We start from the raw sequence: 111,097 nt of genomic DNA, 5'->3' as shown, positions 1-111,097 counted from the left end.
TGCAGGTCGGTCTGATAGCCCGCTTCCTGGAACTGCTTGACCATGTTCTCACCGTCCGCGACCCAGCGCGCGGTGACCTTTTCAGGCATCGAGATGCCCACCTTTTCGTCGGCCGCAGTCGCGGCCAGCGGGACCGCAAGCGCCATGGCGGCAACGGTCAGCATCTGTCTCAGCTTCGTCATTCGCATCCCCTCCCAAGGTGCCGGTCGATCGGGGGGCGGACCTTCCGGCCCGCCCCGCAGGGATCACTTCAACTGGTCTTCGGTGTAGTAGCCGGAATCGACCAGGACCTCTTTCCAGTTCTCCTTGGTCACCGGCACCGGCTCCAGCAGATAGGAGGGCACGACCTTGACGCCGTTGTCATAGGTTTCGGTGTCGTTGATCTCGGGCTCGGTCCCCTTCAGAACGGCATCGACCATACCCACGGTAACACGGGCCAGTTCGCGGGTGTCCTTGAAGATGGTCGAATACTGCTCGCCAGCCTCGATGGACTTGACGGACTGGATCTCGGCGTCTTGGCCTGTGACGATCGGCATCTGCATGTCGCCCGACCCATAGCCCACGCCCTTCAGCGACGACAGGATCCCGATCGACAGCCCGTCATAAGGCGAAAGCACCCCATGAACCTGCTTGTCGGCATAGTTCGACGACAGAAGGTTATCCATCCGCGCCTGCGCCACGGCCGGGTCCCAGCGCAGCGTGCCCACGGTTTCCATGCCGGTCTGGCCGGACCCGATCACGATCGAGCCGTCGTCGACCAGCGGCTGGAGGACTGACATCGCGCCGTCATAGAAGAAGAAGGCGTTGTTGTCGTCGGGGCTGCCGCCGAACAGTTCGACGTTCCAGGGCTTCACGTCAGGAAAGCGTTCCTTCAACCCGTCCACCAGGGTCGTGGCCTGCTGGACGCCGACCTTGAAGTTGTCGAAGGTCGCGTAATAGTCCACATGTTCCGACCCGCGGATCAGCCGGTCATAGGCGATCACCTTGATGTCGGCGGCGGCGGCGTTTTCCAGCGCGTTCGACAGGGTGGTGCCGTCGATGGCGGCGATCACCAGGACGTCCACGCCCTTGGTGATCATGTTCTCGACCTGTGCCAGCTGGTTCGGGATATCATCCTCGGCATATTGCAGGTCGGTCTCGTAGCCGGCTTCCTGCAACTGCTTGACCATGTTGTTGCCGTCGTCGATCCAGCGGGCCGACGATTTCGTCGGCATGGCGATGCCGATGGTTTCGGCCATGGCACCGGTCGCCAGCCACGAAACCCCGATCGCCAGCGCGACCGCAGCGGTTCTGAACTTCATCTGTATCCTCCCTGGCGCGGCGTCGCTGGCCGCGCATCCCCCATAGGTCAGAAAGATGTAGCGCAATGCTTTCATGCCGGTAAAATGAGAAAATCGGCAATCTTCATACCGGATTTGATATGTCCTTTCATGTGCTGAAGCCTGCCCAGCTTCGGCTGATCCACGAAGTCGCCCTGCACGGCCAGTTGCAGCTTGCCGCCGAATCCCTGGCGATGACCCAGCCCGCCGCGTCCCGGATGCTGGCCGAGGCCGAACGCCAGATCGGCGCGCCCTTGTTCATCCGCCAGCCCAAGGGCATGGAGCCGACCGAGATCGGCACCACCGTCCTGCGCCGCGCCCGCGTCATCCTGCGAGAGATGGCCAGCATCGAGGCCGACGTGCGCGCCCTGCGCGGCGGCTATGCCGGGTCGGTCCGGGTGGGCGCGGTGACGGGACCAGCGGTCAGCTATCTTGTCAGCGCGATCCGCCGGATCAAGGAGGAAAGCCCCGCCGCCGACATCACCGTGGACGTGATGCCGTCACGCGACCTTCTGCTGCAACTGGCGGCCGGAGAGATGGATTTCGTCCTGGGCCGCATCCTGCCGGAATTCGACAGCGACAGCTTCAACATCCTGCCCATGGCGGACGAAAGGGTGGCGCTGATGGCCCGCGCCGATCATCCACTGGCCCGTGCCCGCCTGGTCACGCTGACCGAACTGGTGGGCCAGGAATGGATCATGCAGCAGCGCGGCGCGCCGATCCGCGAAGCGACGCTTGCCGCCTTTGCCAACGTCGGGCTGTCAGAGCCGGACAATATCGTCAACAGCCCGTCGCTTTTGCTGACCATCGCCTATCTGGCGCAGTCGAACGCGATCACGCCGGTTTCGCGCGAGGTCGCCGAACTGCTGATCCGCCCGCCCGTCAAGGCGGGCTTCACGATCCTGCCGACGCCGCAGCCGATCCGAGTGTCTCCCTATTTCCTGCTGGATCTGAAGCGCCGCCCCCTGTCGCCGTTGGGAAAACGCCTGCGGGACGCGGTGGCGCAGATGTCGCGCAGCCCGATCAGGAACGCGGCCGCGCTGTGACCTGCCGGCGCCGGGCGATTTCCCAGGCAATGGCGCCGATGATGGTGGCCGCGATGATGACCAGGGCCAGGGCGTTGACGGCAGGCGTCAACCCGGTGCGGACCTTGGTGGCAATGAACACGGTCAGCGGCGTCTCGAATCCGCGCACGAACAGGGTGGTGTTGTAGTTTTCGACCGATTGCAGGATCGCAAGTCCCCCGGATGCCAGCAGCGCGGGCCGCAGGAAGGGCAGCAGCACCCGGCGGAACACCATCACCCGCGACGCGCCCAGGCCAAGGGCCGCTTCCTCCTGCGTGCGATCGAAGCGTTGCAGCCGCGCCATCACCATCAGCATGACATAGCAGATGATGAAGGTCGTCTGCGCCACCACGATCAGCGCGATGCCCCCGCCCACGCCCACCTGCCGCCACAGGATCAGCGTGGAAATCCCGATCACCACCCCCGGCGTCAGCAGGGGCGAAACCATCACCGCATAGGCCACGCTGCGCGCCCGCGAATGCAGCGTCGTCAGCACCAGTGCGGCCGCCGTGCCCACCGGCAGCGCCACGACCACCACCAGCACCGCCACGATGGCCGAGGTCCAAAGCGCCCTCCACATCGCGGCATCGGCCCACATGGCGGAAAACCATTCCATCGTCGTGCCCTGCCAGGGGATCACGGTGGGGAAGCGGCTGGTGTTGAAGGCCGCGACCGACATGATCATCAGCGGCGCGAACAGATAGATCACGAAGGCCAGCAGATAGAGAACGAACAGGCCCCGGAAAATGCGATCCGCCGTCATTTCGCCACGTCCGTCAGGTTGACGCGGAACAGCCGCAGCGTGACCAGCACCACGGCCAGGCACAGGACCAGCAGCGTCAGCGCATAGGCGGCGCCCCGGTTCCAGTCGCCGCCCTCGAAGAACCAGTTGTAGATGATCTCGGTGAACCAGCGGCTGCCGGGCGACCCCAGCAACGCAGGCGCGACATAGGATCCGGCGGCCAGCATGAAGGTGAAGACGCAGCCCGTGGCGATGCCCGCCTTGGCATGGGGAATGACGACCCGCCAATGCGTCCGCCAGGTGGGCGATCCCAGGTCGCGCGCAGCTTCCAGCTGCGAGCGGTCCAGGCTTTCTATCGCGTTGTAGATCGGCAGCAGCATGAACAGGATATAAGCATAGACCATCCCCGCCAGCACGCCGCCGTCGCCCTGCCAGCGGATCGGCGCGTCGATCAGCCCGATCCCCTGCAGCACCGCGTTCAGCGGCCCGCGATAGGCCAGGATGATGAACCAGGCCAGCGTCCGCAGCACTTCGTTGATGAAGAAGGGGATGATGACCAGCATCAGCGCGATGGAAAGCTGGCCGGGCGTCGCGCGCTGCGCCATCCAGAAGGCGATGGGATAGCAGACGACCAGCGTCAGCGCCGCGACCAGGGCGCTGGCCCAGATCGTCTTGAAGAAGATCGCGCGATGCACGGCCTCGTTCGCCAGATAGGTGAAGTTGTCCAGCGACCAGGTGTCGGCCTCGGACCCGATCTGCGCGGGCGGCAGGTTCGGGCGCAGGGCATAGTCGATCATCATCAGGTTCGGCGCCAGCACCATGGCCGCCAGCCAGATCAGCACCAGCGACAAAAAGATCGTCGCCAGGCCGCCGCCAAAGCGCGCGTAAAGATCACGCATCGGCCAGCACCACCGCATGTTCGGGCGCGAAGAAGAAGCTGGCATCCGTCCCCGGTGCGGGCGCATCAGCCAGCCGGGTCGAAGGCACCGCCGCCGTCAGGGCCGCACCATCGGAAAACTGGCCGTGGACCAAGGCAAAGGCACCCTCGAAATCCATGCGGCTGACGCGGGCGCGCAGGGTATTGGCACCGACGCCGGGCACCAGCGCCTCGGGTCGGACATAAAGCGTCGCGGTCTGGCCGATGGCGACAGCGCCCTGGGCGCGTCCATGAAGTGGACCCAGCGCGGTATCGACGCGCGCCATGCCGTCGCCCACCGCGCTGACCCGCCCCTTGATCGCATTCGTCTCGCCCACGAAGCCGGCCACGAAGGGCGTGGCAGGGTTGTCGTAAAGCTGGCGCGGCGTTGCCACCTGCTGCAACAGGCCTGCCGACATCACGGCTACGCGGTCGGACATGGCTAGCGCCTCGGACTGGTCATGGGTGATGTAGATGAAGGTAACGCCCGTGCGCTTCTGAAGGCTGCGCAGCTCCGCCCGCATGTGCTGGCGCAGCTTCAGATCCAGCGCCGACAGCGGTTCGTCCAGCAGCAGGACATCGGGTTCGACCGCAAGCGCGCGGGCGATGGCGACACGCTGGCGCTGCCCGCCCGACAGTTCGCCCGGCATCCGGTCGCCATATCCTTCCAGCGCGATCAGCCGCAGCAGGTCGTCGGCGCGCCTGCGACGCTCGGCCTTGCCCATGCCGCGCGCTTCCAGCCCGAAGGCGATGTTTTCCCAGACCGGCATCAGCGGGAACAAGGCCAGCGACTGGAAGATCATCGCGGTCGGCCGCTGGTTCGGACCCAGCCCGCGCATGTCGCGCCCGCCGATCAGCACGCGCCCCTCGGTCGGTTCCAGGAAGCCGGCAATCATGCGCAGGATGGTGGTCTTGCCGCAGCCCGAAGGCCCCAAGATCGAAAAGAACTCGCCCGCCTGGACCGTAAAGGACACGTCGCTGACCGCGCGCGTCGAACCGAAACTCATCCCGATCCCGTCAAGCTCGACCGAATGCGACATCCATCCCCCGTATGTTCTTGGTGGGGACAGGGGCTTCCCCCTGTCCCCATGCGTCATCAGGCCGACAGGAAGCGGTCCTGGTATTCGTTGCGCTTGGTCACATACCAGTTTTCCTGGATCGGCCACCACCACAGCTTTTCCAGCGCGTCGCCCGGATAGGCGGCGGCGAAGAAGGCCTTGGCCTGGTCCGACAGCAGGTCGGCCGACCCGACCGCGGTCGAGTTGATCGAGGTCGCGTTGGTATACATCGCCCCCGCTTCCGGCGTCAGGAACCAGTTGATGAAGGCATAGGCATTGTCCAGGTTCTCGGCCCCGGCCGGGATCGACAGCCCCTCCATCCAGGCCAGCGCGCCTTCCTTGGGCGCGATAAAGCCAATCGGCAGCCCCTCCTTGGACAAGGCGGCGGCGGTCGAATCCCAGGTCTGGCCGATGGCCGCGCCGTTGACGCGGAAGGCGCCCTGGGCCTCGTTCTCGTTGTTCCAGAACTGGATGATGTTGCCCTTGCGGGCGACAGCTTCGGCCAGGATCACGTCGAAGATCTCGGTCTGCGCCTCGGGTGACTTGAAGGCGTCCAGCAGCGGGCGCGGCAGCTTGCCCTCGGCCTCAAGCCACAGGCCCAGGCCCACCAGCGCGGAATGGGCGCGCACGGTGGCCTTGCCTGCCGCAGCCTCGCCCCAGATGTCGCCATAGGACGCCGTGCCGTATTCCAGCGGCATCTGGTCGCGGTCGAAGGCCACGGCCTCGGTGCCCCAATCGGTCGGCACCTGGTAACGCTTGCCGTCCACGACCGCGCCAAGGTTGGTCGAATTTTCCCAGGCGCTCGGCAGGACCTTCGCCACCTCGATCTTCGATTCGTCCAGGGGCTGGACCAGGCCGAATTCGACATAGTTCGGCACCCGGTCCACGGTCGGCCAGATCAGGTCGAAGCCGCCGCCATTGTTGGCGCGCAACTGGTTCAGCAACTCGTCATTGGTGCCATAGCCCGTATAGTTCGGCTTGATGCCCGTGGCCTTTTCAAAGGCGCCCAGGATTTCGTCGTTCAGATAGCCTGACCAGGCAAAGATATTCACCGTGCCCGACCCTTGGGCAAAGCCCGGACGCGCCACCAGCGGCGCGGCCAGGGCCAGGCCCGCGGCGGCACCCGCGCCCTTCAGAAGCCCGCGGCGATCAAGTCTGCTCATGTTTACCAACCCCCAATAGCGCCGCCCTGCGGGGCCTCTCCCCCTGGGACGGCAGGAACCATGACCGGCCGTCCCCATGGGCGCCGGTCAACCGCCTTGAAGCATATCCCCGCTGCGTGACAGGTCAAAGACTCTTTGATCTTTCACCGAAAATTCCGGCTGTTCTATTGCCGCGACAGCAGGGCGGCGGGCCGTGATCGAGCCAAAGCTTGGGTGATCAGTCCGGTCAGCACCGCCTTGATGATGTCGCCCGGAATGAAGGCCGTGACCAGGACCGCGCATTCGGCCAAGGTCTTCTTCAGCGCGATCGACATGCCGACGATGCCGAAGGCATACATCACCACGATGCCGCCGATGATCGAGGCCAGCGCGACCGTGACCGCCAGCGGCCCGCTGCGCAGCCGCTCCACGATCAGCCCGATGACGAAGGCCGCGACCGGCCAGCCCAGGAAGAAGCCCGAGGTCGGGGCGACAAAGGCGCCAAGCCCCCCGCGCCCGCCCGCCAGCAGCGGCAGGCCCAGCGCCACCAGCGCCATGAACAGCAGCACGGCCAGCGCGCCGCGTTTCGCGCCCAGGATCGCGCCCGCCAGCATCACGCCCATGCTTTGGGCGGTGATCGGCACGCCGAAGGCCAGCGTCAGGCTGGGGATCAGCCCCAGGGCCGCGATCAGCGCCGCGAACAGCGCGATCCGGGTCATGTCACGTTCCATCAATCCCTCCCTTGGCAGGGGGCAGAATTCCGCCCCGCGCGCGCAAAGCTTCGGCCACATGATCGGCGTCGTCCAGTGCCAAGGCGGCCATCGGCATCACGATCCGCCAGTTCGGCCGGCGACGGGACCGCGCGCGCCAGGACATCGCCAGCCTTTGCCCGTTCTCGACCAGCATCGGTGTAAAGCGCAACACCATGGCGATGGCCAGTTCGACTGCGCAGGTGGACAGCCCCAGGCGGCGCAGCGGCGCCAGCAGCCAGGTCAGCACCACGATCATGTCGGTCAGCCGCGTGGTCATGGTAACGAAATTCGCCAGCGCCAGCATCGTCAGCAGGCGCAGGGCAATGGCTGCGCCTGCCTGGAACTGGCCCGTCACGCCGTGCCACAGGGCGACCAGCAGCAGGAACGGCCACAAAAGCCGCAGATGCCGCGCCCCCTGCCCGGCGAAGGCAAGGCCCCCGGTCAGATACAGGCAAGCGACCGCAAGGAAGGCAAGGGCAAGCCCCGCCGGGTCCAGTCGGAACAGCAGCACCGTCAGGACCGACAGCGCCAGCAGCTTGGCCCCCGCCGGAACCCGATGCGCCCAGATCTCAAGGGGCGAGGTGAGCGAGATCATCCATCCCTCCCCAGTCAAGCATCTGCGCCTCGAAGGCGGGCAGCACCTGCGCAGGCGTGCCGTCGGCGGTCAGACGCCCCCCATCCAGCCACAGGATCCGGTCGAAACCCCGCACCTGGCCCGGATCATGGGTGACAAGCACCACCTGCGCCGCAATCCCGTCCAGATAGCGCATCAGTTGCAGCCGCGTCGGAATGTCGAGACCCGAGAAGGGTTCGTCCATGACGATCACCCGCGGCCGCATTGCCAGCACCGACATCAGGCACAGAAGCTGCTTCTGCCCCTGGGACAGGCTGTGCGTCGCGGCATTCGCCCAATGCGCCTTTCCAAAGCGGGCCAGCATCTCCTGCGCCCCGGCCTCGGCTTGGGGCTGGCGCAAGCCCTGTTGGGTCAGGCCAAAGGCGATTTCCTCGATCACGGTCGGGAAGATGATCTGGTGATCAGGGTTCTGGAAAATGATTCCAACAGCCGCCAGAGCCGCGCGGCGGTCCTGCGCCATGTCGATGCCATAGGTCCGTGCATCGCCCGCGTCCGGCACGACCAGCCCGGCGATCACCCGCGCCAGCGTGGTCTTGCCCGAACCGTTGCGCCCGACGATACCAACCCGCCCTTCGGTCAGTCGAGCGGTCACGTCCTGCAGGACCGCGCGCCCGGCCAGGGTCACGCCGACGCCGCGCAGATCCACGCTCATCCTCGGCCGTATCCCGGCCGTTCTTCAGATCCTGCCGCCATTCGCCGGCCTCCTGTCGTCCTGGCCGGGATTTGCCCGGAACGCCGCCGCCGCGCAACCCCGGACCGCCTATTGATAGCTGCGCACCAGAGCGCCCGCGATCATGGACCAGCCGTCCACCGCCACGAAGAAGGCCAGCTTGAAGGGCAGCGACACCACGACCGGCGGCACCATCATCATCCCCATCGACATCAGCACGGCCGAAACCACCAGATCGATGATCAGGAACGGCAGCGCGATCAGAAAGCCGATCTCGAAGGCGCGCTGGATTTCGGACAGCATGAAGGACGGGATCAGCACCGAGAGTTGCGTGCTGCGGTCGCCGGTGCCGGGCGCGATCTCGGCCAGGCCGGCCAGCGTGTCGGGATCGGTGCGCGCGGCCATGAAGTCCTGGAAGGGCACGATCCCGCGCCGGATCGCCTCGCCCAGGGTGATGCTGCCCTCCTGCAAGGGGGCGCCCGCGACCGCCCAGGCTTCGCGCAGGACCGGGTCCATGATGAACCAGGTCAGGAACATCGCCAAGCTGACGATCAGCATGTTGGGCGGCGATGATTGCAGGCCGATCGACTGGCGCAGGATCGACAGCACGGTGACGATGAAGGGAAAGCACGTCACCATGATGGCGATGGCCGGCGCCAGCGACAGCGCCGTCAGCGCCCCCACCAGCAGCACGGCGTTCTGGCCCAGGCCCTGTCCGACCTGTTCGGCGATCTGCCCGAACTGGTCCTGCGCCAAGGCGGCGGCGGGCAGAAGCGCAAGCAATGCCGCCAAGGCGGTGCTGCGGATCATGCCGCGCCGGGGGCGGGCAGGATGCGCACGCAAAGCCGGTCTTCGGCAGTGGCGTCGGCGGTCAGTTCGCCTCGTGCGATCACCTTGTCTCCCACGCAGATCTCGACCCCTTCGTCGATGGATTGATCCAAGAGAAGGATGTCGTCGGCCCGCAGCGACGAAAGTTGCGCAACGGTCTGGCGGGTGCGGCCCAGCCGGACCGTCACCTCGACCTGGATGGCGTCGGTGTCGATCAGATGATTCAATGCGTCCATGATGTCTCGTCCCCGTTGATTTCGGCAATCAGCTTGCGGATCTCCTGCGTCACGCAAGCCAGATCCAGTTCGATCCGGCCCCCCTGCAGCGACAGCGAAATCCGTTCCGCCTCGTCAGCCGCGACCTCGATCCCCTCAAGCCCGCATTCGGCAAGGCAACGATCAACCATCGCGCGCAGCGACGGTCCGCATGTGATGGAGGCACGCAGTGGCGGGGCAGACCGGGACAGGCGCAGCAACTCCTCGGTCAAGGCGGCTTCCAGGCGGCGTGATTCGCCCGCAGGGGCCAGGCAGTCCAGGATCTGCGCCAGGATCGGCGCCAGCGCCTCGACTGCCTCGCGGCGCAGGTCGGCCCGGCGCGCGGCGTCATCGGCCAGGGCGCGGGCCAGCCGCTCCAGCCCGGCGTTCAAGGTGCGGACCTGTTCGTCCTGCTGGCGGGCCATGCCTTCGGCCAGCCCATCGGCAAAGGCCTGATCCACGGCGTCGCGGCCGAAGGTCAGGGCCCCTTGGGCCGCCGCACCGAAGGATTCGAGTTTGAAGACAGCGAGGCTCAATGGGCGTTCTCCTTGTTGTCGATCCAGCCGGTCAGGATCTTGACGCTTTCGTCATGGCGTTCCTTCATCATATTGCGCAGCCGGGCCACCGGATCGCCGGGGGGCAGCGCAAGCTGTTCAGGCGCGCGGGGGGACACGATCGGGGCGACAGGTTCTGCGATGACTTCTGCGGCAGGCAGGATCGTCCCCGTCAGGGCCGGGGCTTCCGCGGGCGGGCGGCTGTCATCCAGCGCGGGCCGGGCGGCCCGCCCCTTCAGGACCGGGCGCAGCACCAGGAACACCAGAGCCAGCGCAAAGAGACCGATCAGCCCGATCCGTGCCAGGCCATTCAGCTCCAGCCGGTCCATCCAGCCCGGCGCAGCGGCCGTTCCGCCTTCGCCCAAACCGGTGAAGGGCAGCGACTTGACGGTGATCTGGTCGCCCCGCGCCTCGTCGTAACCCACGGCCGAGGCTACAAGCTCGCGCAGCACATCCAGTTCGGCCTGCGGACGAGGCACCATCTGGGATTCCCCCTGGGCGTTTTCCTCGGCCACGCCGTTGACCAGCACCGCCACCGTCAGGCGCCGAGTCGATCCGGGCTGGCGGGACACCTCGCGGGTGGTTCGCGTCACCTCGTAATTGGCCTGCTGGCGGGTTTCCTGGCGGTTGGCCTCGGACCTGTCGCCTTGGGCCTGGTCGCCGTCCGGCAGGTTCGAGGCGGCGGTCACGGCGCCCGTGCCGGTCGAGTTGCTCTGGTCGGTGGTTTCCTCGGTCACCTGGGAAATCAGGGCGCGGCTGTCGGGGTCGAAACGCTGTTCGGTCAGCATCTCGGTCTCGGTGACGACGTCCAGGTTCAGTTCCACGATGGCATTGCCGATGCCGACATGGGGTTCCAGGATACGTTCCACATTGCGCTTCATCTCGGCCGCGCGGTCGGCGCCCGCCTCGTCCTCGCCGGCGGCGACGATGCCGTTGCGGGTGTCGATGACCGTCACCGATTCAGGGTCCATTCCCGGCACGCCCGAGGAGATCAGGTATTTCAGCGCGGCCGCCTGCTCTCGGCTGATGGCCTGGCCATTGGTGGCGATGGTCACCGAGGCGCTGCCCTGGCTGTCGCGGCGATAACCCCGTCCGGTTTCGATCGCCAGGTGGACACGCGCGGTCTTGACGTTGGGCAGGGCCAGGATGGTGCGGGCAAGCTCTCCTTCCTTCGCGCGCCAGTAGGCGGCGTCGAACATCTGCGAGGTTGTGCCGAAGCCCGACATTCCGTCCAGCAGCTCGTAACCCGCGCCGCCGGCGGCGGGCAGGCCTTGCGCCGCCAGATCCATCCGCAGCTTGTCGCGGCTGGCGGCATCGACCCAGATCGAATCGCCGCGCACCTCGTAGGCCACGCCGGCCCGTTCGATCCCGGCCACCACCTCGCCCGCCTGGGCCGAATCGAGACCGCCGTAAAGCAGGCTCATCGAGGGGCGGTTGGCCACCCAGGCAAAGCCCGCGATGGCCATGAATGTCGCCAGAAACGCCGCCACCAGGATGGCTTTCTGTTGAGAGCTTCGCTCTGTCCAATAGTCCTGCAATTTTTGCAAAACCGGCCCTTTCGAATCAGCGTCAGGTTCCCTTGTCCTGATGGTGATCGCATGGGCGTCGTTAAGATTTGGTTAGTCGCGGGGTGCTAATTCCGTCTTGTCACGACGGAGAATCACCATGACCGATGCGACCATCGACCCCGCTGCCAAGCCGTCCGGCAAGAAGAAGCTGATCCCGATCCTGGCGGCTGCGGTTCTGGCGGGTGGCGGCTTCGCCTCGACCTATCTGGGGTTGTGGTCGCCCGCAGCGATCCTTGCCCCGAAAGAGGAAGCGCCTGCCCTGCCTGCGGTGGTCTTCGTGCCTGTCCCCACCATCGACCTGAAAATTCCCGGCGGGTCGGGTCAGAGCCTGGTCCTCTCGGCCAGCATCGAGACCGACAGCGCCCATCAGGCCCAGGTGGCGCATCTGATGCCGCGCGTGTTGGACGCCTTCACGAGCTTTCTCTCGGGGATCGACCCCGCCGCCTATGACAAGCGCGGCGTGCTGGAGATCATCCGCGCCGAGCTGCTGACCCGATCCCGCTATGTCCTCGGAACCGAGGCGATCAAGGACCTGCTGATTACGGAGTTTCGCTTCAAATGATACTGGAACATGCCTTTCAAGCCGCGCTTCTGGCGGCATCGCTGGGGCTTGGCGCCTTCTGCATGATCCTGTCGCGCAGGCTGCGGCGGCTCAACGACCTGGAAACCGGCCTGGGCGGCGCGATCGCCGTCATGGCGGCCGAGGTCGACCGGCTGGACAGTGCCGTCCGCGACGCCAAGACCGAGGCGGCGGCCGCCGCCGAGGCCCTGTCGCGAGAGATCGCCTCGGCCCGCAAGGAACGCGCCCTGTGGGATTTGCGCCAGAAGATCACGCAGGCCCAGGCGCAGTCGCCCGTGGCAGCAGCGGCCCCGGTCATCCCGATGCGCCGGCTGCGCAAGCGCGTGGTGGCCGCCGATGCGTAGATCGGCCCTGATGATGCTGACACTGGCCTTTGCGGTGCCTGCGGGCGCGGCCATCTGGCAGGCGGGGGATCTGTCGCGGTTCTTCGCGGCCTCGGCCAGTTCGGGGGATTTGCTGCAAGGCTGCACCGACGTCCCGGAAGCCGTGGCCTTGGCCACCGAACTGCGCGACCGCGCCCTGCGGATCGAGCGCTACATGGAGGCGCTGGACACCCGCAAGGCCGAGATCGCCACTGCCGAGGCCGCGCTGAAGGCCCGCGCCACCGAGCTTCGCCAGCAGAAGTCAGGCATCCAGTCGCGCCGCGACACGGCGTCTCAGGCCGTGCGCGAAGATATTGACCGCCTTGTCGCCGTCTATGACCAGATGAAGCCCGCCGAAGCCGCGGCGGTCCTGACCAACCTGCCCCCCGATTTCGCCGCCGAGATCCTGATGCGCGTCCAGCCCGAGACCGGCGCCCGCATCATCGCCTCGGTCGAGCCGCGCCAGGCCGCGCTGCTGACCGCCCAGATGGGCGCGCGCAGCGTCCAGAACGACTAGGAGAGAAAGCCCATGTTCGGCATCGTCGGCATCGTCGTCACCTTCGCCATGGTCTTTGGCGGCTATATCCTGGCCGGCGGAAAGATGGGCGTGATCACGCATTCCCTGCCCTTCGAGATGATGATGATCGGGGGGGCGGCCATCGGATCCTATCTGCTGACCAATGACAGCCACACGCTGAAACATACTCCGAAGGGGATCATCCAGGCCTTCAAGGGGCCGAAATGGAAGGAATCCGACCACCAGGACGTGCTGTGCCTGATGTTCCAGCTTCTGAAGATCGCGCGCGAAAACCCCGTTGCCCTGGAACAGCATATCGAAAACCCGACGGAATCGTCCATCTTTACCGCCTATCCCCGGCTTCTGGCCGATCACGAGGTCGTCTCGCTGATCGCGGACACGCTGCGGTCGGCCAGCCTGAACTATGACGATCCCTACCAGGTCGAGGACATGCTGTCGCGCCGCCTGGCCGGCCTGCGCGAGGATGCGATGCATGTCCCCCACGCGCTGCAAAGCATGGCGGATGCCCTGCCCGCGCTTGGCATCGTGGCGGCCGTCCTGGGCGTCATCAAGACCATGAGCGCGATCGACCAGCCCCCCGCCGTTCTGGGGGGCATGATCGGCGGCGCCCTGGTCGGCACCTTCCTGGGCGTGTTCCTGGCCTATGGCTTCGTGGCCCCCCTGGCGGGCCGGCTGGGCGGCGTCATCAAGCAGGACCTGGCGTTTTTCGATGTCATCAAGTCGGTGCTGATCGCGGGCCTGCACCAGCACGCCACCAACCTGTGCGTCGAGGTCGGCCGCCAGACCGTGCCCGATCATGTCCGGCCCAGCTTCAACACGCTTGAGGCCGCGCTGCGCGATCTCAAGAAGGCTGCGTGATGATCGGGGCGATGGTAATGGCAATCGCCCTGTCGGGCAGTGCCCCAACGGAAGCGGCCCTGCTGCCCGATGCTGCGGCCCTGGCAGACGACGCGACGGGCTGGCTTCTGGAAGGCGAGGCCCTGCCCCCCGATTATCGCGCGCGGCTGATGCGGATGCCGCCCGAGGCGCGGCTGCAGGCCCTGGTGTTCCTGCGGCGGTCCGGCCTGCTGACCAGTGATGCCTGGGCGCTGTCCGACATCCTGGATCCCGCCCCTGGCCAGGAAGCCGCCCCATGAGCAGCGCAAGCAGCCGTCTGAAGTCCATCGACACGTCGGTCCTTGTCACGGGCGGGCTGGTGGTGATCGTCCTGTCGATGGTCATTCCGCTGCCGTCCTCGGTCCTGGACTTCGGCATCGCGCTGTCCATCGCGGCGGCGACGCTGATCCTTGTCATGGCCTCGCTGGTGGACCGGCCCACCGACTTCCAGGCCTTCCCGATGCTGCTGCTTGTGACGCTGGTGATCCGGCTGTCGCTGAACGTGTCGTCCACCCGGCTGATCCTGACCCAAGGCCATACCGGGACGGATGCGGCGGGCCATATCATCAACGGCTTTGCCAGCTTCGTCGCGGGTGGATCGCTGATGGTCGGCGTGACGGTCTTTGCCGTCATATCGATCGTGAACTTCATCGTCATCACCAAGGGTTCTGGCCGCATGGCCGAAGTCGCGGCCCGCTTCGCGCTGGATTCGCTGCCCGGCAAGCAGCTTGCCATCGACGCGGATCTCAACGCCGGCGCCATCGACCACCAAGAGGCCAAGACCCGCCGGGCGCGCGACCAGCAGGAGATCAACTTCTTCGGCTCGCTGGATGGGGCGTCCAAGTTCGTCAAGGGCGACGCGGTGGCGGGCATCGTCATCACCCTGGTCAACCTGCTGGTAGGGCTGGGCATCGGCATCGTGGCGCATGGAATGCCCGTGGGCGAGGCGATGGCCACCTATTCCCACCTGACCATCGGCGACGGGCTGGTCAGCCAGATCCCCGCCGTCATTACCTCGATGGCGGCGGCCCTGCTGTTGTCGCGCGGCGGAGCCACCGACACGACCGCGAGGATGCTGTCGCACCAGTTGATCCGCGGCTGGCAGCCCGCCGCCGTGGTCGCGGCCGCGATGCTGCTGATGTCCTTCGTTCCGGGAATGCCGCGCCTGCTGTTCCTGGCCATTGCGGGCGCCCTGGCCTTCGGCGCCTGGAAGCTTTACCGACAGGGCTTGATCCCCCCTCCCCTGCCGGAACCCAAGGCCGATGCCGCGGCGCCCCGCCCCGCCGCCCGGATCGGCGACGTTCTGGACACCGACGAGATCAGCGTCGAGATCGGCAGCGACCTGGTGCTGATCTCGCTGGACCAGGCGCGCGGCCTTGGCAGCCGGATCACCAACCTGCGGATCCATATCGCCCGCGCCTATGGGCTGATCCTTCCCGATGTGCGCATCACCGACACCGACGACCTTCATCCGGGCGACTATCAGATCCGTATCCACGGCGTCGTGCGCGGGCGCGGCAGCCTGCGTCCGGGCGCGGTCCTTGCGCTTGGACCCGATCATGTGCTGCAAGGCCTCTCGGGCGACCCGGTGCGCGAGCCCGTCTATCTCAGCCCCGCGCGCTGGATCGACCGGAACTTCCAGGACGAGGCGGCGACGCAGGGTGCCACCGTCGTCACCCCCATGGAGGTTCTGTCCACGCATCTGATGGAGGTCGTGAAGGCCAACCTGTCGGCGCTGCTAACCCTGGGCGCCATGCAGCGCCAGATCGAGGAGTTGAAGACGCTGTCCGACAGCGCGCGGGCCGAGCGCAACCGCCGCTATTTCGACGGCATGATCCCCGACAAGGTCTCGCCCGAGACGCTTCTGGCGGTGTTGCGCGCGCTTCTGGACGAAAAGGTCTCGATCAGGAACCTGCCGCTGATCGTGGATGCTATGGCCGAATTCCGGGCCATCGATTCGATCGAGACGGTCTATGAACTGGTCCGCAAGCGGCTGCGCGGCCAGATCACCCAGCAATACAGCGATCCGGCGGGCGCCGTCTCGGCCCTGCAACTGCACCCGGCATGGGAGGCCGAGTTCGTGCGTGCCGATGCCGAGACCGGCCGTGCGGGCGGCGGGGCGATCACGCCCGCCTTGTCGCGCAAGCTGCTGGAGGCCGCGCGCCGTGCCATGGCGGCTGTCGAACCGGCCTTGCAGACGGTGCTGGTCGCCCCCGATCATCGCCGCCGGATGCTGCGCGCGGTTCTGGGATCGAACGGCATCGCCATGCCGGTCCTGGGGCTGGAGGAAATCGACCCCGGCGCCGAACTGCGCCTTGTCGGCACCATCGAGGTCGGGTGATGTGGGATCAGCTTTCCCAGATGCTGCCGGGATTCAGTTGGACCTGGGTGCTGGTCTATCTGCGCGTGCAGGCGCTGGTCCTGGTCCTGCCCGGCCTGGGAGAACGGGCGATCCCGGTCCGCGTCCGCGCCGCAGCCGCCATGGCCGTCACACCCATGCTGGCTGGGCTGATACCACCCGTCTCCGCCCCAGGCGGCACGCTGGCGACCCTGGGGCAGGCGGCGGGCGAAACGCTGATCGGGCTGGCCGCCGGCATGGGCCTTCGGCTGCTGGCGCTGTCGCTGGACATCGCGACCTCGGCCATCACGGCCACGGCATCACTGTCGCAACTGGTCGGCGGCCAGAACGAGGCCGCGCCCCATCCGATCGGCAACCTGGTCCATCTGGCCGGGCTTGCGGTGCTGATGGTGATGGGCCTTCCGGTGATGCTGGTGCAGCTGATGGCCGACAGTCTGGTGATCTGGCCCCCTGGCGGTTGGCCCGACGCGGACGGCCTTGCCGCCGAGGCGATCCGCCTGGTGGCCCGCAGCTTCTGGATCGCCATGCTTCTGGCCGCGCCCTTCACGCTGGGCGGCTTCATGTTCCAGGCGCTGTCCGGTGTCATCAACCGCGTCATGCCCGCCCTGCCGGTGATCTTCATCGGCTCGCCCGCCGCGATCATGCTGGCCTTGGCGGCCTTGGCCCTTCTGGCGCCCGTTCTGATCGGGCTGTGGGCCGATGCCGTCCTGGGTTACATGCTGCCAGGTGCGCCATGAGCGAGGAGAACGACGACAAGCCCTTCGAGGCATCCGAGCAGAAGCTTCGCCGTGCCCGGGAAAAAGGGGACATTCCGCGTTCCGCCGAATTGAACGTGGCGGCGATGTACCTGGGGGCTTGGCTGGCATTCGCCGTGGGTGCGGGCTTTGCCGTCAAGGCCTGGATGACGATGGCTATGCGCGCTCTGGGGTCCGAAGGCTGGACGCCCGGCACGACGGGGGCGGTGGCGATGGCCTTGGGCCAATACGCCGGATGGGCCGTGCTGGGGCTGGCCGCCGTGCCGTCGCTGGTGATCGTGGTGGCGCTGATTGGCGGGCGCGGCCTGGTCTTCGCGCCGGCAAAGCTGGCTTTCGATTTGAACCGCATCAACCCGATGAAGACGGCGGCACAGAAATTCGGCAAGTCGGGTCTTGTGAACTTCGGCATCTCGCTGGGCAAGGTGACGCTTGTGGGCCTGGGGGGCTGGTTCCTGTTCCAGAACCTTCTCGGCCATCTTGTGGCAAGTCCGCTGGCGGGGGACCGCTGGATCGCCGACCTGGGCGTGCTGCTGGGGCGGGTGCTGGCCCTGGCGCTGGCGATCTCGGTCCTGTTCGCGGGCCTGGACATGGGCTGGCAGGTGTTCGACCACCGCCGCAAGAACCGCATGAGCCGCAAGGAAATGGAGGACGAATACAAGGATTCCGAGGGCGATCCGCATTTCAAGGCTGCCCGCCGCCAGCGTGCAGTGGATATCGCCACCAAGCAGATGCTGGCCGATGTCGCCAAAGCCGATGTGGTGATCGTGAACCCCACCCATTACGCCGTGGCCCTGGAATGGAAACGCGGCAGCGGGCGGGCGCCGGTCTGCCTTGCCAAGGGCACGGACGAGGTTGCGGCCCGAATCCGCGAACGCGCGCGCGACAACAAGGTGCCGATCTTTTCGGACCCGCCTTGCGCGCGGGCGATCCACGCCACTGTCGAGATCGGGCAGGAAATCCGCCGCGAACAGTTCGCCGCCGTCGCCGCCGCAATCCGGTTCGCCGAAAAGATGCGTGAAAAGGCAAGGGCGGGGTGGTGAGGGCCGGATGACTCGGGAAAGCGACAAGCTTGCGCAACTGGAACGGATCGCCCGCATCAAGGCGGAACGCGAATTGAAGCGGTTCGCGGCCTTCAGCCTGCATATGAAACAGACGCAAAGCCACGCCGACGCGATGCGCACCGCCCTTGACCAAAGCTATCGCAGCGGCGCCCCCCTGTCCGTGGCCGAGGCTCGCATCGCCAACGCCCAGGCAGGCCGCAGCGCGCGCGAACTGCGCCAGGCCGAGGCCGAGGTTGCCCGGATGCAGCCCCGGTTCGAAGCCGCCCGCCGCGATGCCGCCCGCGAATTCGGCCGGGCCGAGGTGCTGTTGAACCTGTCGGAACAGCGACGCGCGGATGAAAAGGCGCCGAAATACTGATCGCCTGATGTCAGGGCGGTTCTTGAACCTGCGATGGCAGGGGAAACTTACCCAGCGGATCAGAGAGGTGCGGCCTGGGACTGCGCGACGGCAAGACCCCTATGGCAGAAGGATCCTGAGGTTCAATCCGCACAGCCCGGGCCTTCATGGCGATCGCCGGCGTTCCAGGCAATGCCTGAAGCGGGCGGCATGGCCGCAGCCGGGACTTGCGCCTCCCGCCCATTCCTAACGGGATGTTGCCGACCCGATCCCACGCCCTTTTGGCGAGTCCATGGCGCGGCACAGGTCACCGACCGGCCTGGGCCGCCACCGAGTCCAAGTCGATGTCCACCCAGACCAGCCGGTGATTGGACGCGGCCTCGACTGCCGGGGCCAGGGGTTCGCCGGGCGCGGGCCAGATCACGCCGCTGTCGATGATCCGCAGTACCTTGGCGGGCCAGACGTAATCCACCCGCAGGTTGCCCGGTCCGGCCGCGTCATAGACCGCCGTGTCCAGGGCCGGATCGCCGCCCTGCCCTGCATTCGCCCCTTCCTGTTCGGGCTGGAATGCTCCCTTGGGTTGCGGATCCTGGGCATGGTCCAGCAGCGCGGTCATCGCCTGCGGCCGCCCTTCGCCATCGACGATATCCAGGTTCGGATTGCCCAGAAGCACGAAGGGCGCGCGCGGCAGATGGTGCAGCCAGAAGGCCGCCTCGTCGTGGTTGCGGCGGCCGTTCAGATCCTCGGGCCCGTCAAAGACCGGCGGGGTCGCCGACCAGGCCAGCAGGTGCAGTGGACCCGCATCGGTCAGAACAGGCACGTCCCAATGCGCGGTGGACGACAGTCGCTGATCCTTAGGCGCTGTGGGTGGCATCAGGTTGCCCGGCAGGTCGCGCCACAGGATCGCCGTATGATCCGCGACCGGCCCCAGCGGCAGGCGCGACAGGACGGCCATCGCATTTTGCCCCGTGAACTGGCCGAAACCCTGCGCATCGCCTGCCCCCCCGGTCCGTCCATCGCCGTCCAGATCGAGGCCGGTCGGCATCCCGCTGCTGGGTCGGGCGGCGAAACGGTGGGGCATCGGATGTCCCGCCTGCTCCAGAACTTCAGCAAAGGCCGCAAGGACCAGTCCGTCGTGGTCCCAGTCGATGCCGGTCAGCAGGATCACGTCGGGCGCCGCCGCCACGATCACCTGGGCCGCTGCCAAGACCTGCGGATCGTCGCGGCGAATGTCGCGCAACAGAAGGCCCGGCCCCTTGCGGGTCAGACCGGGGTCATAGGTCGCCACGCGCAGCCCCTCGGCCGCCGCGGGCGACGCCAGAAGAAGACAAATCATCCAGACAAAACGTCCCATGCGGCAGATGTCGCATGGGACATGCGGACTGCCAAGCCCCTCAGCAGGGCGGCGGCGGGGCGATCAGTCCGGCACCAAAGATCGCGTCGCGCCCATCCGGCCCAAGGTCACGGGCCGCATCGCGCAGCATGTCGCGCAACTGCGCCGCAGACAGCGACGGGTCGCGCTGCCAGATCAGCGCCGCAGCCGCCGTCACGAAGGGCGCGGCATAGGATGTGCCGGTCTTGGTCCGCGCCCCGCTGATGGAGGCCGCCGTCCAGACATTCACCCCCGGCGCCGCAAGGTCGATGTGATTCCCCCGGTTTGCCCGGCGATAAACCTGGCCGCGCCGGTCCACCGCCGTCACCGCCAGCACCTGATCATAGGCTGCCGGATAGGCGGGCGCGGCGCGCGGACCGCCATTGCCCGCTGCCGCGATCAGCAGCATGTCGGCCGCCGCCATGTCGGCGATCTGCCGGGCCAGGGCGGTGTTCGGCGGACCGGCCAGCGACAGGTTGACGATGCGGACGTCCTGGGCGGACAGATAATCCAGGGCCTCGATCAGCGCGAATGCGTCGGCACGCTGATCCCGGGCGGTTTTCTGGAAGGCATCGACGGCGATCAGTTCCGCACCGGGAATCAGACCGGGGCTGCGGCTGTCGGTATCGCCCACCAGCAGCGAGGCGACGGCGGTGCCATGCAGCAGATCCGACGGCGCGGCCCCGGTGTCGATGCGGTGAACGCGGATGCGCGCGTCCGAGAGCGCGGCGTGATCGGCGTTCAGTCCGGTATCCACCATGCCGATGCGCGGCAGGGCGGCACAGCCTGCCAGACCGGCAGGCCAGCCGATCATGTCGCGGGCCAGGCAGTCCGCATTGTCGCAGCGCCCGCCCTGGGCCGCCTGTTCGCTGCGATAGAAATGGTTGAAATCCGCCTGCGATCCTTGGGCAAGGCGGCGCACGCGGTCGCGGGCCTGAACCATGGTCAAGGTGGCGGGCTTCAGCAGCCGGGCCAGGCTGTCACCGCTCGACAACGCGCGGCTTTGCAGGACATCGAACCCCTCGGCCTGAAGGGTGGCCAAGTCGGCGTCGGTCAACCCACGGGCCAGAACCTCGTTTTCGGCGCGGGTCGGCAGCGGGGCCGGCGGGGGCGCGGCACGCGCGCGGCGGACCACGCGGTCGTCGTCATCGTCGTCATCATCATCGTCGTCGTCATCTTCGGCCAGGGCCATCGCGGCCCAGGACCAGCCGTCCGGCTGGAGGCGCGGCTGGCCGGCCAGCACCAGGAGAACGGCGGCAAGAAACAGCAACAGCTTCGGCATGGCCGGTTTCCTTCGGACAGTTGGTTTCTGGACATTGACGCGGCAGACCCGCAAATATTCCCCCGACGCAGGAAAAATCCAAGAGGGTGGGCATGGACCCAGATTTCGGCGAAGCCCTGATCCGGCTGCTGCCCAATCTTCGCCGCTATGCGCTGTCGCTGGCCCGGCGCGGGGATCTGGCCGACGACCTGGTGCAGACCACGGTGGAACGCGCGATCCGGGCGGCGGCCAGCTATGACCCGTCGGTGCGGCTGGAGCCATGGCTGTTCCGCATCACCCGCAATGCCTTCATCGACCTGACCCGCCGCCAGCGCACCGAGGGGGTGCAGGTCGATGTCTTCGACATCCCCGAGGCCCTGCCCGACGACAGCGACCGCGCCATCGAGGCGCGGCTGATGCTGCGCGCCACGCAGGAGGCGATGAAGACCCTGCCGCCCGAGCAGGCCGAGATCCTGCACCTGATCTGCATCGAGGAGCTGAGCTATGCGGAAGCCGCCGAGGTTCTGGACATCCCCAAGGGCACGGTGATGAGCCGCCTGTCCCGCGCCCGGCTGGCGCTTGGGGAAAGGCTGGGAATAAAATGACGCGCCATGCGTATTCCTGCGATACCCGTTCGAAAGGATCCGGCCATGCGGATTGACGACGAAACCCTGATGGCCCTGGCGGACGGCGAACTGGACCGGGCCGAGGCCGCGCGCGTCTCGGCCGCGATCGCCGACGATCCCGAGGCCCAGTCCCGCCTGCGCCGCTTCACGGAAACACGGGCGCGGCTGAAGGCACTGTCCGCCGCCGCGTCGCATCCGGCGTCCGCGGACGACCCCCTGATCGCCCGCATCCGCGCGGCCAGCGTCCCGGCGCAGGCCCTCGCTGATGCCCCTGTCCAGGCCACCGCGCCCGCCAACAGGAACCGCGCGCCCCTGGCTGCCCTGGCGGCCGCATTGACGGTCGTGGTGGTGGGCCTTGGCTGGTGGCAGATGGGTGGCCCTGCCTCTGGCCTGCCCGAGGCCGAGGTCGCGGCCCTGGACAGCCTTCCCTCGGGTCAGGCAGTGCTGCTGGAGGACGGGCGCGACCTGACCATGATTGCGTCCTATCGCACGGCAGAGGGTGTTTTCTGCCGGGAATACGAAACGGCGCGGGATACGGCCCTGACGGTCAGCGTCGCCTGCCGCGACGGGGATCGCTGGCAACAGCAATTCGCCAGCGACCTGACCACAGCCGATGGCTATGTCCCCGCATCGGGCGATATCGCGGCCCTGGACGCCTGGCTGGCAGATACCGGCGCGGGCGACCCGCTGACGCCCGAGGATGAAGCGGCCGCCTTGGCCCAGTAGCGCGTCACAAGCAGTCGATCGGATGAAAGGCCCCCAGAACCGGGGGCCTTTCTTCTGGGGCGAGAAAAATTTGCGCCGCCCTGGAATAGTCACGCCCCTGTTTCCGTAAACGCTGCATCAGGCGGTCACGGGCATGGCCAGCGTCCATCAGCCGTGCCGCCCGATCGGATCACCTGTCCTGGCGTGACGCCCGGAGAAGGGAAACGGGACGCGGCTGCCAAAGGGCGGAGCGGCGCGGCCTTCATCAATCCGCCCGATGCAGGAGAGACTGACATGGCGACCTATTTCGGAAACGACGATTCCAACATCTACAACGGGACGAATCTGGCCGACCGGATTTTCGGCCGGTCGGGCGACGACCGGCTGTCGGGCCTTGGCGGCAACGACACCATCGACGGCGGCGAAGGAAACGACCGGCTGTGGGGGGGCGAGGGGAACAACGTCATCTGGGGCGGATCGGGCAACGATGCCATCTGGACCGGCGCGGGCAGCGACCGCATCGTCGCGGGGGAAGGAAATGACGCGGTCCGCGCCGGTGCGGGAAACAATGCGGTCAGCCTGGCCGAGGGGAACGACACCGCCGTGACCCTGGGCGGCCGCGACACCATCGACGGGGGCGAAGGCAACGACCGCATCGTTTCCGGGGCGGGCAACGACATCCTGCGCGGGGGCGAGGGCGACGACGTGATGATCGCCGAGGCGGGGAACGACACGCTGGTCGGAGGCGAGGGCAATGACGTGCTGAACGGCGGCCTTGGCAACGACCTGCTGACGGGCGGCGAAGGGGCCGACCGCTTCGTCTTCAACGGCGGCATCGACCGAATCACCGACTTCGAAAACGGCGACGACAAGATCGACCTGTCGGCCTTTGGGCAGTTCAACAGCTTCGCCAGCATCCGCGCCGCCGCCACCCAGGTGGGCACGGACATCGTCATCAAGGCAGGCATCCACCGGCTGGTGGTCGAAGACACGCGCCTGAACCAGCTGGATGGCGACGACTTCATCTGGTGACGCAAAAAGGCCGGGCGGCGATGCGCGGCCCGGCCCGCCTGATGGCAGGGTTGCGACAGGGCTTGGGCAATTCGGCGGCAACAGACCGCCGAACAGCCGGCCCGCACTTGCATTTGCGCCGGAAGCAAACATTTGATGCCGCGCAACCGCCTTGTCATCCGGGATTCCATGCCGACCGATCACCTGAGCCGCCGCCATATCCTGCAAGCCGCCCTGGGCAGCGGGGCCTTTTTCCTGCTTCCGCATCTGGTGCGGGCGCAGGGCGCGGCGGGCGACAGCCAGCCCTTTTCCCTTGACTGGCTGCGCGACATGGCCCGCGACATGGCCGGCAAACCCCATACCCCCCCGGAGATCGCCGATCCCGAGATCCTGGACCAGGTGGATTACGACCGCCACAACCAGGTCCGTTTCCGCGCTGAGCGCAGCCTGTGGCGGGGCCAGGGCGATACCTCGCCCGTGCAGGCGTTCTTTCCCGGAATGTATTTCCGCAATCCCGTGCGGATCTTCACGGTCGAAAACGGCATGGCGACCGAGGTGCCCTTCTCGCTGGACCTGTTCGACATTCCCGAAGGCAACCCGGCCCGCCAGTTGACCCGCACCAAGGGCTTCGCAGGGTTCCGGGTCCAGGATGCCAGGACGGAAATCGACTGGATGGCATTCCTGGGCGCATCCTACTGGCGGACTTCGGGATACAGCGGGCAGTTCGGGCTGTCGGCGCGCGGCCTTGCCATCGACACGGCGATCCCCGATGGACCCGAGGAGTTTCCCCTGTTCACCCGCTTCTGGCTGGAACCTGCGGAAAACGGCGACCTGACCACCTATGCGCTCTTGGACAGCCCGCGCGCGACCGGCGCCTATCGCATCGAATCGCGGCGCGGCAATGGCGTGGCGCAGGACATCACCGCGACGGTCTTCCTGCGCGATGCGGTGGAACGGATGGGGATCGCGCCGCTGACCTCGATGTTCTGGTTCGGCAAGAACACGCCCCATGTCTCGCCCGACTGGCGGCCCGAGGTGCATGACTCCGACGGGCTGGAGATCCTGGCGGGCAATGGCGAACGCATCTGGCGGCCCCTGAACAATCCGCCCGGCACGATGGTGAACAGCTTTGCCTCGCCATCGGTCAAGGGTTTCGGGCTGATGCAACGCGAACGCGATTTCGCGCAATACCAGGACGACGGCGTCTTCTACGAACGCCGCGCAAGCGCATGGATCACCCCCAAGGGCGACTGGGGCAACGGATCGGTGGTGCTGACCGAACTGCGCACGGACGACGAGATCCACGACAACATCGTGGCCTTCTGGCAACCTGCCGAACCAACCGCCAAGGGCCAGCAACACGACTTTGCCTATCGGCTGGACTGGGTGCGCGACAACCCCGCGGTCAGCGAGATTGCGCATTTCACCGCCACCCGCCTTGGCGCGGGCGGCATTCCCGGCCAGCCGCGCCCCAGGGGGGTGGTCAAGGTCGTCTGCGACTTTGCCGGGCCGAACCTGAAGGGCCTTGGCCGAGAGGACGGGCTGGCGCTTTCGGTGTCCACAGGGCAGGCGCAGGTGTCGAACACCGCCGTCTATCCGGTCGTGGGTACCGATTATTGGCGGGCGCTGTTCGACCTGTCCTTCGCGGAAACCGACACGGCACCCATCGACCTGCGCGCCTATGTCGATCATGGCGGCACCGCGATGACGGAAACGCTGATCCTGCAACTGTTCCCGTCGCAACTGCGCGCGCTGCTGGCCCGCACGCCGTAGGGTGCGTGCTTGCACGCACCGTCAAGGGCGAAACAGCGGTGCGTGCAAGCCCGCACCCTACACCATCAATGCGCCAGCATCTCGGCCACGATAGCGCCCGCGTCCAGCGAGGCCGGGTAATAGGTGGGCCAGTTCGTCACCTCGGCCAGCAGGGCGGCGCGGTCCTCTCCCCAATACAGGTGGAAATGGTCCGACACCTCGGGCGCGATGCGGTGGTCGCTGAACTGGATGAAGCGCGGCGCCGCCCGATCGCCGCCGACCTTCTGGAAGACGAAGCGCACGCCGCGGTTGCCCTTGGCATAGGTCAGGATTTCCTGGCCGTCCGCCTGATAGCGGCCCTGCACTGCTTGGTCGCCGCGGTGGAAGGTCACGCTGTCGCCCTGGATGGTGATGCGGTCCACGTCGGTCCTGTAGCCGGTGTCGTAATAGGCGCGGTATTCGCCGGCGGTCTTGTCACCGTGTTCCGCCTTGTGCGCCATGACCGGATCCAGCGTGCCATCGGCCAGCAGCGGATAGACCGACTGCCAGTCGCCCTGCCAGTCGGACAGAGGCCGGGGCTGGACCTGAGCGTCGTCGAAATAGCCGTCATGCACCGCCTGTTCCGCATGGGAATGGGCGTGCGCATGGGCGTGGTCGTGATCCTTGCCGTGGTCATGCGCCATGGCTGCGGACCCCATGACCAGCATTACGGCCATGACCGCCATTCCTTTAGACCCTGCCATCCGTCACCTCCATTAGCGATATGTTATTACATTTCAGTAACGCGCGATGGCGAGGTGTTCAAGATGAGAAAGGGCGGGCCATGGCCCGCCCCCGTGGTGCAAGGAAACCTTGTCAGCGATACAGCTCACCGAACTGGTCGCGCAGCAGGTTCTTCTGCACCTTGCCCATGGTGTTGCGCGGCAATTCGTCCACGAACAGCACCCGCTTGGGCTGCTTGAACTTCGCCAGCCGCCCGTCGAGCGCCGCCAGCACATCCTGTTCGGAAATGGCGTCCTTGCCGGTCGGCACGATCACCGCCGTCACGCCTTCGCCGAAATCGCGGTGCGGCAGGCCGATCACGGCGGATTCGACCACGCCGGGAAGGGCGTCGATCTCGGTCTCGATTTCCTTGGGATAGACGTTGTAGCCGCCGGTGATGATCAGGTCCTTGCCACGCCCGACGATGTGCAGATAGCCACGGTCGTCGAACTTCCCCAGGTCGCCGGTGATGAAGAAGCCGTTCGCGCGCAGTTCGGCGGCGGTCTTTTCCGGCATCTGCCAATAGCCCTTGAAGACGTTCGGGCCGCGCACCTCGATCATGCCGATCTCTCCCCGGGGCAGTTCGGCGCCTGTCTCGGGGTCGGTCACGATGATCTCGACCCCCGGCAGGGGCATCCCCACGGTCCCGGCGATCCGGTCGCCGTCATAGGGGTTGGAGGCGTTCATGTTGGTTTCCGTCATCCCGTATCGTTCCAGGATCGCATGGCCGGTGCGGGCCTGCCATTCGCGATGCGTTTCCGCCAAAAGCGGCGCGCTGCCGGAAATGAACAGCCGCATATGCGCGGTGATGTCGCGGTCCAGCCGGTCGTCCTGCAGCAGCCGGACATAGAAGGTCGGCACGCCCATCAGCACCGTCGCCCGGTCCATCAGCGCGATGATCCGGTCGGGGTCGAACTTCGGCAGGAAGATCATGCTGGCGCCGGAAAGCAGCGTCACGTTGGTGGCGACGAACAGGCCATGCGTGTGAAAGATCGGCAGCGCATGGATCAGCACGTCCCGCGCGGTGTAACGCCAGGCATCCCGCAGGGCCATGCTGTTGGACACCAGGTTGCCATGCGTCAGCATCGCGCCCTTGCTGCGGCCCGTCGTCCCCGATGTGTAAAGCAGCGCGGCAAGGTCATCCGCATTGCGCGCGATGGTGGCGAAATCCGGCGAGGCACCGGCGGCGGCATCCGTCAGGCTGCCCTGCCCGTTCGCATCCAGTGTCATGATCCGGGCACCTGCCCGCGCCGCGGCGTCCGACAGCGCATCGGCCCTCGCCGGGTCGCAGACAAGAATCCCGGGCGTGGCGTCGCCGATGAAATAGTCGATCTCAGCGGGCGTATAGCCCGTGTTCAGCGGCAGAAACACCGCGCCGGCGCGCACTGTCGCCAGATAAAGGATGATCGCCTGGACCGACTTTTCCACCTGGGCTGCCACGCGGTCGCCGGGCTGCACGCCCAAGGACACAAGCGCATTGGCCATCCGTCCGGTGCGCGCGACCAGATCGCCATAGCTGATGCGTTCGCCCACGGCAGTCTCGATGGCTGTGGCATCGGGATCGGTGATGCCCGTTTCCAGAATGTCGAACAGGTTGGCGTTCATGGCTTTTCTTTCCTGATAGTGGCTTGCCCGGCGGGCAGGTGGCGGCGAACCGCGTCTGACGCGGCGATTTCGGTGCGCTCGGCAAAGGCTTCGTGGTTGGACTCGATCCGGCCGGGATCATACAGGTAATTGACCATCAACCCATGCGATTGCCGCAAGCCGTTGGCCGACACGTCGCCCAGGAAGTTCAGCCGCTCCAGGCAGGCACCGTTGCCCAGATGGAAGCGCGCGACGGGATCGACCGCCCGGCCCCTGGCGTCGCGGGCCTGCAGGAAATAGATCGCGGCCGCGGCCAGCAACGGCTCGCGCAGGGCCTGCGCGGTGTCCCGGTCCACATGCCAGCCCGGCTGGTCCAGGGGTTTCAGGGCCGCGCGCAGATCGTCGTCCAGCATCTTTCCTTCCTCGCGCTCGCGGGCCAGCCAGGCGGCGAAGCCCGGCACCGGGGACAGGGTGACGAAGGTCTGGATGTCCGGCAGTTCGGCCTTCAGTTCCTCGACCACCTGCTTGATCAGGAAGTTGCCGAAGGACACCCCCGCCAGCCCCTTCTGGGTGTTCGATATGGAATAGAACACCGCCGTGGTGGCACGGTCGGCGTCAATGGGCGTGCGGGCCAGATCCAGCAGCGGCGCCACGGTGTCTGGAACCGCCCTGGTCAGCGCGACCTCGACGAAGATCAGCGGTTCATCGACCAGCTGCGGGTGGAAAAAGCCATAGCAGCGCCGGTCGGTCGGTTGCAGGCGGTTGCGCAGGTCGTCCCAGTTCTGGATGGCGTGCACCGCCTCATAGCGGATGATCTTTTCCAGGATCGCGGCGGGGGTATTCCAGTCGATATGGCGCAGCACCAGAAAGCCCCGGTTGAACCAGGACGCGAACAGATGCGCAAAATCGCTGTCCACCCGGCGCAGGTCCGGACTGTCCTTCAGATGGCGCAGCAGTTCCTCGCGCATCCTGACCAGGGCCGCGGTGCCGCCAGGGGCAAGGTTCAGGCGGCGGAGCAGTTCCTGCCGGCGAGGTTCAGAGGCGATGTGCAGCGCCTCGACCGCCTCGGCCGATCCCGGGTCGCGCCGCACGGCATCCAGCGCCTTGGCGATGGCCTTGGGATCGGGACCGAAGCGGTCGGCCAGGGTCGCCAGGAAGTCCAGGCGATTGGCCTCGTCCGCGTCCTCGAAAGCGGTGACCAGGGCTTGGGCCAGGGCAACGCCCGATGCCTCGCCCCGGCGCGACAGCAGCAGTTCGCCCATCTCGGGCAGGCTGGGCGGGGCGGTTACCCGTCCCGCCGGGTCGCGCCAGCGCAGCAGGGCGCGGCCGCGGTCGGTCAGCATGTCGAACAGATCGCCAAAGCGGTTCGTCCGGGGGGTCTGCACGGTCCTGGTCACGCATTCTCTCCTTTCAAGGGTGCCGCCGGATCAGCCCGGCAGCACGACGAAGATCAGCCACAGCACGACCGGCGCCACCAGGGTGACGATGGCGCCATAGTTCAGCAGCTTGCGGAAGAAGGCCTGCTTGTCCACGCCATGCGCATTCGCCAGCACCAAGGCGCCATTGGTGGAAAACGGGCTGACATCGACGATCGTGGACGCAACCGCCATCCCGGCGATGAAGCCGATCGCGCCCACGCCGCTTTCCCCTTGCAGGAACGGCACCGCCAGCGGGATCAGCGACCCCAGGACTGCGGTCGATGAGGCAAAGGCCGACACCACGGCGCCGATGAAGAACAGCATCAAGGCCGCCAGCAGGGGCGAAGCCATGCCGGCCACGCTGTCGCCCACGAAGTCGATGGTGCCCATCTCCTGCAGCACCGCGACATAGGTTGAAACCCCCGTGATCAGCATGATTTCCGGCCAGGCGACCTGCGCCATGGCGCGTTTCTGCATGGTCGGGTTCCACAGCGCCAGCGCCAGGCCGATGGTCAGCGCGACGAAGCCGATGTCCAGGTTGAAGGCCAGCACCAGGACCGCCAGCAGGACCAGGCCCGCCAGCGTGAAGATCTGATAGGGCGTGCCGTCGGGCTGGTTGCCCTCCTCGACCTCGGCCACAAGGCGGTTGGAATCGCCGCCGCCTTCGCGGCTGACACGCTTGGTCAGGGCCTGCGCTTCGCTGTCTCCGAAGATTTGCGGGCCGGTAGCGGCGCGGGCGATCTCTACATGCGGGACGGGCATGGCTTCGATGGTGTCGCGCGCAGCCATCAGCTGGCGCCCGCCCAGGATCATGAACAGGATCGCCGCCACCGCCGCGTTGACGAGGAAGCTTGCCGCGAAGGTGGTCAGCGGCGACAGGGGCAGGCCCGCTTCCTGAACCACGCCGTTGGTGATGCCGCCATAGATGCTGATGGGCGAAAAGCCCCCGGCCTGCGCGCCATGCACGACCATCAGGCCCATCAGCAGCGGGTTGATGTGATAGCGAAAGGCAAAGCCCAGCGCGATGGGCGCCACGATCGCCACCGCACCGGGGCTGACCGCGCCCACGGCGGTCAGCAGCGCGGAAATGCCGAACATGATCCAGGGGATTGCCCCGATGCGGCCCTTGACCGCGCGCACGGCCATGCGCACCAGCCAGTCGATCGTGCCGTTGTTCTGTGCCAGGGCGAACAGCCAGGTGATGCCCACCAGAGTCAGGAACAGCCCGCTGGGAAACCCCCCGAGGATGTCCTTGGTGGTCTGCGCAGCCAGCAGCGTGCCGACCAGAAAGGCCCCGACGAAGGCCAGCACGCCCATGTTGATCGGCCAGATGGTCGCCACGACGAACATCAGAACCAGGGCATAGATGGAAATCAGATGAGGTGTCATGCGGTTCTCCCCTTCCTGCATGAACTTGGGGATTCGCCTCCACACGAATCCTCAGATTGCTTGCGTTATACGCCTGATCACACTTGATGTATATAACAGAATGAATGATGAATGTTTCTTGCTGATTTGTTAGGCTGAAATGGCAAGGAGATCAGTCTTGACCAGCGTTCCGAATACCCTGCGCATCAGGCGCGCCCTGGAAGATGCCATCGTCGCGGGTCGCTATCTGCCCGGCACCCGCCTTGACCCCGAGGCGCTGGAGCAGGAATTTGACTGTTCCCGCACCCCCATCCGCGAAGCGTTCCAGCAGCTTGAAGCATCGGGACTGGTGCGCGTCATGCCCAAGCGCGGCACCTTCGTCAGCCAGTGGTCGCCCGAGGAACTGGCCGAACGTTTCGAGGTGATGGCCGAGATCGAGGCAAGCTGCGGCCGCCTGGCCGCGCGCCGCATCACCCAGGCGGAACTGGACGCCTTCCAGAAGGTCCATGACGATTGCCGCCGCCAGGCCGAGGCTGGCGAGGTCGAGGCCTATTACGCGCGCAATTCGGAATTCCACCACTGCATCTATCGCGCCACGCACAATGCCTTCCTGGTGCAAGAAGCCGCGCGGCTGCACGCCATGCTGCAACCCTATCGGCGGATGCAGTTGCAGGTTCGAAACCGGATGGGCCGGTCTTTTGCGGAACACGACGCCATCGTGGCGGCGATCCGGGATGGCGATGGGGACGGCGCGGCGCGGGCCTTGCACGATCACGTCATCGTGCAGGGGGACCGGTTCCACGACCTGATCGCGGCAATGCGCCGGACGCTGGCCTGAGGCAGCCTAGGGGCGCCGCTGCCGGATCACCGCGAACAGGATCGGCGCGCCTGTCAGGACCAGGATCACCCGCGTGATGTGGTGGACCACCACGAAGCTGAGATCGGCCCCCGCGATCAGCGCCAGCATCGACATTTCCGCCTGCCCCCCCGGCATGAAGGCCAAGAACCCCTCGACCGGCGGGGCAAGGCCGGTCAGGGTCACGAATTCCGTCACCGCCGCCGCGATCACCGCCAGGATCAGGACGAAGACCGCGCCACCCGCCACCGTTTCCCGCAACTCGCGCAGCGTGACGCCGACATAGCTGGTGCCGATGCCGATGCCGATCAGGAACTGCGCGGCCAGCAGGGCCTCGCGCGGGGGGCGCATGTGCAGCACGCCCGCCAGCGACAGGGCCATGGCCAGGATCAGAGGGCCAAGGATCGCCGCGCCGAACAGGCCGATGCGTTCGGCGGCCTTCCACCCGATCAGGGCGGCAGCCGCTATGATCGCCAGTTCGGACGGGGGCATGTCGGCTGCGGGCTGACCCACGGGATGGGTCAGTTCCACGCCGTAAACCGATACCAGCACCAGCGGGCCGACGATCATGATGACCAGCAGCCGCGTGACATGGACCAGCGAGACCTGGCGGATGTTGGCGCCGGCTTCCGCCGCGAAGACGGTCATGTCGGCGGCCCCGCCCGGCATCGCGGCATAGAAGGCCGTCACCAGATCGAAGCCCACGACACGGCGGAAGAACGGCACGCCCACCAGCCCGATCGCCGCGATATAAAACGGAATGATCGCGACCGAGGCCAGCATCGACGGCAGTTGCGCCACAAGCGCGGGCGTGACCGCCGCGCCGATGGCCACGCCCAGCACCGACCGCGCCGCAACCGATACCTGGCCCAGCCCAGCCAGCCGCGCGCCCATCAGGGCGGCGACAAGAGATGCGATCATCGGTCCGAACAGGAAAGGCAGCGGCAGGTGCAACAGCCAGAACAGCGCCACGCCCGCGGCGCCGATCAGCACCGTGGTGGCTTGCCGCCTGCGCATCCCCTCGGCCATTCAGACCTCGTCCCGGCCCGATGCCAGGATGCAGGCCAGCGTGATCACCGCTGCCGCCAGCATGTAATAGCCGACATGGGCCAGGCCATAGGTCTGCTGCAACCAGGTCGCGGCATAGGGCGCCAGCGAAGCCCCGAAGATCCCCGCGAAGTTGAAGGTGATCGAGGCCCCCGTGTAACGCACCCGCGTCGGAAAAGGCGCGGCCAGGGCGGCGCCGATGACGCCATAGGTCAGGCCCATCAGGAACATGCCGATGGTGACAAAGCCGTAGAGGGCCGCGTCGCTTCCGCTCATCAGCGGTGCCAGGAAGAACGAGAACGCCCCGATCAGCACCGTGACAACGACCAGGAACGGGCGCCGCCCGACGGCATCCGCGATCTTGCCCGCGAAGGGGATCGCAATGCCGAAGATCACCGAGCCATAGATCTGCATCAGAAGCGCATCCATGAAGGCGATCTGGCGCACCTTGACGTTATAGGACAGAAGCCAGGCCGAGCAGATATAGAACAGCACGAAGGTCACAAGCGCCACGAAGGTGCCCAGGAAAAGGCTGCGCTTGTGGTTGCGGAACAGTTCCACGACCGGGACGGACACCCGCTGGTCGCGCTTGACCGCTTCGGCGAATTCCGGGGTCTCGGTGATGGACAGGCGCACCCACAGTCCAAGGACGATCAGGATGATCGAGGCCAGGAAGGGCAGCCGCCAGCCCCAGGCCAGCAGGTCGTCCTGCGACATGAAATGCAGCAGCACCCAGAAGAAGCCCGAGGACAGGAACAGCCCGACCGGCGCGCCAAGCTGGGGAAACATGCCGTACCAGCTTCGCTTGCCCTCGGGCGCGTTTTCGGTCGCAAGCAGGACCGCCCCGCCCCATTCGCCGCCCAGGCCGAAGCCCTGCCCGAACCGGCACAGTGCCAACAGCGCGGGCGCCGCGACGCCGATCTGGGCATAGGTCGGCAGCAGGCCAATGATCACCGTCGAGATCCCCATGGTCAGCAGCGCCGCAACCAGCGTGGCCTTGCGTCCGATACGGTCGCCGAAATGGCCGAAGACAATGGCGCCGAAGGGCCGCGCGAAGAAGGCAATAGAAAAGGTGGCGAAAGACGCCAGCAGCGCCGTGGTCGCGTCCTCGGCCGGGAAGAACAGGGTTGGAAAGACCAGCACGGCAGCCGTCGCATAGACGTAGAAGTCGAAGAATTCGATCGTCGTGCCGATCAGGCTGGCCAGCAGCACCCGTGCAGGGGAATTGATGGGCGTGCCGCGCGCCTTGGCGGGCGCAGTGATGGTCTGATCAGTCATGGTTCATCGTCCGCTTGTCAGGGAAAGGCCCGGCATCGCGGAAGATGCCGGGCAGGCCCCGCGCTAACCCAGATGCTGCGGAAAGAGAATGCCGCGCATCCCGAAAGTTGCGCGGACATGGCAGGGTTGCAGCCAGGGATTACCGCCGTTCGGCCTCGGCCAGCTTTTGCAGGATGTCGCCCACCTGATAGGGCTTGCCCACGACGGGGATGCCACCGAACCCCTGGGGCAGGCCGATATCCCCGCCATAGCCGGTGGCGAAGACGAAAGGGATGTCGCGGGCGCGCAGGACTTCGGCCACGGGCAGCGAGTCCTCGTCCGCCAGGTTGACGTCAAGGACGGCCAGATCCGGCGGGTCGCTGTCGATCATCGCCAGGGCCGCCTGGACCGTGGCGGCACGTCCGGTGACCTGCAGGCCATGGTCCTGCAATTCGGCTTCCAGCGCCATGGCGATCAGGGTCTGATCCTCGACCAGCAGAACGCGCCGCCCGTTCAGGGGGGCGGGGGCAGCCTGTGCGGCGGCGGGACGCAAGGTGGCCGCGGGACCGGGATCGGCCAGGCGCACGAAATCCGAAGGCAGCATGAAGGCGGCGGCGATCCCCTGGGGGCGATAGGCGATCCGCGCCTCGCCGCCCAGATCAAAGGGCAGGGATTGCTCGATCAGCGCGGAGCCGAAGCCGGTCCGCTGCGGGGGCGTCAACCCGTTCAGCCCGTTCTCGGTCCAGCGGATGCGGCAATGACCGTCGGGATCGATGCGCCAGTCCACCGACAGATGCCCGCCGGGCCGCGACAGGGCGCCGTATTTGGCGGCATTGGTCGCCATCTCGTGGAAGATCAGCGCCATGACCGAAAAGGCCCGTCCGTCCAGGACCACCGCCGGACCGTCCATCTGGATCGGCTTGCCGTCGTCCGCATAGGGGCCAAGTTCCGCCGCCAGCAGGTCGTGCAGCAGCCCGCCCTGGTCGTCGCGGACCACCTGGTCATGGGCGAAGGCAAGGGCCTGGATGCGCCCGCGCAGGGCATTGGCGTAATCGGCCAGGGCCTCGCCTTCCTTGGGCTTGCGGCTGACAAGCGACTGGATCACCGCCAGGATGTTCTTGACACGGTGGTTCAGTTCCTGGTTCAGCACTCGCTGGCGGACGGCGGCGCGGGCGCGTTCGTCGGCCAGAAGCTCGTTGTTGAACAGCAGCACCTCGACCACGGCGATGCGCAGCGCCTCGGCAAAGCGGCGGTCGTTTTCGGACCAGGGGTGGCTTCGGTCGCGGACGGTTTCCTTCCAGATGGCAAAGCTCTTGCGCGGCGTCAGGCGGTCGCCGAACTTGCCGGTGGCATAAGTCTTGTTCGGATCGCCCGCCCAGTCCAGCGTCTGCACGGCTTCCCTGCGGAAATAGAACAGGAAATCGCGCGGGCGCCGCGACAGCGGCACGATCATCAGCCCCGCGATCCCCGTCGCAGACGAATCCATCGACGTCAGAGCGGCCAGGTTGTCGGTCGAGAAGACCTGGCCCTGGGGCAGGCTTTCGGCCAGGGCCAGGATCGGCGCGATGTCATGTTCGGCGGGCGCATGGCCATGCGCCGTCCAGCACCCGTCCAGCCACATCCCGATGCCGTCGGCGGGGATCAGCCTTGCCAGTGCCGGCAGGCGGACCTGCAGGGCGGCGGCCGCATCCTCGTTCTTGCGGGCATCGAGCATCAGGTCGTCAAGCGCGCCGCGGGCGGCCAGCTCGGCCTCTCGGGTCTGGCGGCGGGTCAGCGCGTCCAGGTGCATCGAGAAGAACTCGCCCACCATTTCGGCGGCAGCACGGTCGGCCATGGACAGGATCTTGGGCGAATAGTGATGGCAGGCGATCAGCCCCCACAAGGCGCCGTCGATGATGATCGAAATCGACATGGATGCCGACACACCCATGTTGCGCAGGTATTCGCAATGGATCGGAGAAACGCTGCGCAAATGGGCATAGGACAGATCCAGCGGCTCGGCCCGGGGATCGCCAGCCCAGATCGGCACGGGCACGAAGGACGCGTCGCCGATCACCCGGATGGGGTTGCGCAGATACAGCGCCCGTGCCTGCTGGGGGATGTCGCCGGCGGGGAAATACTGGCCGCGGAAGCTTTCCTGTTCGTCCAGCTTGGCCTCGGCCACCACCTTGCCCGCGCCGTCATCGCCCAGTTGATAGACCATCACCCGGTCGTATCCCAGCTGCGCCTGCATCAGCATCGCCGCCTGCTGGATCAGCCGTTCGGCGTCGCCCATGACGCGCAGCCGTTCGATGACCGTCCGCGACAGGCTGATGATCGTGCCCAGCCGGTCCGAGGCCGGTTCGAATTCGATGATCGTGCGGCCCTTGAAGCGGTGGATGGTGGCATCCAGCGCCTGCCCGTTCACCACCATCCCGAAGATCAAGCTGGGGCGCAGGCTTCGGCCCGACACGGCCAGGGCGTTCAGCAGCCGATGCACGTTTTCCGACCCCAGCACCTCGGCCAGCGGCTGGTCCAGCGGCGCCTGGGTCAGGTTCAGAAGGGCAGCCGCGTTGTCCGAATGATACAGGACCACCCGGCCCGCATTGTCGCAGGCCAGCAGGCAGCCATGGGGCTGGATGCTGCCGGGAATATGGATCGGTTCCCGGTCGCAATTGGTCAGGTCGATCGGCTTGCCGACAAGGGACGCGTCGGATGCGGCGTTTTCGTTCATGTCGCAGACTTGACGCCATAGGCGCAGAGCGCAACCCCAAATACGGCGCGCGCTGCCGCAAGGGTGGGCGCTGCGGGAAGATCGGCGCCTTCCATCCAGTCCAGGAACTGCCGCCATCGATGGGGCGAGGCGGTCTGCGCCGCCAGGTGGCGCGCGCCGTGGCCGGGCGTGAATCCAAGATCCGCCGCGCGCCGCGCCAGCAGCCGCGCACCCAGGGCAGAACCTTCCAGCACATAGCGGGCTGCGGCCTGCGCGGCAGGGCCTGCCAGCACCGGCGTATCGGGAAGCGCAGGGCGGGGCTGGTCCAGATCGGCCAGATCCTGGGCGATCACGGGCGCCAGCCGCTGCAACGGCCAGTCACCGCCGGTCAGCGCGGGTTCGACAGCCGCGCGGAACGCATAGCTGCCTGACAGGAATGCGCGATAGGCGCCGCCATCGGCAAATGTGCCGACCGCCTGATCCAGGCGATCATGCAGGTCGCGCGTCCCGGTCATCAGAACGCGACGCAGGGAATCGTCCTTGGTCATGAAGCATCGGCTTTCCAGTTGTCCCCCTGCCATACCTGCCCTTGCCGGAGTGTCGCAATAGGTTGCCTTACCCGCGCGTTAACACATGCCGACCGGCTTTGGTTCAATAGCCCCTGTCGCGATCCACCAGATACAGGACCGGTCGGCCCGACATCGCGCGGCGCAGGTTTTCCACGGCGACGGGTGCGGCGGTTTCCACCCGCGTCTCGGCGGCGATATGGGGGGTGACGGTCACGCGGGGGTGGGACCAGAAGGGATGGGCGGCGGGCAGCGGCTCGGCCCGGAACACGTCCAGCACGGCATGACCCAGATGGCCGCTGTCCAGGGCGGCCAGAACCGCGCCGTCATCCAGGACCGTGCCGCGCCCTGGATTGATCAACCATGCCCCCTGCGGCAGCCGTGCGAGTCGTTCGGCATTCAGAAGCCCGCGCGTTTGCGCCGTGTCGGGCAACAGGGTGATCAGGATCTCGGCCGCCGTAAGGGCTTGGACCAGTTCGCCGGGACCAAAGACCCGCACCCCCGGCACCGGACGGCCCGACGCGCTGAAGCCCGACACGGGAAAGCCGATGCCGCCCAGCATGGCGGCGACGCTGCGACCCAGTTCGCCCATCCCCAGGATCGTCACCTGCCGGTCGCAGGCCAGGGGCGGGGTCAGGCCGTTGCGCCACACGCCGTCCTGCGCGTAACGATCCATCCCCAGATGCGCGCGCAAGGCCCAGCCGGTGCAATATTCCGCCATGCCGCGCGCCAGCCCCGGATCGACCATCCGCGCCAGGGGCTGCGTCAGGGTCGGATTGGTCACGATGCGTTCGACCCCGGCCCACAGGCTTTGCACCAGCCGCGCGTTGACGAAGGGCGACAGGTCGTCGATGGGTCCGCCGGGCGCGAAGATGATGGCGTCGATGCCAGCCGGATCGGCGGCCTCATTGGCGCGGACCAGTTCCATTTCGGGCGCAAGCCCTGTCAGGGCGGGCGCCCAGGCGGGCCACAGCGCGTCGGGGGCGGCGAACAGGACGCGCATCATCGCGGCCTGTGCACATGGGCGGCCTGCACCAGCCCGAAGCCCAGCATCAGGATCATCAGCGACGTCCCGCCATAGCTGACCAGCGGCAGGGGCGAGCCCTTGGCGGGCAGCATGCCCATCACGGTGGCCATGTTGATCGCGAAATACAGGAAGAACGTGCCGCTGATACCGATGGTGATCAGCGCAGCGAAGCGGTCGCGGTTCGACAGCGCGGAATAAAGGCAGAAGCCGATGATCAGCGTGTAGAGCCCCAGCAGCGACATGGCGCCGACAAAGCCGAATTCCTCGGCCAGGACGGTGAAGATGAAGTCGGTGTGCTTTTCTGGCAGGAAATTCAGCCGCGACTGCGTGCCCTGCATGAAGCCCCGCCCCGACCAGCCGCCCGATCCCAGGGCGATCTGGCTCTGGATGATGTTGTAGCCCGCGCCCAGGGGATCGGCGGTCGGGTCCAGGAAGGTGTCGATGCGGCGGAACTGGTAATCCTTCAGAAGCTGCCAGTCCGTGCCCCGGCTTTCCAGCACCGCCGCGACCAGCCCCACGGCGGCCGCGATCACCACGCCGAAATACCACAAGGACACGCCCGCCGCGAACATCACGATGCCGCCCCCCGCCACCAGCATGATCGACGTGCCAAGATCGGGCTGGATCAGCACCAGCCCCGTGGGCGCCAGGATCAGCACCACCGGGATCAGCACCCACAAGGGCCGCGACACCCGGCGCGCGGGCAGCCAGTCGTAATAGGCCGCCAGCAGCAGCACGAGCGAGATCTTCATCAGCTCGGACGGTTGCAGGCGGATCGGACCGATGTCGATCCAGCGTTGCGCGCCCATGCCGATCTCGCCCACCAGTTCGACCGCGATCAGCAGCAGGAAGCAGCAGACATAGGCGGGAACCGAGATGCCCCGCCAGAACCACATCGGCACGAAGGCCAGCGCGATCATGATGACCATGCCGGCGGCAAAGCGGTACATCTGCGGCTCGGCCCATGTGTCCACGCGGCCCCCCGCGACCGATACCAGCATCAGGAACCCGATGCTGGCCACGGCGGCGATCAGGAAAACCAGGGGCCAGTTCAGATACAGGATCTTGCGGATGCCGGTCGGGGTCTGGGCGACCTTGTAGTCAAGATAGGACATGGCGATCAGGCCCGCGTCAGGCGGGGCGCGTCAGGCGGGAACAGGTGCATGGCGTTGTGACGTTCCTCCATCGCGGCGCGCTGATCGTCGGGCACGGCATCCAGGGGCGGCAACCCGCCGTTCAGCGCAAACAGCATGATGTCGCGGGCGATGGGCGCGGCAACAGCCGATCCGCCGCCGCCATGCTCGACGACCACCGAGATCGCATAGCGCGGCGCGTCATAGGGGGCATAGCAGACGAACAGCGCGTGGTCGCGGCGGTTCCAGGGCAACTGGTCGTTCGACACCACCCCCCGCGCGCGTTCGGCGGCGGTGATGTTGCGGACCTGGCTGGTGCCGGTCTTGCCCGCCATGCGCCAGTCCTCGCGGATGATGCGCGACCGCCGGGCGGTGCCGCTGTCGGAATTCATCACCTCGTCCATGCCCAGGCGGGCCACGCGCAGGAAGGCGGGGTCGATGTCCAGGACAGGAAATTCCGGGACAGGCTGCTGCACGCCGTCGATGGCACGCACCAGGCGGGGACTGACCTCTCGACCCGATGCGATGCGCGCGGTCATCACCGCCAGTTGCAGGGGCGAGGCCAGCACATAGCCCTGCCCGATCGAGGCGTTCAGACTGTCGCCCACCTGCCAGGCCTGTCCGTGCCGCGCCTGCTTCCACGCCCGGTCGGGCGCGATCCCTTCGGCCACGGCGGACATGGGCAGCTCGTGGCGCTGTCCCAGGCCAAGCTTGCGGGCCATGGCGGCGATGCGGTCGATGCCGACTTTCTGCGCCAGTTCATAGTAATAGACGTCGCAGCTGTGCGACAGGCTGGTCACCGCATCGACAGTGCCATGCCCTCCCTTGCGCCAGCAATGGAACCGGCGCCCGCCCGCAGTGGTGTAGCCGGGGCAATAGAAGCGCGATCCCGCATTGATGACGCCCGCTTCCAGCCCCGCCAGCAGCGTGACCATCTTGAAGGTCGATCCGGGCGGATAGACCCCCTGCACCGTCTTGTCGGCCAGCGGACGGTGGTCGTGGTTCATCAGCGCCTTGTAATCGGCCGACGAAATCCCCCGCACGAACTTGTTGGGATCGAAGGAGGGGGACGAACAGATCGTGACGATATCGCCCGTCTGCACATCGATGGCGACGGCCGCCGCGCTTTCGGTTCCCATGCGCTGCGCGGCATAGTTCTGCAACTGCGCGTCGATGGTCATCTGCACGGTCGCGCCCTGTTCGCCTTCCTGGCGGGACAGCTGGCGCATCTCGCGTCCGGCGCTGTTCACCTCGACCCGGCGCTGACCGGCCTTGCCGCGCAGAACGTCCTCCATCCGGGCCTCGAAGCCGACCTTGCCCAACTGGAACTCGGGCAGCATCAGGACGGGATCGGGATCCTCGATCTTGGACAGGTCATAGTCGCTGACAGGACCGACATAGCCCAGCACATGCGCCAGATCGCCCGCGCGGGGATAGACGCGCGACAGGCCCGATTCCGGCGTGACGCCCGCCAGCGACGGCGCGTTGACGGCAATGGAACTGAACTGTTCCCAGGTCAGGCGGTCGGCCAGGACGATGGGCGTGACCGCACTGCGCTTGGCGAATTCGTCCAGAAGCTCGGCCATGCGGGCATCGCTGATGGGGATCAGCCGCGCCAGCCTGCGCAGAACGGGTTCGACATCGCCACCCGCCTCCTCGCGCGTCAGCGTCACGCGATAGTTCTGTTCGTTACCGGCGATGACAATCCCGTTGCGGTCGTGGATCAGGCCGCGCGCGGGCACCAGCAGGCGGATCTTGATGGAATTGCCGTCGGCCAGCATCCGGTATTCCTCGGCCTGCTCGACCTGCATCGACCGCAGCTTGAGCGCCAGCGTGGTGATCACGCCAAGCTGGAGTCCCGCCAGCATCAGGCCCCGACGCGTGATGCTGCGGCCATTCGTGTCGCCGGGGCGGGGGGGTTTGGTCATCGGACGGCCCTCATCTGCTCGACCTCGACAGGGGTGATACGGCGCAGGCCCAGCAGAACACGCGCGCCCAGCACCACCAGCGGATAGGCAGCGATAGTCGCAATGTAGTGCAGGATCACCAGACCCAAGGCCGGAACCGGCATCATGAACAGCCCCTGCACGATACGATAGCCCAGCATCATGGCGCCGATCAGCACCGCGATGCGCAGCCATTCAACCATGAATGGCGCATCGCGCCAACGGGCCTCACGCAAGCGTGCGGCCTCGGTCCCCATCAGGACGATGGCGGGCCACAGCCCAAGCGGATTGAGCAGGATGATGTCCTGGACGACAAAGGCCAGCACGATCACCAGGGCCGCCAACTGGTCGGGGCGGCGCAGCACCCAGGCCAGCACCAGGCAAAGACCCAGGTCAGGGCCGGGCAGGCGCGCGGCCCCCGCCGACAGGGGCAGCAGGCGCAGAAACAGCAGCACTGCCATCGCTGCGCAGAACAGCATTGTGCCGATCAGCACCTGCCGGTTCATCAATCCGTCCCTGCGGCCAGGGGATCGGACATGGCAGCGGCCTCGACCGGGGATGCGGGGACCTGCGGGCCGATGAAGCCCTGATCGCCGGGCGTGATGACCGCACCCGAATCCACCACGGTTTCCGCCGGATGGGATCGCAGCACGCGCAGGAATTCCAGCCGCCCGTAATCAGCGGCCATGCGCAGACGCATCCGCCCGTCGCTGCCCTGGACGACCTGCCCCGCCAGCAGCCCCGGCGGAAAGACCCCGCCATCGCCCGAGGTGACGACACGGTCGCCGGGCCGCACATTGTCGGGCGTTTCGATGAAGTCCAGGAAAGGCAGTTGCGTGTTGTCGCCCGTCAGCAGGGCGCGTTCGCCGGACGGCTGGATGGTCACCGGAATGCGAGAGGAAGGATCGGTCAGCAGCACCACCCGGCTGGTCCGCTTGCCCACCCCGGAAATGCGCCCGACAAGGCCCAGCCCGTCCATCGTGGCCCAGCCCTCGACGATGCCGTCATCGGCACCGACGTTCAGCAGGACCGACTGGCGAAACGCGGAACCGCTGTCCACCATGACCATGCCCGTCACGCTGGTCAGGGCCGGGTCGATGCGGACGTTGTTCAGCGCCATCAGCTTGGAATTTTCCTGCTCAAGCTGGACGGCGGCTTCCTTCCAGGCCTGCATCTTCTGCAGTTCGCGGCGCAGTTCCTGGTTCTGTTCGTAGATCCGGGCATAGGATTGAAAGCCGCCGATCATCTGGCTGACCTGGGTGACGGGCGCCATGGCCCAATCGAACGAGGGGATCACGCGGTCGATGATGGCGACGCGCATCGCCTCGGCCCGCGGGCTGTCGATGCGCCAGAACAGGAACAGCGCAACCAGCACAAGCGCCATCAGCGCGATCAGCACGCGCCGGACGGGTGTGGCGAAATCTGGTCCCTTGCGTGCCATTCACGCAGCCCCCTTCCGGGCCGCCTCAGCTGTCGTAGTCGATCACGTGGCGCAGCTGCTTTTCGTATTCCAGCGCCTTGCCGGTGCCAAGCGCCACGCAGTTCATCGGCTGGTCGGCCAGCGTGATCGACAGGCCCGTCTGCTCGCGCAGCGCCAGATCCAGGTCGCCCAGCATCGCCCCGCCGCCGGTCAGGATCACGCCGCGGTCCACGATATCGGCGGCCAGATCCGGGGGCGTGGCTTCCAGCGCGACCATCACGGCCTCGCAGATGGCCTGCATGGGTTCGGCCAGGGCCTCGGCCACCATGGCCTGGCTGATCTCGATTTCCTTGGGGATGCCGTTCAGCAGGTCGCGGCCGCGCACCATGATCGTGGCGCCGCGCCCGTCGTCGGGCATCCGGGCGGTGCCGATGCTGGTCTTGACGCGTTCGGCGGTGGATTCGCCGATCAGCATGTTCTGGTTGCGGCGCAGGTAATTGATGATCGCCTCGTCCATGCGGTCGCCGCCGATGCGGACGGACCGGGCATAGACCACGTCCCCCAGGGACAGGACCGCAACCTCGGTCGTGCCGCCGCCGATGTCCACGACCATGGAGCCCGTGGGTTCGGTGATGGGCATGCCCGCGCCGATGGCCGCCGCGATGGGTTCGGCGATCAGCCCCGCCTTGCGGGCGCCGGCGGACAGGACCGACTGGCGGATGGCGCGCTTTTCAACAGGGGTCGCGCCATGGGGCACACAGACGATGACCTTGGGCTTGGAAAAGCCGCTGCGCTTGAACACCTTCTTGATGAAGTGCTTGATCATCTGCTCGGCGCTGTCGAAATCGGCGATGACGCCTTCGCGCATGGGCCGGATCGCCTCGATGCTGCCCGGCGTGCGGCCCAGCATCAGTTTCGCGTCCTCGCCCACGGCCAGGACCTGCCGCTTGCCGTCCTTGACGTGATAGGCCACGACCGACGGCTCGTTCAGGATGATGCCCTTGCCCTTCACATAGATCAGCGTGTTCGCCGTTCCGAGGTCGATTGCGATGTCGGTCGAAAACAAACCGCCGAATGCCATGCCCGTTATCCTTTCGCGCCGGTTTCACCGGCTGTCCCCATTCTTGTCCGCTTCAAGCGCAGCCACGGCGCGGAATCGATGCACGCGGCGGTGCCCCCATATAGAAGCCTGGGTTGCAGCGCGAAAGCCCTGTTCCCGCGATGGGCCGAACTGGGGATGCATTACGGCATCGCATGAGCGCATGAAAAAGGCGCCCATGACCGGCATGGGCGCCGTCAGGAATTCTTCAGGTCGTCTCAGGCTGCCTTGCGGCGGCGACGCAGGAAGGCAAGAGCGGCCAGTCCGGCCGGCAGCAGCGCCGCACCGGCAGGCAGCGGAACCGGGGCGGGCTGAGGCTCGCCTGCGAAATAGACCGAAGCGTGCGACAAGCCGCCGCTGCCCTCACCGGGGCCGAACGTATTCCAGATCCCTGTCAGCGGTGCCGTGGAATCCAACAGGAAGGCAGCGAAGGTTTTCCCCTGCTTCAGGGTAACCATGATGCTTTCATAGCCCAGCGGGTTCAGGACCGACCAGGTGCCTTGGCCAAACTGGCTGAAACCGCCGTCAAGATAAGAGTCGCCATCGTCAGTCTTGTCGGCCAATTCCCAGCCGCTGATGCCATTGATCGAGAAAGCGGCGTCAATGGTATTCGTGTCATTGTTGGAATGGCAGGCCGCAGTGACATTGCCACTGCCCTGTTCCAGCAAGTAGGAAACAGTCTTGGTGCTTCCGTTGCCGTTCTTATTCCCGTTCCCGTTCTTATTGACGTTCCCGTTCCCATTCGCTTCAACGAATGTTGCAGTGCATGTCGCCGCCTGCGCGATGCCGCCGCATGTCAGCGCCAGAACCGACGCCATGATAACCGCCTTCATCATTAAACTACTCCTTGGCACGCGCCCAACTGCTCATGACCGAACAACGCCTTACTCTAACCAGTGCGTGCAAAAAAAGAAAATTTGAACTTTCTGGCAGGCGAATGCGTTTGCAGGGCCCCGAAGATCACTGGCTGTGTGCAAAGACCTCACACAGAACACTCTGTGGTTGTTTTCCCACGCGCCCACAAAAAGCGGCAAGGCTGCTGGAATGTCATGCAGCAGGCGTCTTTCCCGGTCCTGACGAATCAGGACCGGGCATTTTCTCAATGCGAATACATGCTGATTTCCTTGCCGTCCCGGCCCGCCCGTTCGCGGCGCACGATCAGGTGGTTCAACGCGCCGACATAGGCCTTGACCGAGGCCAGGATCGTGTCGGTGTCGGCGGCCTGGCCGTTGACGATGCGACCGTCCTCCTCCATCCGCACGGAAACGGTGGCCTGGGCATCGGTCCCTTCGGTCACGGCGTGGACCTGATAGAGCTTCAGCGTGGCATTGTGCGGGAAGATCTGCTTGACCGCATTGAAGCAGGCATCGACCGGGCCGTCGCCGGTGGCGTGGACGGTCTTTTCCTGCCCGTCCACGATCATGGTCAGGTCCGCCGACTGCCCGTCGCTGCCGCAGACCACGCGCAGGTGCTTCACTTGCAGATGATCGTCGCCGGTATTGGCCGAGGCGTCCTGGACCAGCGCCACGATATCCTCGTCATAGACCTCTTTCTTGCGGTCGGCGAGCGCCTTGAAACGGACGAAGATATCCTTCAACTGGTTGTCGCCCACATCGTATCCCAGGTCGGCCAGCTTGGCGCGCAGGGCGGCGCGGCCCGAATGCTTGCCCATGGCGATGTTGGTTTCGTTCAGGCCGATATCGGCGGGGCGCATGATCTCGAAAGTTTCGACATTCTTCAGCACGCCGTCCTGATGGATGCCGGATTCGTGCAGAAAGGCGTTCTTGCCGACGATGGCCTTGTTGAACTGCACCGGGAAGCCCGAAACCTGCGCCACACGGCGCGAGATGCCCATGATCTTCGTCGTGTCGATGCCGGTATCGAAGGGCATGATGTCGTGGCGCACCTTCAGCGCCATTACCACCTCCTCCAGCGCGGTGTTGCCGGCACGTTCGCCAAGGCCGTTGATGGTGCATTCGATCTGGCGCGCACCAGCCTCGACGGCGGCCAGGGCGTTGGCGGTCGCCATGCCTAAGTCGTTGTGGCAATGGGTGGCGAAGACCACGCTTTCCGATCCCGGCACGCGCTCCAGCAGCATGCGGATCAGGTCGGCGGATTCGCGGGGCGCGGTATAGCCCACGGTGTCGGGGATGTTGATCGTCGTCGCGCCGGCCTTGATGGCGATTTCCACCACCCGGCACAGATAGTCGTGTTCGGTGCGCGTGGCGTCCATGGGCGACCACTGCACGTTGTCGCACAGGTTGCGGGCGTGCGTCACGGTCTGCTCGATCCGTTCGGCCATCTGGTCCATGTCCAGGTTCGGGATCGCCCGATGCAGCGGCGAGGTGCCGATGAAGGTATGGATGCGCGGGCGGCGGGCGTGGCGCACGGCTTCCCAGCAGCGGTCGATGTCGGGCAGTTGCGCGCGGGCCAGGCCGCAGATGACGGCGTTCTTCGCCTGCTTCGCAATCGCGCTGACGGCGGCGAAATCGCCTTCGGATGCGATAGGGAAGCCCGCCTCGATGATGTCCACGCCCATCTCGTCCAGCATCTGGGCGATCTCCAGCTTTTCCTCGTGGGACATGGTGGCGCCGGGCGACTGCTCGCCGTCGCGCAGGGTGGTGTCGAAGATGACGACGCGGTTCTTGTCGGACATGGGATATGCTTTCTTACGGAAGTTCTGTCGCTGGGTTTGCCCGGGCACGTCCTGGCTGAGCGGCGGCCCGGAGACCCGCTCAGCGCAGCGTAAGAAGCAGCAGACCGCGGAGGTTCACGGCCACGCGCGCGCCGTGTGGCGCGGTCGGGGCGGCGGGAATGTCCAGCATCCGGGTCATGGCGCGGACTATGCCGCGTGAGGGGGCAAATGAAAAGCGGAAATCACGCCGCGCCCCAGCTGCGATCCAGGCCCTCCAGCACCTGCCGCAGCCGGTCGCGATCATGCTCGCCCGGCAGGTCTGCCAGGCCCCGGTCAGCTGCCAGGCGCAACTGGCGCTCCGCCGCCTGACGCGCCGAGGCGGGGCCAATCCGGCGCAGGGCGTCCAGGGCCTTGACCAGGCGGGTCAGCACGTCGATCTGCCCCGCCCCGTCGCGTGCGATCAGGTGAAAGGCGTCGTCGCAGATGTCGTCATACAGCAGGGGCGGCACGCGCAGGCGGGGATATTCAGCCTTGTGCAGTTCGGCCTTGTGCCAGCCCTCGGACCACAGGGTCAGCAGGCGCACCTGCCGCCCGATCACGTCGATGGCGGTGCCAGGGTCGTTGACGGCGGGCGACAGGGCGCGCAGCGCGACCTCGGACAGGGTGATGAGGCCGAAGCGGGGATCCTGATCAAAGGACCGGGCCGCCGCAATGGTGAAGGCACGGCGCACCTCGCGCGCCAAGTCCTCGCCCAGTGGTGCGCCCTGCACGACCGCCAGGGGGGTGCCGTGATACAGGAAGGCACCGGGCAGCACGCGGATGTCCAGGTGAATGTCGCGATCCTCGCACAAGGCGGACAGCGCGGCGGTGTCGATGAATTCGACATAGCCCACCTGGTCCGACAGGATGGCGGGCGCGGTCGGCGCATCATCGGGCAGCGGGCGCCCGCCCAGGAAGGGCAGGTCCAGCCGTGCTTCCATGGACCGGCGGGTCGCGTCCTCGAGCCGGTCGATGGTGTCGCCCACGCGCCCCAGCTTGGTCAGCTGATGGATCCAGCGCAGCAGCGCCAGCACGATCAGGATGATGACCAGAACCGTGGTCACGAACAGCAGCGCCCGGCCTTGCGGGCCATAGATATTCACCCGCAGCGCCACCAGACCCACGACGCTGAACAGGAACGATCCGATGAAGGTCGCCAGAACCGACTGGATGAAATCGTCCTCGGTCAGCAGCCGGGTCGCGCGCGGCGTGGCGTTCGACGTGGCCGATCCATAGGCCGAGGTCAGCGCGGTGACCGAAAACGTCGTGACCGCCAGCATGGACGAGGCGATCACGTTCAGCAGGCTGTCGATCGCCTCGGCGCTGATGTCGATGGGCAGGGGCCAAGGCAGCCATGACGCCAGCGTCGCGGCCACCGCCGCCGCAAAGCCCATGAGCGCATAAAGCGAGACGCGGATCCACAACGTCCGGCGCAGCCGCGACAGGATCCAGCGCAGCCGCGACATGCTATGGCACCCACCGCACCTGGGTCAGGTCATTGGCCTGAGTGGGCGCGTTTTCCCACAAGCCTTCGATGCGGGCATCCGCCACGCCGGTCTTGGCAAGCTGGAACAGGAAGGCGTTGACGTAGTCGCCCGCGATCATTTCCTGCGCCTGCTTCAGCAGGTCGCTGCGCTGCTGCGGCGTCACCGCCGCCTGGAGCTGGTTCATCAGCGTCACGAATTCGGGCCGGGCGTAATGGAAGTAGTAATCCGGCCGGGCATAGATATCGATGTCCAGCGGCTCGGTATGGCTGATGACGGTCAGGTCGAAGTCGCCGCCCTTGAAGACGGTTTCCAGCCATTGCGCCCATTCCATGGTGGTGATCTGCGTCCCGATGCCCACGGCGGCAAGCTGGGCCTGGATGATCTCTCCGCCGCGCCGGGCATAAGGGGTGGGGGGCAGCGCAAGGCGCAGGGTGATGGGACCGGCCCCTGCCTCGGCCAGCAGGGCCTTGGCCTTTTCGGGATCGTATTCCGACATGTCGGTCAGATCAACGTAATCGGGATGGTGGGGCGCGAAATGGCTGCCGATGGGGGTGCCGTATCCGAACATCGCGCCGTCGATGATGTCCTGGCGGTTGATCGCGTGCGCGATGGCCTGGCGGACCCTGATGTCGTCCAGGGGCGCGCGGGTGTTGTTCATGGCCAGGATCGTCTCGCCCTCGGTCGTGCCGACCATGACCTTGAAGCGGGGATCGGCCTGCAACTGGGGCAGCGTCTCGGGCGCGGGGAAGTTCGGGAATGCGTCCACGTCGCCCGCCATCATTGCCGCAAAGGCGGCCGAGGGGTCGGGAATGAAGCGGAAGGTCGCGGTCCGCAGCGCGGGCTTGTCTCCCCAGTAATCGTCAAAGGCCGACAGAACGATCCGGTCGCCCTGCACCCATTGGTCCAGCCGGAACGGGCCGGTGCCGACGGGCTTGGTGGCAAGGCCCTCCGCGCTGGCCGGGTCCAGCATCACCGCATCGCCCCAGGCCATCTTGAAGGGGAAGTTGCCGTCCGGCGCCGCCAGCGTCACGCGGACGGTTAGGGGATCCAGGGCCTCGACCGACTGGATGCCCTGGAACAGCACCTTCTGGGCATTGGTCGAATCCGCCGCCCGCGCGCGATCCAGCGTGAAGACCACGTCGCTGGCATCGAAGGCGGCGCCGTCGTGGAAGATCACGCCGTCCTGCAGATGGAAGACATAGACGAGGCCGTCCTGTTCCACGTCCCAACGTTCGGCCAGGGCGGGCTCGATGGCCCCGTTCGGACCGAAACGGGTCAGCCCTTCGAAGACATTGGCATAGACCACCTCGTCGGTGGCCGCCGCCGCCCCGCCAGTGGGATCCAGGTTTGGGGGTTCAAGCACCATGCCCAGGGTGATGGCGTCCTGGGCGCTCGCGGGCAGCGCCAGAAGGAACAGGGCGGCCAGCGGTTTCAGGGCATGGATCATGGGTGTCCCTTCAGGCGCGTTCGGGCATCAGTTGCTGCGCGGCCCCCGCCAGCATCAGCCAGAGGGAGGTGAGGACCAGCCCCCAGTTGGCCCAGCTGTCGGGGTGGAAATCAACCCAGGCCGCGCGGGCGGCGAAGACGCACCACAGGATCGCGATGGGCAGCGAAATCGCGCGCCAGCGTTCGGTCCGCACCGGATGGATAAACTTGATCGGCAGGAACATTCCCACCGTCAGCGCCACGACGATCAGCAGGATCACCGTCCAGTGCGGATCGGTCGCGAACAGGACCAGCACCACCATGTTCCAGCAGCCCGGAAAGCCGGAAAAGGAATTGTCCTTTGTCTTCATCCGGGTATCGGCCCAATAGATCACGCTGCCATAGACGATGGCGATGATCGCGAACCAGCCGGTCCAGCCCGACAAGAGTCCCGACTTGAACAGCGCATAGGCCGGAATGAAGGCATAGGTCAGATAGTCGATGATCAGATCCATCAGCACGCCGTCATAGTTCGGCGAGTGGATCTTGACGTCGTATTTCCGCGCCAGGGGACCGTCGATGCCGTCAACGACCAAGGCCACGACCAGCCACAGGAACATCAGCGACCATTTTCCTTCGACCGCGGCCAGCATGGCCAGCATCGAAAGCACGGCGCCGGTGGCGGTCAGCAGGTGAACGGACAGGGCTTTGTGTTGCGTCTTCATGGCCCGGTTCTGGCAGTTTGGCGGCGATCACGCAACCGTGCTTGGCCGATCAGCGCAGGATTGGCGGACCTTTCGGGCGCGGAGGAACCTCGGGGACCGACAGATCGAAGCGCAGCACGCCCGCGGGCATGGCGGCGTCCGTGAAGCTGACATCGACGCCGCCGGGCTGTTCCGGCAGGAAGGCCAGGGCCTCGGCCAGGGCCTTGGCGATCGCGGGCTGATGGGCGGGATCGGCGCCCGCGATCAGGACCACGTGCCCTTCTTCGGTGCCCGCCAGCGCCGCCCCCGCGATCAGACCACGCATGTCGCCCAGGCGTTCGGCCAGGGGCTGCGCCAGGGCCTCGACGGTTCCGGGGGCGGGCGGGGTCAGGCGCAGGTGGGCATCCGTCGCTTCGGGCGCGGCGGACAGCGCGCCGGTCAGCCAGTCCAGCATGGCCGCGTCCATCAGCATTTCCGATGGCAGGCCCGGATTGACCAGCAGGCCCGCCCCTTCGGACTTCAGAAGACCCGCCAGAACCCGCCCCGGCATTGCGGCATAGGCAACGGGGCCGCCGAAAAAGCCCGCCAGCCGGTCCTCGGTATCGCAGGCCAGGGCCACGGGACCGGTTTCCAGCGGGAAGATGCGCAACTCGACCTGGTCGCCCATTGGTTCGGCCACCAGGGCCACGGCCAGTTCCGTATCGGCCAGCCGCGACAGCATCCGCGCCCGCTGGGGCGCGGCGGCATCGTGGAAGGGAACCGGGGCAAGGTCGTCAAGGGCGGTCATGGCGGGCCTTCCTGCTGCGGAAACGGTCGCTGCCTGCCCTAATGGCGCCCTGCCCCCGGAACAAGCCCAAGCTGACGCAACCGTGATTCCCGACCGGGCGGATACTGCCACATATAGTCTGCATGAAACGCCGCACCCTTTTGCTGACCGCCAGCCTGTCGCCGCTGCTTGCCGCGCCTGCCCTGGGCCAAGCCAGCCTTGGCCCGATCCTGGACGATGCCGCAGGACTGGAAAACCTGCGAGCCATTGCTGTCTGGCAGGGCGGGGAAATCGCTGCCCGAGGTTATCACGGCTTCACGCCGGACGATCCCACGAACATCAAGTCGGCGTCCAAGTCGATCATCTCGGCCCTGGCGGGCATTGCCATCGATCGGGGTGAACTGGACGGAACCGACCAGCCGATCGCACCGATCCTGCGCGACCAGCTGCCGGCCGATCCCGATCCGCGCCTGGCCACCGTGACGCTGGGCAACCTTCTGTCCATGCAGGCGGGGCTGGAACGGCAGTCGGGCGCCAATTACGGCGCCTGGGTCAGCAGCCGCAACTGGGTCCGCGCCGCCCTGGCCGCGCCCTTCACGCAGGATCCGGGCGGGCGGATGCAGTATTCCACGGCCTCCACGCATCTGGTCTCGGCGATCCTGACGCGGGTGACCGGCCGGTCCACGCTGGATCTGGCGCGCGACTGGCTGGGCGATGTGCCGGGCTTTGCCATCGCCGGCTGGGAACGCGACCCTCAGGGCATCTACCTGGGCGGCAACCAGATGGCGATGAGCACGCGGTCCCTGCTGGCCTTTGGCGCGATCTATGCCGATGGCGGGCGCGCGGGCGGGCGGCAGGTCGTGCCCGCCGACTGGATCGAGGAAAGCTGGCAAACGCGCACCGCCTCGATCTTCAGCGGCCAGGGTTACGGCTATGGCTGGTTCATCGGCCAGGCCAGTGGCCGCCCGGTGCGTTACGGCTGGGGCTATGGCGGGCAGATGATCTATGTCTTTCCCGCGACGGGACGCCAGCCTGCGGTTGCCATCGCCATGACCTCGGATCCCGACCAGCCGTCTGCGCGGACGGGATACCGCAACGACCTGCACATGCTGGCCGACCGGATCATCCAGGCGCTGTAGGGTGCGTGCTGGCACGCACCGCAGCCACAGCCATCAGTCGATGAAATCGCCCGCCTGGAAGTTGCCCAGGTTGCCCAGAAGCTGCCCGATCAGCGAGATTTCGGTCACGCTGCCCTCGGTCACACGGCGCGACAGGGTGACGACACGGCCGCGTTCCAGCCCGAAGCGTTCGACATTGGTGACGACGCCGCTGGGCGCGAAGGACACGGCCACCACCTCGCGGTTGATCTCACGCGGCTCCAGCGCGCCGAAATGGCGCCACCGGGATCCCACATAATACCAACCCGACCCTGTCAGCAGCCCCTGGGCGGACGGGCGGCCGATCAGGCCTTGCAATTCATCCACGGTGGTCTGGCCGACCACGACCTGGGACAGATCCTCGGGCGCGGGGATGAAGCCGTGGTTGCGATAGACAGGCGCGCAAGCCGCAAGGCCAAGAACGGCCGCGAAAGCCAGAACCATTAGATGCCGGATGGCTGTCATTCCGTCTTTCCCTTGCAAGGCGCTGTTGACGCGGCCCGCCCGGCTTAGCAAACTCGGGCACCGCGCTCAAGAATGACAATCCCGTCGGGGATTTGGCGCCGCCTGCCGGTGCGGACCCCTGACCGACAGCAGACAAAGGCCCGCCATGACCGCCCCCGCCAACCAGCCCGCCCACCAGCCGGAACGCCTGCGCGTGGCGCATCTGAACCCACGCGCACCGACGCCCTTTTCGCTGGTGCCCGATGCGGAACGCTGTGCCGCCATCGCCGCTGAGCTGGGCATTCCCGCCCTGTCCCGGCTGTCCTTTGCCGGGGAAATCCGGGCCGAAGCGGGCGAGGCCTGGGCGCTGACGGGCCGGCTGCGCGCCCGCGTCACCCAGCCCTGCGTCGTCACGCTGAAAGCGGTCAAGACCACCCTGGACGAAGAAGTCGAGCGTCACTATTCCCCCCACATCTCCACCCCCGAGGGCGACGAGGTGGAAATGCTGGACGAGACGCTGGAACCCTTGGGCCAGTTCATCGACCTGGGCGCCGTGATGATTGAGGAACTGGCCCTGGCCCTGCCCGAATATCCGCGCGCTGAGGGTGTCGCGTTCGAAGCAGCGCCAGAGGAGGATGCACCTGACACCCGCCGCCCCTTTGCCGATCTGGACAAGCTGCTGCGCCGTCGCGACACGGACTGAACGATTCTGCCCCGGACCGTTGCGCAAGGGTCACATCGGGCGGGGGTGATTGCCCGCAGGCACGCCTGGCACTGGCGCAAACGCTGCCATCTGGTGCAATTAGCCCTGCCTGCCCCGCTGCAAGGGGTTGCGGGCGGGGCCGTCATGGCGTATCTGCGCGGTTCATTTTCGAATTCAAATCCTGGGATGTGCCAGACGCCCGCGCGTTGCATCCCGTCTAGCCCGAGGTTGTGACATGGCTGTCCCTCAGAATCGCGTTACCCGGTCCCGCCGGAACATGCGCCGCGCCCACGATGCCCTGGTCGCCGGCAATCCCAACGAATGCTCGAACTGTGGCGAACTGAAGCGTCCGCATCACGTCTGCCCGTCCTGCGGCCATTACGCCGACCGCGAAGTCGTGGCGCAGGCGAACACGATCGACCTGGACGACGACGCGGCCTGAGCGGGCTTGGCATTCGCGCCAGATGATCGACCGTGACGTGACCCTCTCCTCGGCGCCGCCCCCTGACCGGGGGGACGTCGTGGTGATATCGGTCGATGCCATGGGCGGCGATCGCGGCCCGGCGGCGGTTGTCGCGGGCATGGCCGAAAGCGCCGCCAAGAATCCCGACATCCGCTTCATCGTGCACGGCGACGAGGCCGAGCTTCGCCGGCTGGTCGGCCGCCGCAAGGTGCTTGCCGGGCGCTGCGACATCCGCCACGCCGGAGGTGTCGTCACCATGGAAGACAAGCCCAGCCAGATCGTCCGCAAGGGCGACGGCACCTCGATGTGGTCGGCCATCGAATCGGTCAAGACGGGGGAGGCCGGGGCCGCGGTCAGTTGCGGCAATACCGGGGCGCTGATGGCGCTGTCGATGCTGCGCCTGCGCAAGCTGCCGGGCGTGAACCGCCCCGCCATCGCCTGCCTGTGGCCGTCGCTGAACCCCCATGGCTTCAATATCATGCTGGATGTGGGCGCGGATATCCGCGCCGACGCACCCGACCTGCTGCAATATGCCCTTATGGGGGCATCCTATGCCCGCAACGGCCTGGGCCTTGACCGTCCGCGCGTGGGGTTGCTGAATGTCGGGACCGAGGAGCACAAGGGCCGCGCGGAACTGAAGCAGGCCCAGGATCTGATCATGGCGGCGGCGGATTCGGGCAAGTTCGAGTATGTCGGCTTTGTCGAGGGTGGGGACCTTCCCTCGGCGCGCGTGGATGTGATCGTCACCGACGGCTTCACCGGCAACATCGCCTTGAAGACGGGCGAGGGCACCGCCAAGCTGGTCGGCACCCTTCTGAAGGACGCGTTCGCGAATTCCATCATGTCCAAGTTTGCCGCCCTTCTGGCGATGACCTCTCTCAAGCGGCTGCAAAAGCGGATCGATCCCCGCCGCGTGAATGGCGGGATTTTCCTGGGCCTGAACGGGACCGTCATCAAGTCGCACGGATCGGCTGACGCCACGGGCGTGTCGGCGGCGATCAAGCTGGCCTTCACGCTGGCACGGTCCGGCTTCCAGGACCGCCTGGCCGCGCGCGTGGCGCAAGCCGCAGCAAGCGCCCCGGGTGCCGAGGCCGCATCGTGACCATCCGTTCCGTGGTGCGCGGCACCGGCCATTACCTTCCCGAACGTGTGGTCCCGAACAGCTGGTTCGAGGAACGGCTGGACACCACCGACGAATGGATCCGCAGCCGCACCGGGATCGAGCGGCGCCATTTCGCCGCCGAAGGCCAGGCCACCAGCGACATGGGCCTGCGCGCGGCCCGCGCGGCCCTGGACAAGGCGGGGCTGCGGCCCGACGATATCGACGGGATCATCCTCGCGACCTCGACCCCCGATTACACCTTTCCCGCCTCGGCCACGATGATCCAGCACGGGCTGGGGATGACGCATGGCTTCGCCTATGACGTCCAGGCCGTCTGCGCAGGCTTCGTCTTTGCGCTGGCCAATGCGGACGCGATGATTCGCGGCGGCCTGGCAAAGCGCGTCCTGGTCATCGGGGCCGAGACGTTTTCCCGCATCATGGACTGGACCGACCGCGGCACCTGCGTCCTGTTCGGCGACGGCGCCGGCGCCCTGGTGCTCGAAGGGCAGGACAGCGCAGGGACCAGCGACGACCGGGGCATCCTGGCAAGCGACCTGAACAGCGACGGGCAGTATCGCGACCTGCTCTATGTCGATGGCGGCGTATCCACCACCGGCACGGCGGGGCAGTTGCGGATGCAGGGCAACCTGGTCTTCCGCCATGCCGTCGAAAAGCTGGCCAAGACCGCGCATGTCGCGCTGGACAAGGCCGGACTGACCCCTGCCCAGGTGGACTGGCTTGTGCCCCACCAGGCCAATGCCCGCATCATCACGGCGACCGCGCAGAAGATGGGCCTGCCGATGGACAAGGTGATCCTGACGGTCGCTGACCACGGCAATACCTCGGCCGCCTCGATCCCGCTGGCCTTGTCGGTGGCCGACGGTCAGGGCCGTTTCGCCCCCGGTGACGTGATCGTGACCGAGGCGATCGGCGGCGGTCTCAGCTGGGGATCGGTCGTCCTTCGCTGGTAGGGCCTTACTTCAACTGCGAATCCTTGCTGCCGCGCCGGTTGATGCCGCCCGCAGGGCGCCAGGCCCGGTCGCGGTCGCGCTGGCAATCGAGGCACAGTTGCACACCCGGCAGCGCCTGACGCCGCGCCGGGGGGATCGGCTCGTCGCAATCGATGCAGACTTCGGCGCTTTCCCGGACGGCCTTGCCCTGCCCGGCGCGCAAACGGGCGCGGGCCACGGCCTCGGCCGTGCTGATCTCGATCTGGTCGTTCACCGCGTCGTCGCGCGCCCATCCACCGGCCATGACCGCCTCCTTGCCTTGCCCGAAAGATAGGATCGGCGGGTTTTTCTGCAACGCCCTGCGCCCCCTCTTGACGTGACGCGGGGGAACGAAAAAGCCCCCTTCTCGTTGACAGCGGGAAGAATTCCAACCATCCTAGTGAAATCAAAGGGGAAAAGTCATGAGTGACAAGACGCTGACTCGGATGGATCTCGCAGAGGCCGTTTTTCGGGACGTGGGTCTGTCCCGACACGAGTCCGCCCAGCTGGTCGAATCGGTTCTTGAACATATTTCGAATGCCCTGGTCCGGGGCGAACAGGTGAAGATTTCGTCCTTCGGCACCTTCAGCCTGCGCGACAAGAACGAACGCATCGGCCGCAACCCCAAGACGGGCGAGGAAGTGCCGATCACCCCGCGCCGCGTGCTGTCCTTCCGCCCTTCGCATCTGATGAAGGATCGCGTCGCCGCCGGAAACAAGGGATAAGGACGTTCTGACTGAATGACGAAAGGCGCAGACGCATTCCGGTCTATTGGCGAAGTCGCAAGGCTTCTGGGCGTGGCACCGCATGTCCTGCGCTACTGGGAAACGCAGTTTCCCTTGCTGAAGCCGATGAAGCGCCCCGACGGGCGGCGTTACTATCGCCCTGACGACGTGCGTCTGGCGGCGGGACTTTGCACCGTGCTGCGGGACGAGGGGCTGACGATCCGGGGCGCCAAGAAGCTTCTGGCCCGCGACCGGGGCGCATCTGTCCGCGAACGCGGCATGGCGCGCCTGAACGATGCTGTCGAGACATTGATCGACAGCGACTTTCCCGAACCCGAAAGCGTCGAGGACGATGTCGATCCCCTTCCCCGGCACGAACCGCGATCCAGGGTGCGCAGGCGGCCCATGTCTGTCCCGCAATCCGCATCCGACCGGAACCACGCTGATTTCCATGATGGCCCGCCCGCAGGATGGCTTTCCGAGATGGTGGCATTGAACGCCCGGTTACGCGATTTGCACCCCAGCGACGCGACCACGCCCCATCATCGCGCGTCCCTGTCGCGGCTGCGCGATGCCTTGGCGCGGTTTTGCTGACCAGCTGGGGCGTTACCGCGCAGATTTCCGCATTGCAGCCCTTGTGCAGCGGCGCAGGATCGCTCTATACGGTGCGCGTCGGGCCGTGGCGCAGTCTGGTTAGCGCGTCCGTCTGGGGGGCGGAAGGCCGCGAGTTCGAATCTCGCCGGCCCGACCATTTCGAAAACGCCCATCCCCTGCCGGGGGTGGGCGTTTTCGCATGAAAGGACCAGCATGAACGGCGTTCTTCCCGACAGCGGTATCCGCGACCTGATCCGATCGGGCGCGATTTCGGCGGATCCCGCGATCACGCCGGAACAGATCCAGCCCGCCAGCCTTGATCTGCGGCTGGGATCGGTCGCCTATCGGCTGCGCGCCAGCTTTCTGGCAGGACGCGGCAACCGGGTGATGGACCGCCTGCCCGACGTGCAGATGCATCAGATGGACTTGTCGGGGGGCGCGGTCCTCGAACGCGGCTGCGTTTATCTGGTGCCGCTGATGGAACGCGTGGCGCTGCCCGCCGGATTGACGGCGGTGGCGAACGCCAAGTCCTCGACGGGCAGGCTTGATCTGCTGACCCGGCTGGTCGCCGATGACGGCACCGAATTCGATCGCCTGCCCGAAGGCTATGACGGACCGCTTTACGCCGAGATCTGCCCACGCAGCTTTTCCGTCCTGGTCCGTCCCGGCATGAGGCTGAACCAGTTGCGGCTCCGGCGGGGCCAGGCGGTTCTGTCGGACACCGAACTGCGCGAGTTGAACGCCCGCGAGCCGCTGGTGGGCGGTCCGGCCCTGATCGACAATGGCTTGGGCTTCTCGGTCGATCTGAAACCTGCAGGCGGCGATCTGGTGGGGTATCGCGCCCGGCCCCACAGCGGGGTGATCGACCTGGACCGGATCGGCGCCTATGACGCCCGCGATTTCTGGGACGAACTGCATACGACCGATGGCCGCCTGATCCTGGATCCCGGGGCCTTCTATATCCTCGTCAGCCGCGAATCGGTGGCGATACCCGCCGATTACGCCGCCGAGATGGCGCCCTATCTGGCGATGGTCGGCGAATTCCGCGTCCACTACGCAGGCTTCTTCGATCCCGGCTTCGGCATTGGCGAAACCGGCACCGGCGCGCGCGGTGTGCTGGAGGTCCGCTGCCACGAGGCGCCCTTCGTGCTGGAACATGGTCAGGTCGTCGGCCGTCTGGTCTATGAACGCATGGCGGCCCGCCCGGATTGTCTCTATGGCGCGGGCATCAAGTCCAACTATCAGGGCCAGGGGCTGAAGCTGGCCAAGCAGTTCCGCTAGGCCCCTTCACTTTGGCCGAAATATCCCGGGGGTCCGGGGGCTGGCCCCCGGCTTACAGCGCCCCCGTCTGCCACAGCCGCACCTTCAACCCGCCATGCGCGACCACCGGCCCCGATTCCAGCGGCAGGCCCGTGGCCTTGGCCAATGGACCTTCGCTGGTGACGATCCCCACCCGCCAGCCGGAAAGGCGTTCGCGGAACACCTGCCCCATGGCGGCGTGCAGCCCGAACAGCGGCCCCTTGTTGCCGATGCGCGCGCCATAGGGCGGGTTCACCATGACGATACCCGGAGCGCCCCCGGGACGTTGCAAGTCGCCGATGGCGCGGCAGTCAAAGCGCGTCACGCCCGCCACCCCTGCCCGCTCGGCATTCGCCTGGCTCATGCGGATGGCGCCCGCGTCGCGGTCGCTGCCGAAGAACTGCGCAGGCGCGGGACGCGGCGCATCGGCCGCGCGCATCGCCTGCCAAGCGGCGGGATCGAAGCTGGCAAGCTGCTGGAAGCCGAAGCTGCGGCTGCGGCCCGGCGCAAGGCCCAGGGCGATCTCGGCCGCCTCGATCACGAAGGTGCCCGACCCGCACATCGGATCCAGCACCGGCTGGCTGCCGTCAAAGCCCATCTCGCGCAGGAACATCGCGGCCATCGTCTCGCGCAGGGGGGCCTTGGCGACGGCTTCCTTGTGCCCGCGCTTGTGCAGCGATTCGCCCGTCGTATCCAGGCTGAGGGTGACAAGGTCATCCTCGATCCGCACCTTGACGACCAGGGCGGCGTCCGGGGCGATGGGCGCGCCCAGTTCTTCGGCGATGGCGCGTTCGATGCGCTGCGTGGCCGCGCCCGCGTGATAGATGCGGCTGGCCTTGCAGGTGGTTTCGACGCGGACCGGCACAGCGGGCCGCAGGACGGTGGCCCAGGGGAATTTCCGCGCCCGCTTGTCCAGTTGCGCCAGATGCAAGGCGCGAAAGCTGCCCACGCGGGCCAGAACGCGCGTGGCGCCCCGCAGCCACAGGTTCGCGCGCCACACATCGGGCCAGCCGCCCGTGATCGTCACGCCGCCCGGCTGCACGACCGGCTGCCAACCCAAACCTGCGGCTTCCGCGGCCAGAGGTGCTTCCAGCCCCGGCGTCGCCACCAGGAAAATCTCGAATCTGTCATCCATCGCGCAGCCCTATCGCGGACGCGCGGCAAAGGCGAGTGTCAGCGCCCGATGCGGCGGGTCAGCCGGGCGGCCTGACGGGCGCGCTTGACGGCCGTGCGCATGTCCTTGGCCTGCTTGGCCGAAACCTTGGCAGGCTTGCCGCCGGATTTCGCGATCCGGTCGATGCTCTTGTTGACGCCCCAGTTCACGGCGCGTCGGGAAACCATGCGGGTCAGAGTGTTGATGATGGACTTTAAGCTCATCGGGTCATTCGTCCTCGAACAGGTCGTCAGCGGGTGCCGTGGCAGACATATCGTCATCCCCGTCCAGCAAGGCAAGGGGAACGTGCAGTCCCGGCGCGGGCGGGCGCGATTCCAGCAGCCCCGCCGCGCGCAGCTCCGCAAGCCCCGGCAGGTCGCGGGCGGATTCCAGGCCGAAGTGGTCCAGAAAGGTTTCCGTGACCACAAAGGTCGCGGGTCGGCCGGGGGTCATCCGCCTGCGGCCGATGCGGACCCATTCCATCTCGATCAACTGGTCCAGCGTGCCGCGCGACACGGCCACGCCGCGAATCTCCTCGATCTCGGCGCGGGTGACGGGCTGGTGATAGGCGATGATCGCCAGCGTCTCGATGGCCGCGCGCGACAGGCGGCGCTGTTCCACCGTTTCGGTCCGCATCAGGAAGGACAGGTCCGGGGCGGTGCGGAAGGCGTAGCCGTCGCCGATCCGTTCCAGCACCACACCGCGATCCGCATAGGTCCGTCGCAGCCCGGCCAAGGCTTCGGCCGGGTCGCAACCCGTCGGCAGGCGCTGCGCCAGGTCGCGCACCGTGACGGGCGCAGAGGATGCGAACAGGATCGCCTCGACCATGCGTTCCTGCTGGGCCAGCGATGGGGGCGGGAAATCGGTCACGGCTGGTCGCTGTCGGGCTTTCGGCGGAAATGGATCGGGGCAAAGGAAGCTGCCTGCCTTATCTCGATCCGGCCCTGCCGCGCAAGTTCAAGCGATGCCGCAAAGGTTGCCGCCGTGGCCGACCGTCGGCGCTCGCCCCCTGCGTTCCAGCCATCGGGCAGGAAGTCGGCCAGTTCCGTCCAGTCCCCCGCATAGCCGATCAGGCTGCGCAGGCGGTCCAGGGCCTGTTCCATCGTGAAGACGTCCTGCCGGTCGAAGGCATAGGGGCGGAATTCGTCGCGGGTCTTCAGCCGGGCATAGGCGCGCATCAGGTCGATCAGGCCCGCCTGCCATTCGGTGCGCCGCCGTTTCGCCACGGTTTCCGGTGCCCCGCGCGCGAAGCGGCTGATCCCCAGCCGGTCGCGCGCCATCAGTTGCGCCGCGACCTCGCGCATGGCCTGCAGACGCTCAAGCTGGAAGGCCAGGTGCGCAGCCATGTCCTCGGCGGACGGCCCCTCGGCCTCGGGGTCGGGGGGCAGAAGCAGGCGCGACTTCAGGAAAGCCAGCCAGGCCGCCATGACCAGGTAATCTGCGGCCAGTTCGATCCGCAGGGCGCGGGCCTGGTCAACGAAGGCCAGGTATTGTTCCGCCAGATGCAGGACCGAAATCCGCATCAGGTCCACCTTCTGGGTCCGTGCCAGCGTCAGCAGCAGGTCCAGCGGGCCTTCGAAGCCGTCCACATCGACGATCAGCGATTCCTCGGCGCGGCGTTGCGCGACGCTGTCGCCGTCGGGGACGGGGCGCAGATAGGGGATGTCGGGTGCGGTCACGGCTTCGGCTGTCTTTCCGGGCGTTCCAGAATCCGCGCCTGCGGCTTCCCTGTCAAGCAATGGCCGCCGTCAGGCCGCGCCATTCCGCCATCAGGGCATCAAGATCCGCATCCTGCGGCGCACAACGCATCGCCAGGGCGGCGTCGGCGCGGCGCTGCGCGTCCAGGCTCAGGGGGCCTGCGGCGGCGACCACCGGCTCCATGCTGGCGATCGTGCCATTGCAATGCAGCACCAGGTCGCAGCCTGCGGCGATGCTGGCGGCTGCCCTTTCCGCCTCGGTCCCGGACAGGGCGTTCATGGTGATATCGTCGGTCATCAAGAGACCGTCGAAGCCGATGCGGTCGCGGATCAGGGCGATCATGCGGGGCGATGCCGTGGCAGGCGCGTCATCCAGCGCGGTAAAGCGGATATGCGCCGTCATGCCCATGGGCAGGTGGCGCAGGGCGCGGAACGGGGCGAAGTCCATAGCGTCCAGTTCATCATCGGACGCGGTGACGGTGGGCAGGCCGTGATGGCTGTCGGCGATGGCGCGGCCATGGCCCGGCATGTGCTTCATCACCGGCAACACGCCCGCCGCCAGCATCCCGTCGGCAGCGGCGCGCCCCAGGGCGGCAACGGTGGCGGGATCGGTGCCGAAACAACGGTTGCGCAGGAAGGGATGCGTGTCGGCCTGCGCCACGTCCAGCGTGGGGGCGCAGTTGCTGTCGATGCCGACCGCGCGCAGTTCCCGCCCGATCAGGTGATAGCGCAGCCACATGGCGCGCGGCCCGGCGCCAACCTGATCCAGCGGCGCGGGCCAGTCGGTCCAGTGGGGCGCGCGCAGGCGCTGCACCCGGCCGCCTTCCTGATCGACGGTGATGACGGCATCGCGGCCAACCGCGTGGCGCAGGTCGCCCGTCAGGCGGCGCAGCTGGTCGGGGCTTTCGACATTGCGGCCGAACAGGATGAAGCCCCACGGATCGGCCGCGCGGAAGAAGTCCCGCTCGGCCGTGGTCAGTTCTGTTCCGGCGATGCCGCCGAGGATCGTGGCGTTGGCGGGCATCAGTTCAGGGCAAGGCAGTCCGTGCCCGCCGATTTCAGCGCGGCGCAGAACTGGCGTGCCTCGGACAGGGAATCGAAGCCTGCGACGCGCAACCGCCAGAAGGTGCGGCCGTTCGACTGGTGCTGCTGGATCACCTGCTGCTTGCCGCCAAAGACGACATGCTTGTTCATCAGCCGGTTCCATTCGCTGGAAGCGATGGCGCTGCTGTCGAAGGCGCCAAGCTGCACCTGCGGGCCGCTGGCCTGTGCCACGGCGGGTGCGGCTTCGGGCGCAGCCTGGGGTGCTTCGGCTGGACGATCCTCGGCCACGGGGCGCGCGTCGGTGGCAGTCGTCCCTGCCGAGGCGACGCGGGTGCTGCGCGGGCGCGGCGCGGGCCGGGTCGAGGTGGTCAACACGCCCGGATTGGCCTCGGCCTGGGCCTGGACCAGGGCTTCGGCAATGGCGGCCGCCTGGGCGGGGGCGCCGTTTTCATCCGTCAGCGCCTCGTTCACCGGGCCTTCGCTGGCGGGGGCGTCGATGATGGTCGCTTCCTGGACGGCGCTGTCGGCCATAGCCAGCCGCTGGGCCTCGGCCTCGGCCAGGGCGCGGGCTTCGCTGTCCGAAAGCGGCACGATGGGATCGCCCGCAAAGCTCAGCGGCACTTCCGAGGTGGTGACGGGTTCGCGGGCGGTGGCGCCCAGCTGGCCCATGGCCACATCCTCATCCGACAGGCCCACGGGCGCAGGGGCGATGGCCACCTGCTGGGTCGGCTGATGATCAACCCCCTCGGCCACCGTATTGACGGCATAGCCGGTATAGTTGGTCAGTTCCCCGCCAGGATCGGCCGGGGTTGTGCGCGCGTCACCGGCGATGGCGCGGATCACCGGCACGCCCGACACGTCGCGCGAGACCAGTTGCCAGCCCCAGACCATCAGCCCCACCATCAGCGCGACGGATGCGACCGCGCCCAGGTAATGCGTGAGCCGCGCGAATCGGGTGGTCAGGCTTTCGTCGCCCTGGGGTTCGGACGCGATTCGCGCACCCCCAGACCGGTCGTCCCAGCCGCCCTGATCATACGAGAATTCGCGCTTCACCTTGTGACGCGAGAACACATAGCCGCCTTCGCGGAAATCCATCACTGCCATGCCTGCCTGCCTGCCGGTTGATCCGACCTGAACTTGACTGCCCGTTCCAACCGGCTGGGGCGCTTTGTGAAATCAGCGCATTTCCTTGACCGGCGTGACACCAAGGATAGCAAGACCACTTGAAATAACAACGCCAACTGCGCGAACCAGCGCAATTTTTGCTTGCGACGTGGCAGGATCGCCATCCTGCACGAAGCGCAGGGACAGGTCTTCATTGCCGCGGTTCCACAGCGAATGCAGGTCAGAGGCGATTTCATACAGGAAAAACGCAACCCGGTGGGGTTCATGGGCGCGGGCGGCATGTTCGACAAGCCGGGGCCATTCGGCGACTTTCCGCGCCAGATCCAGTTCCGCCGGATGGGAAAGCTGCGTCAAATCCGCCGACGCCAGAACCGAATCACTGACGTCGATGCCTGATTCGGCCGCGCGGCGCAGGACCGAATGAACCCGCGCGCTGGCATACTGGACATACCAGACCGGGTTGTCCTTGGACTGCTCCAGCACCTTGGCGAAATCGAAGTCCAGGGCCGCGTCGTTCTTGCGCGTCAGCATGATGAAGCGGGTGACATCCGCGCCCGCTTCCTCGACCACGTCGCGCAGGGTGACGAAGGTGCCCGCGCGCTTGGACATCTTGAAAGGCTCGCCGTTCTTGAAAAGCTTCACCAGTTGGATCAGCTTGATGTCCAGCGGCACGCGCCCGTTCGACAGGGCCTTCACGGCCGCGTTCATCCGCTTAACATAGCCGCCGTGATCCGCCCCGAAGACGTCGATCAACTGGTCGAAACCACGGTCGATCTTGTCCCAGTGATAGGCGATGTCGGGCGCGAAATAGGTCCAGGCCCCGTCCGACTTCTGGATAGGCCGGTCCACGTCGTCGCCATGCGCGGTGGACCTGAACAGAAGCTGCTCGCGTTCCTCCCAATCCTCGGGCAGCTTGCCTTTTGGCGGCTCAAGGACGCCGCGATAGATCAGGTCCAGGGACCGCAGCCGCTCGATAGCGGCCTCGATCTGGCCGGTGCCGTAAAGCGCCTTTTCGCTGGAATAGACATCCATGCGCACGCCAAGGGCCGCCAGATCCTCGCGGATCATCGCCATCATCGCCAGGGTCGCGAAATCGCGCACCTCGGCCAGCCAGTCGGCTTCGGGCTTGTCCAGCAGGCTGGTGCCGTATTTCGCCTTCAGCGCCTCGCCCACCGGGATCAGATAGTCGCCGGGATAAAGCCCCTCGCGGATCTCGGGCTCAAGCCCGTTGGCCTCGCGGTACCGCTCATAGGCTGACCGCGCCAGCACATCGACCTGCGCGCCGCCGTCGTTGATGTAATATTCCCGCGTCACCTCGTGGCCCGAAAAGGCCAGCAGGTTGGCCAGCGCATCGCCGAAGACCGCGCCACGCACATGGCCCACATGCATCGGGCCGGTCGGATTGGCGCTGACGAATTCCACGTTGACCTTTTGCCCCGCCCCGATGTGGGAACGCCCGAAATCAGCGCCTTCGCGGATGGCAGTCGCCACCACGCCCTGCCAGACGGCGGGCGACAGGCGCAGGTTCAGGAAGCCCGGCCCCGCGACCTCGGCCGCACTGATGCGGGGGTCGGTCAGGCGGGCGGCCAGCTTGTCGGCGATCTCTCGCGGCTTCATGCCCGCGGGCTTGGCCAGCACCATCGCGGCATTGGTGGCCATGTCGCCATGGGCGGGATCGCGCGGGGGTTCCACGGCCACATTGGCGAAATCCAGGCCCTGCGGCAGTTCGCCCGCCTGCGTCATTTGCCCCAGCGCGGCCAGAACGACCCCGCGCAGATCGGTGAATAGGTTCATCATCGCTTTCCTGACTGTCCCGCGCGGGTTACCGCCTGGGGTGGCCCTTGGTCAACACAAAGCCCGAAAACCGGCATTTTTCGCAACGTTTCCGGGCCGAAACATTGACGTGGCGGTCCACTTGGTCTAAGCCCCTGCATGGCTCCGCATCCGGCGGACCGACTGAAGGGGCGTGCGAGTCTTGCGTCCCATTGCAGGCCGCACCAGCCATCCGGGCAACGCGGCAATGGAACGCATCGCGCCGGACATGTGCGCGCAAGTCTTGGAAAGCCCCTGAATGACGAAATTTTCCGATCTGAAGCTTGACCCCAATGTGCTGAAGGCCATCGCCGAGGCAGGGTATGAAACGCCGACTCCGATCCAGGCCGGCGCCATCCCGCCTGCGCTGGAAGGTCGCGACGTGCTGGGCATCGCGCAGACCGGCACCGGCAAGACCGCAAGCTTCACCCTGCCGATGATCACGCTGCTGGGCCGTGGCCGCGCGCGCGCCCGGATGCCGCGGTCGCTGGTCCTGTGCCCGACCCGCGAACTGGCCGCCCAGGTGGCGGAAAACTTCGACACCTATGCGAAACACACCCGCCTGACCAAGGCACTGCTGATCGGCGGCGTGTCCTTTGGCGAGCAGGACAAGCTGATCGACCGCGGCGTGGACGTGCTGATCGCGACGCCCGGCCGGCTGCTGGATCATTTCGAACGCGGCAAGCTGCTGCTGACCGGCGTGCAGATCATGGTGGTGGACGAGGCTGACCGGATGCTCGACATGGGCTTCATCCCCGACATCGAGCGGATCTTCCAGCTGACCCCCTTCACCCGCCAGACGCTGTTCTTCAGCGCCACCATGGCCCCCGAGATCGAGCGGATCACCGACACCTTCCTCCACGCCCCCGAACGGATCGAGGTCGCGCGCCAGGCCACCACCAGCGAGACGATCACCCAGAAGCTGGTCGAACTGGCGCCCTCGCGTCGGGATCTTGCCGCCAAGCAGAAGCGCGACCTCTTGCGCGCCCTGATCGACGGCGAAGGCGAGAAGCTGACGAACGCGATCATCTTCTGCAACCGCAAGACCGACGTGGACATCGTCGCCAAGTCGCTGGCCAAGCACGGCTATGACGCGGCGCCCATCCATGGCGACCTGGACCAAAGCCACCGCACCCGCACGCTGGACAATTTCCGCGACGGCAAGCTGCGCCTGCTGGTGGCCTCCGACGTGGCGGCACGCGGCCTGGACATTCCGGCCGTCAGCCATGTCTTCAACTATGACCTGCCCTCGCATGCCGAGGATTACGTCCACCGCATCGGCCGCACCGGCCGCGCCGGACGGCTGGGCAGCGCCTTCAGCATCTCCACCCCGGCAGACGACAAATATCTGTCCGCCATCGAAAATCTTGTGAAACAGACCCTGCCCCGCGCGCCGTTGCCAGAAGGATTCATCTTGTCCGAGACCGATCGCCATGCAGGACGCGAGGATCGTCGCAATGGCCGCGACAAGAACCGCGGCCGCGACAAACACCGGAACCGCGACGAAGAACGCCGCGAACCGCGCGAGGAACGCGCCGAGGCCGTGCGCGAGGAACCGCGCCGCGAGGATCGTCGGGACGACAAGCGTGAAGACCGCCGGGACGACCGCAGGGATCCTTCGCGCGATCGTCGGGGCCGCCGCGAGGATCATCGCGGCCCTGCCGTGATGGGCATGGGCGATCACGTTCCCGAATTCATGCTGGTCGAACTGCGCCCGGCCCTCGCCTCGGTCGCCGCCGAGCCGGAAGACCGCGCCGAGAAGCCGGTCGAGACAGCCGAGGCTGCACCTGCCCAGCCCCAGGCCGACAAGCCGCGCCGCGGCCGCAACCGCCGCAAGAAGTCCGAAGCGCGGCCCGATGCCCCCTTGGCCGATATGCCCGCGGTCGAGGCCGTCGCTGAAGCCCCTGCACCGGCCGAGACATCGCCCGAGGCAACCCCGCTGGAAGCCATGCCAGTCGAGGCGGTGACACAGGAACCTGTGCCCGTGGCCGATGCGCCTGTCGTTCTCCCTCAGGGCGCCGATCCAGTGGCCGAGGAAACGCCCAAGCCCAAGCGCACCCGTCGCAAGAAGGCAGAGGCCGAGGCCACCGACATCCCGGCCGAACCCGCCGAGAAACCCAAGCGCACTCGCCGCAAGAAGGCTGAGGAGCCCGTGGAACCTGTGGCCGATGAAACCCCAAAGCCCAAGCGCACCCGTCGCAAGAAATCTGACGAGGCGCCCGCCGCGGAACCCCAGGCCAACGTCGAAGCGGACGCCTGACCGCCACCGATGCGCGTCCCTGTGCCACAAGGGCGGCTGCGGCGGCTTTGGGTTGACCTGGCGCTTGGCCTGATCGCGGCGCTTGGTCTGCAACCCTTTGGCATCTGGATCGCGACCCCGGTGGCCTTGGCGCTGCTGGTTCGCCGCGCCGCAGGTCCGGGCAACGCCTTCTGGCCCCTGCTGGCCGGCGGCGTTGGGTGGTTTGGCCTGTCAATGGTCTGGATTGTCGAACCGTTTCTGGTCGAGGCCCGAATTTATGGCTGGATGGCCCCTTTCGCGCTTGTCCTGACGGCCTTGGGCGGTGCGCTGTTCTGGGCCGTCCCGGCTGCCTTGGCCGCACGCCTTGCAACAGGTGTCCCCCGCCGCGCGCTGGCCATTGCCTCGACCCTGGTACTGTCGGACTGGTTGCGCGGCTGGATTTTCACCGGCCTACCCTGGTCGCTGACGGGACATGTCTGGATCGACACGCCTGTCGCCCAAACCGCCGCCTGGACGGGCGCGATCGGCCTCAGCCTGATCACGCTGGCTCTGGCCGTCCTTCCTTCGCTTCTGCGCCCGCTGCCGGCCGCTGCCCTGGGGCTGGCCCTGATTGGCGGACTGTGGGCGGCGGGACTGGCACGATTGGCGCAACCCCTGCCCCCCGACGGGCCAACCATCGTCCGCATCGTCCAGCCGAATGCTGAACAGCACCTGAAATGGGACCCGGAATGGGCAGCGGTGTTCTTCCAGCGCCTGCTGGCTCTGTCGGCGCAACCCGGCGCGCCCGATCTGGTCATCTGGCCCGAAACGGCCGTGAACTTCCTGCTGGAGGATGCAGGCCCGGTCCTGCCCGCCATGGCCCAGGCGGCAGGCGCGCCGCTGGTGATGGGCATCCAGCGGCGTGAAGGCAGCCGTTTCTACAACAGTCTGGTCACGCTGAACCCGGATGCGACGGTGGGCCAGATCTATGACAAGTTCCACCTTGTCCCGTTCGGCGAATATATCCCGTGGGGCGATGCGTTGGCGCAGGTGGGCATCACCGCCTTCGCGGCACAGCAGGGCAACGGCTATTCCGCAGGTCCCGGCCCGGCAATCATGTCCGCTCCGGGCGCGCCCGCTTTCCAGCCCCTGATCTGCTACGAGGCGATCTTTCCGCAACATCTGCGGGGGCTTGACCAACGCCCCGAATGGCTGTTGCAGGCCACAAACGACGCCTGGTTCGGCCAGTTCTCCGGCCCCTACCAGCACCTGGCGCAGGCCCGGCTGCGCGCCATCGAATCCGGCCTGCCGCTGATCCGCGCGGCCAACACCGGCATCAGCGCGATGATCGACCCCTACGGCCACGTCCGCCAGTCGCTCGGCCTTGGCGTCGAAGGCAAGATCGACGCCGCCCTGCCTGCACCCTTGCCGGAAACACCCTGGATGTGGTGGGGCAGTGCCCCCGCCATGCTGCTTTCGCTGCTTGCCCTGACCGCAGCCCTCATCCGCCGCAAGTCTGCCTGACAGGCTTCTTCTTCATCCAAATATCCGCGGGGGAGTCCGAAGGACGGGGGCGGCAGCCCCCCGGCGCCCTCAATCCTTGAAGAACCGGCTGTCCTTGACCTGATCCCAGGCCCAGACCACCTCGGCCAGCCGATCCTCATCGGATCGGTCACCGCCGTTCATGTCGGGGTGCAGGTCCTTGACCAGGGACTTGTACTGCTTGCGGATCTCGGCGCGGGTCCAGGTGTCCTTGGCCTCCAGGATGTCCAGGGCCTTGCGTTCGGTGGGCGGCAGCTTGCGGCTGGCCTTGGCACGGACTTCCGGGGCGGTGCCGTTGGCGCCCAGGATCTCCAAGGGGTCGCTGACCCCGTGGCGGGCCCATTTATCTTCCTGCGCGGCCCTGCCAAAGGGCTTGGTGGGGCGTTCCCAGACGGTCGCGTTGTCGATGAACTGCTGGAATTCTTCCTCGGATTGGCCCTGGAAGTAATTCCAGTTCGCGTTGTATTCGCGCACGTGATCCTTGCAGAACCAGAAATAGTCATCCAGGTGACGCGGGTTCTTGGGCGCGCGATACTGGCCCGGCTCGTCGCAGCCATGCTTGTCGCAGATGCGGGTGGAGGTTTCGAAGGCGCCAGACATGCCGCGACGGCCCTTGTTCTTGCGCTTCTTGTCCTTCGCGGCCGAAATGTCGAATCCGAACGGATCGTTCCTGCTCATCCTGGGGCACCTTTGCGACTCGGAGGCGGCAGTTTAGGGTTTTTGACGCGACATGAAAGGTCTTGACGAATGATTGCGGATGAAATGCGCGAAAGGCTTGCAGAGCTTGGCCCCACCTGGCTGGAGGTCATCGATGAAAGCGAAAGCCATCGCGGCCATGCGGGATACCGCGACGGCGGCCAGACCCATTTCCGCATCCGCATGGCCAGTCCTGCCTTCGCAGGCCTTGGCCGGGTGCAGCGGCACCGCCTTGTCCACCGGACGCTGGGCGATATCGTGCCCCGCATCCATGCCCTGGCGCTTGATCTGACCGATGCCTAGGCGTTAGCGCCGACAGGCTTGCCGCTGCGGCGGGTGGGGCGTAAGACCCGTCCAAGCTGTCGCAACGAGGGATGGACATGACCGCGCCCAAGGATTTCAACGACCGGATGCTTTCGCTGGGCCTTGCCCGCGTCAGCGAGGCTGCGGCCCATGCCTCGGCCCGGCTAATCGGGCGCGGCGACGAGAAGGCCGCCGACCAGGCTGCGGTCAACGCCATGCGCGACCAGTTGAACATGCTGGACATCAAGGGCGTCGTGGTGATCGGCGAGGGTGAGCGCGATGAAGCCCCGATGCTCTATATCGGTGAGGAGGTCGGCACCGGCGAAGGCCCCGAGGTCGATATCGCGCTGGACCCGCTGGAAGGGACCACGCTGACCGCCAAGGACATGCCGAACGCGCTGACCGTGATCGCCATGGCCCAGCGCGGCACGCTGCTGCACGCGCCGGACGTGTACATGGAAAAGCTTGCCATCGGGCCAGGCTATCCGACCGACGTGGTCAGCCTGGATATGTCGCCTTCGGAACGCGTGCGCGCCTTGGCCCGCGCCCGTGGTGTCGAGGACAGCGACATTACGGTCTGCATCCTGGAACGCCCGCGCCACGAGGATCTGGTGGCCGAGGTCCGCTCCACCGGCGCGGCGATCCGGCTGATCACCGATGGCGACGTGGCGGGCGTGATCCATTGCGCCGAGGCCGAGCTGACCGGCATCGACATGTACATGGGTTCGGGCGGCGCCCCCGAGGGCGTGCTGGCGGCATCCGCGCTTAAATGCATGGGTGGTCAGATGTGGGGCAAGCTTCTGTTCCGCAACGACGACGAAAAGGGCCGCGCCCGCAAGGCCGGGATTACCGACCTGGACCGTATCTATTCCCGCGACGAACTGGTGACGGGCGACGTGATCTTCGCCGCCACAGGCGTGACGAACGGGTCCATCGTGGCGGGCGTCAAGCGCGAGCCGAACTATCTTCAGACCGAGACGATCCTGATGCGGTCGAAGACCGGCTCGGTTCGGCGGATGATCTATCGCAACCCGATCAAGTAAGGGGGCTTCGCCCCCCGTCCCTGCGGGACTTCCCCCCAGGATATTTAGGTGAAGAAGAAGGTGCAGGCGTGACGTTTCTGGGAATCGAGCAGTCGCTGACGAATCGGCGGTGGATCGGCCCGGACAGTGCCGCCGACCGCCTGGCCGAAGGGCTGGCGCAGCGGACGGGCCTGCCCCTGGCCGTGGCCCGCATCCTGACCGAACGGGGGGTCGAGGCGGATGGCGCCGAAGGCTTCCTGACGCCCCGGTTGCGCGACCTGCTGCCCGATCCGCTGTCCCTGCGCGACATGGGCGTTGCGGCGGACCGGTTGGTGGCGGCGGCGATCCAGGGCGAACGGATCGCCATCTTCGCCGACTACGACGTGGACGGCGGCAGTTCGGCGGCCCTGCTGCTGGACTGGCTGCGCGCCCAGGGGCGGGATGCGACGCTGTATATTCCCGACCGCATTGACGAGGGCTATGGCCCGAACGCGCCTGCGATGGCGGCGCTGGCGGCCAATCACGACCTGATCGTGTGCGTCGATTGCGGTACGCTGAGCCATGACGCCCTGGCGGCAGCGGCTGGCACGGATATCATCGTGCTGGATCACCACCTGGGCGGGGAAACCCTGCCGCCTGCGCTGGCCGTCGTGAACCCGAACCGGGCGGACGAGGATGGCACGCTGGGGCATCTTTGCGCCGCTGGCGTGGTCTTCCTGACGCTGGTCCAGGCAGCCCGCGTGCTGCGCGCGCAGGGGCGGCCGGAACCCGACCTGATGGCGATGCTGGATCTGGTGGCGCTGGCGACCGTCGCCGATGTCGCGCCCCTGATCGGCGTCAACCGCGCCTTCGTGCGACAGGGCTTGGCTGTCATGGCCCGCAGGCGCCGCCCCGGCCTGGTCGCGCTGTCCGACGTGGCGCGCCTTGACGGCCCGCCGGGCGCCTTTCACCTGGGCTTCCTGCTTGGCCCCCGCATCAATGCTGGTGGCCGCGTGGGGCGTGCCGATCTGGGCGCGCTTTGCCTGTCCTGCCGCGATCCGCGAGAAGCCGGGCGCCTGGCCGCCGAACTCGACATGCTGAACCGTGACCGCCGCGCCATCGAGGCCGCCGTGCGTGACGAGGCCCTGGCCCAGGTCGAGGCGCGGGGCGATGCCCGCCTGTCCTGGGCCGCCGGTCAGGGCTGGCATCCCGGCGTCGTGGGCATCGTCGCCGCGCGCGTGAAGGAAGCCACCGACCTCCCCTCGGTCGTGATGGGCGTGGAAAACGGCATCGGCAAGGGGTCCGCCCGGTCGGTTCCCGGCGTCGATCTGGGCCGCGCGATCCACCGGCTTGCATCCGAAGGCCTGCTGATCAAGGGTGGCGGGCACATGATGGCCGCAGGCCTGACCGTGGCCGAAAACATGATCCCCGCCGCCATGGCACGCCTGTCCGACCTGATCGCCGCCGATCTGGCGCAAAGGACGGGCGCGCGCGACCTGCGGATCTCGGGCCTGATGGAATGCACGGGGGCAACGCCGCAGATGTATCGCCGCCTGGAAGACGCGGGCCCCTTCGGGCAGGCGGCCCCCGCGCCGCGCTTCGCCTTTGCCGACCAGCTGATCGACAGCGCCGCAACCATGGGCGACAGCCACCTGCGCCTGTCCTTCCGCAGCGCCGGCGGCCCCGCGCTTGAGGCCGTGGCGTGGGGCGCCATGACCGGCCCGCTTGGCCCCGCGCTGATTGGCGCAAGGGGGCGGCGCTTCCATCTGGCGGGCAAGCTGGATCTCTCGACCTGGAACGGACGCGAACGGCTGCGCCTGCGGCTGGAGGATGCGGCCCCCGTCTGATCGTATTGGGTCTGACCGGTCTGGTCACGGCCCAGGGTCCCCGCTAACCTGCGCCGAGGATTGGCAAAGGGGAACGCGATGCAACTGACCTGGCTTGGACATTCCGGCTTTCGCCTGGAAATCGAGAATGCCGTGATCCTGATCGACCCCTGGATTTCCGGCAACCCGGTCTTCCCGGAAGACCGGCGGGCCGAGGCGATCCAGGGTGCGACCCATATCCTTCTGACCCATGGCCATGGCGATCATTCCGGTGACACGTTGGCCATCGCCAAGGAGCTGAAGATCCCCGTGGCGGGGATCTATGACCTGGTCAGCAGCTGGTCCACGCATCACGACATCGAGGGGATCGGGTTCAACAAGGGCGGCACGGTCGATCTGGGTGGAGCGAAAGTGACGATGGTGAACGCCAGCCATTCCAGTTCGTTGAACGGCGCCGACGGGCCGATCTATGCCGGCCATGAATCGGGCTACATGGTCGCGGGCGAGGGGCACGTGATCTATGTCTCGGGCGATACGGACATCATGGCCGACATGGCCTGGATGGGCGAATACCACCAGCCGGACATCGGCATCCTGTGCGCGGGCGGGCACTTCACCATGGACATGAAGCGCGCGGCCTGGGCGGCCAGGAAGTACTTCGACTTCAAGACGGTAATCCCCTGCCACTACAAGACGTTCCCCTTGTTGGAACAATCCGCCCAGGGGCTGATCGAAGGCTTGCCTGGCGTGCGGGTGATCGAACCCGAGATCATGAAGGCGATCGACCTGTGAGCTTTCAGAAATTCGACGATCCTGCGGGCGATGCGGATCACCCGGTTCGATTGGCGCAGTTGCGCGCGCGGCTTGCGGCGGATGGGGTGGACGGCTTCATCGTGCCCCGTGCGGACGTCCATCAGGGCGAATATGTGGCCGATGCCGATGCGCGGCTGGCCTGGCTTACCGGCTTCACCGGCAGCGCGGGCTTTGCCATCGTCACCGCCGACCGGGCGGGGGTCTTCATCGACGGGCGTTACCGCGTGCAGGTCAAGGCGCAGGTGGATCTGGCGCATTTCACGCCGGTCCCCTGGCCGGAAACCAGGCCATCGGACTGGCTGCGCGACGCCCTGCCCGCAGGCGGGCGCCTGGGCTTCGACCCCTGGCTGCACACCCGCCAGGAAATCGAGACGCTGGAAAAGGCGCTTGCCGACAGCGGCATCGGGTTGATCGCAATGGACCACAATCCGCTGGACGTGATCTGGACCGACCGCCCCGCGCCCCCTGCCGGCCGTGCGCGCGCCCATGACGAGGTCGTGGCAGGCGAGACGGCGGCCGACAAGCGCGCCCGCCTGGCCGCGCAACTGCGCCAGGATGGGCAGGCGGCGGCCCTGCTGACCCTGCCGGATTCGATCTCCTGGCTGCTGAACATCCGGGGCAGCGACCTGCCCAAGAACCCGATCGTGCAGTCCTTCGCGGTCTTGTCAGATGACGGCCATCTGGCGCTGTTCGCTGATCCCGCCAAGTTCGACGATACCTTGCGGGCGCATCTGGGCAATCAGGTCGCGATCCTGCATCCCGAGGGACTGGCCCCGGCGCTGCTGGATCTGGAAGGCCCGGTCCGCATCGACCCGGCAACCGCACCCGAGGCCGCCTTCCGCCTGCTGGAAAGCGCAGGCACCCAGATCGCCCGCGCGTCCGACCCCGCAATCCTGCCCAAGGCGCGCAAGAATGCGGCCGAACTGGACGGGATGCGCGCCGCCCACCTGCGCGACGGGGTGGCGATGGTGCGGCTGCTGGCCTGGCTGGATGCCCAGGATCCGGCCGACCTGACCGAAATCGCCGTGGTCGAGAAATTGGAATCGCTGCGCCGGGATGCAGGCATCACCGATATCAGCTTCGACACGATCTGCGGCGCGGGACCGAACGCCGCCCTTCCCCATTACCGCGTCACCCGCGCCACCGACCGACGACTGGCGGCAGGCGAGGTCCTGCTGATCGATTCCGGCGGCCAGTATCCCGACGGCACCACTGACATCACCCGAACATTGCCGCTGGGCGGCGAACCGCTTCCCGATGCCGTGGCCCCCTATACGGCCGTCCTGCGCGGCATGATCGCGATCAGCCGGGCGCGCTTTCCCCAGGGTGTGTCGGGCGGCCATATTGACGCCCTCGCGCGCCAGTTCCTGTGGTCACATGGCCTCGACTATGACCACGGGACTGGTCACGGGGTCGGCGCGGCGCTGTGCGTCCACGAGGGGCCGGTGCGGATCAGCCGTGTCAGCACCCTGCCTTTGGAAGAAGGCATGATCCTCTCCAACGAGCCGGGCTATTACCGCGAGGGTGCCTTCGGCATCCGTATCGAAAACCTGATCGCCGTCGCCCCTGCCCCGTCCGAAGCCGGCCGCACCCTGTTGGGGTTCGAGACGCTGACCCTTTGCCCCATCGACACCCGCCTGATCGACCTTGCGGCGCTGTCACGGGACGAGGTGGAATGGCTCGACGCCTATCACGCACAGGTCCGCCAAGCGCTGTCACCCCACTTGGACGACGACACGCGCGGCTGGCTCGACGAGGCGACCCGGCCGCTGGGACCTTCTTCTTCATGAAAATATCCCACAGGGGGTCCGTGGGACGTGAAGTCCCCCGGCCGCCGCGGGACGCAATCACAACGCGTTCAGAATCCGCGCTGCCTCATCCCGGCAAGGCGTCAGCGCCCCCCGGTCCTCGCCCGGAAAGAACCGCGCGCGCACGGCGGTCGGCATCGGCGCGGGCTCGGCAATGACCACGCGCGGGCCAACGGATGCGGCCTCGGCCTGCCAGCTTCGCGCCAAGGCAATCTGCCCCGCCTTGGTCGCGCCATAGGCCCCGAAGAACTTCTGCCCCGCGCGGGGATCGTCGAAGAACAGCGCCGTGCCAGCCCGCGCGCGCAGCAGCGGCTCCAGCAGCGCGATCAGCCCGCGCGTCACGTCCATGTTAACCAGCACCGATTTCGCCCAGTCCTTGCCGTCGACATGCGGCGCGGGCGCCAGGGGGGCGGCGTGGATCGCGCAATGCGCCCACAGGTCCAGCCCGCCCCAGCGGCCCAGCACGGCTTGGGCCAGTTGCTGCATCGCAGGCGCCTCGGCCACGTCCATGGGTGCAAGCGTCGCGCTGCCGCCCGCGCGGCGGATGCGATCATCCAGTTCCTCGAGCGCGCCGACGGTCCGGGCCACCGCCAGGACGTGATGGCCGCGCAAGGCCAGTTCCTCGGCCAGGGCTGCGCCAAGTCCGCGCGAAGCGCCTGTCACCAATGCGATTTTCTGTGTCTCTGTCATGGCTGCCCCCTTGCCACCGGCCCGTCGCCTTCGCAAGGCCCGCCATGCAAAGAGGCCCCCGAAGGGGCCTCTGATAGCCTGCGACCGATCAGCGCGCGCCGACCTCGACGTAATCGCGCTTGCCCTCGCCCACATACAACTGGCGCGGACGGCCGATCTTGGCCTGCGGATCACCGATCATTTCCTTCCACTGCGCGATCCAGCCCACCGTGCGCGACAGCGCGAAGATCGGCGTGAACATCGAGGTGGGGAAGCCCATCGCCTCCAGGATGATGCCCGAGTAGAAATCGACGTTGGGATACAGCTTCTTGGAAACGAAATACTCGTCCTCCAGCGCGATCTTCTCCAGCTCCTTGGCGACCTGAAGCGTCGGGTTGTCGTGGATGCCCAGCAGATCCAGAACCTCATCCGCCGATTCCTTCATGACCTTCGCGCGCGGGTCGAAGTTCTTGTAGACCCGATGGCCAAAGCCCATCAGGCGGAACGGATCGTCCTTGTCCTTGGCGCGGGCGATGTATTCCGGGATGCGGTCCACGGTGCCGATCTCGCGCAGCATCTCCAGGCAGGCCTGGTTGGCGCCGCCATGGGCCGGACCCCACAGGCAGGCGATGCCCGCCGCGATGCAGGCAAAGGGATTGGCCCCCGACGACCCTGCCAGACGCACGGTCGAGGTCGAGGCGTTCTGTTCATGATCCGCGTGCAGGGTGAAGATGCGGTCCATGGCCCGGGCAAGCGCCGGGTCCACCACATATTTCTCGGCCGGGACCGAGAAGCACATGTGCAGGAAGTTGCTGGCGTAATCCAGTTCGTTCTGCGGATAGACGAAAGGCTGACCGATCGAATACTTGTAGGCCATGGCCGCGATCGTCGGCATCTTGGCGATCAGGCGGATCGCCGCGACCTCGCGCTGCCACGGATCGTTGATGTCGGTCGAATCGTGATAAAAGGCCGACATCGCGCCGATCACGCCCACCATGGTCGCCATGGGATGCGCGTCGCGGCGGAAGCCCCGGAAGAAGTTGTGCATCTGTTCATGCACCATGGTGTGACGGGTCACGCGACGCTCGAAATCCTCCATCTGCGTGGCCGTGGGCAGGTTGCCGTAAAGCAGCAGGTAGCAGACCTCCAGATAATGCGACTGCGCCGCCAGTTGCTCGATCGGATAGCCGCGATACCACAGCTCGCCCTTGTCGCCGTCGATGAAGGTGATGGTCGAATCGCAGCTTGCGGTCGAGGTGAAGCCGGGATCGTAGGTGAAGACATCCGCCTGCCCGTACAGCTTGCGGATGTCCAGAACATCCGGTCCCTGCGTGGGGCGAAGGATCGGAAGCTCGTATTCGGAGTCGTTGATCTTGAGTGTGGCGTTCGTGGCGTCGGCCATCCAAGGCGTCCTTTCCGGCTGGGCCGGGCCGACCTTCGATTGAACGGGGGACGACCCTGGCATGTAAGGGCAGGCCTTCAGCCTGCCAAATCCGTCTGGTCCTGCAACCGGGCCAGCGATTCCTCGCGGCCTAGCGCCGTCATCATGTCAAACACACTGGGGGTCGTCGTGCAGCCAGCCAAGGCGGCCCGCAAGGGCGCCGCAAGCTTGCCCAGGCCCACGCCGTTCTCCTCGGCAACCTGCTTGGCCGCCTGCTCCAGTTCGTCTCGGGTCCAGCTAGCATGCTGCACTGCGGCAGTCAACGCGGACAGCATACCACGGGATACCGAATCCAGAGACTTTGATGCTTTTTCGTCCGGTTCCACGGGACGCTCGACCAGCGCGAAGCGGGCCTGGTCCAGCAACTGCGGCAGAGTCCTGGCCTTTTCCTTCAAGGCCGGCAGCGCCGCCGTGATCCGGTCCCGCTGTTGCCGCGTCAAGGGCACGGCATCCGTGTCGGCCAGGAACTGGTCCAGGACCGCCAGCAGGTCGGCATCCTCCATGGTGCCGATATGATGGCCGCTGACATGTTCCAGCTTCTTGAAGTCCAGCCGCGCGGGCGCCCGGCCGATGCCGGACAGGTCGAACCATTCCCGCGCTTGGGCGTCGTCGAACAGCTCGTCGTCGCCATGGCTCCAGCCAAGCCGCGCCAGATAGTTGCGCATGGCCGCCGGGGGATAGCCCATTGCCGCAAATTCGTGCAGCCCCACGGCGCCGTGGCGTTTGGACAGCTTCTTGCCATCCTCGCCATGGATCAGCGGGATATGGGCAAAGACCGGGCGCGGCCAGCCCATGGCATCGAAGATCTGCACCTGACGGAAGGTGTTGGTCAGGTGGTCGTCGCCCCGGATCACATGGGTCACGCCCATGTCGTGGTCGTCCACCACCACCGCCAGCATATAGGTGGGCGTGCCGTCCGACCGCAGGATGATCATGTCGTCCAACTGGTCGTTCGCCACGCGCACCTGCCCCTGCACGGCATCGTCGATCACCGTCTCGCCGTCGCGCGGGGCGCGCAGGCGGATCGCATAGGGGGCATCAGGCAGGTCGGTCGCGTCGCGCCAGGGGCTTTGGAACGGCTGGCGGGGATTCGCCTCGCGCCAAGCTGCAATTTCTTCGGGGGTGGAAAAGCACTTGTAGGCCGTGCCCGCTGCCAGCATCTCGCGCGCGACTTCGGCATGGCGATCCTTGCGCGCGATCTGGCTGATCGGGTCACCGTCCCAGTCGAGGCCCAGCCACGTCAGTCCTTTCAGGATCGCCTCGGTCGCCTCGGGCGTGGACCGGGCGCGGTCGGTATCCTCGATCCGCAGCAGGAACTTGCCGCCTCGGCCCCGCGCGTAAAGCCAGTTGAACAGCGCCGTGCGCGCCCCGCCGATATGCAGATAGCCGGTCGGCGAGGGGGCAAAGCGGGTGACGACAGGGCGATCTGCAGGTGTGTCGGACATGGCGGCCTCCTCGGGGTCGATGCGGGCATTAACGCTTTGGTAAGCTGTCCATGCCATCGTTGGCGCAGGAATAGAGAAGCCGGTGCGAAAGGACAAGAATGGCCGCCCAGGGCGACATGACGGCGCTGCCGGGCTTTTCGGGGGCGCGGGCTGCCCCCCGCCATGTCACGGCGCCGCCCGCCCGGATGTCGGCCACGCTGCGGGCCGGGTTGTTCGCCTGGGTTCCGGTCTGCCTGGCCGGCGGGATCGCGCTGTGGTTCGCCCTGCCGGTCGCACCCGGCCGCAGGACATGGATCACGCTGGCACTTCTGGCTGCCTTGGCATTTGCCGTGGGACGGCTGGCCCTGCCCTGGGCCGAGCGGGGGCGCATCGGCTGGGCCTTGGCCGATGGGCTGCGGATCGGGACTGCGGCGGCGCTGCTGGTGATCGCGGGCTTCGGTCTGATCGGGCTGCGGTCGGCCATGGTCGCCGCCCCCATCATGGAATGGCGCTATTACGGCCCGGTCGAGGGGCGGCTGGTCGAGATCGACCGTTCCGCCCGCGACCGGATTCGCATCACCCTGGACCAGGTGGTGCTGCGCGATACCGGACGCGACCGCACTCCCGACAAGGTTCGGCTGTCGCTGATGGACCAGACGGACCCCCTGCCGCCCCTGGGGCAGCGGGTGATGCTGACAGGCCATCTTGGCCCGCCGCCCGCCCCGGCATCTCCCGGCAGCTTCGATTTCCGCTGGCTGGCCTGGTTCGAAGGCCTGGGCGCCGTCGGTTACACCCGCACCCCCATCCTGACAGTGGAGCCGGCCGAGGGGGGCCTCTGGGCCATGCACCGCGCGCGCATGGCGATCAGCCGGGCGCTTCAGGACGGAATCGGCGGGCAGGAAGGCGCAGTGGCCTCGGCTCTGATGACCGGCGACCGTTCGGGGATCGAGGAAGCCACGAACGAGGTCATGCGGGCCTCGAACCTTTACCACATCATCTCGATTTCCGGCCTGCACATGTCGATGCTGGCAGGCTTCGTCTATACCGCCCTGCGCATGGCCCTGGTGCTGGCGCAGGGCTTGGGCGCCCCCTTGCCGCAGGCCGTCCACAAGATCGCGGCGCTTGGCGCGCTGCTGGCGTCAGCCGCCTATCTGTGGCTGTCGGGCGGAGGCGTCGCCACGGAACGCGCCTTTGTCATGGTGGCGGTGATGCTGCTGGCGATCATGGCCGACCGGCGCGCGATTTCGCTGCGCACCATTGCCTTGGCCGCGACCATTATCCTGATCTACTCGCCCGAGGCCGTGACCCATCCCGGCTTCCAGATGAGCTTTGCGGCAACCGTCGCGCTGATCCTGTCCGCCGGGCCATGGTCGCGCATCGCCCCGCACCTGCCCTTCTGGCTTCGGCCCGTGGCGATGCTGCTGGTGTCCTCGCTGGTGGCGTCCATCGCGACCTCGCCCCTGGCGGCAGCGCATTTCAACCGGATGGCGCAGTATGGCCTGCTCGCGAACCTGCTGGCCGTGCCGGTCATGGGCGCCCTGGTGATGCCCGCTGGCGTAATCGGCGCGCTGCTGGCGCCGGTCGGGCTGGCAGGTCCGGCGCTGTGGGTCATGGGTCTGGGCACCCGCTGGATGCTGCGGGTTGCGGAATATGTGGCGGGTCTGGGCGGCGCGGTGGTGGCGCTGCCCCTGCCGCCCGCGCCGGTGATCCCGCTGATGTGCTTTGGCGCGACGCTGGCTGTGCTGTGCTGGCGCGGGGGCATCAGTACGCGGCGCGCCAGCCTGCCGGGCGCGGGTCTTCTGGCGGGGCTGGCGATGCTGGCGGCATCCGGGGCGATCTGGCTGACCGCCAGCCGCCCCCTGCTGCTGGTCGCACCGGAAGGCGAGGCGGTCGGGTTGATGACGGCGCAGGGCCGAGCCGTGTCGAAGCCTTCCGGCGGGGCCTTCATCGTCAGCACCTGGCTGCAAGAGGACGGCGACACCGCCATGCAAGAGGCGTCGGCCTCCCGCCCCGCCTGGCGGGGCGACAAGCGCGACCGGATGGCCGCGCTGCCGCAAGGCTGGCAGGTCTGGCATTTCACCGGCAAGGGGGCCGAAACACGCGCCCCCGCCGCCTGCCAGCCGAACCGCATCGTCGTGGTGTCGGCAAAGATGCCGCAAGGCGAATGGCCCTGCGTGATGCTGGACCAGAGGCGGCTGCGGCGGACCGGGGCCATGGCCATCGATTTCGACGACAACGGCCCCGTGCTGCGCGGCGTCAACGACCTGCGCCGCGATCCGGGCTGACGCGGGTCAGACGCCTGCGTCGATGATCGCGCGGGCCAGGACCGGCACCGTGTGCTGGTTCAGCCCGGCGATGTTCAGCCGCGAATCGCCCACCATGTAGATCGCCGCGTCGGACTTCAGCTTGGCCACCTGCTCGGGCGTGGCTCCCAGCCGGGAGAACATGCCGCGATGCTGGCCAATGAAGTCGAAGCGATCGCTGCCCGAGAGATCCCGCAGTTCGGACGCCAGCTGCGACCGCAGGCCCAGCATGGTGTTGCGAACCTCCTCAAGCTCGGCGGCCCAGTCGGCGCGCAGCGCGTCATCGGTCAGGACGGTGCTGACGATCCGTGCGCCGTGATCGGGCGGGAAGGAGTAGGTCTGGCGGTTCAGGAAGGCCATGCCCCCCTGCGACAGATCGCGCGCGGCGGTGTTTTCCGCCAGGGCGAACAGGATGCCGGTGCGTTCGCGATAGATGCCGAAGTTCTTGGAGCAGGAGGCCGCGATCAGCACCTCGGGCAGGCGAGCGGCGATCATGCGGGTGGCGGCGGCGTCCTCCTCCAGCCCGTCGCCGAAACCCTGGTAGGCCAGGTCGATCAGCGGGATCGCGCCGGATTTTTCCAGGATCCCTGCCACCTCCTCCCACTGGTCCATGGTCAGGTTCGCGCCGGTCGGGTTGTGACAGCAGCCGTGCAGCAGCACCAGGTCGCCCTTGCCCGCCTTGGCGATGTCTTCCTTCAGCCCGTCGAAATCGACGCCACGGGTCTCTGCGTCGAAATAGCGGTATTCGACGAAGGGCAGGCCCATGAACTTCATGATCGACAGGTGGTTCGGCCATGTCGGGTTCGAGACATAGACCGTCAGCCCCGGATTTGCCAAACGCGCCAATTCCAGCGCCTGCCGGATCGCGCCCGTGCCGCCGACCGTCGCCAAGGACGCCAGCCGGTCAGACGGCACGTCCTTCAGCACCATCCGCGCCATGGCGTCGCGATAGTCGGCCTCTCCGGCCAGGCCGGTATAGGCCTTGGTCGTCTGGGTCTCCCAGATCCGCCGTTCCGCCGCCTTGACCGCGCGCATGACCGGCGTCACCCCCTGCGGATCCTTGTAGACGCCGACGCCCAGGTCGATCTTGCCCTGCCGGGTATCGGCCTTGAACTCCTCGATCAGCTTCAGGATCGAATCGGGGGCTTGAGGTTGGAGGTTGGACAGCATTCAGGCGTCTCCGGTTGCGATGGGCAGGTCCGGGAAGCTGCCCCATTCGGTCCAGCTTCCGTCGTAAAGCGAGTGGTTGCGGTGCCCGATCCGTTCCAGCGCAAGCGCCAGGACGGCGGCGGTGATGCCGCTGCCGCAACTGGTGATGACAGGCTGCTTCAGATCCACGCCGGCGTTTTCGAACTCGGCCCGCAGGGCGTCGGGCGCCTTCATGGTGCCGTCCTCGTTCAGCAGCCGTCCGAAGGGGACGTTGCGCGCGCCGGGGATGTGGCCGGACCGCAGGCCTGGACGCGGCTCGGGCGCCTCGCCCCGGAAACGTTCGGGCGCGCGGGCATCGACGATCTGATGGTCGGCAAGCTTGCTGGCCAGGGCCACCTGGGTCACGTCGCGGACCAGTCCGGCCTGGCGCTGCACGGTGATGTGACGGTCGCGCAGGACCGGGGCCATGTCCTCGACCGGGCGGCCCTCGGCCTGCCATTTGGCGAAGCCGCCGTCCAGCACCGCCACGTCTGTCTTGCCCATCAGGCGGAAGGTCCACCAGACCCGCGCCGCGCTGCGCAGGTCGGAATTGTCGTAGACCACGACCTGGTGCCCGTCGCCCACGCCCATCGCCCGCATCCGGGATATGAACATCTCGACCGGCGGGGCCATGTGCGGCAGGGCGCTGCGCTTGTCGCTGATCGCGTCGATGTCGAAGAAGCGCGCGCCAGGGATATGGGCGGCCTCGTATTCCGCACGGGCATCGCGGCCCGTGGCGGGCATGTGCCAGCTTGCATCCAGGATGCGCAGGTCGGGATCGTTCAGGTGGGCCGCCAGCCAGTCGGTCGAGACCAGCGTTTTCGGATCGTCCTGCATGGCCCCCTCCCGTCCCGGTGCGGGCCTGATCTACAGGGGGCAGGTTCCCCTTGCAATGGCCTAACCCTGCTTCAGCAGCCGCTGCTTCTGGCGGTTCCAGTCGCGCTTGGCGCTTGTCTCGCGCTTGTCGGCGACCTTCTTGCCCTTGGCCACGCCGATCTTCAGCTTCACGATGCCGCGGTGATTGAAATACATCACCAGCGGGACCAGCGTCATCCCCTCGCGCCCCACGGCCTGCCACAGCCGCGCCAGTTCCTTGCGGCTGACCAGCAGCTTGCGGCGGCGCCGTTCCTCGTGGCCGAAGACCCCCGCCTGCTTGTAGGCGGCGATATAGCCGTTGATCAGCCAAAGCTCTCCATCCTCGACCGAGGCATAGCTTTCGGCGATGTTGGACTGGCCGGTGCGCAGAGACTTCACCTCGGACCCGGTCAGGACGATGCCGACCTCGAGGTCGCTTTCGATGAAGTAATCGAAGCGCGCCCGCCGGTTTTCGGCGATGATCTTGTAGTTCTTGTCGGGATCGGTGGCCATGAGGCTGTCAGATAGGCGTGCTGCGGCAGTCTGTAAAGATGCGCGTTGCGCGCGGGCCCCGGCGGGATTAGCCCTTGCAGCAAGGGAGGCCGCCATGCTGGGACAGATCGCGTTCGGATCCGCCTTGATGCTGGTCAGCATTGGCATCGCGGGCTTGTGGATCTGGCTGCTGGAGACGGCTTTCGCCCGCTGGGAAGGATGGCTGGTGCAGGCCCCGCACCGGCCCAAGCTGATCCTGATCGTGCTGGCCTCCAGCCTGGCGGTGCTGGCGATGGTGACGATGTCGGTCTGGCTTTGGGCCGGAGCATTCCACCTGCTGCGCATCTTCGCCGATTTCGAGGAGGCGATGTATTTCACCCTCGTGACCTTCACGACGCTGGGTTACGGCGACGTGCTGATGCCCGAGGAATGGCGCATCCTGGGGGGCCTGGCCGCCGCCAACGGGCTGCTGAGCTTTGGCCTGATGACCGCGCTGATGGTGGAATCCTTGCGCCATGTCCGCGTGCGCCAGATCGCCTTCACGAAGGGATAGCGCATGAAACCGGGGACCCGGAACCGGATCACCGACATCCCTGGCCTGCGGGTCGGGAACGCCGCCGACCCGCATCTGAAATCGGGTGTCACGGTGCTGACGGCGGACGCGCCCTTCGCGGCGGCGGTTCATGTCATGGGCGGCGCGCCCGGCACGCGGGAAACCGATCTGCTGGCCCCTGACAAGCTGGTGGCCTGCGTCGATGGGCTGGTGCTGTCGGGCGGGTCGGCCTTTGGCCTTGCGGCCTGCGACGGGGTGATGGCGGGCCTGCGCGCGATGGGGCGGGGCTTTCCCGTAGGCCCCGTGCGGGTGCCGATCGTGCCGGGGGCGATCGTCTTCGACCTGCTGAACGGCGGGGACAAGGGGTGGTCCGACAACCCCTATCCGGCGCTTGGGCGCGCGGCCTTCGATGCCGCCGCCGCCGATTTTGCCCTGGGCACGGCGGGCGCGGGGACCGGGGCCATGACGGGGACTCTGAAAGGCGGGCTCGGCTCGGCGTCAGCGGTGCTGGAGAACGGGCTGACGGTCGGTGCCTTGGTCGCGGTCAATGCGCTTGGGCAGGCGACGGTGGGCAAGACGCAGCAGTTCTGGGCCGCCCCCTGGGAACTGGGGGCCGAGTTCGGTGGCCTTGGCCTGCCCGCCAGCTTCCCCGCCACCCATGAACCCGCGCCCGCCAAGCGGTTGGGCGAGGCCACGACCATCGCCATCGTCGCCACCAACGCAGCCCTGGACAAACCGGCGCTGCAACGCATGGCCGTCGCCGCCCATGACGGCATGTCCCGCGCCCTGGTGCCCAGCCACACACCATTCGACGGGGACCTGGTCTTTGCCGTCTCGACCGGCGCCAAGCCACTGGCCGATCCCGTTGCCGATCCCTTCCTGCTGGGGCACGCCGCGGCATCCTGCCTGGCCCGTGCCATAGCCCGCGGCGTCCATGCCGCCAGCCCTGCGCCCGGCGACCTGCAACCCTGCTGGAGCAGTCTTCAGGCATGAAAAAGGGGCGGCGCGCGACCGGCGCACCGCCCCAGATCAGAGAGAGGGTCGCCAAGAGGGAAGGCTTAGCGATACCGGTCCAACGCCGCTGCGCGCATTTGGTTCACGGGTTTCACGCAGGGCGCGACTTTTTTCCGATGCCGCGCATGGCATCGTCGCCGCTTTGACATCCCTCGGCCCGCGTGCTGATCTTGGCCTGACCGATACGGAGCCAGCCATGACCAAGCATTCAACCGATCTGAAAACCCTGCTGCGCGATCCCTCGCTGCTGGAAACCCGCGCCTTTGTCGCCGGCGAATGGGTCGAGGCGCGGGACGGCGCCACCTTCGACGTGACGAACCCGGCCCGCGGCGACGTGATCGCAAGGGTCGCCGACATGGACCGCCAGGACGCCGCCCGCGCCATCGAGGCCGCGGCCGAAGCGATGAAGGGCTGGGCCGCCCGCACCGCCAAGGACCGCGCAGGGGTGATGCGCAAGTGGTTCGACCTGATGATGCAGAACCAGGACGACCTGGCCCGCATCCTGACCGCCGAGATGGGAAAGCCCTTCCCCGAGGCCAAGGGCGAGATCGCCTATGGCGCCAGCTTCGTCGAATGGTTCGGCGAGGAAGCCAAGCGCGTCTATGGCGAAACCATCCCCGGCCACATGCCCGACAAGCGCCTGACCGTGCTGCGCCAACCCATCGGCGTGGTGGGGTCCATTACGCCGTGGAACTTCCCCAACGCCATGATCGCGCGCAAGGTCGCCCCTGCCCTGGCCGTGGGCTGCGGCTTCGTGGCCCGCCCGGCGGCGGAAACCCCGCTGTCCGCCCTGGCCATGGCGGTGCTGGGCGAACGCGCGGGCCTGCCCAAGGGCATCCTGTCGGTCGTCACCTCGTCACGGTCCAGCGACATCGGCAAGGAGTTCTGCGAAAACCCGCTGGTGCGCAAGCTGACCTTCACCGGCTCGACCGAGGTAGGGCGGATCCTTTTGCGCCAGGCCGCCGACCAAGTGATGAAGTGCAGCATGGAACTGGGCGGCAACGCGCCCTTCATCGTCTTCGACGACGCCGACCTGGACGCCGCGGTCGAGGGCGCGATGGCGTCGAAGTTCCGCAACAACGGCCAGACCTGCGTCTGCGCGAACCGGATCTATGTCCAGGCCGGTGTTTATGACGCTTTCGCGCAAAAGCTGGCGGCGGCTGTGGACAAGCTGCGCGTGGGCGACGGGCTGGAAGACGGCGTGACCACCGGCCCCCTGATCAACGAGGATGCGGTCGAGAAGGTCGAGGAACATATCCGCGACGTGCTGGACGGCGGTGGGCAAATCGTCACGGGCGGCGAGCGGATGGAGGGGCTGTTCTTCAAGCCCACCGTCGTCACCGGCGTCACCGACCGCATGAAGGTCGCGACCGAGGAAACCTTCGGCCCCCTGGCGCCCCTGTTCAAGTTCGAGACCGAGGAGGAGGTCGTCCAAAAGGCCAACGACACGATCTTCGGCCTGGCGTCCTATTTCTACGCCCGCGACATCGGTCGCATCACCCGCGTGCAGGAGGCGCTGGAATACGGCATCGTCGGCGTGAACACCGGGATCATCTCGACCGAGGTGGCGCCCTTCGGCGGCGTCAAGCAGTCGGGCCTGGGCCGCGAGGGCAGTCGCCACGGCATCGAGGATTATCTGGAGTTGAAATACATCTGCCTGTCGATCTGACAGACCGCAACGATTTCCGTCGCTTGCGGGAACGCAAGAGGGGCACCGCGCATTGACAGGCGAGGACCCCTTCTTCCGGTTACGCGGGGTCATTGGCAAAAGGGGAAGTGCATGGAAGGTTTTGGCTGGATTATGTCGATCATCCTGGGCGCAATCGCAGGGTGGATCGCCGAAAAGATCATGAAAACCGATACCGGGCTGCTGATGAACATCGTCGTCGGCATCGTCGGCGCGCTGATCGGTAACTTCATCTTCGACGCGCTGATTGGCAGCAGCGCAGGGGGCAGCATCATCGGCCAGCTGATCGTGGCCGTGATCGGCGCCTGCATCCTGATCTGGCTGGTCCGCCTGGTGCGCGGCCGGGCCTGATCCCCGCCTGAACGGAAAAGGGCCGGTGCGCATCGACGCACCGGCCCTTTTTCATGGTCTTCATGGGCAAGGATCAGCGACCCTCGTCGTCCTCATCCTCATCCGCGTCGGGCAGGTTGAAGAAGCTGTCGGCGTCCAGATCGCGTTCGGGCGCCTTGTCCTCGTCCCGCGTCAGCGAGAAATTCTCAAGCCCCGCGATCGAGGACGGCAGGCGCGGCTCGTCGCTCATCGACAGCGAGGTCTCGGTGCTGACCAGCTTGCGGCGTTCGTCGTCGCTCATCACCTCGCCGGTGGCAGCGGCCTTCTTGGCCGCCTTCTGAACGGCGGCGTCCAGTTCGGTCTGGCGGCACAGGCCCAGGGCGACCGGGTCGATCGGCTGCATGTTCTGGATGTTCCAGTGGGTCCGTTCCCGGATCGACGCGATCGTGGGCTTCGTCGTCCCCACCAGCTTGGCGATGGCCGCGTCCGGCAGTTCGGGATGGAACTTGACCAGCCACAGGATCGCGTTCGGACGGTCCTGGCGCTTGGACAGCGGCGTATAACGCGGCCCGCGGCGCTTTTCCTCGCCCTCGGCGGCGGGGTTGTGCTTCAGGCGCAGCTTGTAGGTGGGGCTGGCCTCGCCCTTGCGGATTTCCTCGGGGTCAAGCTGGTGCGACGCGACCGGGTCATAGCCCTTGACGCCTGCCGCCACGTCGCCGTCGGCGATGCCCTGCACTTCCAGTTCGTGCAATCCGCAGAAATCGCCGATCTGCTTGAAGCTCAGCGTGGTATTGTCCACCAGCCAGACGGCGGTCGCCTTGGCCATCAAAGGCTTGCTCATGTCCATCTCCTTCGCGTGTCTGCCCCGAACAGCAGGTTTCAGGCCGGAAAAACGGCTTTTGGCGGGTGCCATTCCTCGTTTTCGGGGGGAATTGTCGGGTCATATAGCGATTTCGGCGCGCGGGGAAAAGAGGATTCGCGCCGCCCGATGGACGCCCGGCCTTGCGCAGGTCATGGTGGCGCCATGAAAGCCGCGTTCCTGATCCCGCTTGCTCTGGCCCTGTGGCCGGTCCCCGCCACCGCCGATGGGGCGGGCGATTTCGATTATTATGTCCTCGCGCTCAGTTGGCAGCCAAGCTGGTGCCGGGACACGGGCGACGGACGCGATGCCACGGAATGCGGCCGGGGCAGCGGCCTGGACTTCACGGTTCACGGGCTTTGGCCGCAACATGAACAAGGATGGCCGGAATACTGCGACACCCCGGAACGCGACCCGTCGCGGCGCGAGGTGCAGGCCATGGGCGACCTGATGGCGCCAGGGCTGGCCCTTTACCAGTGGCGGAAACATGGCCGCTGTTCGGGACTGTCGGCGGCGGAATATCTTGCCACCCTGCGAGAGGCCGCCGAAAGGGTCGAAATCCCCCGCCCCTTCGACGGCCTGCCCCGTGACATCACCCTGCCCCCGGCGGTGGTCGAGGAAGCCTTTCTGGAAGCCAATCCTCGCCTGACGCCCGATGGTGTCACCGTCACCTGCAAGGCCGAAATCCTGGCCGAGGTCCGCATCTGCCTGACCCGGAACCTGCAACCGCGCGACTGCGCCCCCGACGTGCAAAGAGATTGCACACGGCCAAGCGTGCTGATGGAAAAGGTGCGCTGAATCCTGGGGGCACTGCCCCCGGCCCTGCGGGCCTCCCCCGGGATATTTCAGCACAGAAGATGCGGCGTTTACGCTGTTTTAACACCCTCGTGGCAAAGTAATGAGGCGGTACAGGCGGGGACGCCGATGACCGCCACAGGAGATGCCACAGACCTTGGGGACGAACGCCCGCAAGGTCTGTGTGCCTCCCTGTCATCTTCTGTGCTTCAAATATCCCCGCCGGAGGCTCCTGCCCGCGCCTCAAGCACCCTCGCCCGCCACCTTCAGGACGATCTTGCCGATATGCTGGCTGCTTTCCATCCGCCGATGCGCCTGGGCCGCATCCTTCAAGCCAAACTCGCTGTCGATCCTGACCTTGACCGTCCCGGCCGATATCAGCGGCCACAACCGCTTGCGCAGGGCTTCGGCGATCTCGGCCTTGGCGGCGTCCGATTGCGGGCGCAGCGTCGATCCGGTGACGGTCAGGCGCTTGGCCATGATCTGCGCGAAGTTCAGTTCCACCTTCGGCCCTTCCAGGAAGGCGATCATCACCAGCCGCCCGTCGGGAGCCAGGGCCCTGATGTTCTTCGGGATATAGCTTCCCCCCACCATGTCGAGGATCAGATCCGCCCCATCCTCGGCCGCCATGACCTTGGTGAAATCCTCGGTCCGGTAATTGATCGGCCTGGCGCCCAGGGCGGCGATGGCTGCGCATTTCTCGTTGGTGCCGGCGGTGGCGAAGACGCGGGCGCCCAAGGCGCGGGCGATCTGGATCGCCATCATGCCGATGCCGGAACTGCCGCCATGGACCAGGAAGCGTTCGCCCCCGGTCAGCCCGCCGCGCGTGACGACGTTCGACCAGACGGTGAATGCGGTTTCGGGCAGGCAGGCCCCTTCGCGCAAGCCCAGGCCATAGGGGATGCGCAGCGCGTGATCGGCGTGGCAGGCCACATATTCCGCGTAACCGCCGCCGGGCACCAACGCGCAGACCTGTTCCCCCTTTCTCCAGCGGGTGACGCCCGCGCCCATTCCCACGATTTCGCCCGACACCTCCAACCCCGGCAGGTCGGACGCGTCCGCCGGTGGCGCATAGAGACCCTGGCGTTGCAGCACGTCGGGCCGGTTCACGCCCGCCCAGGCCACGCGGATCAGGATCTGGTCGTGGCGCGGCACCGGAACCGGGCGGCTGGTCGGCCGCAGCGCGCTGGCGTCACCGGGCGCGGCGATCTCGACCGCGTTCATGGCATCGGGAAACATTCCTACTCCTTGCGTCAGGGACGGGTGCGGCCGGGCAGGTTGCGCGGTTCGGGCGCGCGGATCCAGCCAAAGGCCATCTGCGCCAACGTTTCCGCGCCCGGCAGCTTGCGCAAGGTCGATTTTACCGATTCGAACCGCATCACTCCGTCGATGCGGCGGTCGATGAAGCCGCGGGTTTCGGCATGGTCGGGCGAATCGTCGCCCAGCCAGAACAGAACCGTGGCGCTGATGACCGCAGACAGGGTGGCGCGTTTCGAATACCAGTTGACGTCGCGCGACGTGTCGCCAAGCCCGGTCCAGATCACATCCGCCGTTTCCCAAACCAGCCGGGCCGCAAGCGCCGCATTCTGCGGCAGCGACAAGGTCGCGGCCCCCGCGCGCACCAGTTCGGCATCGACCAGCATCAGGCGGCGCCAGATCGCCTCGGCCACGCGATCGCGAAAACGGCCGCCCGGCGGGGTCTGGGACAGGCTGTCGCGCAGCATCGCATCCGCGCGGCGATGATAGGCGGCGGCAAGGCCCGCCCCGCCTTGGGGGAAATGCACCCGCGCGAGGTCGGGCGACATGTTCAGGTCGCGGGCGCCCGCCATCAGGGCGCGGTCGTTCATCCCTTCGAAGGGGACATGGGCCAGGGCGGCGTCAAGAAGGGCGTCGCGGTCGGTTCGGGTCATGGCAGCCTCTCTGGACAAGGGCGCCCGGCTTTGATAGGGGGGCGCATCCTGCAATCTTTGCAACTCTAACCTAGGAAGGTGGTGACAACCACATGCAGGTCAACGTTCGCGACAACAACGTCGAACAGGCGCTTCGTGCCCTGAAGAAGAAACTTCAGCGCGAGGGCGTGTTCCGCGAAATGAAGCTTCGGCAGCATTTCGAGAAACCGTCCGTCAAGAAAGCCCGTGAGCAGGCCGAGGCCGTGCGCCGCGCCCGCAAGCTGGCCCGGAAAAAGGCCCAGCGCGAAGGCGCCCTTTAAGGGGCCGCCAAGGCGCACCGCAAGACGGCGCGACAGCGTTTCATGACAAACCCCCGCAGCCCAAGGCTGCGGGGGTTTGCGTTTGGCCCATCCACAGCCACAAGGCGGTTGCCTCAACGGTTAACTTATGTGACGTTTTTGTGTTCGTCTGTGGTGTATGAGTATCATGATTTCAGGAAACGGTTTTCCCTATCGGGGTAAATCCCGGTTGGCTGCCATCTCTCACTACGGAGAGACAGGGTTTAACGTTCCCATCCTGATAGGGTTCTTGATCGCCGATGCCGTCCTGATCCTGCTTCATTCAGTTCTCGGCTTGCTGTTCCTGAACGGATTGATTCCCACCTTCCCCGAGGCCTTGCGCATCGACCGCGACTGGGCCATGGGCGAGGTCTTGACTTACATCAAATGGTTGGTCCTTGCAGCGCTGTCGGCGCTGCTGCTGCGCAGGCAAAGACAGGTCATCTATCTGGGATTCTTCATCTTTTCCCTTGTCGCCTTGCTGGACGACAGCCTGCAACTGCACGAACGCTTTGCTTCGCCCTTGGTCGCGGCGATTGCTCCGGGCCTGGCTCTGCCGCCAGGGGCCGGAGAACTGATCTTCATAGCGTTCGAAGGGATCGCAGTTGCCGGAACCCTGGTCTATGGCTGGATCAAGGCCCCTTTCATCATCAGGCGTCAAACCGTTGCGCTGTTCCTTTTGCTGGGGGCCGCCGCGTTCTGCGCTTCTGCGATCGATTTCCTGCACGTCTATACGCCGGCCTATTCGATACTCGGCGGCATCGTCGGCATCATCGAGGACGGCGGTGAAATGGTGTTCCTCTCCCTCGCGGTCGGCTATGCGGCCGGCCTGGCCTCGCAGGCGCGGGCGATACCTGCCTGAATCTCTATCCCCGCAAATGCAGGTCCAAGGCATCCAGCGTCGAGGGTGCCATCAGCGAACCGTGATTTTCCTGGGGATAGGGCCGATACAGGGTCTCGATCCCAGGGATCCCTGACAGGATCCGAACCAGGGCGGTGGGATCGTGGGGATGCCCCTGGCGTGCCCGTCCTGCCTGCGCGATCATCACCTGGATCACGGGATCGACGATCCCGCCCGCCGCCGCAACCCCGCCCGCGAAAGCCTGCGCCTCGCGCTGGGATTCGCCCGCGTTCCACCAGACCGAGGGGTCGGCGGCCACATGGCGCGCGAACAGGTGCGGACGGGTGAACAGCGCGTGCAGGACGAACAACCCGCCCAGCGAATGGCCATAGATCGTCATGTCGCCCCGGTTCAGGGGATAACGGCGGGCCAGTTCGGGCAACAGTTGATCGGCGATCATGGACAGGAAGGCGTCCCGCCCGCCCGTCACGCGGTCGGCAGGCGCCCCGCGATAGAAAAGGATCGGCTGAACCGGCTGCATCGCCCGCGAGGTCAGGTCGCGCCAGCGGCGGATGGCGCCTTCGTAGCCGATGCCGAACAAGATCACCGGCGCCTTTGCGGCCCTGGCCTCGCGGTGCCGCCAGAACTGCGGAAAGGTCTTCCGGGCGTCCAGCGACAGGATCGCCGAATATCCCTGCGGCGGGGGCGGCGCATCGGGAAGGCCCACATGGATCCGCCATTGGTCGCCCGAGGGGCCGAAGGCGAAATGGCTGGCGCGGGGATGGGCGATCTCGTCGGGCGGGTCTTGCGGGGGCTGGGCCAGGGACGGCGAGGCCGCGGCGGCGGCCAGCAGGGACAGCAGGCGGCGGCGGCTTACGGCCATGTCACACCGGGATCGCCGTGGTGCGGAACACCGTGCGCAGCGCAAAGGACGAATGCATCTGAGCCACCCCTGGCAGCCGGGCAAGATGCTGGCGATGGATGCGGGCGAAGTCGTCGGTATCCTCGACCACGATCTTCAGCAGGTAATCGGCGGTCCCCGCCATCAAGTGGCATTCCAGCACGTCGGGGATGGCGCGCACGCCCTTCTCGAACGCCTCCAGCACCTCGTCGGCCTGGCCGGACAGGGTGATCTCCACGAAAACCGTGGTCTGGCGGCGCAGTTTCCGCGCATCCAGAAGCGCGACATAGCCGTGGATCACACCCGTCTCCTCAAGCCGCTGGACGCGGCGGTGGCAGGCCGAGGGCGACAGATGCACCCGCAGCGCCAGTTCGGCATTGCTGATTCGCCCTTCTTTCTGAAGCAGGGCCAGGATCCGGCGGTCTATTGCATCAAGATCAGACATAGCGGGATAATCTTCGACGGATGAACCGATTTCCATCGTTTTCTGTGGCGGGTCCAAGCCAGAGGGCAAAACCTTCGCAGCACCTTGCAACGGGCCGGTGCCACACTGGACCAAAACAAGGGAGGATAAGATGAAGATTGGCTGTCCAAGGGAAATCAAGCCGCAGGAATTCCGCGTGGGCCTGACCCCTGCCGCCGCGACCGAGGCCGTGTCCCGTGGCCACGGCGTCATCGTGGAAAGCGGCGCGGGTCTTGGCGCGGGCTTCACGGACGACGACTATGCGGCTGCGGGGGCCAGTATCGCACCGGACGCGAAATCCGTCTTCGATGCGGCGGACATGATCGTGAAGGTCAAGGAACCCCAGGCGGCAGAGCGCAGGATGCTGCGCGACGGGCAGGTGCTGTTCACCTATCTGCATCTGGCGCCCGACCCCGACCAGACCCGCGACCTGCTGGCGTCGGGCGTGACCGCCATCGCCTATGAAACCGTGACGGATGCGCGCGGCGGGCTGCCCCTGCTGGCGCCGATGTCCGAGGTGGCGGGTCGGCTGGCCCCGCAGATGGGCGCCTGGGCGCTGCAAAAGGCCAATGGCGGACGCGGCGTTCTGTTGGGCGGCGTGCCGGGCGTCAGGCCCGCGAATGTCGTGATCATCGGTGGCGGCGTGGTGGGCACGGCGGCAGCGCGGGTGGCCGTGGGCATGGGCGCCAATGTGACGGTCACGGACCGCTCGGTGGCGCGGCTGTCATACCTCGACGACATCTTCATGGGCAGGCTGACCACCCAGTATTCCAGCGCGGCCGCCACGGCCGACCTGATCCGCAGGGCCGACATGGTAATCGGCGCGGTGCTGATCCCCGGCGCCGCCGCGCCCAAGCTGGTTTCGCGCGACCAGCTTGGCACGATGCAGCCGGGCGCGGTTCTGGTGGACGTGGCCATCGACCAGGGCGGCTGCTTCGAGACGTCGCGCCCGACGACCCACCAGGACCCGATCTATGAGGTGGACGGGATCGTGCATTACTGCGTGGCGAACATGCCCGGCGCCGTGGCGCGGACATCGACCCAGGCCCTGGGGAACGCCACCCTGCCCTTCATGCTGGCGCTTGCGGACAAGGGCTGGCGGCAGGCGGTGCTGGAGGATCCCCACCTGCGCGCGGGCCTGTCAACGCATCAGGGGCGGCTGACCTCGCCCCCGGTGGGCGATGCATTGGGACTGGAGGCGATCACGCCCGATCAGTTGCTGGCAAGCTGAAGCGGGCGCGGCCCAGGCTCAGATCCGCGGTGCGGGACCGTCGGCCCAGACGGTCCGGTCCGCCAGCAGGTCGCGGATCTGGGCCAGCAACTCCTCTTGCGTGGGGCCGGCCGCGACTTCTTCCTTGGGCTTCATAGCCATGCGCTGCAAGCGGTTCACCGCCTTGACCAGCAGGAACACCGCCCAGGCGATGATCAGAAAGTTCAGCACCGCCATGGCAAAGGCGCCATAGGCAAAGACTGCCGCGCCCGAATCGCGGGCGGCGGCAAGGCTTGCGCCTTCGGGAACATTGCCGGACAGGACGAAATACTTGTTGGTGAAATCCACCCCGCCGGTCAGCAGACCAAGGATCGGGTTTATAAGATCGGCCACAAGGGAATTCACGATCGCCGTGAAGGCCGCGCCGATGATGATCCCGACGGCAAGGTCGATGACATTGCCGCGGGCGATGAATTCCCTGAACTCTCTGATCATGACAGCTTTCCTGTAAGCCACGCGCCATCCCGGCGCCTGCAAATCATGCTGTCCCGACAATCAAAAGGCAATTCCGCCGATGAACCGGCCCGCCCGGTCGCGGACGGGCCGCATCGCGGCTCAGTTCGCCTCGGCCAGCTTGGCGTCGATGATGCCCTTGATGTCGTCCCAGGGCTGGTTCTGGACCTTTTCGCCGCCGATGATGAAGGTCGGCGTCGCCTCGATCTCGTCGGCGCTGGCGTTCTGCTGGAAGGTCGCGATCAACTGTTCGGCCTTGGCGGTATCTTCCCAGCAGGCGGTCATCTGTTCATCGGTCATGCCGGCCTTCAGGCCGATCTTGCGCAGGTTGGCGGCGATCTCCTCGCCGGTGCCGCCGGCCAGCCATTCCTGTTGTTCGTCGAACAGCATGTCGGACACGGCATAATACTTGTCGTCCCCGCCGCAGCGGGCCAGGACGCCCGCCCACAGGCCCGGCTGGTCGAAATAGACGTCGCGCTGGATGAATTTCACCTTGCCGGTATCGACATATTCGGCCTTGAGCTTCGGCCAGCTTTCCTCGTGGAAATTGGCGCAATGGCCGCAGGTGAAGCTGGCGTATTCCACGATCGTCAGCGGCGCGTCTTCGGCGCCCAGGGCGATGTCGGGCAGGGTTTCCGCCTGTGCGGCAGGGGCGTCCTGGGCCATGACGGCGGGGGCAGCAAAGGCAAGCGCCAGAGCGGCTGCGGCAGAGCGGATCAGCATGGAAAATCCTTTCGGTGGTTCCGGTGTCGTTTGGTTGCGATGTTCACGGCCAGCAGGGCCATCGCCTCGGCCAGCGTGGGATCCTGGAACTGGCGCGCGATCAGGTCGGCCTGTTCGCGGACCTGCGGATCGGGCGGCGCGGCCTTGGCGGGCGCGGTGGCAAAGACCGCCTGCCCCTCGGCAAATCCGCTTGCCGCGGTCTGGGTCAGCACGATGCGCTGCACGGCGTTGTAGCCATAGCAGGCGTTGACCCGTTCGCGCAGCTGCGGCAGCTGCATTTCGACCAGCGGCGCGGTCGGCCCGGTGGTCAGCAGGGTCAGCGTCGCGCCAAAGCCGGTGCGCGCATGGCTGATGCGCACGGGCCGGGTCATGGCCGCAAGCTGGGGTCCGGCGATCTCCGGCCAGTGGGTCAGAAGGCGCGCCATGGCGAAGCCCCGCCCTTCGGCGGCCTTCTGGACCCGGTCCGCCAGCAGGATCGACGCCTGCTGGAAGCCGCGCCTGCGGCGGGCCGTGTGGTTCGGATTATGGTCGGTCGGTCGTGCCATCTTTGCCTGCCGGGCTATCACCCCCATATCCTTATCAGACGCTTTCCCGGATGAAAGCCGGGCAAGGGAAACGAGGGACTGATAATTGCGTGACACCAAGGTGATCGCCCCGCGACTGCTGGACTGGTATGACCGCCACGCGCGCGTCCTGCCTTGGCGCGTGCCGCCCGGCGGCGGCAAGGCCGACCCCTACCGCGTCTGGCTGTCCGAGGTGATGCTGCAGCAGACCACCGTGGCGGCGGTGAAGGCCTATTTCGAGCGATTCACGACGCTGTGGCCGACCGTGCAGGATCTGGCGGCCGCGCCGGATGCGCAGGTGATGGCCGAATGGGCGGGACTTGGCTATTACGCCCGCGCCCGCAACCTGCTGGCCTGTGCCCGCGTGGTGGCGGCTAGGGGCGGCTTTCCGGCTACGCGCGACGGTTTGCGGGACTTGCCGGGGATCGGTTCCTATACCTCGGCCGCGATTGCGGCGATCACCCATGATGCCCCGGAAACCGTGGTGGACGGCAATGTCGAACGCGTGGTGGCGCGGCTGTTCGCGGTGGAAACGCCTCTTCCCGCCGCCAAGCCCGAACTTGTGGCGCTTGCCGAAACCCTGACCCCTCAGCAGCGGCCAGGCGATTACGCGCAGGCGATGATGGACCTGGGCGCCACCATCTGCACGCCGCGCAGCCCGGCCTGCGGCATCTGCCCGCTGATCCACGACTGCGATGCCCGCGCCCAGGGCATCGCCGCCAGCCTGCCCCGCAAGGCGCCGAAAGCCGCCAAGCCCGACCGGACCGGCATCGCCTGGGTCGCCCGCCAGGGCGACGCGGTGCTGTTCGAGGAACGGCCGTCCAAGGGTCTTCTGGGGGGCACGCTGGCCTTTCCCTCGGCCCATTGGGACGGACGCGACCTGCCGCCGCCGGGCGCAGCGGACTGGCGGCACATCGGCCATGTCCGGCATGTCTTCACCCATTTCAACCTGTCCCTGCAGGTGATGCTGGGCGATCTGGACGGGCCGCCCGCACGCGGCCATCTGGTCAACCTGCGGCAAATCGACCGGGACGCGCTGCCCGGCCTGATGCGCAAGGTCTGGGATATGGCGCGGGCGGAAATCGCCGCGTAACATCGTGGGCATGAGCGTTTCACCCAACGGCCTGCCCCCGGCCGCGCCCTTCTGGATGTCCGTCGTCATGCTGCCTCTGGTTGCGCTTGCGGCGGCCTGGGGGGGATTGTGGTTCATGCTGCTGCCCGCCTATGCCTGGTATCTGACGACGGCCCTGGATGGCGTGCTGGGGCTGAATACCGAAAATCCCGATCCGCAGACGGAAACCGCGCGGCTTTTCTGGCACCGCGCGGTGACGATGATCTGGTTTCCGCTGCAATTCGCCGCGATTTTCGGCTGCATCTGGTATGCGACCCATGCGGGCCATCTGTCAGGGCTGGAAAAACTGGGCCTGTTCTTCGGCGTGGGCGTCCTGTCGGGCACCATCGGCATGGTCTATGCGCATGAACTGCTGCATCAGAAAACTGCCCTCGAACGCTGGATGGGCGACCTTCTGCTGGCCTCGACGCTTTATTCGCATTTCAGGACCGAGCATCTGCTGGTCCATCACGCCTGGGTTTCCACCCCTCGCGACGCGGTATCGGCACGTTATAACGAGGGGTTCTGGCGTTTCTTCTGGCGCGTGCTGCGCGATGGCCCGGGCAGCGCCTGGCGCGCGGAAACCCGGCTGCTGGCGCGGGCGGGGCGCAGCCCCTGGGACCGGCGCAACCCGTTCTGGCGTTACGCCGCGCTGCAAGGGGGGATGATCCTGCTGGCGCTGGCCCTGGGCGGCATACAGGGCCTGGGGCTGTTCGTCTTCCAGGCGTTCGTCGCCGTCTGGCAGCTTGAGGTCGTGAATTACGTCGAACATTACGGCCTGACACGCAAGCACCTGGGGGATGGCCGTTATGAACATATCCTGCCGCGCCATAGCTGGAATGCCAGCCACACCGCGTCCAACTGGCTGCTGATCAACCTGCAGCGCCATTCGGACCACCACTACAAGCCGGACCGACGCTTTCCCCTGCTGCAGACTTATGGGGAAGACGAGGCCCCGCAACTGCCCCATGGCTATCCGCTGATGACCTGGGCCGCGATGGTTCCCCCCTTGTGGCGGCGGTGGATGAACCCGCGCGTCCGCGCCTGGCGCAGGCAGTTCTATCCCGAGGTGACGGATTGGGGCCCCTATAATCGGGGCGAGCTGCCGATGCCCAGAAACGCGCTTTAGGGCACGATCACCCGCGTGCCCGGCTGCGCATGGCGGGCAATCCAGATCAGGTGCGACCTTGCAAAGGCGATGCATCCTTCCGTGCCGAAACCCGCCCTGCGCCACTGGTGCAGAAAGATCGCAGACCCCCGGCCCGGCACGGCATCGGGCCAGTTCCAGTCCGTCGTCAGCACCAGATCATACAGCGGATCGGACCGGCGCAGCCTTTCGTGGCTGGCTGCCAGTGGCACCCGGGCGTGATGGTTGTAACCCGGATGATCCGGCGCATCGCACCACAGGTCGCCCGGGCCGATGGGGCGGGCCCAGGGGGCGGGCCGCGCCAGGCGGTCGGGGCGATACCACAGTCCGGTGATCCGCATGATCCCTGAGGGCGTGGACTTGTCCCCCTCGCGCTTGTCGCGCGTCACGCCGCGCTTGCCGATGCTGCACGGAAACAGGCGCCCGCGATACCGAACCCCCTGGGGCGTCAGGACCAGATCGTCCGGCCTCACAGCAGATGCCCCGACTTTTCGGCCTTGGTATCCAGATAGGCCTCGTTGAAGCGGTTGCGTCCGACGACCAGCGGCACCCGTTCGGTGACAGCGATGCCGTGGCTTTCCATCATCGCAACCTTGCGGGGGTTGTTGGTCATCAACCGGGCCTGCGAAAACCCCATCCGCCGCAGCAGGGCCGCGCCGATGCGGAAATCGCGCTCGTCATCCTCGAACCCCAGGCGGTGGTTGGCCTGCACCGTATCGAAACCCTGGTTCTGCAACGCATAGGCCCGCATCTTGTTGGCAAGCCCGATCCCCCGGCCTTCCTGGTTCAGATACAGCAGCACCCCCTGCCCCGCCTGACCCATGGCCGACAGCGCGGCATGAAGCTGGGGTCCGCAGTCGCATTTCAGGCTGCCCAGCACGTCGCCCGTGAAGCAGGCCGAATGCAGCCGCGTCAGGACGGGCGCGTCGCGAGGGGGATCGCCGATCTCGATGGCGTAATGCTCGGCCCCGCCGTCATCGGGACGGAAGATGTGCAGGCGGGACCGTTCCGCTGCGATCAGGGGCAGGTTGGCGGCGGCAACCGGGGCCATCGCGGCCTCGTGCGCCAGACGGGCCAGCAGCGGACCGGGGGCAATCTGCGTCAGGCCCGGCAAGGGTTCCGCCGCGACCACCAGCACGGCGGGCAGAAGCTGCGCGGATTTCGCCAGCGCCAGCCCGGCCAGATGGGGCGTGGCGTCGCCTTCGCGTTCCGTGAACAGCGGCCCCTTCATCGGCGTCATCAGATCGCCCGAGGGATCGGCCAGCGCCCGCAACCAGGCATGATCGGCGCTGTCGGGCACGATCACCCGCGCCAGCCCGTCGTCATAGGCGCGCGCCTTCAGCGTCTCGGCCCGCCGCTCGGTCAGTGCCAGCACGGGCCGTCCAAGGGCGCGGATCGCCTCCAGCCGCGCGGGCGCCAGGGTTTCCACCGCCGCGACCAGACAGGGGCCGATCATCACCGGCAGTCCCATGCGCAGGTCGCTGCGGGCGCGGGATACGGTCTCGGCCAGGGTGGGGATCAGGCTCATCAAGGGTCCGGCAGGTTGAAACAATCTGAAACATAAGCGCCTTTCCCGACAACTCCATGTGAGATTTCAGACATGATGCTGGACGGGACGGCAGAGGCTGCCCACCTGATCGCGCAACATGTGACAGGAGGCAACATGCCCGGACTGAAAAAGATCCTGCTGGTCGATGACGAGGAAGACCTGCGCGAGGCCCTGGCCGAACAGCTGATCGCCACCGACGAATTCGACGTGACCGAAGCCGGCACCGGTGCGGGCGCCGTGGATGCCGCCAAGGGCGCGATCTTCGACCTGGTCATCCTGGACGTGGGCCTGCCCGACACCGACGGGCGGGAACTGTGCAAGAAGCTGCGCAAGCTGAACGTCAAGTGCCCCATCGTCATGCTGACCGGCCACGACACCGACGCCGACACGATCCTGGGCTTGGACGCGGGCGCGAACGACTATATCACCAAGCCCTTCAAGTTCCCCGTCCTGCTGGCCCGCCTGCGCGCGCAACTGCGCACGCACGAGCAGTCCGAGGACGCGATCTTCCAGCTTGGGCCCTATACCTTCAAGCCCGCGATGAAGATGCTAATCGACGGCAAGGACCGCAAGATCCGCCTGACCGAGAAGGAAACCAACATCCTGAAATTCCTGTATCGCGCGCAGGACGGCGTGGTCGCCCGCGACGTTCTGCTGCACGAGGTCTGGGGATACAACGCCGGCGTGACGACTCATACGCTGGAAACCCACATCTATCGGCTGCGGCAGAAGATCGAGCCGGATCCGGGCAATGCGCGGCTGCTGGTGACGGAGTCGGGGGGGTATCGGCTGGTGGCGTGACCGGATAGGACCGACATTGCAGGGCCCGGCTTGATGCCGGGCCCTTTGCTTATCCGGCAAGCGCCATCCCCTGCGGCCCGGATCGGCGCAGAGGGCTGCCCCCTGGACGTTGCCATCCGGCGAGACAGCCGCCAGATCAGGCATTTCCTCACCGCCCGGCCCCGTGAAGTGGGCTTCGGGCCGTTAACCGCTTCTTCAGATTAACGGCATTTCCGGCACCGGACCGATTATCCTGTTCCTGTAACTGTCTGTTCGGAAATGGTTAACAATGTATTTTCTCAGTCACGGCCTCCGGGGCGGGGCGGCGCGCAAACGTCTGCACCAGGTTTATCAACCCTTCTCTCGATCCTTGCTGGCGACGGGTTTCTCACGCGGGGCGGAAACACGGGTTCTCATCCTTCATCACCCGAACCGGATCTGCTGGGCCAGCATCTATCCCTATTTTCATTATGGTTCCGAATTGGCAGCGCGCTATGGAACCGATTTCCGCGCCCGGCCCATCACCGATATCTTCCGTGACAGCGTCCCTGCCGCTGACATCGTGCTGATCCAGCCCTGGTTTACCGAAGACATCGACCGGCTGGCCGAGGCGATTGCCCGTTATCGCACCCGTCACAATCCAGCCCAGGTCGTCTTCCTCGACAGCTTCGCCCATATCGACCTGCGTTTCGGCCGCGCGCTCGAGCCGCTTGTGGATCTTTATCTGCGCAAGGCCCTGTTCCGTGATCGGCAGGCCTTCCTGTCCCCCCGGTTGGGTGACACGAACCTGACTGAATACTACATGACCCTTTATGGCATTCCGGGGCAGATCGTGGACCGGCAGGTGCCGGTGTCCCTATTGGATCGGCTTGATCTGATGCCGAATTTCCTGGCTGCTCCGCACCTGATGCCGGGGTTCCTGGGCGCGGCCCCCGATCCGGCGGATCGCCCGATTGATCTTCATGTCCGCCTCGCGACCGAGGGAACATCCTGGTATCAGGCGATGCGCGAACATTCGGTCCGGGTTACCCAAGGCCTGCAAGGCATCGTCACCACCCCGCCCGAGCGGATCAGCAAGACCCATTTCCTGCGGGAACTGCGCCAGTCGAAGCTTTGCTGGAGTCCCTTCGGCTATGGCGAGCTGTGCTGGCGCGATATCGAGGCCTTCATGACCGGCGCGGTCCTGGTCAAGCCCGATATGTCGCATCTGGACAGCCTGCCCGATCTTTATCGCCCCCATGAAACCTATCTGCCGGTCCGCTGGGATTTTTCCGATTTCGAGGATGTCGTGCGTCATGCCTTGGCCGATCCCGAACGCCTGCGGCACATGGCCAATGCGGCCTTCCAGGCCTGCCGCACCTATCTGACCCAAGGCAGGTTCGTGGACGACTGCGCCCGGCATCTGACGGTCAGCAGGTCCCCGGCAAGGGTTTCCGCCGCCTGACGATGCCAGCCGGGCCTTGGGTTGCAGGCGGGGAACAGCACTCTGGAACCTCTGGCCTGACTTTGCGTTCATCCCCCGAAGCCCAGTGGCCGGCGGATGCGGCCACACTCTCCTCCCTCTCTCCCTCTGATGCCCCGGCGTTTCCCGCGCCGGGGCTTCCCTTTCATACCCGGCTATGCGGTGCGGTCCAGTCCAGATCCGGGCCGATGGGGATGATCCGGTGCGGGTTCACCATGTCGTGGCTGAAGTAGTAATGCCGCGTGTAATGGTCGGGACGCACCGTCTCGGCCACGCCGGGCATCTGATACAGGTCCCGCGCCCATCCCCACAGGTTCGGGTAATCGACGACCCTATGGCGGTTGCATTTGAAATGCGTGTGATAAACCGCGTCGAAGCGGGCGATGGTGGTGAACAGGCGCCAGTCGGCCTCGGTCAGCCGGTCGCCCGCCAGATAGCGGTTGTCAGACAGGATCCCCTCGATCCAGTCCAGGCTATCGAACAGCGGGTGGACGGCCTTGTCATAGGCTTCCTGCGACGTAGCAAAGCCCGCCTTGTACACGCCGTTGTTCACCGTGTCATAGATGCGGTCGTTCAGATGTCCGATCTGATCACGCAGGTCTTCGGGCCAGTAGTCGCCCGTATTGCCTGTGACCCCGTCAAAGGCGGAATTGAACATGCGGATGATGTCGCTGCTTTCGTTGGACACGATCCGGTCCCCGTCCCGGTCCCACAGCACGGGCACCGTCACCCGCCCCGAGGCCTTGGGATCGGCCCGCAGATACAGCTTGTACAGGTAAGGCTCGCCGAACAGCCGGTCGCCGGTGGCCCCGTCGAAATCGGTGCGGAATTCCCAGCCGTTCCACAGCATGTCGGGATGGACGACCGAGATGTCGATGTGATCCGCCAGACCCTTCAGCGCCCGGAAGATCAGCGTCCGGTGCGCCCAAGGGCAGGCATAGGACACATACAGGTGGTATCGCCCGCTTTCCGCCTTGAAGCCGCCCTCGCCCGTCGGGCCGGGGCTGCCATCGGCCGTCACCCAGTTGCGGTGCCTGGAGGTATCGCGGACGAACTCGCCGCCGCTCGACCCCGTGTCATACCATTCGTCCTTCCAGACGCCTTCGACCAGTTGCCCCATCGCCCCCATCCTTTCGCGTGATGACAGGGCAACGGGCCGGGGCGGCTGGCGGTTTCAGGCGATGGCCTGATCGCGGGTTTCCGCCCTGACCAGCAGCAGCGCCAGCGCGCCCAGCAGCAGCAGCGCGGCAAAAACGCCGATGGCAAAGCCGAACCCCCTGGCGAAGACGAAGGCCAGCAGGCTGGGCGCCAGGATCCCGCCAAGCCGCGCCATGGCGCTGGCCGTGCCCATGCCGGTGCCGCGCAGGTGGGTCGGGTAAAGCTCGGGCGTAAAGGCGTAAAGCGCGCCCCAGGTGCCCAGCAGCGCAAAGCTCATCAGGATCAGCGCGGTGGCGACCATGGCCGTGCCGGTCGCCACCGTGAACAGCGCGCAACCGGCGGCGCTGAGAAGCAGGAACCCCAGCAGCGTGGCCCGGCGCCCCACGGCCTCGACCCCCCAGGCGGCAAGCGCATAGCCCGGCACCTGCGCCAGGGCCAGGATCACCAGAAAGCCGTAGCCGTGCACGAAGCCGAAGCCCTCGGTCACAAGCTGGTTCGGCACCCAGACGAAGACGCCGTAATAGGACAGCGACACCAGGAACCACACCGCCAGCACGCCGATGGTCCGCACCCGCAGCAGATCCGAAAAGATCGAAGTCTCGGCCCCGGTCGGCACCGGCGCGGGAACCAGTTCGGCATCACGGGGCAGCGCCTGCATCCCGTTCGTGACCAGCACCCGGTCGATCACCGCCTTGGCCCCTGCCGCGTCCCCCCTGCGGATCAGGTACATGGGCGATTCCGGCACCCACATGCGAAGAAAGATCCCGATCAGCGCCGGGATCGCGGCCACCGCGAAGATCCAGCGCCAGGGCGCCACCGCCCCTTGCGCCACGGCGATCCAGGCGGTCAGTGCCACCACGATCGTGCCCACGGCCCAGAATCCTTCCAGCCAGACCAGCCAGCGGCCCCGGTTCCGCGGCGGCAGGAATTCCGCCATCATCGCGTAGTCCACGGGCAAAGTGCCGCCCACGGCCACGCCCGTCAGGAAGCGCAGCACCAGAAGCAGCGTGAAGTCCTGCGCAAAGACCGACGCCAACCCGAAGATCGCGTCCATCCCCACGGTCAATACCAGGATGTTGCGCCGCCCGATGCGGTCCGCGATCCGGCCAAAGGCAAAGGCGCCCAGGAACATGCCCGCGAAAAACACCGTGCCGATCTGGAAGGCGGTGACGCGTTCGATGCCGAAAGTGGCGGCAACCGAGGGCGCGGCGAACCCCACCGCGATCACCTGCATCGCATCGGCCGCCCAGACCAGCCCGAAGATCCCCAGAAGCCGCCACTGAAACCGCCCGGCCCCGCCGCGCGCCAATGCCTCGTCCACCGTCAATCGCATGCTGGCCCCCTTTGCCGGATGGAGGCTGCTTAGCGCCGGTTTGCCCGATCACCAAGCCGCGATTGATGTTGCACGGAAATTTCCTCCGCAACCTCAACTCGACTCCGGCCGCCCCGCCCGCTAGGGTCCCCGCACCAAAGGAGACTGCCATGTTCACCATCGCCACCTGGAACATCAACTCGGTCCGCCTGCGCGAAGGTCTGGTCGCGCGGTTCCTGCAGGAAGAGGCGCCGGATGTCCTCTGCCTCCAGGAATGCAAGTCCCCGGTCGAGAAGATCCCGCTCGACCAGTTCCGGGCGCTTGGCTACACCCATGTCGTGGCGCGGGGGCAGAAGGGTTACAACGGCGTGGCGATCCTGTCGCGCCTGCCGCTGGAAGATGCGGGCGACCGCGACTATGCCAGCCTGGGCCATGCCCGCCATGTCTCGGCGCGGCTGGAAAACGGCGTGACGATCCACAACATGTATGTGCCCGCAGGCGGCGACATCCCCGACCGCACAGTGAACGAGAAGTTCGGCCAAAAGCTGGATTTCGTGGCCGAGATGCGCGACGTCTTCCACGCCGACAACCCGCAAAAGTCGATCCTGGTCGGCGACCTGAACATCGCGCCCCGCGAAGACGACGTGTGGTCCCACAAGCAGATGCTGAAGATCGTGAGCCACACCCCCATCGAGGTCGATCACCTGCTGTCCGCCCAGGACGCGGGCAATTGGGTGGACGTGACGCGCCAGGACATCCCGTCAGGCCTGCTTTATTCCTGGTGGAGCTATCGCGCCAAGGACTGGGACGCCGCCGACAAGGGGCGCAGGCTGGATCATATCTGGGCCAGCCGGGACATCGCCAATGCCGGTCACGCCAGCCGCATCCTGCGCCCCTGCCGGGGATGGGACCAGCCCAGCGATCATGTGCCGGTGCTGGCCAGCTTCGATCTCTAGACCTTATTTCGAAGCTTCTGCCAGGGCGTGATCGCCCAGGTCCATGACATCCTCGTTCTGGTGGTCCCAGTCGCGGCGCTCGCTTGTCGTGGCGCGCGGCGAGAAGAGGCCCGTGACGGCATAGAAAATGCCGATCAGCGGCGCCGTCCAGCAGGCGAAGGCCAACGGGATATACAACAGGTTCGTCAGGTTGCCGTCCATGATGCCCAGCGACAGGGCGGTGATGACAAAGGCGCCCCCGGCGTTCCAAGGGATCAGCGGTGACATCAGCGTGCCCCCCTCCTCGACCGCGCGGGACAGGTTCAGCGTGGAATAGCCCATGCCGCGATACAGCGGCGCATACATCCGCCCCGGCAGCGCGATCGAGATATAGGGATCGCCCGCGACGACATTGGTGGCGAAGGCGGTGCCGATGGCGCTGCTTTGCACGGCTGCGAAGCTTTTGACGCGGCCGATGATTGCCTGGATGATCGACTCCAGGCAGCCGGTGCGTTCCAGGGCACCGCCGAAGCCCAGGGCGATCAGCATCAGCGAGATCGTCCACATCATCGACTGGATGCCGCCCGCGTTCAGAAGGTTGTCGATGTCGGCGATGCCGGTTTCGATGCTGTAGCCGGACTGGGCATAGGTGAAGACGTCATGCACCCCCGCCCCCTGCCACAGGATCGCGATCAGCCCGCCCAGCAGGACGCCCGCGAACAGCGAAGGCAGCGGCGGCTGGCGGGTGACGGCCAGCCCCACGACCACCAGGGCGGGCAGCAGCGGCAGCAGCCCCAGGCGGAACTGGGCGTCCAGGGTGGTGGTGATCGCCTCGATCCGGGCAAAGCTTGTCTCGGCCGGGGAAATCAGGAAGCTGCCGGCCAGCCAATAGAGCGCCAGGGCGATCAGCATCGCAGGCACGGTCGTGGGCAGCATGTTCTTGATGTGGTCGAAGATGTTCACCCCCGTCACCGCCGGGGCAAGGTTCGTGGTGTCCGACAGCGGAGAGATCTTGTCCCCGAAGAACGCCCCCGACACGACCGCCCCCGCGGTCCAGTAGGGCGGGATGCCGAACCCCGCCCCGATCCCCATCAGGGCGACGCCGACGGTGCCCACGGTGCCCCAGCTTGTGCCCAGGGACAGCGACACGACCGAACACAGCACCATGGCCGCCACCAGGAAGATCTGCGGGTTCAGCATCGTCAGCCCGTACCAGATCAGCGTGGGCACCGTGCCCGACGCGATCCAGACGCCGATGATCATTCCCACCACGATCAGTACCGACAGCGACGGCATCGACACATGGATGACGTGAAAGATGCCCGCGCGGATGTCCATCCACCCCTGCCCGCGCAGCACCCCCAGCAGACTGGTGATCGCAAGCCCCAGGATCAGCGGGATATGGGGCGTGAAGTCGCCGTACCAGAAAAGCTGGATCGCCAGCAGGCCCAGCGTCAGCACGATCGGCAGCAGCGCCAGCCCGAAGGGCGGCAGGGGCCGCGCTGTTGCGGCGTCGGTGTCGGTCTCGGTCATGTCCGAATCCCTCCTGTTGCATCTGTCCCGCGCAGCGGCGGGCGGCCGGCAAGAGTTCCCGTGGACAGGCAGGCCGGACAGGCCCGGGCACCCCCCTGGGGCGGGCGCGGGCAGCTGCGCTTTCGGGGCGAACGCATGATCCGCCCTTTTGTTCAACCGGATGAACGCCCATATTGGCCCAAACACGGAATCGACGGATCAGGAAAATCCATGACCATGCTGTTCGACGGGGCCACCGACGCACCCAAGCCCACCGACTTCATCAAGGACGTGACCGAGGCGAATTTCATGGCCGAGGTCGTGCAGGCCTCGATGCAGGTGCCTGTGATCGTGGACTTCTGGGCGCCCTGGTGCGGCCCCTGCAAGACCCTTGGACCCCAGCTCGAGGCCGAGGTCGCGCGCCACAAGGGCCGCGTCCGCATGGCCAAGGTGAACGTGGACGAAAACCAGATGATCGCCGCGCAGCTGCGCGTGCAGTCGATCCCCACCGTTTATGCCTTCTTCCAGGGCCAGCCGGTCGATGCCTTCCAGGGCGCGATCCCGCAAAGCCAGATCAAGCAGTTCGTGGACAAGCTGGCGGCGCTGTCGGGCGATGACGGCGGCCTGGCCGAGGCGCTTGCCGCGGCCGAGCAGATGCTGGCCGAGGGCGCCTTCACCGACGCCGCCGAAACCTTTGCCGCCATTGCCGAGGAAGATCCGGCCAGCGCCGACGCCTGGGCCGGCGTGGTCCGCGCGCATCTGGCCGCAGGCGATCTTGACGCCGCGCAGGCCGCGCTTGACGCGATCCCGGCCCCTGCCGCGACCAGCGCCCCGGTCGAGGCCGCGCGCGCCCAGTTGCACCTGGCGCGCCAGGCCGCCAAGGCCGGTCCCCTGGATGCCCTGCAGGCCCGCGTGGATGCCGACCCCGACGACCAGCCGGCGCGCCTGGAATACGCGCAGGCCCTGCACGCCGCAGGCCGGGTCGAGGAAGCCATCGACATCCTTCTGGACAGCTTCCGCCGCGACCGCGACTGGAACGAAGGCGCGGCCAAGGCGCAGCTGTTCACCATCTTCGACAGCCTCAAGCCCAACGATCCGCTGGTTCAAAAGGGCCGCCGCCGCCTGTCGTCGATGATCTTCGCCTGATCCGATGCGGTTCCGCTTCGATCTGCCCGCGCGCATCCCGCTGTTCCCCCTGTCGGGGGCCGTGCTGATGCCGCGGGCGCGGATCCCGCTGCATGTGTTCGAACCGCGCTATCTGCAGATGCTGGACGACGCGCTGAAGACCGATCATCGCCTGATCGGCCTGATCCAGCCCGAGGGGGAAGGCCTGGCCGCGATCGGCTGCGCGGGCAGGGTGGTGGCCTTTTCCGAAACCGACGACGGGCGGCAGATGATCTCGCTTCTGGCCGTGTCGCGGTTCCGCCTGACCGAGGTGCAGGAGGGTTTCACCCCCTATCTGATGGCCGAGGTGGACTGGACGTCCTTCGGCCGCGACCTGAAAGGGTCCGAGGGTGATCCATCCCTGGATCGCGACGTGCTGTTCCCCCTGCTGCGCCGCTACATGGAGGCGCACGAGCTTTCGACCGACTGGGATGCCGCCGCCGAGGCCCCGGACGAGGCGCTGATCAACTCCCTGGCGATGGCCCTGCCCTTTTCACCCGGCGACAAGCAGGCGCTTCTGGAAAGCCCGTCCCTGGCCGACCGGCGCGAATTGCTGCAAGGGCTGATCGAATTCGCCCTGCACGGCGGCGACAACGAGGAACGACTGCAATGAGCCAGACCCCGCCCCCCTTCGACCGCCACATGATCGAGGCGCTTGTCTGCCCGGTGACGCACGCGACCCTGTCCTATGACGCGGCGCGGCAGGAACTGGTGTCCAGGGCGGCCGGACTGGCATTCCCGATCCGTGCGGGAATCCCGATCATGCTGGTGTCCGAGGCCCGCCAGATCAAGGCTGACTGATGGTGGCCCAGACTGATCATCCCGCCCTTCGGGACTCGTCGCTTCCCCGGCTGCCCTGGTGGGTCAAGGCCGTGATCGTGCTGTGCTGCGCGATCCAGGGGATGACCATTCTGGCGGATTTTCTGGGCTATCCCATCGTGGGGCAGGCCCTGGTGATCTTCGGCGGCTTCTGGTCGCCGATCCTGTGGGCGGGGCACGGGGTTTTTCCCGGCCATGTCGTGTCGGTCTTCGTCACCTATGGCTTCCTTCATGCCGGGCTGCTGCACCTGACCATGAACATGCTGTCGCTTGTGGCGCTTGCGCGGGAACTGAACCGGCTGATCGGCCCGCGGCGCATGGCCGTGGTCTATGCCGTAAGCCAGGTTGCGGCGGCGCTGCTGTTTGCGCTGATGGCCCCCGACGGCGGGCCGATGATCGGCGCATCCGGCGCGATCTTCGGACTGGCGGGCGCATTGGTGGGCTATGCCGCCGTGACCGGCTGGCGCCTCCGCCGCCCGCTGGGCCAGCTTTGGCGCGGCGTGGCCGTGATGGTGGTGCTGAACGTGGCGCTGACCGTGCTGATGCCGTCGATCGCCTGGGAAGCGCATCTGGGCGGCGCCCTGGCCGGGCTGGCCATGGGCGGCTGGATGGCCATGGGCCGCAGCCCGCGCCCGTCAGCCTTCTGAGGGTTCCGCCTCGGCCTGGCCTTCGGCAGCCGCGATCCGGCGCAGGATCTGGCGGAACGGCTCGGCAGGGGCGGTCACCAGCGACGCGGCCGTATCCCCGGTTGCCTGCGCCAGATGCTCGGCGATCAGCCGATGGCCCAGGCTGTTGCCCGTCCCCTTGCGCAGGTCGCCCTTGCCGCCAAACCAGCGGGGATGGTCGTAATCCCGCCGCGCCCATTCGTTCATCGCCTGCCGCAGGGTGCCTTGCGCCGGCCTGACGCTGTCCAGCGCATCGGCCTGCCCACCCAGCACTTGGAGGACGAAATGCCCCGCCACCCCCTCGCTGACCAGGGCCTCGCCCAGCGACTTGCCATAGCCCGGCCCTTCCCAGCGGACCAGATGCGCCATCTGCCGGACCAGCGCGCGGGTGAAATGCGCGGGGTCGAAGCGGTCGGGCGTCACCGCGATCTCGACCACGCCGGGCGCGGGACAATGACCCTGGACCGCGCCATCGGCAGAGCGGTCGGACTGCGCCCGCACGACCAGATCGAAGTCGGGCAGGTCGACATGATCCGAGACCCGCGCCACGGCATCCCGGCTGGCCTGCCGGATCTCGGCCAGGACAGGCGTCAGGGCGTGGCGCGTGTTCAGGAGGTGGAGGGTCCAGAAGGTCATGGGGTGGGTATAGCGGCTGTGGCAGGCGGTTGCCAGCGAAGGCAAGCTACCGCAAGATAGCTGAAACCAGCTACGATAAGGTATCGGATCTTTGCCACAAATTTCCATCAGTTCCGGGATCTATTTTGTTCGTCTGCTGGGCGAAGAACTAATATCGGTAAACGACAAGGATCTGTCTCGACGCGACCGCTGCATCAAGGTCAACTCGCAAAACGCCAAATATGGTCGTTCAGAAAACCTACGTGTCAGGTTTTCAGAATACTGCCGGACTTTTGGAGTAGAACGCCTTCGCTTCGATGTTTTAATAGAGGATGCAGATCCTATCACTCTTGAACGCCAGCTTCATGCGCATTTTCGCACCTATCGGATGCGGGGCCTTACGGGCAGACAGAACGAATGGCTCACGGGCATTCACCCTGACGCAGCCTATTATCAAGCAAGGACGATATGCGAGAACTTTCTAGTAGCTACGGCTAAGCTTCAACGCCAACCATCATATAGCCCAACGCGCATGGCAAAAATTCACCAGCCAGCCAGACACATCTTTACTCCCGACGATATTTTGCAGTCTGTTAGCTATCTTCGTTCTCATGAAATGCCTGAATGTCTCTTAGCCGAAATTCATCATTTTGGCCGACAAACTTACGACGCCACCCTCCGGCACTTTACTGGCAGGAAAAGACTACAGGGCGACAACAACCCAGTTTATGCAGCGCGCTTGAATTTCATCGCCAAGGGTCATGCAGCGGGTCAAAACTTTCCCAATCTGGTTAAGGAAGCAATCTACTTATTTCCCTTCCCCGAGAAGAAATTGTCCTGAAAGCTACACCTCCGGCACCAAAACCTCACGCTTGCCGACATGGTTCGCCGCCGACACCACCCCCTGCTCCTCCATCTGCTCGACCAGCCGCGCGGCCTTGTTGTAGCCGATGGCGAGCTTGCGCTGGATATAGCT

The 111,097-nt window shown here is 66.6% G+C and carries 115 protein-coding genes and 1 tRNA gene (2 of these 116 only partly in view); 50 read left to right on the top strand and 66 right to left on the bottom strand.

Going from position 1 to position 111,097, the window contains the following annotated elements:
• A protein-coding gene (gene chvE, locus RAH32_RS11060; protein ID WP_373429705.1) for a multiple monosaccharide ABC transporter substrate-binding protein crosses the window boundary here: on the bottom strand, positions 1-182 show its beginning. 880 nt of this gene lie to the left of the window's left edge; only the first 182 of its 1,062 coding nucleotides appear in the window; its start codon is at positions 180-182; its stop codon lies beyond the left edge, outside the window.
• Positions 183-245: 63 nt separating this feature from the next.
• The gene (chvE, locus tag RAH32_RS11055) at positions 246-1,301 is read right to left on the bottom strand and encodes a multiple monosaccharide ABC transporter substrate-binding protein (RefSeq protein WP_306607994.1); all 1,056 of its coding nucleotides are present in this window, start codon (positions 1,299-1,301) and stop codon (positions 246-248) included.
• A gap of 119 nt (positions 1,302-1,420) precedes the next feature.
• Here chvE (RAH32_RS11055) and RAH32_RS11050 point away from each other — a divergent pair, with 119 nt between their 5' ends.
• Positions 1,421-2,365 (top strand): LysR family transcriptional regulator, encoded by a 945-nt coding sequence (locus RAH32_RS11050; protein ID WP_306607993.1) that lies wholly within the window; start codon positions 1,421-1,423, stop codon positions 2,363-2,365.
• Here RAH32_RS11050 and RAH32_RS11045 read toward each other — a convergent pair.
• From RAH32_RS11045 to fliF, 11 genes are all read right to left on the bottom strand, one after another.
• Positions 2,343-3,146 (bottom strand): ABC transporter permease, encoded by an 804-nt coding sequence (locus RAH32_RS11045; RefSeq protein WP_306607992.1) that lies wholly within the window; start codon positions 3,144-3,146, stop codon positions 2,343-2,345. The genes RAH32_RS11050 and RAH32_RS11045 overlap by 23 nt on opposite strands.
• Positions 3,143-4,024, bottom strand: a complete 882-nt coding sequence (locus tag RAH32_RS11040) for an ABC transporter permease (RefSeq protein WP_306607991.1) — start codon at positions 4,022-4,024, stop codon at positions 3,143-3,145. The genes RAH32_RS11045 and RAH32_RS11040 overlap by 4 nt, the downstream gene beginning before the upstream one ends.
• The gene (locus tag RAH32_RS11035) at positions 4,017-5,081 is read right to left on the bottom strand and encodes an ABC transporter ATP-binding protein (RefSeq protein ID WP_306607990.1); all 1,065 of its coding nucleotides are present in this window, start codon (positions 5,079-5,081) and stop codon (positions 4,017-4,019) included. Before RAH32_RS11035 ends, RAH32_RS11040 begins: the two co-directional genes overlap by 8 nt.
• A 56-nt stretch (positions 5,082-5,137) precedes the next feature.
• Complete coding sequence (locus tag RAH32_RS11030; protein WP_306607989.1) at positions 5,138-6,262, bottom strand: extracellular solute-binding protein; 1,125 nt, start codon at positions 6,260-6,262, stop codon at positions 5,138-5,140.
• 164 nt (positions 6,263-6,426) lie between these two features.
• Positions 6,427-6,972 (bottom strand): biotin transporter BioY, encoded by a 546-nt coding sequence (locus RAH32_RS11025; RefSeq protein ID WP_306607988.1) that lies wholly within the window; start codon positions 6,970-6,972, stop codon positions 6,427-6,429.
• Positions 6,962-7,588: an energy-coupling factor transporter transmembrane component T gene (locus tag RAH32_RS11020; RefSeq protein WP_306607987.1), complete on the bottom strand. Its 627-nt coding sequence runs from the start codon at positions 7,586-7,588 to the stop codon at positions 6,962-6,964. Before RAH32_RS11020 ends, RAH32_RS11025 begins: the two co-directional genes overlap by 11 nt.
• Positions 7,563-8,279 (bottom strand): energy-coupling factor ABC transporter ATP-binding protein, encoded by a 717-nt coding sequence (locus RAH32_RS11015; RefSeq protein WP_306607986.1) that lies wholly within the window; start codon positions 8,277-8,279, stop codon positions 7,563-7,565. The genes RAH32_RS11020 and RAH32_RS11015 overlap by 26 nt, the downstream gene beginning before the upstream one ends.
• Positions 8,280-8,387: 108 nt before the next feature.
• Positions 8,388-9,107: a flagellar type III secretion system pore protein FliP gene (fliP, locus tag RAH32_RS11010; protein WP_306607985.1), complete on the bottom strand. Its 720-nt coding sequence runs from the start codon at positions 9,105-9,107 to the stop codon at positions 8,388-8,390.
• Positions 9,104-9,361 carry a FliM/FliN family flagellar motor switch protein gene (locus tag RAH32_RS11005; protein ID WP_103173426.1) on the bottom strand — a complete coding sequence of 86 codons (258 nt, stop codon included), beginning with the start codon at positions 9,359-9,361 and terminating at the stop codon, positions 9,104-9,106. Before RAH32_RS11005 ends, fliP begins: the two co-directional genes overlap by 4 nt.
• On the bottom strand, positions 9,349-9,915 hold the full coding sequence (locus tag RAH32_RS11000; RefSeq protein WP_306607984.1) for a hypothetical protein: 567 nt from the start codon (positions 9,913-9,915) through the stop codon (positions 9,349-9,351). Before RAH32_RS11000 ends, RAH32_RS11005 begins: the two co-directional genes overlap by 13 nt.
• Positions 9,912-11,471, bottom strand: a complete 1,560-nt coding sequence (fliF, locus tag RAH32_RS10995; RefSeq protein ID WP_306608200.1) for a flagellar basal-body MS-ring/collar protein FliF — start codon at positions 11,469-11,471, stop codon at positions 9,912-9,914. Before fliF ends, RAH32_RS11000 begins: the two co-directional genes overlap by 4 nt.
• Positions 11,472-11,598: 127 nt before the next feature.
• On the opposite strand from fliF, the gene RAH32_RS10990 reads away from it, so the two are divergent.
• The 9 genes from RAH32_RS10990 to RAH32_RS10950 are packed head-to-tail and all read left to right on the top strand — an operon-like array spanning position 11,599 to position 18,390.
• A complete protein-coding gene (locus tag RAH32_RS10990; RefSeq protein WP_306607983.1) occupies positions 11,599-12,063 on the top strand; it encodes a flagellar basal body-associated FliL family protein in 465 nt (154 codons plus the stop codon).
• Positions 12,060-12,425 carry a hypothetical protein gene (locus RAH32_RS10985; protein ID WP_306607982.1) on the top strand — a complete coding sequence of 122 codons (366 nt, stop codon included), beginning with the start codon at positions 12,060-12,062 and terminating at the stop codon, positions 12,423-12,425. The genes RAH32_RS10990 and RAH32_RS10985 overlap by 4 nt, the downstream gene beginning before the upstream one ends.
• A complete protein-coding gene (locus tag RAH32_RS10980) occupies positions 12,418-12,960 on the top strand; it encodes a MotE family protein (protein ID WP_306607981.1) in 543 nt (180 codons plus the stop codon). The genes RAH32_RS10985 and RAH32_RS10980 overlap by 8 nt, the downstream gene beginning before the upstream one ends.
• Before the next feature lie 12 nt (positions 12,961-12,972).
• Positions 12,973-13,839, top strand: coding sequence for a flagellar motor stator protein MotA (gene motA, locus RAH32_RS10975; RefSeq protein ID WP_306607980.1), 867 nt, complete (start codon positions 12,973-12,975; stop codon positions 13,837-13,839).
• On the top strand, positions 13,839-14,117 hold the full coding sequence (locus RAH32_RS10970) for a hypothetical protein (protein WP_306607979.1): 279 nt from the start codon (positions 13,839-13,841) through the stop codon (positions 14,115-14,117). Before motA ends, RAH32_RS10970 begins: the two co-directional genes overlap by 1 nt.
• Positions 14,114-16,198, top strand: coding sequence for a flagellar biosynthesis protein FlhA (locus RAH32_RS10965; protein ID WP_306607978.1), 2,085 nt, complete (start codon positions 14,114-14,116; stop codon positions 16,196-16,198). Before RAH32_RS10970 ends, RAH32_RS10965 begins: the two co-directional genes overlap by 4 nt.
• The gene (locus RAH32_RS10960; RefSeq protein WP_306607977.1) at positions 16,198-16,953 is read left to right on the top strand and encodes a flagellar biosynthetic protein FliR; all 756 of its coding nucleotides are present in this window, start codon (positions 16,198-16,200) and stop codon (positions 16,951-16,953) included. The genes RAH32_RS10965 and RAH32_RS10960 overlap by 1 nt, the downstream gene beginning before the upstream one ends.
• Positions 16,950-18,011 carry a flagellar type III secretion system protein FlhB gene (gene flhB, locus RAH32_RS10955; protein ID WP_306607976.1) on the top strand — a complete coding sequence of 354 codons (1,062 nt, stop codon included), beginning with the start codon at positions 16,950-16,952 and terminating at the stop codon, positions 18,009-18,011. Before RAH32_RS10960 ends, flhB begins: the two co-directional genes overlap by 4 nt.
• Positions 18,012-18,018: 7 nt before the next feature.
• A complete protein-coding gene (locus RAH32_RS10950; RefSeq protein ID WP_306607975.1) occupies positions 18,019-18,390 on the top strand; it encodes a hypothetical protein in 372 nt (123 codons plus the stop codon).
• 286 nt (positions 18,391-18,676) lie between these two features.
• Here RAH32_RS10950 and RAH32_RS10945 read toward each other — a convergent pair whose 3' ends face one another.
• Together RAH32_RS10945 and RAH32_RS10940 are read right to left on the bottom strand one after the other, a co-directional pair.
• Complete coding sequence (locus tag RAH32_RS10945) at positions 18,677-19,705, bottom strand: endonuclease/exonuclease/phosphatase family protein (protein WP_306607974.1); 1,029 nt, start codon at positions 19,703-19,705, stop codon at positions 18,677-18,679.
• 58 nt (positions 19,706-19,763) lie between these two features.
• Complete coding sequence (locus RAH32_RS10940; RefSeq protein ID WP_306607973.1) at positions 19,764-21,023, bottom strand: S8 family serine peptidase; 1,260 nt, start codon at positions 21,021-21,023, stop codon at positions 19,764-19,766.
• 92 nt (positions 21,024-21,115) lie between these two features.
• Here RAH32_RS10940 and RAH32_RS10935 point away from each other — a divergent pair, with 92 nt between their 5' ends.
• The 4 genes from RAH32_RS10935 (at position 21,116) to RAH32_RS10920 (ending at position 25,117) form a co-directional block, all read left to right on the top strand.
• Positions 21,116-21,607, top strand: coding sequence for an RNA polymerase sigma factor (locus RAH32_RS10935; RefSeq protein WP_306607972.1), 492 nt, complete (start codon positions 21,116-21,118; stop codon positions 21,605-21,607).
• Between the two features lie 45 nt (positions 21,608-21,652).
• The gene (locus RAH32_RS10930; protein ID WP_306607971.1) at positions 21,653-22,354 is read left to right on the top strand and encodes an anti-sigma factor family protein; all 702 of its coding nucleotides are present in this window, start codon (positions 21,653-21,655) and stop codon (positions 22,352-22,354) included.
• Between the two features lie 273 nt (positions 22,355-22,627).
• Complete coding sequence (locus RAH32_RS10925) at positions 22,628-23,365, top strand: calcium-binding protein (protein ID WP_306607970.1); 738 nt, start codon at positions 22,628-22,630, stop codon at positions 23,363-23,365.
• A 135-nt stretch (positions 23,366-23,500) separates the two neighbouring features.
• Positions 23,501-25,117 carry an OpgD/OpgG family glucan biosynthesis protein gene (locus RAH32_RS10920; protein ID WP_306607969.1) on the top strand — a complete coding sequence of 539 codons (1,617 nt, stop codon included), beginning with the start codon at positions 23,501-23,503 and terminating at the stop codon, positions 25,115-25,117.
• Positions 25,118-25,182: 65 nt separating this feature from the next.
• Here RAH32_RS10920 and RAH32_RS10915 read toward each other — a convergent pair whose 3' ends face one another.
• From RAH32_RS10915 to RAH32_RS10900, 4 genes are all read right to left on the bottom strand, one after another.
• The gene (locus RAH32_RS10915; RefSeq protein WP_306607968.1) at positions 25,183-25,812 is read right to left on the bottom strand and encodes a metal-binding protein ZinT; all 630 of its coding nucleotides are present in this window, start codon (positions 25,810-25,812) and stop codon (positions 25,183-25,185) included.
• Positions 25,813-25,951: 139 nt separating this feature from the next.
• Entirely contained in the window at positions 25,952-27,463 is a 1,512-nt protein-coding gene (locus RAH32_RS10910; protein WP_306607967.1) for a malonate--CoA ligase, read from the bottom strand.
• A complete protein-coding gene (locus RAH32_RS10905; RefSeq protein ID WP_306607966.1) occupies positions 27,460-28,839 on the bottom strand; it encodes a malonyl-CoA decarboxylase in 1,380 nt (459 codons plus the stop codon). The genes RAH32_RS10910 and RAH32_RS10905 overlap by 4 nt, the downstream gene beginning before the upstream one ends.
• Before the next feature lie 30 nt (positions 28,840-28,869).
• The gene (locus RAH32_RS10900) at positions 28,870-30,249 is read right to left on the bottom strand and encodes an SLC13 family permease (protein ID WP_306607965.1); all 1,380 of its coding nucleotides are present in this window, start codon (positions 30,247-30,249) and stop codon (positions 28,870-28,872) included.
• A 157-nt stretch (positions 30,250-30,406) separates the two neighbouring features.
• Here RAH32_RS10900 and RAH32_RS10895 point away from each other — a divergent pair, with 157 nt between their 5' ends.
• The gene (locus RAH32_RS10895; protein WP_306607964.1) at positions 30,407-31,066 is read left to right on the top strand and encodes a GntR family transcriptional regulator; all 660 of its coding nucleotides are present in this window, start codon (positions 30,407-30,409) and stop codon (positions 31,064-31,066) included.
• Between the two features lie 6 nt (positions 31,067-31,072).
• Here RAH32_RS10895 and RAH32_RS10890 read toward each other — a convergent pair whose 3' ends face one another.
• From RAH32_RS10890 to RAH32_RS10815, 16 genes are all read right to left on the bottom strand, one after another.
• Positions 31,073-32,113, bottom strand: a complete 1,041-nt coding sequence (locus tag RAH32_RS10890; RefSeq protein WP_306607963.1) for an AbrB family transcriptional regulator — start codon at positions 32,111-32,113, stop codon at positions 31,073-31,075.
• Positions 32,114-33,409, bottom strand: a complete 1,296-nt coding sequence (locus RAH32_RS10885; RefSeq protein ID WP_306607962.1) for an MFS transporter — start codon at positions 33,407-33,409, stop codon at positions 32,114-32,116.
• Positions 33,410-33,548: 139 nt separating this feature from the next.
• Positions 33,549-36,101 (bottom strand): HWE histidine kinase domain-containing protein, encoded by a 2,553-nt coding sequence (locus RAH32_RS10880; RefSeq protein ID WP_306607961.1) that lies wholly within the window; start codon positions 36,099-36,101, stop codon positions 33,549-33,551.
• A complete protein-coding gene (locus tag RAH32_RS10875) occupies positions 36,098-36,628 on the bottom strand; it encodes a biliverdin-producing heme oxygenase (RefSeq protein ID WP_306607960.1) in 531 nt (176 codons plus the stop codon). Before RAH32_RS10875 ends, RAH32_RS10880 begins: the two co-directional genes overlap by 4 nt.
• 103 nt (positions 36,629-36,731) lie before the next feature.
• Positions 36,732-37,649, bottom strand: a complete 918-nt coding sequence (locus RAH32_RS10870; protein WP_373429708.1) for a 2-hydroxyacid dehydrogenase — start codon at positions 37,647-37,649, stop codon at positions 36,732-36,734.
• Complete coding sequence (rodA, locus tag RAH32_RS10865) at positions 37,649-38,788, bottom strand: rod shape-determining protein RodA (protein ID WP_306607958.1); 1,140 nt, start codon at positions 38,786-38,788, stop codon at positions 37,649-37,651. The genes RAH32_RS10870 and rodA overlap by 1 nt, the downstream gene beginning before the upstream one ends.
• A gap of 5 nt (positions 38,789-38,793) precedes the next feature.
• Positions 38,794-40,734 carry a penicillin-binding protein 2 gene (gene mrdA, locus RAH32_RS10860; RefSeq protein ID WP_306607957.1) on the bottom strand — a complete coding sequence of 647 codons (1,941 nt, stop codon included), beginning with the start codon at positions 40,732-40,734 and terminating at the stop codon, positions 38,794-38,796.
• The gene (locus tag RAH32_RS10855) at positions 40,731-41,258 is read right to left on the bottom strand and encodes a rod shape-determining protein MreD (RefSeq protein ID WP_306607956.1); all 528 of its coding nucleotides are present in this window, start codon (positions 41,256-41,258) and stop codon (positions 40,731-40,733) included. Before RAH32_RS10855 ends, mrdA begins: the two co-directional genes overlap by 4 nt.
• Positions 41,258-42,193 carry a rod shape-determining protein MreC gene (mreC, locus tag RAH32_RS10850; RefSeq protein ID WP_306607955.1) on the bottom strand — a complete coding sequence of 312 codons (936 nt, stop codon included), beginning with the start codon at positions 42,191-42,193 and terminating at the stop codon, positions 41,258-41,260. Before mreC ends, RAH32_RS10855 begins: the two co-directional genes overlap by 1 nt.
• 25 nt (positions 42,194-42,218) lie before the next feature.
• Entirely contained in the window at positions 42,219-43,253 is a 1,035-nt protein-coding gene (locus tag RAH32_RS10845) for a rod shape-determining protein (RefSeq protein WP_126153706.1), read from the bottom strand.
• 236 nt (positions 43,254-43,489) lie between these two features.
• Positions 43,490-44,107 (bottom strand): VPLPA-CTERM sorting domain-containing protein, encoded by a 618-nt coding sequence (locus RAH32_RS10840; protein ID WP_306607954.1) that lies wholly within the window; start codon positions 44,105-44,107, stop codon positions 43,490-43,492.
• Positions 44,108-44,370: 263 nt separating this feature from the next.
• Positions 44,371-45,927, bottom strand: a complete 1,557-nt coding sequence (locus RAH32_RS10835; protein ID WP_306607953.1) for a 2-isopropylmalate synthase — start codon at positions 45,925-45,927, stop codon at positions 44,371-44,373.
• 221 nt (positions 45,928-46,148) lie between these two features.
• Positions 46,149-47,411, bottom strand: a complete 1,263-nt coding sequence (locus tag RAH32_RS10830) for a DUF2254 domain-containing protein (RefSeq protein ID WP_306607952.1) — start codon at positions 47,409-47,411, stop codon at positions 46,149-46,151.
• Position 47,412: 1 nt separating this feature from the next.
• On the bottom strand, positions 47,413-48,879 hold the full coding sequence (locus RAH32_RS10825) for an ABC transporter substrate-binding protein (protein ID WP_306607951.1): 1,467 nt from the start codon (positions 48,877-48,879) through the stop codon (positions 47,413-47,415).
• A 10-nt stretch (positions 48,880-48,889) separates the two neighbouring features.
• Positions 48,890-49,582 carry a CDP-alcohol phosphatidyltransferase family protein gene (locus tag RAH32_RS10820; protein WP_306607950.1) on the bottom strand — a complete coding sequence of 231 codons (693 nt, stop codon included), beginning with the start codon at positions 49,580-49,582 and terminating at the stop codon, positions 48,890-48,892.
• 49 nt (positions 49,583-49,631) lie between these two features.
• Positions 49,632-50,348 carry an SseB family protein gene (locus RAH32_RS10815; RefSeq protein WP_306607949.1) on the bottom strand — a complete coding sequence of 239 codons (717 nt, stop codon included), beginning with the start codon at positions 50,346-50,348 and terminating at the stop codon, positions 49,632-49,634.
• Between the two features lie 122 nt (positions 50,349-50,470).
• Between RAH32_RS10815 and RAH32_RS10810 the strand changes: the two genes are divergently transcribed.
• Positions 50,471-51,466 carry a serine hydrolase domain-containing protein gene (locus RAH32_RS10810; protein WP_306607948.1) on the top strand — a complete coding sequence of 332 codons (996 nt, stop codon included), beginning with the start codon at positions 50,471-50,473 and terminating at the stop codon, positions 51,464-51,466.
• A gap of 33 nt (positions 51,467-51,499) precedes the next feature.
• On the opposite strand, the gene RAH32_RS10805 is transcribed toward RAH32_RS10810, so the two are convergent.
• On the bottom strand, positions 51,500-51,949 hold the full coding sequence (locus RAH32_RS10805) for an outer membrane protein assembly factor BamE (RefSeq protein ID WP_306607947.1): 450 nt from the start codon (positions 51,947-51,949) through the stop codon (positions 51,500-51,502).
• A gap of 145 nt (positions 51,950-52,094) precedes the next feature.
• Between RAH32_RS10805 and RAH32_RS10800 the strand changes: the two genes are divergently transcribed.
• The 4 genes from RAH32_RS10800 to RAH32_RS10785 all read left to right on the top strand — a co-directional run bounded on the left by RAH32_RS10800 (position 52,095) and on the right by RAH32_RS10785 (position 55,167).
• The gene (locus RAH32_RS10800) at positions 52,095-52,631 is read left to right on the top strand and encodes a YceD family protein (RefSeq protein WP_306607946.1); all 537 of its coding nucleotides are present in this window, start codon (positions 52,095-52,097) and stop codon (positions 52,629-52,631) included.
• A 235-nt stretch (positions 52,632-52,866) separates the two neighbouring features.
• On the top strand, positions 52,867-53,073 hold the full coding sequence (gene rpmF / locus RAH32_RS10795) for a 50S ribosomal protein L32 (RefSeq protein ID WP_306607945.1): 207 nt from the start codon (positions 52,867-52,869) through the stop codon (positions 53,071-53,073).
• Between the two features lie 22 nt (positions 53,074-53,095).
• Entirely contained in the window at positions 53,096-54,196 is a 1,101-nt protein-coding gene (gene plsX / locus RAH32_RS10790) for a phosphate acyltransferase PlsX (protein WP_306607944.1), read from the top strand.
• Positions 54,193-55,167 (top strand): beta-ketoacyl-ACP synthase III, encoded by a 975-nt coding sequence (locus RAH32_RS10785; protein WP_306607943.1) that lies wholly within the window; start codon positions 54,193-54,195, stop codon positions 55,165-55,167. Before plsX ends, RAH32_RS10785 begins: the two co-directional genes overlap by 4 nt.
• Positions 55,168-55,171: 4 nt before the next feature.
• Here RAH32_RS10785 and RAH32_RS10780 read toward each other — a convergent pair whose 3' ends face one another.
• Positions 55,172-55,450, bottom strand: a complete 279-nt coding sequence (locus RAH32_RS10780) for a DksA/TraR family C4-type zinc finger protein (protein WP_306607942.1) — start codon at positions 55,448-55,450, stop codon at positions 55,172-55,174.
• Between the two features lie 157 nt (positions 55,451-55,607).
• Between RAH32_RS10780 and ihfA the strand changes: the two genes are divergently transcribed.
• From ihfA to RAH32_RS10760, 4 genes are all read left to right on the top strand, one after another.
• A complete protein-coding gene (gene ihfA / locus RAH32_RS10775) occupies positions 55,608-55,910 on the top strand; it encodes an integration host factor subunit alpha (RefSeq protein WP_103173462.1) in 303 nt (100 codons plus the stop codon).
• Positions 55,911-55,925: 15 nt separating this feature from the next.
• Positions 55,926-56,504, top strand: coding sequence for a MerR family transcriptional regulator (locus RAH32_RS10770; protein ID WP_306607941.1), 579 nt, complete (start codon positions 55,926-55,928; stop codon positions 56,502-56,504).
• Between the two features lie 79 nt (positions 56,505-56,583).
• Positions 56,584-56,661, top strand: a tRNA-Pro gene (locus RAH32_RS10765).
• A gap of 56 nt (positions 56,662-56,717) precedes the next feature.
• The gene (locus RAH32_RS10760; RefSeq protein WP_306607940.1) at positions 56,718-57,785 is read left to right on the top strand and encodes a 2'-deoxycytidine 5'-triphosphate deaminase; all 1,068 of its coding nucleotides are present in this window, start codon (positions 56,718-56,720) and stop codon (positions 57,783-57,785) included.
• 52 nt (positions 57,786-57,837) lie between these two features.
• Here the strand turns inward: RAH32_RS10760 and RAH32_RS10755 are convergent, their stop codons facing one another.
• The 7 genes from RAH32_RS10755 to argS form a co-directional block, all read right to left on the bottom strand.
• Positions 57,838-58,938, bottom strand: coding sequence for a THUMP domain-containing class I SAM-dependent RNA methyltransferase (locus tag RAH32_RS10755; protein ID WP_306607939.1), 1,101 nt, complete (start codon positions 58,936-58,938; stop codon positions 57,838-57,840).
• 38 nt (positions 58,939-58,976) lie between these two features.
• Positions 58,977-59,180 (bottom strand): hypothetical protein, encoded by a 204-nt coding sequence (locus tag RAH32_RS10750; RefSeq protein WP_306607938.1) that lies wholly within the window; start codon positions 59,178-59,180, stop codon positions 58,977-58,979.
• Between the two features lie 4 nt (positions 59,181-59,184).
• Positions 59,185-59,784 (bottom strand): SMC-Scp complex subunit ScpB, encoded by a 600-nt coding sequence (gene scpB, locus RAH32_RS10745; protein WP_306608199.1) that lies wholly within the window; start codon positions 59,782-59,784, stop codon positions 59,185-59,187.
• A 38-nt stretch (positions 59,785-59,822) separates the two neighbouring features.
• The gene (locus RAH32_RS10740; protein WP_306607937.1) at positions 59,823-60,635 is read right to left on the bottom strand and encodes a segregation and condensation protein A; all 813 of its coding nucleotides are present in this window, start codon (positions 60,633-60,635) and stop codon (positions 59,823-59,825) included.
• 52 nt (positions 60,636-60,687) lie between these two features.
• A complete protein-coding gene (gene nagZ, locus RAH32_RS10735; RefSeq protein WP_306607936.1) occupies positions 60,688-61,677 on the bottom strand; it encodes a beta-N-acetylhexosaminidase in 990 nt (329 codons plus the stop codon).
• The gene (locus tag RAH32_RS10730; protein ID WP_306607935.1) at positions 61,677-62,801 is read right to left on the bottom strand and encodes an SPOR domain-containing protein; all 1,125 of its coding nucleotides are present in this window, start codon (positions 62,799-62,801) and stop codon (positions 61,677-61,679) included. The genes nagZ and RAH32_RS10730 overlap by 1 nt, the downstream gene beginning before the upstream one ends.
• Positions 62,802-62,873: 72 nt before the next feature.
• A complete protein-coding gene (argS, locus tag RAH32_RS10725; RefSeq protein ID WP_306608198.1) occupies positions 62,874-64,616 on the bottom strand; it encodes an arginine--tRNA ligase in 1,743 nt (580 codons plus the stop codon).
• A 277-nt stretch (positions 64,617-64,893) separates the two neighbouring features.
• Here argS and RAH32_RS10720 point away from each other — a divergent pair, with 277 nt between their 5' ends.
• Both RAH32_RS10720 and lnt read left to right on the top strand, forming a co-directional pair.
• Positions 64,894-66,894, top strand: coding sequence for a DEAD/DEAH box helicase (locus RAH32_RS10720; protein ID WP_306607934.1), 2,001 nt, complete (start codon positions 64,894-64,896; stop codon positions 66,892-66,894).
• 9 nt (positions 66,895-66,903) lie between these two features.
• Positions 66,904-68,376, top strand: coding sequence for an apolipoprotein N-acyltransferase (lnt, locus tag RAH32_RS10715; protein ID WP_306607933.1), 1,473 nt, complete (start codon positions 66,904-66,906; stop codon positions 68,374-68,376).
• Between the two features lie 69 nt (positions 68,377-68,445).
• On the opposite strand, the gene RAH32_RS10710 is transcribed toward lnt, so the two are convergent.
• On the bottom strand, positions 68,446-69,072 hold the full coding sequence (locus tag RAH32_RS10710; RefSeq protein ID WP_306607932.1) for a J domain-containing protein: 627 nt from the start codon (positions 69,070-69,072) through the stop codon (positions 68,446-68,448).
• Positions 69,073-69,141: 69 nt separating this feature from the next.
• On the opposite strand from RAH32_RS10710, the gene RAH32_RS10705 reads away from it, so the two are divergent.
• The 5 genes from RAH32_RS10705 (at position 69,142) to RAH32_RS10685 (ending at position 74,823) form a co-directional block, all read left to right on the top strand.
• Entirely contained in the window at positions 69,142-69,393 is a 252-nt protein-coding gene (locus RAH32_RS10705; RefSeq protein ID WP_306607931.1) for a BolA family protein, read from the top strand.
• Positions 69,394-69,470: 77 nt separating this feature from the next.
• The gene (glpX, locus tag RAH32_RS10700; protein WP_207469117.1) at positions 69,471-70,436 is read left to right on the top strand and encodes a class II fructose-bisphosphatase; all 966 of its coding nucleotides are present in this window, start codon (positions 69,471-69,473) and stop codon (positions 70,434-70,436) included.
• Positions 70,437-70,504: 68 nt separating this feature from the next.
• The gene (gene recJ / locus RAH32_RS10695) at positions 70,505-72,241 is read left to right on the top strand and encodes a single-stranded-DNA-specific exonuclease RecJ (protein ID WP_306607930.1); all 1,737 of its coding nucleotides are present in this window, start codon (positions 70,505-70,507) and stop codon (positions 72,239-72,241) included.
• Positions 72,242-72,319: 78 nt separating this feature from the next.
• Positions 72,320-73,012 carry a metal-dependent hydrolase gene (locus tag RAH32_RS10690; RefSeq protein WP_306607929.1) on the top strand — a complete coding sequence of 231 codons (693 nt, stop codon included), beginning with the start codon at positions 72,320-72,322 and terminating at the stop codon, positions 73,010-73,012.
• Positions 73,009-74,823 (top strand): aminopeptidase P family protein, encoded by a 1,815-nt coding sequence (locus RAH32_RS10685; RefSeq protein ID WP_306607928.1) that lies wholly within the window; start codon positions 73,009-73,011, stop codon positions 74,821-74,823. Before RAH32_RS10690 ends, RAH32_RS10685 begins: the two co-directional genes overlap by 4 nt.
• A 57-nt stretch (positions 74,824-74,880) precedes the next feature.
• Here RAH32_RS10685 and RAH32_RS10680 read toward each other — a convergent pair whose 3' ends face one another.
• The 3 genes from RAH32_RS10680 to gltX all read right to left on the bottom strand — a co-directional run bounded on the left by RAH32_RS10680 (position 74,881) and on the right by gltX (position 78,396).
• Positions 74,881-75,531 carry an SDR family NAD(P)-dependent oxidoreductase gene (locus RAH32_RS10680; RefSeq protein WP_306607926.1) on the bottom strand — a complete coding sequence of 217 codons (651 nt, stop codon included), beginning with the start codon at positions 75,529-75,531 and terminating at the stop codon, positions 74,881-74,883.
• 88 nt (positions 75,532-75,619) lie between these two features.
• A complete protein-coding gene (gltA, locus tag RAH32_RS10675; RefSeq protein WP_306607924.1) occupies positions 75,620-76,912 on the bottom strand; it encodes a citrate synthase in 1,293 nt (430 codons plus the stop codon).
• Positions 76,913-76,989: 77 nt separating this feature from the next.
• On the bottom strand, positions 76,990-78,396 hold the full coding sequence (gene gltX / locus RAH32_RS10670) for a glutamate--tRNA ligase (RefSeq protein ID WP_306607922.1): 1,407 nt from the start codon (positions 78,394-78,396) through the stop codon (positions 76,990-76,992).
• 98 nt (positions 78,397-78,494) lie between these two features.
• On the opposite strand from gltX, the gene RAH32_RS10665 reads away from it, so the two are divergent.
• Positions 78,495-80,660 carry a ComEC/Rec2 family competence protein gene (locus RAH32_RS10665; RefSeq protein ID WP_306607920.1) on the top strand — a complete coding sequence of 722 codons (2,166 nt, stop codon included), beginning with the start codon at positions 78,495-78,497 and terminating at the stop codon, positions 80,658-80,660.
• Positions 80,661-80,666: 6 nt separating this feature from the next.
• Here RAH32_RS10665 and RAH32_RS10660 read toward each other — a convergent pair whose 3' ends face one another.
• From RAH32_RS10660 to smpB, 3 genes are read right to left on the bottom strand one after another with little or no spacing between them, the layout of a single operon-like run.
• Entirely contained in the window at positions 80,667-81,848 is a 1,182-nt protein-coding gene (locus RAH32_RS10660) for an amino acid aminotransferase (protein WP_306607918.1), read from the bottom strand.
• Positions 81,849-82,703, bottom strand: coding sequence for a 3-mercaptopyruvate sulfurtransferase (gene sseA, locus RAH32_RS10655; RefSeq protein WP_306607916.1), 855 nt, complete (start codon positions 82,701-82,703; stop codon positions 81,849-81,851). It lies immediately after the preceding gene.
• 60 nt (positions 82,704-82,763) lie between these two features.
• Entirely contained in the window at positions 82,764-83,234 is a 471-nt protein-coding gene (smpB, locus tag RAH32_RS10650) for an SsrA-binding protein SmpB (protein ID WP_306607914.1), read from the bottom strand.
• 94 nt (positions 83,235-83,328) lie between these two features.
• Here smpB and RAH32_RS10645 point away from each other — a divergent pair, with 94 nt between their 5' ends.
• The 4 genes from RAH32_RS10645 to RAH32_RS10630 all read left to right on the top strand — a co-directional run bounded on the left by RAH32_RS10645 (position 83,329) and on the right by RAH32_RS10630 (position 86,818).
• A complete protein-coding gene (locus RAH32_RS10645; protein WP_306607912.1) occupies positions 83,329-83,766 on the top strand; it encodes an ion channel in 438 nt (145 codons plus the stop codon).
• 3 nt (positions 83,767-83,769) lie between these two features.
• Positions 83,770-84,759, top strand: a complete 990-nt coding sequence (locus RAH32_RS10640; protein WP_306607910.1) for a P1 family peptidase — start codon at positions 83,770-83,772, stop codon at positions 84,757-84,759.
• A gap of 217 nt (positions 84,760-84,976) precedes the next feature.
• The gene (locus RAH32_RS10635; RefSeq protein ID WP_306607908.1) at positions 84,977-86,449 is read left to right on the top strand and encodes an NAD-dependent succinate-semialdehyde dehydrogenase; all 1,473 of its coding nucleotides are present in this window, start codon (positions 84,977-84,979) and stop codon (positions 86,447-86,449) included.
• 111 nt (positions 86,450-86,560) lie between these two features.
• A complete protein-coding gene (locus RAH32_RS10630; protein ID WP_306607906.1) occupies positions 86,561-86,818 on the top strand; it encodes a GlsB/YeaQ/YmgE family stress response membrane protein in 258 nt (85 codons plus the stop codon).
• A 73-nt stretch (positions 86,819-86,891) separates the two neighbouring features.
• Here RAH32_RS10630 and RAH32_RS10625 read toward each other — a convergent pair whose 3' ends face one another.
• Complete coding sequence (locus RAH32_RS10625) at positions 86,892-87,638, bottom strand: DUF1013 domain-containing protein (protein ID WP_103173485.1); 747 nt, start codon at positions 87,636-87,638, stop codon at positions 86,892-86,894.
• A gap of 183 nt (positions 87,639-87,821) precedes the next feature.
• Here RAH32_RS10625 and RAH32_RS10620 point away from each other — a divergent pair, with 183 nt between their 5' ends.
• Positions 87,822-88,454: a ribonuclease T2 family protein gene (locus RAH32_RS10620; protein ID WP_306607904.1), complete on the top strand. Its 633-nt coding sequence runs from the start codon at positions 87,822-87,824 to the stop codon at positions 88,452-88,454.
• Between the two features lie 240 nt (positions 88,455-88,694).
• On the opposite strand, the gene RAH32_RS10615 is transcribed toward RAH32_RS10620, so the two are convergent.
• On the bottom strand, positions 88,695-89,690 hold the full coding sequence (locus tag RAH32_RS10615) for an NAD(P)H-quinone oxidoreductase (RefSeq protein ID WP_306607902.1): 996 nt from the start codon (positions 89,688-89,690) through the stop codon (positions 88,695-88,697).
• Positions 89,691-89,704: 14 nt separating this feature from the next.
• On the bottom strand, positions 89,705-90,361 hold the full coding sequence (locus tag RAH32_RS10610) for a COQ9 family protein (RefSeq protein WP_306607900.1): 657 nt from the start codon (positions 90,359-90,361) through the stop codon (positions 89,705-89,707).
• A gap of 92 nt (positions 90,362-90,453) precedes the next feature.
• On the opposite strand from RAH32_RS10610, the gene rpsU reads away from it, so the two are divergent.
• Positions 90,454-90,660 (top strand): 30S ribosomal protein S21, encoded by a 207-nt coding sequence (gene rpsU / locus RAH32_RS10605; protein ID WP_103173489.1) that lies wholly within the window; start codon positions 90,454-90,456, stop codon positions 90,658-90,660.
• A gap of 166 nt (positions 90,661-90,826) precedes the next feature.
• Positions 90,827-91,540, top strand: a complete 714-nt coding sequence (locus tag RAH32_RS10600) for a DUF8692 domain-containing protein (protein WP_306607897.1) — start codon at positions 90,827-90,829, stop codon at positions 91,538-91,540.
• Between the two features lie 4 nt (positions 91,541-91,544).
• Here the strand turns inward: RAH32_RS10600 and RAH32_RS10595 are convergent, their stop codons facing one another.
• Both RAH32_RS10595 and RAH32_RS10590 read right to left on the bottom strand, forming a co-directional pair.
• A complete protein-coding gene (locus RAH32_RS10595; protein ID WP_306607895.1) occupies positions 91,545-92,402 on the bottom strand; it encodes an alpha/beta hydrolase in 858 nt (285 codons plus the stop codon).
• Between the two features lies 1 nt (position 92,403).
• The gene (locus tag RAH32_RS10590) at positions 92,404-92,865 is read right to left on the bottom strand and encodes an Lrp/AsnC family transcriptional regulator (RefSeq protein ID WP_103173147.1); all 462 of its coding nucleotides are present in this window, start codon (positions 92,863-92,865) and stop codon (positions 92,404-92,406) included.
• A 130-nt stretch (positions 92,866-92,995) separates the two neighbouring features.
• On the opposite strand from RAH32_RS10590, the gene ald reads away from it, so the two are divergent.
• Positions 92,996-94,114: an alanine dehydrogenase gene (gene ald, locus RAH32_RS10585; RefSeq protein WP_306607891.1), complete on the top strand. Its 1,119-nt coding sequence runs from the start codon at positions 92,996-92,998 to the stop codon at positions 94,112-94,114.
• Positions 94,115-94,132: 18 nt separating this feature from the next.
• On the opposite strand, the gene mscL is transcribed toward ald, so the two are convergent.
• The 3 genes from mscL to RAH32_RS10570 all read right to left on the bottom strand — a co-directional run bounded on the left by mscL (position 94,133) and on the right by RAH32_RS10570 (position 95,874).
• Positions 94,133-94,588 (bottom strand): large conductance mechanosensitive channel protein MscL, encoded by a 456-nt coding sequence (gene mscL, locus RAH32_RS10580; RefSeq protein ID WP_306607890.1) that lies wholly within the window; start codon positions 94,586-94,588, stop codon positions 94,133-94,135.
• A 120-nt stretch (positions 94,589-94,708) separates the two neighbouring features.
• On the bottom strand, positions 94,709-95,329 hold the full coding sequence (locus RAH32_RS10575) for a DsbA family protein (RefSeq protein WP_306607888.1): 621 nt from the start codon (positions 95,327-95,329) through the stop codon (positions 94,709-94,711).
• Complete coding sequence (locus RAH32_RS10570) at positions 95,323-95,874, bottom strand: DUF721 domain-containing protein (protein WP_306607886.1); 552 nt, start codon at positions 95,872-95,874, stop codon at positions 95,323-95,325. Before RAH32_RS10570 ends, RAH32_RS10575 begins: the two co-directional genes overlap by 7 nt.
• 85 nt (positions 95,875-95,959) lie before the next feature.
• On the opposite strand from RAH32_RS10570, the gene RAH32_RS10565 reads away from it, so the two are divergent.
• Together RAH32_RS10565 and RAH32_RS10560 are read left to right on the top strand one after the other, a co-directional pair.
• Positions 95,960-96,985 (top strand): A/G-specific adenine glycosylase, encoded by a 1,026-nt coding sequence (locus RAH32_RS10565; RefSeq protein WP_306607883.1) that lies wholly within the window; start codon positions 95,960-95,962, stop codon positions 96,983-96,985.
• A 10-nt stretch (positions 96,986-96,995) separates the two neighbouring features.
• On the top strand, positions 96,996-98,132 hold the full coding sequence (locus tag RAH32_RS10560) for an alkane 1-monooxygenase (protein ID WP_306607881.1): 1,137 nt from the start codon (positions 96,996-96,998) through the stop codon (positions 98,130-98,132).
• On the opposite strand, the gene RAH32_RS10555 is transcribed toward RAH32_RS10560, so the two are convergent.
• Together RAH32_RS10555 and ribA are read right to left on the bottom strand one after the other, a co-directional pair.
• Positions 98,129-98,623: a L,D-transpeptidase family protein gene (locus RAH32_RS10555; RefSeq protein ID WP_306607879.1), complete on the bottom strand. Its 495-nt coding sequence runs from the start codon at positions 98,621-98,623 to the stop codon at positions 98,129-98,131. The genes RAH32_RS10560 and RAH32_RS10555 overlap by 4 nt on opposite strands.
• Positions 98,620-99,678 carry a GTP cyclohydrolase II gene (gene ribA, locus RAH32_RS10550; protein ID WP_306607877.1) on the bottom strand — a complete coding sequence of 353 codons (1,059 nt, stop codon included), beginning with the start codon at positions 99,676-99,678 and terminating at the stop codon, positions 98,620-98,622. Before ribA ends, RAH32_RS10555 begins: the two co-directional genes overlap by 4 nt.
• Positions 99,679-99,813: 135 nt before the next feature.
• On the opposite strand from ribA, the gene RAH32_RS10545 reads away from it, so the two are divergent.
• Both RAH32_RS10545 and RAH32_RS10540 read left to right on the top strand, forming a co-directional pair.
• Complete coding sequence (locus RAH32_RS10545; RefSeq protein WP_306607875.1) at positions 99,814-100,500, top strand: response regulator transcription factor; 687 nt, start codon at positions 99,814-99,816, stop codon at positions 100,498-100,500.
• Positions 100,501-100,960: 460 nt separating this feature from the next.
• Entirely contained in the window at positions 100,961-101,923 is a 963-nt protein-coding gene (locus tag RAH32_RS10540; protein WP_306607873.1) for a glycosyltransferase family protein, read from the top strand.
• 163 nt (positions 101,924-102,086) lie between these two features.
• Here RAH32_RS10540 and RAH32_RS10535 read toward each other — a convergent pair whose 3' ends face one another.
• The gene (locus RAH32_RS10535; protein ID WP_306607871.1) at positions 102,087-103,061 is read right to left on the bottom strand and encodes a glutathione S-transferase family protein; all 975 of its coding nucleotides are present in this window, start codon (positions 103,059-103,061) and stop codon (positions 102,087-102,089) included.
• A gap of 54 nt (positions 103,062-103,115) precedes the next feature.
• Positions 103,116-104,432: an MFS transporter gene (locus RAH32_RS10530; RefSeq protein WP_306607869.1), complete on the bottom strand. Its 1,317-nt coding sequence runs from the start codon at positions 104,430-104,432 to the stop codon at positions 103,116-103,118.
• A 149-nt stretch (positions 104,433-104,581) separates the two neighbouring features.
• Between RAH32_RS10530 and RAH32_RS10525 the strand changes: the two genes are divergently transcribed.
• Positions 104,582-105,367, top strand: a complete 786-nt coding sequence (locus tag RAH32_RS10525; RefSeq protein WP_306607867.1) for an exodeoxyribonuclease III — start codon at positions 104,582-104,584, stop codon at positions 105,365-105,367.
• 3 nt (positions 105,368-105,370) lie between these two features.
• Here RAH32_RS10525 and nhaC read toward each other — a convergent pair whose 3' ends face one another.
• Positions 105,371-106,879, bottom strand: coding sequence for a Na+/H+ antiporter NhaC (gene nhaC, locus RAH32_RS10520; protein WP_306607865.1), 1,509 nt, complete (start codon positions 106,877-106,879; stop codon positions 105,371-105,373).
• A gap of 216 nt (positions 106,880-107,095) precedes the next feature.
• Between nhaC and trxA the strand changes: the two genes are divergently transcribed.
• Genes trxA through RAH32_RS10500 form a run of 4 tightly spaced genes read left to right on the top strand, consistent with a single transcriptional unit; the run spans position 107,096 to position 109,488 of the window.
• Positions 107,096-108,004, top strand: coding sequence for a thioredoxin (gene trxA / locus RAH32_RS10515; RefSeq protein ID WP_306608197.1), 909 nt, complete (start codon positions 107,096-107,098; stop codon positions 108,002-108,004).
• Positions 108,005-108,008: 4 nt separating this feature from the next.
• Entirely contained in the window at positions 108,009-108,635 is a 627-nt protein-coding gene (locus RAH32_RS10510) for an LON peptidase substrate-binding domain-containing protein (RefSeq protein WP_306607863.1), read from the top strand.
• Complete coding sequence (locus RAH32_RS10505) at positions 108,632-108,823, top strand: Trm112 family protein (RefSeq protein WP_306607861.1); 192 nt, start codon at positions 108,632-108,634, stop codon at positions 108,821-108,823. Before RAH32_RS10510 ends, RAH32_RS10505 begins: the two co-directional genes overlap by 4 nt.
• Positions 108,823-109,488, top strand: coding sequence for a rhomboid family intramembrane serine protease (locus RAH32_RS10500; RefSeq protein WP_306607859.1), 666 nt, complete (start codon positions 108,823-108,825; stop codon positions 109,486-109,488). The genes RAH32_RS10505 and RAH32_RS10500 overlap by 1 nt, the downstream gene beginning before the upstream one ends.
• On the opposite strand, the gene RAH32_RS10495 is transcribed toward RAH32_RS10500, so the two are convergent.
• The gene (locus tag RAH32_RS10495) at positions 109,477-110,142 is read right to left on the bottom strand and encodes a DUF2268 domain-containing putative Zn-dependent protease (protein ID WP_306607856.1); all 666 of its coding nucleotides are present in this window, start codon (positions 110,140-110,142) and stop codon (positions 109,477-109,479) included. The two genes, RAH32_RS10500 and RAH32_RS10495, sit on opposite strands and share 12 nt — an antisense overlap.
• 91 nt (positions 110,143-110,233) lie before the next feature.
• On the opposite strand from RAH32_RS10495, the gene RAH32_RS10490 reads away from it, so the two are divergent.
• On the top strand, positions 110,234-110,962 hold the full coding sequence (locus RAH32_RS10490) for a hypothetical protein (protein ID WP_306607854.1): 729 nt from the start codon (positions 110,234-110,236) through the stop codon (positions 110,960-110,962).
• Positions 110,963-110,965: 3 nt separating this feature from the next.
• Here RAH32_RS10490 and RAH32_RS10485 read toward each other — a convergent pair whose 3' ends face one another.
• Positions 110,966-111,097: the end of a DNA translocase FtsK gene (locus RAH32_RS10485; protein WP_306607852.1), read on the bottom strand. It continues 2,439 nt past the right edge of the window; only the last 132 of its 2,571 coding nucleotides appear in the window; the start codon falls outside the window, past its right edge — the gene reads right to left on this strand; it ends in the stop codon at positions 110,966-110,968.

This window comes from Paracoccus yibinensis (genome assembly GCF_030846195.1).
GTDB classification, from domain to species: domain Bacteria; phylum Pseudomonadota; class Alphaproteobacteria; order Rhodobacterales; family Rhodobacteraceae; genus Paracoccus; species Paracoccus yibinensis.
This window is presented reverse-complemented; position numbering and strand designations above follow the sequence as displayed.

Coding starts and splice junctions, on each gene's coding strand:
- chvE (WP_306607994.1), bottom strand. CDS start 1,301: ATGAAGTTCAGAACCGCTGCGGTCGCGCTGGCGATCGGGGTTTCGTGG.
- RAH32_RS11050 (WP_306607993.1), top strand. CDS start 1,421: ATGTCCTTTCATGTGCTGAAGCCTGCCCAGCTTCGGCTGATCCACGAA.
- RAH32_RS11045 (WP_306607992.1), bottom strand. CDS start 3,146: ATGACGGCGGATCGCATTTTCCGGGGCCTGTTCGTTCTCTATCTGCTG.
- RAH32_RS11040 (WP_306607991.1), bottom strand. CDS start 4,024: ATGCGTGATCTTTACGCGCGCTTTGGCGGCGGCCTGGCGACGATCTTT.
- RAH32_RS11035 (WP_306607990.1), bottom strand. CDS start 5,081: ATGTCGCATTCGGTCGAGCTTGACGGGATCGGGATGAGTTTCGGTTCG.
- RAH32_RS11030 (WP_306607989.1), bottom strand. CDS start 6,262: ATGAGCAGACTTGATCGCCGCGGGCTTCTGAAGGGCGCGGGTGCCGCC.
- RAH32_RS11025 (WP_306607988.1), bottom strand. CDS start 6,972: ATGGAACGTGACATGACCCGGATCGCGCTGTTCGCGGCGCTGATCGCG.
- RAH32_RS11020 (WP_306607987.1), bottom strand. CDS start 7,588: ATGATCTCGCTCACCTCGCCCCTTGAGATCTGGGCGCATCGGGTTCCG.
- RAH32_RS11015 (WP_306607986.1), bottom strand. CDS start 8,279: ATGAGCGTGGATCTGCGCGGCGTCGGCGTGACCCTGGCCGGGCGCGCG.
- fliP (WP_306607985.1), bottom strand. CDS start 9,107: ATGATCCGCAGCACCGCCTTGGCGGCATTGCTTGCGCTTCTGCCCGCC.
- RAH32_RS11005 (WP_103173426.1), bottom strand. CDS start 9,361: ATGGACGCATTGAATCATCTGATCGACACCGACGCCATCCAGGTCGAG.
- RAH32_RS10990 (WP_306607983.1), top strand. CDS start 11,599: ATGACCGATGCGACCATCGACCCCGCTGCCAAGCCGTCCGGCAAGAAG.
- RAH32_RS10985 (WP_306607982.1), top strand. CDS start 12,060: ATGATACTGGAACATGCCTTTCAAGCCGCGCTTCTGGCGGCATCGCTG.
- RAH32_RS10980 (WP_306607981.1), top strand. CDS start 12,418: ATGCGTAGATCGGCCCTGATGATGCTGACACTGGCCTTTGCGGTGCCT.
- motA (WP_306607980.1), top strand. CDS start 12,973: ATGTTCGGCATCGTCGGCATCGTCGTCACCTTCGCCATGGTCTTTGGC.
- RAH32_RS10970 (WP_306607979.1), top strand. CDS start 13,839: ATGATCGGGGCGATGGTAATGGCAATCGCCCTGTCGGGCAGTGCCCCA.
- RAH32_RS10965 (WP_306607978.1), top strand. CDS start 14,114: ATGAGCAGCGCAAGCAGCCGTCTGAAGTCCATCGACACGTCGGTCCTT.
- RAH32_RS10960 (WP_306607977.1), top strand. CDS start 16,198: ATGTGGGATCAGCTTTCCCAGATGCTGCCGGGATTCAGTTGGACCTGG.
- flhB (WP_306607976.1), top strand. CDS start 16,950: ATGAGCGAGGAGAACGACGACAAGCCCTTCGAGGCATCCGAGCAGAAG.
- RAH32_RS10950 (WP_306607975.1), top strand. CDS start 18,019: ATGACTCGGGAAAGCGACAAGCTTGCGCAACTGGAACGGATCGCCCGC.
- RAH32_RS10945 (WP_306607974.1), bottom strand. CDS start 19,705: ATGATTTGTCTTCTTCTGGCGTCGCCCGCGGCGGCCGAGGGGCTGCGC.
- RAH32_RS10940 (WP_306607973.1), bottom strand. CDS start 21,023: ATGCCGAAGCTGTTGCTGTTTCTTGCCGCCGTTCTCCTGGTGCTGGCC.
- RAH32_RS10935 (WP_306607972.1), top strand. CDS start 21,116: ATGGACCCAGATTTCGGCGAAGCCCTGATCCGGCTGCTGCCCAATCTT.
- RAH32_RS10930 (WP_306607971.1), top strand. CDS start 21,653: ATGCGGATTGACGACGAAACCCTGATGGCCCTGGCGGACGGCGAACTG.
- RAH32_RS10925 (WP_306607970.1), top strand. CDS start 22,628: ATGGCGACCTATTTCGGAAACGACGATTCCAACATCTACAACGGGACG.
- RAH32_RS10920 (WP_306607969.1), top strand. CDS start 23,501: ATGCCGCGCAACCGCCTTGTCATCCGGGATTCCATGCCGACCGATCAC.
- RAH32_RS10915 (WP_306607968.1), bottom strand. CDS start 25,812: ATGGCCGTAATGCTGGTCATGGGGTCCGCAGCCATGGCGCATGACCAC.
- RAH32_RS10910 (WP_306607967.1), bottom strand. CDS start 27,463: ATGAACGCCAACCTGTTCGACATTCTGGAAACGGGCATCACCGATCCC.
- RAH32_RS10900 (WP_306607965.1), bottom strand. CDS start 30,249: ATGACACCTCATCTGATTTCCATCTATGCCCTGGTTCTGATGTTCGTC.
- RAH32_RS10890 (WP_306607963.1), bottom strand. CDS start 32,113: ATGGCCGAGGGGATGCGCAGGCGGCAAGCCACCACGGTGCTGATCGGC.
- RAH32_RS10885 (WP_306607962.1), bottom strand. CDS start 33,409: ATGACTGATCAGACCATCACTGCGCCCGCCAAGGCGCGCGGCACGCCC.
- RAH32_RS10880 (WP_306607961.1), bottom strand. CDS start 36,101: ATGAACGAAAACGCCGCATCCGACGCGTCCCTTGTCGGCAAGCCGATC.
- RAH32_RS10875 (WP_306607960.1), bottom strand. CDS start 36,628: ATGACCAAGGACGATTCCCTGCGTCGCGTTCTGATGACCGGGACGCGC.
- RAH32_RS10870 (WP_373429708.1), bottom strand. CDS start 37,649: ATGCGCGTCCTGTTCGCCGCCCCCGACGCGCTGTGGCCCGCCTGGGCG.
- rodA (WP_306607958.1), bottom strand. CDS start 38,788: ATGTCCTATCTTGACTACAAGGTCGCCCAGACCCCGACCGGCATCCGC.
- mrdA (WP_306607957.1), bottom strand. CDS start 40,734: ATGACCAAACCCCCCCGCCCCGGCGACACGAATGGCCGCAGCATCACG.
- RAH32_RS10855 (WP_306607956.1), bottom strand. CDS start 41,258: ATGAACCGGCAGGTGCTGATCGGCACAATGCTGTTCTGCGCAGCGATG.
- mreC (WP_306607955.1), bottom strand. CDS start 42,193: ATGGCACGCAAGGGACCAGATTTCGCCACACCCGTCCGGCGCGTGCTG.
- RAH32_RS10845 (WP_126153706.1), bottom strand. CDS start 43,253: ATGGCATTCGGCGGTTTGTTTTCGACCGACATCGCAATCGACCTCGGA.
- RAH32_RS10840 (WP_306607954.1), bottom strand. CDS start 44,107: ATGATGAAGGCGGTTATCATGGCGTCGGTTCTGGCGCTGACATGCGGC.
- RAH32_RS10835 (WP_306607953.1), bottom strand. CDS start 45,927: ATGTCCGACAAGAACCGCGTCGTCATCTTCGACACCACCCTGCGCGAC.
- RAH32_RS10830 (WP_306607952.1), bottom strand. CDS start 47,411: ATGTCGCGGCTGCGCTGGATCCTGTCGCGGCTGCGCCGGACGTTGTGG.
- RAH32_RS10825 (WP_306607951.1), bottom strand. CDS start 48,879: ATGATCCATGCCCTGAAACCGCTGGCCGCCCTGTTCCTTCTGGCGCTG.
- RAH32_RS10820 (WP_306607950.1), bottom strand. CDS start 49,582: ATGAAGACGCAACACAAAGCCCTGTCCGTTCACCTGCTGACCGCCACC.
- RAH32_RS10815 (WP_306607949.1), bottom strand. CDS start 50,348: ATGACCGCCCTTGACGACCTTGCCCCGGTTCCCTTCCACGATGCCGCC.
- RAH32_RS10810 (WP_306607948.1), top strand. CDS start 50,471: ATGAAACGCCGCACCCTTTTGCTGACCGCCAGCCTGTCGCCGCTGCTT.
- RAH32_RS10805 (WP_306607947.1), bottom strand. CDS start 51,949: ATGACAGCCATCCGGCATCTAATGGTTCTGGCTTTCGCGGCCGTTCTT.
- RAH32_RS10800 (WP_306607946.1), top strand. CDS start 52,095: ATGACCGCCCCCGCCAACCAGCCCGCCCACCAGCCGGAACGCCTGCGC.
- rpmF (WP_306607945.1), top strand. CDS start 52,867: ATGGCTGTCCCTCAGAATCGCGTTACCCGGTCCCGCCGGAACATGCGC.
- plsX (WP_306607944.1), top strand. CDS start 53,096: ATGATCGACCGTGACGTGACCCTCTCCTCGGCGCCGCCCCCTGACCGG.
- RAH32_RS10780 (WP_306607942.1), bottom strand. CDS start 55,450: ATGGCCGGTGGATGGGCGCGCGACGACGCGGTGAACGACCAGATCGAG.
- ihfA (WP_103173462.1), top strand. CDS start 55,608: ATGAGTGACAAGACGCTGACTCGGATGGATCTCGCAGAGGCCGTTTTT.
- RAH32_RS10770 (WP_306607941.1), top strand. CDS start 55,926: ATGACGAAAGGCGCAGACGCATTCCGGTCTATTGGCGAAGTCGCAAGG.
- RAH32_RS10760 (WP_306607940.1), top strand. CDS start 56,718: ATGAACGGCGTTCTTCCCGACAGCGGTATCCGCGACCTGATCCGATCG.
- RAH32_RS10755 (WP_306607939.1), bottom strand. CDS start 58,938: ATGGATGACAGATTCGAGATTTTCCTGGTGGCGACGCCGGGGCTGGAA.
- RAH32_RS10750 (WP_306607938.1), bottom strand. CDS start 59,180: ATGAGCTTAAAGTCCATCATCAACACTCTGACCCGCATGGTTTCCCGA.
- scpB (WP_306608199.1), bottom strand. CDS start 59,784: ATGGTCGAGGCGATCCTGTTCGCATCCTCTGCGCCCGTCACGGTGCGC.
- nagZ (WP_306607936.1), bottom strand. CDS start 61,677: ATGCCCGCCAACGCCACGATCCTCGGCGGCATCGCCGGAACAGAACTG.
- RAH32_RS10730 (WP_306607935.1), bottom strand. CDS start 62,801: ATGGCAGTGATGGATTTCCGCGAAGGCGGCTATGTGTTCTCGCGTCAC.
- argS (WP_306608198.1), bottom strand. CDS start 64,616: ATGAACCTATTCACCGATCTGCGCGGGGTCGTTCTGGCCGCGCTGGGG.
- RAH32_RS10720 (WP_306607934.1), top strand. CDS start 64,894: ATGACGAAATTTTCCGATCTGAAGCTTGACCCCAATGTGCTGAAGGCC.
- lnt (WP_306607933.1), top strand. CDS start 66,904: ATGCGCGTCCCTGTGCCACAAGGGCGGCTGCGGCGGCTTTGGGTTGAC.
- RAH32_RS10710 (WP_306607932.1), bottom strand. CDS start 69,072: ATGAGCAGGAACGATCCGTTCGGATTCGACATTTCGGCCGCGAAGGAC.
- RAH32_RS10705 (WP_306607931.1), top strand. CDS start 69,142: ATGATTGCGGATGAAATGCGCGAAAGGCTTGCAGAGCTTGGCCCCACC.
- glpX (WP_207469117.1), top strand. CDS start 69,471: ATGACCGCGCCCAAGGATTTCAACGACCGGATGCTTTCGCTGGGCCTT.
- RAH32_RS10690 (WP_306607929.1), top strand. CDS start 72,320: ATGCAACTGACCTGGCTTGGACATTCCGGCTTTCGCCTGGAAATCGAG.
- RAH32_RS10680 (WP_306607926.1), bottom strand. CDS start 75,531: ATGACAGAGACACAGAAAATCGCATTGGTGACAGGCGCTTCGCGCGGA.
- gltA (WP_306607924.1), bottom strand. CDS start 76,912: ATGGCCGACGCCACGAACGCCACACTCAAGATCAACGACTCCGAATAC.
- gltX (WP_306607922.1), bottom strand. CDS start 78,396: ATGTCCGACACACCTGCAGATCGCCCTGTCGTCACCCGCTTTGCCCCC.
- RAH32_RS10665 (WP_306607920.1), top strand. CDS start 78,495: ATGGCCGCCCAGGGCGACATGACGGCGCTGCCGGGCTTTTCGGGGGCG.
- RAH32_RS10660 (WP_306607918.1), bottom strand. CDS start 81,848: ATGCTGTCCAACCTCCAACCTCAAGCCCCCGATTCGATCCTGAAGCTG.
- sseA (WP_306607916.1), bottom strand. CDS start 82,703: ATGCAGGACGATCCGAAAACGCTGGTCTCGACCGACTGGCTGGCGGCC.
- smpB (WP_306607914.1), bottom strand. CDS start 83,234: ATGGCCACCGATCCCGACAAGAACTACAAGATCATCGCCGAAAACCGG.
- RAH32_RS10645 (WP_306607912.1), top strand. CDS start 83,329: ATGCTGGGACAGATCGCGTTCGGATCCGCCTTGATGCTGGTCAGCATT.
- RAH32_RS10640 (WP_306607910.1), top strand. CDS start 83,770: ATGAAACCGGGGACCCGGAACCGGATCACCGACATCCCTGGCCTGCGG.
- RAH32_RS10635 (WP_306607908.1), top strand. CDS start 84,977: ATGACCAAGCATTCAACCGATCTGAAAACCCTGCTGCGCGATCCCTCG.
- RAH32_RS10630 (WP_306607906.1), top strand. CDS start 86,561: ATGGAAGGTTTTGGCTGGATTATGTCGATCATCCTGGGCGCAATCGCA.
- RAH32_RS10625 (WP_103173485.1), bottom strand. CDS start 87,638: ATGAGCAAGCCTTTGATGGCCAAGGCGACCGCCGTCTGGCTGGTGGAC.
- RAH32_RS10620 (WP_306607904.1), top strand. CDS start 87,822: ATGAAAGCCGCGTTCCTGATCCCGCTTGCTCTGGCCCTGTGGCCGGTC.
- RAH32_RS10615 (WP_306607902.1), bottom strand. CDS start 89,690: ATGTTTCCCGATGCCATGAACGCGGTCGAGATCGCCGCGCCCGGTGAC.
- RAH32_RS10610 (WP_306607900.1), bottom strand. CDS start 90,361: ATGACCCGAACCGACCGCGACGCCCTTCTTGACGCCGCCCTGGCCCAT.
- rpsU (WP_103173489.1), top strand. CDS start 90,454: ATGCAGGTCAACGTTCGCGACAACAACGTCGAACAGGCGCTTCGTGCC.
- RAH32_RS10600 (WP_306607897.1), top strand. CDS start 90,827: ATGATTTCAGGAAACGGTTTTCCCTATCGGGGTAAATCCCGGTTGGCT.
- RAH32_RS10595 (WP_306607895.1), bottom strand. CDS start 92,402: ATGGCCGTAAGCCGCCGCCGCCTGCTGTCCCTGCTGGCCGCCGCCGCG.
- RAH32_RS10590 (WP_103173147.1), bottom strand. CDS start 92,865: ATGTCTGATCTTGATGCAATAGACCGCCGGATCCTGGCCCTGCTTCAG.
- ald (WP_306607891.1), top strand. CDS start 92,996: ATGAAGATTGGCTGTCCAAGGGAAATCAAGCCGCAGGAATTCCGCGTG.
- mscL (WP_306607890.1), bottom strand. CDS start 94,588: ATGATCAGAGAGTTCAGGGAATTCATCGCCCGCGGCAATGTCATCGAC.
- RAH32_RS10575 (WP_306607888.1), bottom strand. CDS start 95,329: ATGCTGATCCGCTCTGCCGCAGCCGCTCTGGCGCTTGCCTTTGCTGCC.
- RAH32_RS10570 (WP_306607886.1), bottom strand. CDS start 95,874: ATGGCACGACCGACCGACCATAATCCGAACCACACGGCCCGCCGCAGG.
- RAH32_RS10560 (WP_306607881.1), top strand. CDS start 96,996: ATGAGCGTTTCACCCAACGGCCTGCCCCCGGCCGCGCCCTTCTGGATG.
- ribA (WP_306607877.1), bottom strand. CDS start 99,678: ATGAGCCTGATCCCCACCCTGGCCGAGACCGTATCCCGCGCCCGCAGC.
- RAH32_RS10545 (WP_306607875.1), top strand. CDS start 99,814: ATGCCCGGACTGAAAAAGATCCTGCTGGTCGATGACGAGGAAGACCTG.
- RAH32_RS10535 (WP_306607871.1), bottom strand. CDS start 103,061: ATGGGGCAACTGGTCGAAGGCGTCTGGAAGGACGAATGGTATGACACG.
- RAH32_RS10530 (WP_306607869.1), bottom strand. CDS start 104,432: ATGCGATTGACGGTGGACGAGGCATTGGCGCGCGGCGGGGCCGGGCGG.
- RAH32_RS10525 (WP_306607867.1), top strand. CDS start 104,582: ATGTTCACCATCGCCACCTGGAACATCAACTCGGTCCGCCTGCGCGAA.
- nhaC (WP_306607865.1), bottom strand. CDS start 106,879: ATGACCGAGACCGACACCGACGCCGCAACAGCGCGGCCCCTGCCGCCC.
- trxA (WP_306608197.1), top strand. CDS start 107,096: ATGCTGTTCGACGGGGCCACCGACGCACCCAAGCCCACCGACTTCATC.
- RAH32_RS10510 (WP_306607863.1), top strand. CDS start 108,009: ATGCGGTTCCGCTTCGATCTGCCCGCGCGCATCCCGCTGTTCCCCCTG.
- RAH32_RS10505 (WP_306607861.1), top strand. CDS start 108,632: ATGAGCCAGACCCCGCCCCCCTTCGACCGCCACATGATCGAGGCGCTT.
- RAH32_RS10500 (WP_306607859.1), top strand. CDS start 108,823: ATGGTGGCCCAGACTGATCATCCCGCCCTTCGGGACTCGTCGCTTCCC.
- RAH32_RS10495 (WP_306607856.1), bottom strand. CDS start 110,142: ATGACCTTCTGGACCCTCCACCTCCTGAACACGCGCCACGCCCTGACG.